Origin of the sequence: Nonomuraea sp. NPDC003709 (assembly GCF_040610775.1) — a bacterium.
Taxonomy (GTDB): Bacteria; Actinomycetota; Actinomycetes; order Streptosporangiales; family Streptosporangiaceae; genus Nonomuraea; species Nonomuraea angiospora_A.
Genome location: NZ_JBEXMW010000035.1, coordinates 1 through 107094 on the forward strand (window position 1 = coordinate 1; position 107094 = coordinate 107094).

The following is a 107094-nucleotide window of genomic DNA, read 5'->3' on the forward strand; positions in this document are numbered from 1 at the left end:
AGATTGGGAGCCCCGCGTACAAAGAACATCCAAAAGAGCTACAAAGGCCCTCCCACCTCGGCCCTCGCCCGGCCAGGCGGCACAGGACGCCCCCGCGCCGTCGGTGGTCGAGATCTCGATCGGGCGGCTCGAGGTACGCGCCCCGCAGGCCCAGGCCGCCCCGCAGGCCAAGCCGCCGCGCAAGGACCACGCCTCGGTGCTCCAGGCGTACCTGCGCGGCCGGAGCAAGGGGGAGCTGGCATGAGCAACTCCCTCGCCATCGCCGCCGTGACCGCCGCGCTGCGCGCCAGGATCTTCAACCGGCTCGGCGGCCCGCAGGTGACCATCGTGCCGCCGGACCGCGCGCCCGACGAGGTCAACGGCGACCACGTGAACCTGTTCCTGTACCGCACCGACATGCACCCCTCCTTCCGCAACGCCGACCCGCCGGGCGCGCCGCCCGGGGAGTCGCCCAGGCCGCTGCTCCCGCTGGTCCTGCACTACCTGCTGGCCGCCTACAGCACCGACGAGGGCACCGCCCACGAGCTGCTCGGCGCCGCGATGCTGGCCCTGCACGACACCCCGATCCTGCCGGGGGAGGAGATCCGGGCCGCCACGGCGATCCCGCTGCCCGGCAGCGACCTGCACCTGCAGCTCGAGAACGTGAAGGTCAGCTTCGAGTCGCTGAGCCAGGACGACATCGCGAAGATGTGGACCGCGTTCGCCACGCCGTACCGGGTCTCGGCGTCCTACCAGGTCTCGGCGGTGCTCATCGACAACCCCGCGCCCGGCGCCGCGCCGCTGCCCGTGCTCAAGCGCGGCCCCGACGGCAGGTCGCCGGTCGCCCACCCGGACGCCGCCTCGCCTTTCCCCGCGCTCACCGGCATCCGGTACGTCGTGCCGGGGAGCCCGGTCGCGCTGCCCGGCGAGACCGTCACGCTGAGCGTCCGCAACCTCCCCGCAGGCGCCCTCATGGCCCACCTGCGTCATCTGCGGGTGCCGGCCACGGCCGAGGTCCACCTCCCGTCTCCGGGAACCGACGAGGTCGCCGTCGCGCTGCCCGCCACCGGGCTGCCCGCGGGACCGTGGGCGATCTCCCTGACGCCCGCGTCCGGCGGGGTGCCCACCAACGAGGTCCCCCTGGCCGTCGCCCCCGAGATCATCGCCCTCGCCGCCACCCCGGCCGGCGGCACCCCGGCCAGGACCACGGTGACCGCGACCGTCGCCGATCCGGTGCTGGTCGGCCAGCAGGCGGCCGTCCTCGTGGGCGGCCTGCACCTGCCGGTGCCCCTGCTGACCGCCGGCACCGGCACGCTCTCGGTCGTCGCCGCGATCCCGCCCGGCACGTACAAGGTCCGCGTCCGCGTGGACGGCGTCGACACCGACATCGTCGACCGGGCCACGGGCGCCTTCAAGACCGGCCCCACGGCAGAGGTGGTGATCCCATGACCGACGCGCCCGCCTGGGAGCAGGCCAACGGCGCCTACCTGAAGGCGTCCCTCGACTGGCTGGCCGTCCGGCTCGCCGGCCTCACCCCGCAACCCCCGAGGCCCGCCCAGCGGTCTGAGCCGGAGCCGCTGGAGACGAGGAAGGGCTGGCGCAGGACCCGTGACCGCTCCCGCGAGGCCCCCCGCACCGGCGACACGCCAGAGAGGGAGACCGCGGCCCGATCGATGGCGGATGCTCCGCAAACCCCGGCGCAGGCGATGGCGGGCGCGCGGGAGGCCGCGGCTCGGGCGATGGCGGGCCTCGGGGCGCCCGCCCTGGTGCAGATCGCCGAGCGGCTGGGGCTGAGCGACTTCGAACGGGACGTGCTGCTGCTGTGCGCCGCCCCCGCGATCGAGCCCGGCATCACCGCGCTGATCGCCGCGGCACAGGGCGATCCCGCCCCCACCTTCGCCCTGGCGCTGCGCCTGTTCGACGACGCCCGCTGGGACGTGCTCTCGCCCGAGCGGGGCCTGCGGTTCTGGCGGCTGGTGGAGCCCGTGGGCGCGGGTGCTCAGCCGCTGGCCGTCGTGCCGCTGCGGGCCGACGACCGGATCGTGGACCTGATCAGAGGGCTCAACCGGCTCGACGAGCGGCTGACGGGGCTGGTCGAGCACCGCCCCGACCCGGCGGCGGGCCTCGGGCTGCCCCGCTCGTCGCAGGCCGCGGCGGACGCCCTGGTCGGCGCGGCGCTGACCGACACGCCCGACGGCCGCTTCCCGGTGATCCAGCTGCTCGGCGGCGACGAGCCGAGCTGCGAGCTGGTCGCCGTACGGGCCATGGCGCTGCTCAACCGCGAGCTGTACCACCTGCCGGTCGGCGCGCTCGTGGCGGCGGGGGCGGACCAGGACCTGGTGGCCAGGCTGTGGCAGCGCGAAAGCCTGCTGCTGCCGATGGCGCTGCTGCTCGACGCCGTGGACACCGACCTGGCCGACCCCGCCACGGCCGCGGCGCTGCGGCGCTTCCTGTCCCAGGTGGGCGGGCTCGTCCTGCTGGCCACGCGCGAGGTGTGGCCGGTCACCGACCGGGCCACGTCGGTGATCGACGTCGGCCGGCCGACCCTCGCCGAGCAGGCCGAGCTGTGGGCGGCCGCGACCGGGCTGCCCCTGGAGGGGGCGCCGCGCACGCTGGCCGGCCAGTTCCGGCTGAGCGTGCCCGCCGTCCACCGCATCGCCACCGCCCTGCGGCCCGTGCTCGACGCCCCCGACGGGCGGGCGCGCCTGTGGGCGGCCTGCCGCAGCTCGGCCAGGCCGAGGCTGGAGGCCCTGGCCCAGCGCACGATGCCGCAGGCCAGGTGGGAGGACCTGGTGCTGCCCGGAGAGCAGACGGACCTGCTGCGCGGGCTCGTCGCGCAGGTGCGGCACCGCGCCACGGTCATGTCCACCTGGGGGTACGGGGAGCGCCGGGCACGCGGCAACGGGGTCACCGCGCTGTTCAGCGGCCCCAGCGGGACGGGCAAGACGTTCGCGGCCGAGGTGCTCGCCCACGAGCTCGGCCAGGACCTCTACCGCGTCGACCTGTCGGCCGTGGTCAACAAGTACATCGGGGAGACCGAGAAGAACCTGCGCAGGGTCTTCGACGCGGCGGAGGACGGCGGCGCGCTGCTGCTGTTCGACGAGGCCGACGCGCTGTTCGGGCGCCGCAGCGAGGTGCGTGACAGCCACGACCGCTACGCCAACATCGAGGTCAGCTACCTGCTCCAGCGGATGGAGGCATACGAGGGGGTGGCGGTGCTGGCCACCAACCTGCGTGCCGCGCTGGACCCGGCCTTCCTGCGGCGGCTGCGGTTCGTCGTCGACTTCCCGATGCCGGGACGGGAGGAGCGCAGACGGCTGTGGTCGGCGGCCTTTCCCGCGGGCGTGCCGCTCGGCGGCCTCGACCTCGACGCGCTGGTGGACCTGCCGGTCACGGGCGCCGCCGTACAGGCGATCGCGCTCGGCGCCGCGTTCCTCGCCGCGGACGCCGGCGAGCCCGTCGACACCGCGACGGTGCTCACGGCGGCGCGGGCGGAGTTCCGCAAACTGGGCCTGCCGCTGACGATCCCGCACCCCGAGCGGGTGGGCCGGTGACGCGCATCGTGCTGCACATCGACAGGGTCGTGCTGGAGTCGGCGGGCCTCTCCCGGCAGGAGCTCATCGACGCTCTGACCGAGGCCGTCCGGCGGGATCTGGCGGGCGGGCCCACTCGACAGGCCGCCCGGCGGCGGTTGAGCGTGGATGCCGCCGACGGCTCCACGCCGGGGCTGGCACAGGCCGTCGTCGGCGGGATCCAGGGACTGGCGGAAGGCGGGCAGCGGTGAGCGCGCAGTTCGCACCGGGGACGCCCGTGGTGCCGAGGGGCGGGCTCGTCCTGCTCGACCCCGCCAACGGCGCGGTGCTCAGGGTCATCACCCTGCAGTACAACCCGGACACCATCACCCGCACGCTCCAGCCCCAGGGTGTGGGCGCCGAACCCGGCGACCGCAGCGAGGCGCTGCGGCTGCGCGGGCCCGCGCACGAGACCATCAAGCTCGAGGCGGAGCTCGACGCGACGACGCAGCTCGAAGACCCCTTCGCGCCGGGCAACGACGCCGTCGCCGCGTACGGCCTGCTGCCCGTCCTGGCCACGCTGGACCTGCTGGTGAACCCGACGGCCGACGCCCTGGTCGCGCAGGACGAGGCGGCCCGCAAGGGCGCCTTCGAGATCGTCCCCGTCGAGTCGCCGCTGACGGTCTTCGTGTGGAGCCGCGAGCGCGTGGTGCCGGTCAGGCTCACCGAGTTCACCGTCACGGAGGAGGCGTTCGACTCCAACCTCAACCCGATCAGGGCCAAGGTGTCGCTGTCGATGCGCATCCTCACCGTCGACGACCTGGGGTTCACCCACCGGGGGAGCGGCCTGTTCATCGGCCACCAGCGGCGCCGCGAGCAGCTCGCCGCGCTGCACCCGTCCGACCAGCTGCGCACTCTCGGCCTCGACGGCCCGCCAGGAGGCACCTGATGTTCACCGCGACCAGTCGCTACCAGGGGATCGAGATCGCCACCCACCGGCCGGAGGGCGGCGAGCCGATCCCGTACGTCCGCCGCAGGTTCCTGCCGGACCGGCGCACGCTCACCGTGATCGCCGTGCACGTGGTGCGCGACGGCGACCGCCTGGACCGGATCGCCGCGCTGCACCTCGACGACCCCGAGCGCTTCTGGCAGATCGCGGACGCCAACCCGGTGCTCGACCCCGCCGACCTCACCGCGCGCCCGGGACGGCGGCTCGACGTCGCGCTGCCCACCGCGACCATCGGGAGCCCGCATGGCTTCTGAGCTGCTGCTGTCGCTCAGGCTCGGCGCGGTGCGGGCCGAGCGGGTGCCGCGCGAGGTCGTGGACGCGCTGCTGTCGGTGCAGGTGAGCGAGGGCGTGGGCCAGCCGGGCGGGTTCCGGCTGTCGTTCGGCATGGGCAAGCGGTCGCTGCTGTTCCGCGAGCTGCTGCCCTCGGGGGCGCTCGACCCGCCGGCCAGGGCGCAGATCGTCGTGACGATCAGGGGCCAGGCCACCGTGCTGATGGACGGTGTCGTCACCCGGCACGAGGTGACGCCGTCCGCCGAGCCCGGCCAGGCGCGGCTCACGCTCACCGGCGAGGACGTCTCCCGGATGATGGACGTCGTCGACTTCACCGGCGTGCCGTACATAGGTCTGCCGCCGGAGGTGCGGGTCGCCCTGATCTGCGCCAAATACCCGATGTACGGGCTCGTCCCGAAGATCGTGCCGAGCGTCAAGCTGATCACCCCGAACCCGATGGAGTCGATCCCCGCGCAGCAGGGCACCGACCTGGCCTACGTCAAGGCGCTCGCGGCGCAGGTCGGCTACCAGTTCTACGTCGAGCCGGGGCCGGACCCCGGCGTCAACTACGCGTACTGGGGGCCGCTGGTCAAGGCCGGATCGCCACAGCCCACCCTGTGGGCCAACGCCGACGCGACCACCAACGTCGAGACGCTGACGTTCACCTTCGACGGGTTCTCCGCGACGCAGTACGTGGCGCTGGTCCAGGAGCCGGTCACCAAGTTCCCCGTCCCCGTGCCCATCCCGGACATCACCCCGGTCAACCCGCCGATGGGCGCCCGCAAACCGCTGCCGCTGAAGACGTCGGTGGTCAGGGGCCTGGCCAAGCTGTCCCCCCTGGAGGCGGGGTTGGTCGCGCTGGCCAGGGCCGCCGACGGCTACGAGGTGATCAGCGGGCAGGGCACGCTGGACGTGCTGCGCTACGGCCAGCCGCTGCGCGCCCGCCGTCCCGTCACGGTGCGCGGCGCGAGCCTCGGCTACGACGGCACCTACTTCGTCAAGAGCGTCACCCACGACATCAAGCGCGGCGGATACACCCAGCAGTTCACCCTGACCCGCAACGCGTTCCTGCCCCTCTCCTAAGGACCTGCCATGAACATGGACGAGCTCGGCTATGTCGAGTCTCCCGGCTTCTTCGGCCCCGCCGAGCGCGAGGACGCCGAGCCGCCGGGCACCAGACGTTTCTACGGCAAGTACCGGGGCTCGGTGCTGAACAACATCGACCCTCTCGGCAAGGGACGGCTGCTGGTCAGCGTGCCCGACGTGCTCGGCGTGCTGCCGTCGACGTGGGCGATGCCGTGCGTGCCGCTGGCCGGGCTGCAGATGGGCTTCTTCGCCGTGCCGCCGCCCGGCGCCGGGGTCTGGGTGGAGTTCGAGCAGGGCAGCCCTGACAGCCCCATCTGGGTGGGCTTCTTCTGGGGGAGCCGGGAAGAGGCGCCCGCCACCGCCAAGCTGCTGCCCCCGGCGGCGCCCGCGCTCCTCATCGAGACCATCGGCAAGAGCAAGATCGCCCTGTCCGACACGCCGGTGGCCCCGATGAAGGGCAGCGGCGTGCTGCTGCAGTCCCAGTCGGCGGCCATCACGGTCGACACCTCGGGCGTGACCATCACCGCGCCGGCCATCAACCTCGTCGGGCTCGTCAACATCAACAACGGCGCGCTCGTCGTGAAGCCGGCCTGAGAGGGGTGCCGACGATGCCGGGTTTCCTCCTGACCGTCGCCTCGCAGGTGACCTGCCTGCATCAGGGCAAGGCCACGATCGTCCCCGGCCAGACCGTGGTGCTGGCCGGGGGCGCGCCGGTGGTGACCGTCGGTGACGTGGTCGCGGTGGCGGGCTGCTCGCTGTCGGGCGCGACCCCGCCGAGCCCCTGCGTCACCGTCGACTTCGCGCTGGCCGCCTCCACCCGGGTCTTCGTGCTCGGCAAGCCGGTCGTCCTGGAGCCCGCGGGGCCCGGCGCCGGTGTCAGCCAGTCGGCGGCCAAGGCCCCCCAGGGCACGCCGATCATCACCTCGACGCAGCTCAGGGCGGCGGGATCATGAGCACTCACCTCGACTTCCCCTTCCATGTCGACGCGCACGGCAGGTCGGCCACCACCACGGACGAGGACCACGTGCGCGACATGGTCGAGCAGCTGCTGTTCACGATCCCGGGGGAGCGGGTCAACCGGCCCGACTTCGGCACCGGCGTCCTGCGGCTGGTCTTCGCCCCCAACAGCCCCGAACTGGCCGGGGCCGTCGAGTACACCCTCCAGGCCGCCCTGCAGCAGTGGCTGCCCGACGACCTGCGGGTCGAGCGCGTGGACGTGCGGGCCGAGGAGGGGACGCTGCTGGTGTCGGTGGCGTACGTGCTGCTGCTGACCGGGGAGCTCAACTCGGTCACCGTCGAACGGAGGACCGGGCCATGACGGCCGACGAGGGCTGCCCGCCCCGCGCGCGGCGGGAACGGGACCGCGCCTGCGGATGGGGCGGCATCGCGGGCGTGCGGGTCGACAACGAGGCGCGCACGCTGCGGCTGCTGCTGTTCGGCAAGGCTCCCGAGCCCGTGCCGGAGGCGGACGACGTCGCCATCACCGGTCCTGGGCGCGTGGTGCGGGCCGTCCACGTCGAGGTGGTCGCCGCGCGGGCCGGTCGCTACGACGAGCTGGTCGTCCACCTCGACCGGCTCGGGGACCGCTCGCCGTACGAGGTGGAGCTGGCCTGCGCGCAGGACCTCGACCCCCGGTACGCCCGGGCCGCCTTCACCTTCACCGGCGACTGCGGCGAGGAGAGCGACTGCGGCGCGACGGCGCCCTGCCCGCCGGGCGAGGAGGACCGGGCGGTCATCGACTACCTGGCCAAGGACTACGCGAGCTTCCGGCGGCTCATCCTGGACCGGCTCGCGCTGACCTCCCCCGCCTGGACCGACCGGCAGATCCCCGATCTGGGCGTCACGCTGGTCGAGCTGCTCGCCTACGTCGGCGACCAGCTCTCCTACCGCCAGGACGCGGTGGCCACCGAGGCGTACCTGGGCACGGCCCGGCTGCGCACGTCGGTGCGGCGGCACCTGCGGCTGGTCGACTACCGGATGCACGACGGCTGCAACGCGCGCACCTGGGTGCACCTGGAGGTCGAGGAGCCGGGGGTCCTGTACGCGGGCAGCTACCGGTTCGTGACGGCGGTCCCGGCGCTCGGCGGCCGCCCGATGGTCTCGGAGGGCGAGCTGCGCCGTCTGGCGCCCGGCGGCGGCTACCAGGTGTACGAGCCCGTGCTGGAGCACGACGTGGCCGTCAGCCCCGCCCGTAACCGCATCCGGCTGTGGACCTGGGGCGGCGAGGAGTGCTGCCTGCCACGCGGCGCGACGGCCGCGACGCTGGTGGACGGCTGGTGCGACGAGGAGCGGTCCGAGCGGCTGCTCGGCCTGTGCCCCGGCGACGTGGTGATCTTCGAGGAGGTACGCGGCCCGCTGACCGGGGTGCCGGGCGACGCGGACGTCACCCACCGCCAGGCCGTCCGGCTGACCGAGGTCGAGGAGCTCGACGACCCGGTCTACGACCAGCCGTTGCTCCGGGTGAGCTGGGCGTGCGCCGACGCCCTGACGTTCGACCTGTGCCTGGCCGCCATCGGCGGCGAGGAGTGCTGCCTGTTCGAGGACGTGAGCGTGGCCAGGGCGAACGTGGTCCTCGTCGACCACGGCGCCACAGTGACCGGCACGCTGACCGTGCCCGAAGGGGAGCCCGGTCCCGTGCGGTGCGAAGGGCTCGGCCGCCCGGAGCGCGACCCCGTACGGGTGCGCTTCGAGCCCGTGCTGCCGCACGCGCCCCTCACCCGCCGGGCGCCCTACCCCGCTCCCGAGATCGTCGCGGCGGGCCAGGCCCTGACGCTGGCCCGCATCCCCACCGGCACCGCGCCCCGGCCCCGCCTGCTCGCCAGGCTGGCCAGGCTGACCGCCCAGGCCCACCTCGGCCGGCCGCTGGACGCCGCCGACGCGGCCGAGGTGGCCGCCACCTGGGGCGCCGGCGCGGGGCTCGACCCCGCCGAGCCGGTCGCCGCGGGTCCCGCCGCCGCCGCGCTCACCCAGGACCCGCGTACGGCGCCGGCCCAGCTGTGGCTCACCTCCGACGGCGAGACGTGGACGGTGCGGGCCGACCTGATCGGCAGCGGCCCCGAGGACCGGCACGTCGTCGTCGAGGTGGACGACGAGGGCAGCTCGCACCTGCGCTTCGGCGACGGAAAGTACGGCCGCGGGGTCCGCCCCGGCCAGCGCTTCGAGCTGCGCCTGCGGGTCGGCAACGGGACGGCCGGCAACGTCGGCCCCGAGGCGGTGGCCCACCTGGTGGCCTCGTGCCCCATCGCGGTGCCCGTGACCGGCGTACGCAACCCGCTGGCAGCCACGGGCGGCATCGACCCCGAACCGGTCGCCGAAGCCCGCCTGGTCGGCCCCACCGCCTACCGGCACCGCCTGATACGGGCGGTCACCGCCGAGGACTACACCACGATCGCCGCCGCCCAGCCCGGAGTCCAGAGCGCGGCCACCGACCTGGCCTGGACCGGCGGCTGGTACGAGGCCGACGTGGCGATCGACCCCCTGCGCGGCCGCTGCGGCGAGGAGTTCCCTCTGGAAGCGGTGCGGACCCGGCTGGAGCAGGTCCGGCGGATCGGGCACGACCTGCGGGCCGACCCGCCCCGGCTGGTCGCGGTCGACCTCGGGCTGCGCGTCTGCCTGGCGGCGAACGCGCCCCGCTCGGCCGTCACCGTCGCGCTGCGGGCCCGGCTCGGCGACGCGCCGGGCGGCATGTTCGACCCCGACCGCCTCACCTTCGGCACCGGCCTGTACGTGAGCCGGATCCTGGCCGAGGCCATGGCCGTGCCGGGAGTGGTGTCGGCGAGTGTCGTCCGGCTGGCCCGCACGGTCTCCACCGGGCCGCCCGTGCCTCCCGGCGGCGCGCTCGCGTTCGGCCCGCTGGAGATCCCCTCGGCCGGGACGTTGACGCTGGATCTCGTGGGAGGGCGGTGAGCCGGTATGAGCTGCGGTGAAGCGGCGGGATGTTGCGGGCGGTGCGCTTCGGGGACACCGTTGCCGCCCGGAAAGGTGATGGCCAACCCGCCGGGGCGGTCGAGCCTGAGCGTCCGCGTGGGCACCCGGGCGGCGTTCCTGGCCAGGATGATCGGGAGGCTGGCCTCCGCCGACCATCCCGAGCTGGCCAGGCTCACCACGCGCGCCCCCGACGACCCCGCGCTGGCGCTGCTGGACGCGTGGGCCTGCGTCGGCGACGTGCTGACCTTCTACCAGGAACGCATCGCCGACGAGGGCTACCTCGCGACGGCCAAGGAGCGGCGCTCGCTGGTGGAGCTGGCCGCGCTCGTCGGCTACCGGCCCCGGCCCGGGCTGGCGGCGAGCGCCTGGCTGGCCTACACCCTCGACCCCGACCCCGCCGACCCGCTCGTGCGGGTGTCCGCGGGCGCCAGGGTGCAGAGCGTGCCCGACCCCGGCGCCAAGCCGCAGATCTTCGAGACGGCCGAGGAGCTGGTGGCCCGCTCGTCGTGGGGCGCGCTGCCGCCCAGGCTGCGCCGCCCGACGCGGCTGACCCGCTGCCGCGTGGCCTCCCTGCGGGTGGTGCACGTCGAAGGGATCGCGACCGGGCTCGCACCCAACGACCGCCTGCTCTTCCACTTCACCGACGGATCGCCCCTGCTGAGGATCGTCGAGTCGGCGGAGACCGATCTGGACGCGCAGGTGACCGCCGCCAGGCTCCAGCTGTCCCCGGCCGGGGTGGCCGAGGACGGCGACGAGGAGGCGGAGTTCGTCCGGCTGGAGGTCCTGCGGGCCAAGGCGGCCACGTTCGGCTCCGCCGCCCCGCTCCCGCCCGCGACATCCGGCGGGGTGATCGGCGAGGTCGCCGCGGACGACCCCGACTGGGAGCTCGACGAGGGCCTGTACGACTCCGACGCGGGCGCGCGCACGTTGCTCCCGCTCGACGCCGACTACCCGCGCATCCTCCCGGGCAGCTGGATCGTGGTGGTCTCCGGCGACGGCCTCGTGCACGTCAACCTCGTGAAAGAGGTGCGCACGCTGGGCCTGGCCCGCTACGGCATCTCCGGCAGGGTGACCGCGCTCGTGCTGGTGGCGCCCTGGTTCCCCGAGGAGCACGGCGACGCCGGGCGCTCCCTGTCCGAGCTGCGCGGCTACACCTTCTACGTCCAGGCCGAGCCTCTCGCCCTGGCCGACGAGCCCATCACGGGGCCCGTCGAGGGCGGCTCGATCGACCTCGGCGTGGTGATCGAGGACCTGCCGACCGGCCGTACGATCGTCGTGTCCGGGATGCCGCAGGACGCGGGCCCGCTCACCCCGCCGAGCGGCGAGGTCGCGCGGGTCATCGGCACCCGGCGGGTCTCCTCGTCGGGGAGCGTGCCGGATCACACCGTGCTGGACCTCGCGGCCCCGCTGCGCGGCAGCTACCGCCGCTCCACCGTCACCGTCTGGGCCAACGTCGTACGCGCCACGAACGGCGAGACGAAGCTCGAACCCGCGGCGGGCAGCGGCGACGCCGGCGCGGCCGGCCAGCGCTTCACCCTGGGCCAGCAGCCGCTGACGTACATCGCCACCCACGACGCCGACGGCGCCGAGGCGGAGCTGATCGTCAGGGTCGGCGGGATCGCCTGGCACGAGGTCCCCGAGCTGGCCTGGGCGGGGCCGTCCGAGCGGGCCTACCAGCTGAGCGTGGACGCCGCGGGCGGCGCGACCGTCGAGTTCGGCGACGGCAGGCGCGGATCGCGGCTGCCCACCGGCACCGGCAACGTGGCCTTCACCTACCGCGTGGGCATCGGCAGGGCGGGCAACGTGCGCGCCGGGCAGCTCAGCCAGCTGCAGACCAAACCGCTGGGCGTCAGCGCGGTGACCAACCCGCTGCGCGCGAGCGGCGGCACCGACCACGACGCGGACCCGGCGCTGCGCGGCCGGGCGCCGCTGCCCACGCTGGCCATGGACCGGCTGGTGGGCCTGCGCGACTACGCGGACTTCATCCTGGCCCGCGCGGGTGTCGGCAAGGCCGCGGCGACCCGCCTGAGCGCGGGCGGCAGGGAACTGGTCCACGTGACGGTGGCGGGCGTGGACGACGCGCCGATCGAGCCGGACTCCGACCTGCTGCGCGGCCTGCTCGCGGCCTGCCGCCGCTACGGCGACCCCGGCGTGCCGGTCGCCGCGGCGCCGCGCACGCTGTGGAACGTCGTCCTGGAGGCGAACGTGTGGATCGACGCCGACCGCGCCCCCGACCTGGTCGGCCCGCAGGCTCGCGCGGCCCTGGAGGCGGCTTTCGGGTTCGACGCGCGCGCTCTCGGGCGCAGCCTGTACCTGTCCGAGGTCGCCGCGGAGCTGCAGCGCGTGCCCGGCGTCGCGTTCGCCGACGTCGTACGGCTGGGCGCAACCCTCGGCACGACCGCCCCCGAGGCCGCCGCGGTCACCGGCGTGGCCGAACGGATACCCGCGAGACCGGCCAGGACCAGGGCCGACGGCGTCCACATCGACCCCGCCGAGCTCGTCCTGATCACACCTGGCCTGGACGGGTTCGTCGTCCTGCACGTGGAGGTGGCCCGATGACCCGCGACGAGCTGGCCGCGCTGCTGCCCGCCATCCACCGCAGCAGGGACGAGGAGCGGGGCCACCCGCTGCGGGCGCTGCTGCGGGTCATCGAGGAGCAGGTACGCGTCATCGAGGACGACCTCGACACCTGGTACGCCAACTGGTTCGTCGAGACCTGCGACGAGTGGATCGTGCCGTACATCGCTGCCCTGGTCGGCATCGACAGGGAGGGCGTCTCCCGCGCCGAGGTGGCGGACGCGGTGGCCGTACGCCGTCGCAAGGGCACCGCCGCCGCGCTGGAACAGCTCGCCTTCGACGTCGCGGGCCGGCCCGCGCGGGCGGTGGAGACGTACCGGATGCTGGTGCGCGACCAGCACCTCCGGCACCTGCGGCCGGACCGGCCGGCCACCTTCGACGTGCGCGACCTCGTCGCCTGCGAGCGCGTCGGCGGCCCCTTCGACACCGCCCCCAGGCTGCCCGACGTGCGCCGGATCAACAGCGAGCTGACCCGGGGCCTGCCCAACATCCCCAGCCTGGCGCTGTACGTGTGGCGGCTGCTGTCCTTCCCCGTCACCCGGGCACCGGCGTTCTGCGTCGACCAGCGCTACAGCCGCTACCTGGTCAACGTGCTGGGCATCGACACCCAGCTGTTCGCCCCGCAGGGGACGGGGCCGAAGGCCGCCCACCTGTCGGGACCCGCCGACCTGCCGCAGCCGATCGGCCGCGAGGAGTTCGCCGCGGCCGTGACCGAGTACTACGGCCCGGGCCGCGCCCTGCGGATCTGGCGCGACAGCCTGGACAACCCCGTCCCCGCGAACCGGATCGTCGGCGCCGACCTGAGCGACTGGCGCTACCGGCCCCAGCCGGGCCAGGTGGTCGTGGACCCGGTGCTGGGCAGGATCGCCTTCCCGCCGGACGAGGCGCCGGAGGAGGGGGTGTGGGTGAGCTGGTGCTACGGCTTCAGCGAGCGCATGGGCGGCGGCGCCTACGCCAGGGCGACCGCCCCTGTCGGCGAGCGCCGCCGGTACGTCGTCGGCGGTGACGGGTTCGGCTCGATCACCGCCGCGCTCCGGCAGTGGCAGGAGGACAAGGAGGCCGACCCGTCGCTGCACGACGCGCTCGTGGAGATCGTCGACTCGGCCGACTACACCGAGGCGCTCTGCGTCGAGCTGGACCTGGACGACCGGCTGGAGCTGCGGGCGGCGCCGTACCAGCGGCCGGTCATCAGGCTGCTCAACCAGCGGGCCAACAGGTTCGACGCGCTCTCGGTGCGCGCCCGCTCCAAGACCCCGCCGCCGGGCGGCGCCGCCGACTGCCCGCCGCCGTCCGCGCGCCGCCCGCGCCTGCTCCTCGACGGGCTCGTGATCTCGGGCCGCAGCGTCGACATCACCGGGCAGGTCGGCGAGGTGACGATCAGGCACTGCACCCTCGTGCCCGGCTGGGAGCTGGACGACCGGTGCGAGCCCCGCCACGGCGAGGAGCCGTCGATCGAGCTGCGCCGCACCACCGCCCGCCTGCGCGTCGAACGGTCGATCGTCGGCACGATCCTCGTCGACCAGGACGAGACCGCGGGGGAGCCGCTCATCGTCGAGGCGTACGACTCGATCATCGACGCGACCGGCCGCGAGCCGGCCGCCGTGACGGGCGTCGACGACAGGAACGCCTACGCCGACCTGACCCTGCGCCGCTGCACCGTGCTCGGCCAGGTGCGCGTCTACCTGCTCAGGCTCGCCGAGGACAGCATCGTGACCGGCTGCGTGCACGTGGCCAGGCGCGACGCCGGCTGCGCGCGCTACTCCTACGTCTCCTACGCCTGCCACGGCGGCCCGCCCCGCTACCGGTGCCCGCCCGATTCGGACAACCGGCTGCGGCCCAGGTTCACCAGCGTCAGGTACGGCACGCCCGGCTACTGCCGGCTGCACGAGACCTGTGCCGACGCCATCCGCACAGGAGCGGAGGACGGCGCCGAGATGGGCGCCTTCCACGACCTGTTCGAGGCGCGCAGACTCGCCAACCTCGTCGACCACCTGGACGGGTTCGTCCCCCTCGGTGTCGATGCAGCCGTCATCAACGCCACCTAGGGAGACCGCTGTGCACGGAGACTTCTCCAACATCACCTTCTCGCCGGAGCGCGGCTACTCCGCGGTCTTCGACCTGCAGGGCAGGGTCGGCCTGGACGCCAACCGCAACGAGCAGACCGCGCTCCTGCTGCACCAGCTGCGCGGCGCGCTGGCCGACCTGATGGGCCCCCACGCCGGGCCGGCGGGCCCCGGACTGGGCTTCGCCGTCGGCGACCCGGCCGTGGCGGACTTCACCATCGGGGCGGGCCGCTATTACGTGAACGGCATCGGCGTCGAGAACCCGGCCGAGACCACCTACGCCAGGCAGCCGCACGCCGTGCTGGACGTCGCGGGCGCCGACCGGCTGCCCAAGGGCAGGTACCTGGTCTACCTGAAGGTCTGGGAGCGGCACGTCACCGAGGTGGAGGACCCCACGCTGCACGAGCCCGCGCTCGGCCCGCACCACCCCGACACCAGCAGCCGCGCGCAGGTGGTCTGGCAGGTGCGCGCCGTGCCCGTGCCGACCGGCGACGTGTCGGTGGAGACCTGGGTCGCCGACTGGATCGCCGCCGCCGAGTCGGCGGAGCACCGGGGAGTGCTCCAGGTGCGCGCCACGCGCCCGCACGAGGCCGACGACGACCCGTGCACCGCGCCGTCCGACGCGGGGTACACCGGGGAGAACCAGCTCTACCGGGTGGAGATCCGCAGTGGCGGCACCGCCCGGGAAGGGGCGAGCTTCGCCTGGTCGCGGGACAACGGCTCGGTGATCTATCCGATCCTGGCGAGCGACGGGCCCGTGGTCCAGGTGAGCAGCCTGGGCCGCGACCGGCACACCGCGCTGGAGGTCGGCCAGTGGGTGGAGGCCGTGGACGACGCCGTCTCGCTGCGCCGCGAGCTGGGCTGGCCGCGTCCGGCCGCGCCGCTGCGCCAGGTGGTGGACGTGGACGTGGACCTGTCGACCGTGACCCTGGACGCGCCGCCGCCCGCGATCGACCGGCGCCGCCACCCGTACCTGCGGCGCTGGGACCACACGCCGCCCGGCAAGTCCCCCGACGGGGCCGTTCCGGTGACCGAGGCGCAGGCGGCCAGGAAGGATACGGGGTGGATCCCGCTGGAGCGGGGCGTCGAGGTGCGCTTCCTCACCGGCGAGCGCGGCAACCCGCACCGCTACCGTACGGGCGACTACTGGGTCTTCCCCGCGCGCCGCACGCTGGGCGACGTCATCTGGCACCACCCCCAGGGCCGCGGCCCGCACGGTGTGGCCTACCACTACGCGCCGCTGGCCGTCGTCGAGGGCGACGCGGTCACCGGTTGGCGGACGTCGTTCGCGCTGCCGCTCACGCACGGACTGTGACCATGGCGGCCGGCGACCGACGTGCCGAACCCGCGCGGGCCTCGGCGCCCGTCCCCGCCGCGGCCCGCAGGGAGCTGGCGCGCAGGGGCGAGCCGCTGGACCGGGTGACGCGAACGGCCATGGAACAGCGGTTCGGGCAGGACCTCAGCCAGGTCAGGGTGCACTCCGACGGCTCGGCCGGGAGATCGGCGCGCGAGCTGGGCGCCCGCGCGTACACGGTCGGCGAGCGGATCGTCTTCGGCCCCGGCAGGTTCGCGCCGCACACCCCCGACGGCAGGCACCTGCTCGCCCACGAGCTGGCCCACGTGATCCAGCAGCGCGGCGGCGCGGGCCCGCGGCCGACCCGCCACGCCGGGCTCGAGGCCGCGGCCCACGCGGCGGCCGACGCGGTGGCGCGCGAGAGCGGGCCAGAGAGCGGCCCAGAGAGCGGCCCAGAGAGCGGTCACGTGGCCGTCGGCGGCAGCGCGTCGGTCGGGCTGGCCATGGCGGAGGAGACGGGCGGCCCCGCGAGCCCGGAGGACGTCGCGGCGTTCGCCCGGCTGCGGGAGTACCAGGACGCCGCCGACCTGCGGGCGACCGAGCTGATGGAGGGGGTCGTCCGGAAGAGCCTCGTCCGGTGGGAGGCGGGCCAGGAGGCGAAGGCAGCCAAGGCGGAGAAGGAGGGCAAGCCGCTGCCGGTGGACCAGCGCACCCCTGAGGAGCGTCGCGAGGCGGCCGAGGGCTCCATCCGGGGGGACGTCACCGTCACCGTCGGCTACGCCGTGGACGAGGAAGGCAACCTGCACGAGCTCGTCACCACCACCAAAGGCAGCCGCCGCAAGCTCGTCGACCTGGGGCCGGGGGAGACGTGGGTCAAGGCCGTCCGCCTGAAGAAACAGCAGCCGGAGGCTCCCGATCTCAAGGTCGTACCGGCCGAACCCGCCGAACCGGCCCCGGCCGCCAAGCCCGCCCCTTCACCGGCGGCGGCCCCTTCAGCGACTCCCGGCCCGGTGCCCACGCCCGGGTCGGCGCTCGCGCACGCCCACGAGCCCGAGTCCGAACCGGTGCCGCAGTCGGGAGTGGTGCCGAAGTCCGAGCCGGTTCCTCTGTCGGGGGTGGTGCCGAAGACCGCTCCGGTGTCCCAGCCGGGGCCGCATCTCGTCGACCAGCATGAGGGCGGGACCGCCGAAGAGGAGGCGTCGGAGCCGGACGAGCCGAAGCGCAAGCGCACGGCGGAGCAGGCGCGCAAGGACGCGGAGGCGAGGCTGGTCGCCCACGCGGCCAAGCACAAGCTCAAGCTGATAGCGGTCGGCGCCAGCTCCCTGATCTGCCCGCACTGCGCGGCCAAGCTCGGGCTGGCCGGCGCCACCGTCGGCACCGGCCGGGCCAAGGACCCGCTCCGCGAGCACGTCCCCGCGAACCTCTCCCCGGCGCTGGAGGCCATCAAGAAGCTCCCGCCCAAGCCGTCGAGGCCCGAACCGGTCGTCGAGCAGCGCCGCCCGGCGCGCCCACAGCCGGCCCCGGCCCCGCCCCCGGCGCCGCCGCGGCGCAGGATCGTGACCCTCCCGATCCCGGCCGATGCGGACGACGGGATCCTCCAGCAGGCCCAGGCCCAGCCGAAGGCGCCCAAGGCCAGCCCGAAACCGGAAGCTCCTCAGCAGGCCCCCGCCCCCCAACCGGCCAAAACCCCGGCACCCGCCACCACACCGAAAGCTCCCACTACCCCCGTGCCGACCCCGCCCCCTGGTACGGCGCCGAAAGCGTCCGCGGCCCCCGCGCCCGGGGTCCAGGCTCCCTCCAAGGGGGGCCCTGAGGCCACCTCCAAGAGCACGACAGGGACGACGGTGGCACGGAACGAGGGCAGCCTGACCCTCACCCGGAGCAAGGACACCAGCACGGGGACGTTCGACGAGGAGGGCAGGCTCCAGCAGGGGACCCGGACCGGCCGCCAGGCGAGCGCCGGGGTCGTCGCCGGTCCCGAGGGGTTCGGCGGGCAGGGGGCCGCGAGCGCCCAGCGGACCACCGCGTACGGCAACGGCTTCACCACCACCAGGTCCGTCGCCGGCAACGCCCGCGTGGTGGTGAAGGCCACGCGGGTGGAGGCGACGGAGCCGCCGGCGTACCAGCTCATGGTGACCGTCACGATCGGCGCGACCGGCACGGTGGGCGGCGGGGTGGGCGGCGGAGCGGGACGGAAGGGCACGGCGAACGCGTCGCTGTCGGTCACGGGGTCGGTGACCGGGACGTTCGTCCACCGGTTCAGCCAGGAGGAGACCAAGCGCTACCTCGGGGACCTGGCCCGCGACGGGTCGGGCGGCGCGGAGCAGGAGCTGCGGATCGTCAACCTCGTCGCGCGCGGCAGCGTCGACGACGCGCGGCAGCTGCTGACCACCCTGGCGGCCCCGCTGTCGGCCGCCGAGGCGGCCAAGCTCGGCGAGGGCGACCAGGCGAGCCTGGAGGCCAGGAAGGGCGTCGGCGGCTCGCTCGGCGTGACCGGCGCGGGCAGATCGCCGGTCGGCGCCGAGGTCTCCTACAGCAGGAGCAGGTCGCTCAAGCGCACGGTGGCGCGCAGGGGCGGGGCCGTGCTCGTCACGGTCGAGGTGGTGTCGGAGACCGCGAAGTCCATCGGCGCGTCCGGCTCGTCGGGAGCCGTGAGCGCCGGTCTCAGCTACGGCAAGACGACGTCGGAGGCCAGGGCGGTCACCTTCCGCCTGAACCCCGGCGACCCGGACTACCAGACCAGGTTCGACCGGATCCTCGCGGTCGACGGCGCGGCCGAACTGACCGCCCTGGCCGCCGCCGACCCCACCCGGGTGGCCGGTACGGAGTCCGGCACCGGCTGGTCGAGCACGCTGACCCCCAAGGTGGGCGTCGGGGGGCTGGAGGCGTCGATCTCGACCACCCATTCCTTCGCGGAGAAGACGGTCGTCGACGAGACGGGCACGCACAAGCTGTTCTCCGGGGCGACGGGTGGCGCGCTCACGGCCGGAGTGGCGTCGGGCCCGCAGCTCGAGTACCGGACCGAGCAGGCCGTCACCGCCGCCGTCGGTCCCGGCAACAAGGCCACGGGTGACGTCAGCACCACGACCTCGGAGACCGACCTGGGGGCCTCGGCCCGCGCGCTGGCCTCCGCCGCCGACCAGTCGCCCGTCGCCGGCTCGCTCAAACTGGCCACCGGCGGCAGCAAGCTGCTGCAGTCGCGCACCGAGGTGATCGGGATGAAGCTGTCGGACGACGACTTCGCGACCATCGTGTCGATCTCCCGGGAACCCGGCAGGTGGAACCACGCCTTCCGCGGCCGGATCGCGAGCTTCCAGGACTGGCAGCGCCTCGGCCGCAGGATCGCCGCCGGCGGCGGGGACAGGGAGGAGATGAGCCGCGCGCTCGCCGAGTACGCGAGCCACAACGACGGCGCGTCCGACGCCGTGCAGGCGGTGGTCCGGCCGCAGGGCCAGGCCGAGGGCGGCGTGCGCTACGACTGGCCGGCCGAGCTGGCCAAGGAGCGGGAGGCGTTCGAGACGATCGTGGTGGGCGACCGGGTCGCCCAGCTCAAGGCCCGCGCCGCGGCCGGGGCCTTCGAGGAGGCCCAGGCGGGCCTGAAGGCCGACAACCTCAGGCTCGACAAGGCCGCCAGAGCCATCACGGCCGCCTCCGAGCAGTTCACCGACGTGGCGGCGGTGGCCGAGATGCTGCGCAGGATCGGCGACAGGCAGACGGAGATCCGCGGCGAGCTGCGCAAACTCAAAGCGGCACTGGCGCCCGCGTCCGCGCCCGCGCAGAAGGAGACGGTGGGACCTCCGCCCGCGCCCGCTCCTGACGCCGAAGCGGTGGAGGAGCGCAACGCCAAGCTCCGGAGCCTGATCCCCGCCATGATGACGCTGCGCGACCAGGAGAGGGCGGTCTTCGCCGAGGTGCGCAAGGAGCTCGAGCATCCGCCGTGGTACCGGGGCCCGGACGTCATCTCCGTCATCCAGGCGCTCAACAAGCTCAAGCCGGTCTACACGCAGTGGGACCCGCTGGTCGACAGGCTTCGCGAGGTCTTCCGCGAACGCGGCGAGGACGGGTCGCGCGCCGACGCCTACGCCCCCGACCGCAAGACCTACGAGGCGCTGCGCCGCCACCCGGAACTGACCAAATACGGCTGAGTCACGTGCTTTTCGATATCGCTCGGAATAAACGGCGAATGGGATTTTCAGCAGTTTCAACGGATTTTATCGGTCGCCTGAATGGAGCTCAAAAGCCCAGCTCATGACCGTCTGGCTCGCGAAAAGTTACGCCCTATTGACAGATCATCTGCGGACGACATAAAACCCAGGGGGATCTGTTCGTGCAGAGGAGGGGCGCCCGATGGACAGCACTTCTGCTGTCGCGGCGTACGATGCACGGCCGGAGGGGTCGGTGAGCCTGCGTCTGCTGGGCACCTTCGAGGTGTCGGCATGCGCTGAAACGGGCGGTGCACGGTGGGGCGAGCTCCCGCACAGCGCTCGGCGGCTGGTCGCCTTTCTCGGCCTGCACGGCACCGCGACGCGTGACTTCGCCGCAGGCAGCCTGTGGCCCGACTCCAGCGAGGCCCGCGCGCAGGCCGACCTCCGCACCACCCTCTGGCGGGCCGGCCGGGCCTGCCCGGGGCTGATCGTCACGGGCGGCCCGGCCATGCGGCTGGACCCGCGGGTCTCGGTCGACGTCGACGAGTTGCAGGCGCTGAGCCGGCGGCTGCACGTGCGGCGACCGGCGCAGGCCGAGGACGACGGCTCGTGGGTGCCGCCGCGCGGCGTGCTGCTGCCCGGCTGGTACGACGAGTGGGTCGTCGCCGTCCGCGAGCGCGTCCGTCAGCTCCAGTTGCACACCCTGGAGGCCATGGCCGAACGGCAGCTCGCCCAGGGCGCCTACGGCCGCGCACTGGACCTCGCGCTGGCCGCCGTCGAGTACGAGCCGCTGCGCGAGAGCTCCCAGCGCCTGGTCGTCCGCATCCACCTCGCCGAGGGCAACCTGGTCGAGGCGGTCCGCGCTGTGCACGCGTTCACGGAGCTGCTGTGGCGGGAGATCAAGGTCCGGCCCAGCCCCGAGTTCACGGGCCTGGTCGAGCTTCCGGCACCGAGCTGACCGCGCTCAGACGGCCGGCTCTCCCCCGGCACACGCCGTACCGGGGGAGAGGAGGGGTCACGCGACGAGCTGTCTGTCGGCCTCCCGCTGGATCAGGTCCTTGTCGGAGATGGCCACCGCGTCGGGGGTCGCGTCGGGCAGCTCGTCCTCCAGGAAGCGGACCGGCCGGTAGCGGAAGGCCGCCAGCCCGATCAGGACGGTCACCGCGCCCGCCACGATGGTGAGCAGGGCGATCCCCCGGCCGTGCGCGGCGCCGGCGATGGGGTTGAAGACCTGCTCCACCAGCGGTCCGGCCAGGAGGAACCCGACCGGGACCAGCGCCCAGCTGAGCATCAGGTTGGTGGCGATGACCCGGCCCTGCAGGTCGAGCCCGACCTTCTGCTGCACGATGGAGAACCAGTGCGCGTTCAGGAACGCGGTGAGCAGCCCGATGAGGAAGAGCCCGATCGCGGGCAGCGCCGGGTGGGGCGCGATCCCGATGACGGCGAAGGCGACGCCCAGCGCCATGAAGGAGCCGAGGATGCCGTTGGTGCGCCGCGCCAGGCCGCCGGTCACCGTCATGATCAGGCTGCCCAGCAGGAGCCCGATGCCGGTCATCGAGAGCGCCACGCCCAGGCCGCCGGTGTCGGTGAGGCTGAGCAGCAGCGGCGTGGACAGGACCTCGACCATCGCGAACGGGAAGTTCAGGAACGCCGTGAACAGGATGATCGCCAGCAGTCCGTGCCTGCGGCTGATGTAGCGCCAGCCGCCGGTCACCTCCTGCCAGAACGGCTCCTCCCGCTTCTTGAACAGCGTGTCCGGGAACCGGACCGCCAAGGTCACGACGACCGCGAAGGCGAAGGTGGACAGGTCGATCAGGACGATGCCGCTCAGCCCGACGGCGGCCACGAGCGCGCCGCCGAGCAGTGGCGCCAGTACGGTTCCCGCCGCCTGCCCCAGCTGGGTCAGGCCGTTGGCCCTGCCGTAATAGCGTTTGGGCACCAACTGGGCCACGGCCGCCATGTAGGCGGGCTGGTGGAAGGCCGTCGACACCGCGCCGACGGCGACGATGAGGTAGACGTGCCAGAGTTGGAGCCCGCCCGTCCAGAGCAGGGCGGCCAGCGAGACGGAGGCGCACCCCGCCGCCGAGTCGGCGGTGATCATGACGAGTCTGCGGTTGAAGCGGTCCGCCACCGCGCCGGCGATCGGCGCCAGCACGACGGCGGGCAGCAGGGCCATGACCGAGACGAGGGCGAACATCGAGACCGACCGGGTCTGCTGGTAGGCCCACAGGCCCAGGCCGAACGTGGTCAGCCCGGTGCCGATCAGCGACACCAGCTGGCCGAAGGCCACCAGGGAGAACGTCTTCAGGCTGGCCTGCTGGTAGCGGGGCGGCAGCGGAGCCGCTGTCCGGTCGTCGCCGCCGAGGATCCCGGCCAGCTCGGTTGCCTGGTGCTTCTGGAAGTAGTGCCCGGCCTTGGGGATGACCTCCAGCGACACCGAGTCGGAGAAGGCCTCCCACTCGCGGAAACGCTCCTCGTGCAGCTCGGTGGCGCGGTCGTTCTCGCCGACCACGCACACCAGCGGCGCCGACAGCTTCTTGATGGGCGCCTGGTAGAGCTCGGTGTAGTAGTCCTCACCCTCCTGGGTGTCGTGGAGGAAGACGCCCATGATGAAGTCGCGCTCCTGAGGGGCCAGCGCCTCGGTGAAGAAGCCCATGGCCCGCAGGAACTCCAGCGCCTGCCGCTTGGAGGTCCACCGCTCCATCGGGAAGGTCCTGCGGAACCAGGCGAAGGCCTTGCCCGGCAGGCGGGGCGCCGGGAAGTGCCCGCCGATCACCACCTTCTCCGGCTCGACGCCCTCCTCCTCCAGCCTGCGGGCCAGCTCGACGGTGAGCGCGCCGCCCATGCAGTGGCCGTAGAGCGCGAGTGGCCCGTCGACCTTCTCCTTGATCTCCTTGACGCAGCCCTCGACGAGCTCGTGGAAGGGCAGCATGGGTTCGCCGGGGTTGCCGGTGTCGTGGCCGGGCGGCTCCAGCGCGAGCATGGTGATGTGCTCGGGCAGGGCCGCGGCCAGCGGCTGGTACGTGATCGCGCCGGCGCCCGCGAACGGCACGCAGACCAGGGTCAGCGAGGCCGCCGGACGCGGAGGGGTCAGTTCATGCAGGAGGCCGATGTCGTGCGATGAGCCGTCGAGCGTGGCGAATGCTCGGATCGTGGGGTTCTTGAAGAGGTCCAGCACGGTCGCCTGGATCCCCGAGTCCCGTACGGCGCGCACGGCCTTGAAGGAGTCGCCGCCCAGCGCGAAGAAGTCGTCGTCGATCCCGATCCCCTTCACGCCCAGGATCTGCGACCAGAGCTCGACCAGCTTGACCTCGGCCGGAGTCCGCGCCGCCGCGCCCTCCGCGCGTGCCTGGCCCACCGGCTCTGGCAACGCCTTGCGGTCCACCTTGCCGTTGGGGGTGAGCGGCAGCGCCTCCAGCGGCACGAACGCCGAAGGGATCATGTAGTCGGGCAGCTTGCGCCGCAGATATTCGCGCCAGTCATGGTCGGAATCGGCGGCCAGGTAGGCGGCGATGCTCTTGTCCTCGTCCGAGCCGCGCACCACCACGGCCGCCTCGCGGACCGCCGGATGCGCCAGCAGGAGCGACTCGATCTCGCCCAGTTCGATCCGGTAGCCGCGGACCTTCACCTGCCCGTCCGCCCGGCCGAGGAACTCGATCGAGCCGTCGGCCCGGCGGCGGGCCAGGTCACCGGTCCGGTACAGCCGGCTGCCGTCCTGCCAGGTGACGAAGCGTTCGGCCGTCAGCTCGGGTTGGTGGAGGTAGTCGCGGGCCAGGCCCGCCCCGCCGATGTAGAGCTCGCCGACCACGCCGGTGGGAACCAGCTGCATCGCGGTGTCGAGCAGGTGGATCCGGGTGTTGGCGATCGGGTGGCCGATCGTGATCGGCCCGTCGGTGACGCGGGTGAGGGTGGACCAGATCGTGGTCTCCGTCGGCCCGTACATGTTCCACAGCTCGGCCACGCGCCCGCGCAGGCCGGTGGCCAGGTCGGCGGGCAGCGCCTCGCCGCCGCACAGCGCCTTCAGCCCCGGCTTGCCCTCCCAACCCGCCGACAGCAGCAGCCGCCAGGTGGCCGGGGTGGCCTGCATGACCGTCGCGTCCTCCAGCAGGGCGGCCAGGCTCACCGGGTCGTAGGCCGCCTCGCGGCTCGCGATCAGCACGCGGGCGCCGACCGTGAGCGGCAGGAACAGCTCCAGCACCGAGATGTCGAACGCGGACGTCGTGACGGCCAGGAGCGTGTCCTGGCCGGTCAGGCCGGGCTCGCGGCTCATCGAGGTGAGGAAGTTGACGACCGAGGAGTGCTGGACGCGCACGCCCTTGGGCCGCCCGGTGGAACCCGAGGTGTACAGGACATAGCAGGGGTTCTGCCGGGTGGCCTGCGCGGGCAGCCGTTCCGGGCTCTCTTCCGGGAACCCCTCGTCGGTGAGGATCAGCTCGCCCTTGTAGCTGGTGTAGCGGCCGGCCAGCTCGCGCTCGGTGACCAGGACGCCGATGCCGGAGTGATCCAGGATGTAGTCCTGGCGCTCCTGCGGGTACATCGGGTCGAGCGGCACGTACGCGCCACCCGCCTTCAGCACGCCGAGCAGGCTGACCAGCATCGTGGCCGACCGCTCCAGCGCGACGCCCACCAGCGTCTCGGGTCCCGTCCCCGCCGCCCGCAGGCGCCGGGCGACCCGGTTGGCCCGCTCGTCCAGCTCCCGGTACGTCAGCGAGACGCCCTCGAAGGTGACGGCCACGGCGTCGGGCGTCCGGTCGGCCTGGGCCTCCACCAGTTCGTGGATGCACAGGTCGGGCACCTCGACGTCCTGGCAGGCCAGCTGCTCCTCCAGCTCCTCGCCGGTGAGGAGGTCCAGGCCGGACAGCGCGGTCCCGGGCGCCGCGGCGATCGCGGAGAGCAGGGTCTCGTAGTGCCGCAGCAGCCGCCCGGCGGTGCCGGCGTCGTAGAGCGCGGTGTTGTACTCCAGCCGGCACAGCAGCTCGTCGCCCTGCTCGTAGACGTAGAGCACCAGGTCCACCTGGGCGGTGCCGGTCTCCACGGCCAGCTCCTCCACGGCCGGCCCGTTCATGTCCAGGTCGCTCTGGGGCAGGTTGAGCAGGTTGAACAGCACCTGGAAGAGCGGGTTGCGCGACAGGTCCCTGGGCGGGTTGAGCTCCTCCACCAGCTGCTCGAACGGCACGTCCTGATGGGCGTACGCGCCCAGGGCGTACTCGCGCACCTGCGCCAGGAGCTGCGTGTACGGCATCGAGCCGTCCATCGCGGCCCGCATGACGAGGGTGTTGATGAAGCAGCCCGCGATGCCCTCGAACTCGGGGCGGGTGCGCCCGGCCACCGGCGAGCCGACGCAGATGTCCTCCTGGCCGCTGTAGCGGTACAGCAGCGTGTGGAGCGCGGCCAGCAGCGTCATGTAGAGCGTGGCGCCGCGCTCCTGGCTCAGCTTCCGCAGCCCCCCGGCCAGCTCCGCGGGGAGCACATGGGTGGCGACCGCCCCCTCGAAGGTCTGCATCGGCGGGCGCGGCCGGTCCGTGGGCAGGTCCAGGCTGTGCGGGATGCCGCGCAGCCGCTCCTTCCAGAAGCCGAGATCGGCGACCTGCTCCCGCTGCCAGCGCGCGTAGTCGCGGTACCTGACCGGCTGCTCGGGGAGCGTCTCGCCGTTGTACAGCGCGACCAGCTCGGTCCGCAGCAGGGTGATCGACCAGCCGTCCACGACGATGTGGTGGAAGCCGAGCGACAGGACGTGGTGATCCGGGGCGAGCCGCAGCAGCCGGGCCCGGAACAGCGGGCCGTGCGCCAGGTCGAACGGCTCGGCCGCGGCCTCGCTCAGCGCCCGTTCGGCGTCGTCGCAGTCCTCGACCGGCAGCGGCACCTCCCCTGCGGGCAGCACCACCTGCACCGGTTCGCCGTCCGGGGCGCGGAAGACGGTCCGCAGCGACTCGTGCCGCCGAACCAGCTCGCGCAGGGCGCCGTGCAGCCGCTCCACGTCCAGCTCGCCCCGCAGGTCCAGCGCCGTGGCCACGGCGTACGCGGCCGAGCCGTGCACCTGGTCGATGAACCACATGCGCCGCTGGATGAACGAGACGGGTGCGGGACCGGGATCCTCGACGACGGGGATCACCTCGCGGGCTCCCACCGAAGCGACGGCCGGGACCAGCGCGGGGGCGGGCGCCGCGGCGACGAGCGCCCGCTGGCCGGCCAGCGTCGGATGCTCGAAGATCGCCTCGATCGGCAGGCCGAGGCGGGAGGCGAGCTGGGTGGCCACGAGGGAGTCGCCGCCCAGGCCGAAGAAGTCGTCCTGCGGGCCGGCGGGCACGATGCCGAGCACGTCCTGCCAGGCGGCGGCGACCGCGTCGAGCTCCTGGACCGCCCGAGCCTGCGCCACCGGCTCCGCCGCCGTCAGCGGTGCCGAAGCCGCCGCCGCGATCTCGAAGCGCCGGGCGCGCGGCCCGATCCAGTAGCGCCGCCGCTCGAACGGGTACGTGGGCAGCGGCACCCGCCTGCCCGGCGGGCCGAACGCCGTCCAGTCGATGCCGGCACCGCTCACCCACAGCCGTCCGATGCCTTCCAGCAGGGCGGACTGCCCGCTGTCCGGCTCGGTGAACGGGGCGACCGCCGCCTGGCCTCCCTGGCGGCGGACCAGGGTGGTCAGCGTACGGCCCGGCCCCGCCTCGATCACCGCGGCGTCGGCGGCCACCAGGGCGCCGGCGCAGTCGGCGAACCGCACGGTCTCCCGCAGGTGGCGCACCCAGTAGGCGGGGTCCTTGGTCTCGGCGCCGGACACCCAGCCGCCCGTGACGTTGGACAGGTACGGCAGGTCCGGCGCCCCCAGCTGCACCGAGGCGACCTCGGCGGCGAAGGCGTCGAGCACCGGATCCAGCATGGCGGAGTGGAAGGCGTGGGAGGTGCGCAGCGCACGGCAGGCGACGCCCTGCCCCGCCAGCCGCCGCTCCAGCTCGGCGACGGCCTGCTCGGGGCCGGCCAGGACGCACAGCTCGGGGGCGTTGACCGCGGCCAGCGAAATGTCCTCGCCGAGCAGGTCGCCGACCTCGGACTCGGGCAGCGGCACGGCCAGCATCGAGCCGGGGGGCAGGCTCTGCACCAGGCGGCCGCGGGCGGCGACCAGGCGCAGCGTGTCCTCCAGGGTGAAGACCCCGGCCAGGCAGGCGGCGACGTACTCGCCGATGCTGTGCCCGGCCATCATCGCCGGGCGGACCCCGCGCTCGATCAGTGCGCGGGCGAGCGCGTACTCGGTGACGAAGAGCGCGGGCTGGGTGAGCCAGGTCTGGTCGAGATCGCCGGCCTCGCCGTACAGGACCTCGCGCAGGTCGAGGCCGAGGTGCGGTTCGAGGAGGCCGGAGCAGGCGTCGACGGTGGCGCGGAAGACGCTCTCCGATCGATACAGGCCCGCGCCCATCCCACGGCGTTGCGCGCCCTGGCCGGGGAAGAGGAAGGCGATCTCGCGCGGGCGTGACTCGCCCGCGACGAGCTCGGCGTCCTGTGCCGACCGGTGGTCCTCGGCGACCAGGATGCCGCGGTGCCGCAGCTGGCGGCGGCCGTGCCGGAGGGTGGCGGCGACCTCGCCCAGGTCCGCGTCCGGATGCGCGGCCAGGTGGGCGCGCAGCCGCGTGGCCGTCTCCGCCAGCGCCGAGTCGCCGGCGGCCGACATGACGAGGAGGTGCGGGCCGGCCGCCGGCGGGGCGGCGGGCTGTTCGGGCGCCTCCTCCAGCACCACGTGGGCGTTGGTGCCGCCCATCCCGAACGCGCTGACGCCCGCCCTGCGCGGTCCCTGGTCCTGCGGCCATTCCGCGCCGGCGGTGGGCACGTAGAACGGGCTGAAGTCGATGCGCGGGTTGGGCGTCGCGAAGTTGACCGTGGGCGGCAGCGTACGGTGCTTGAGCGCCAGCACGGTCTTGATCAGCCCGGCCATCCCGGCGGCGGCGTCGGCGTGGCCGATGTTGGACTTGACCGAGCCCAGCGCGATCGGCCGATCCCCGGTGAAGACCTGGGAGAGCGCCGCGACCTCGATGGGATCGCCGAGCGCGGTGCCCGTGCCGTGCGCCTCGACGTAGCCGATCGTGCCGGGGTCCACGCCGGCCGAGGCCAGCGCCGCGGTGATGACCTCGGCCTGCCCGTCCACGGCCGGCGCGGTGTAGCCGATCTTCCTGGTGCCGTCGTTGTTGACCGCGGAGCCGCGTACGACGGCGTGGATGGGATCGCCCGCGGCGAGGGCGTCCTCCAGCCGCTTCAGCACGACGATGCCCACGCCGCTGGCGCCGATCGTGCCCTGGGCCTCGGCGTCGAAGGGCCGGCAGTGGCCGTCCGGCGAGCCGATGCCGCCGCTCTGGTAGAGGTAGCCGCGGCGGCTCCAGGCGTTGACCCGCACCGCCCCGGCCAGCGCGAGGTCGCAGTCGCCCGCGATCAGGCTCTGCCTGGCCAGGTGGAGCGCGACCAGCGAGGTGGAGCAGGCGCTGTTGACGCTGACGCTCGGCCCGCGCAGGTCGAGCTTGTACGAGGTCCTGGTCGGCAGGGAGTCCTTGTCGTTGCCGAGCATGACCTGGTACTCGCCCACGGCCCTGAGCACGTCGGGCGCGGCCAGCAGATTCTCGATGTAGTAGCTGCTCATCGCCGAACCGGCGAAGACGCCGATGCGCCCCGGGTGGCGGGCGGGGTCGCAGCCCGCGTCCTCCAGCGCCTCCCAGGCGGTCTCCAGGAACAGGCGCTGCTGCGGGTCGAGGATCTCGGCCTCACGCGGCGTGAACTCGAACAGCGTGGCGTCGAACAGGTCGATGCCGTCCAGCACCGTCCCCGACCTGACGTAGGCGGGGTCCGCCAGCCGGTCGGGGTCCTCGCCGTCGGCGAGCAGCTCCTCGTCGGTGAAGTCCTGTACGGCTTCGACGCCGTCGCGGATCGCCGCCCAGAACTCCTCCGGCCCGGTGGCGCCGGGGAAGCGGCAGGCCATGCCGACGATGGCGAGCGCGCCGCCGGCGGGCGCGGTGCTCGCGACCGCCGCGGGCGCCGGCGCGTCAGGGCTCAGGTAGGCCGTCAGCGAGGTGATCGTCGGGAACCTGAACAGGTCGGTGACCGTCAGGCTGAACCGCTTGCGCAGGCGCTCGTGCACCTGCAGGACCAGCAGCGAGTGGCCGCCCACGTCGAAGAAGTTGTCGTCGGGGCCGAAGGCGTCGCTGCCCAGCGCTTCGCGCCAGGCCCGGGTGACGAGCTGGGAGATCTGGTGACGCGGCATCTCCCCGGGCGCCTCGTCCCCGGCCATGGCCGCCGAGAGTACTCGCCGGAGGTCTGCCACGAGATCGCGGATCGTCCCCGCGTGGAACAGGTCCGTGTTGTACTCCACGAGCCCGTCCAGGGTCTCGCGGACGCCCACGGTCAGGTCGAACTTGGCCGTGTGCTCGGCGATCTCCACGGGGGTGACCGTCAGCCCGTCCAGCTCCAGCGCCGCGGTGGCTTCGGGCAGCATGTTGAACATCGTCTGGAACACCGGGCTGCGGTCCAGGCGGCGCTCCGGGTTGAGCTCCTCCACCAGCCGCTCGAAGGGCATCCCCTGGTGGTCGTGCGCGTCGAGCACCGCGTCCTTGACCCGCTCGACCACCTCGGCGAACGACGGATCGCCCGACAGGTCGGCGCGGATGGCCAGGGTGTTGGTGAAGAACCCGATCAGGCCCTCGAACTCGACCCTGTCCCGGTTGGCGATGGGCGTTCCCACCACCAGGTCCCGCCGGCCCGAGCGCCGGGAGAGCACCACCAGATAGGCCGCGAACAGCACCATGTAGGGGGTGGCGCCCAGGCTCCGGCAGTACGCCTTGAACTCCTCGCGCGGGAGGTCGAGGGAGAAGGGCAGCTCCGCGCCCACGTACGTCTGGACGGCCGGCCGGGGCAGGTCCGCCGGCAGCTCGCTGATCGGCGGCGCGCCCGCCAGCGTCTCCCGCCAGAAGTCCAGATCCCGGCCGTAGTCGTTCTCCCGCTGCCAGATCGCGTAGTCGGGGTACTGCCGGGACAACGCCGGCAGCTCCCTGCCGTCGTAGAGCGCGCCCAGCTCCCGGCGCAGCACGTCCAGCGACCAGGCGTCGGCGACGATGTGGTGGAGCGTGAGGTGCAGGACGTGCCGGTCCGCGCCTTCGCGCTCCAGGTGCGCGCGGATGAGCGGGCCGGTGGTCAGGTCCATCGGCGAGCCGTCGGCGGCGTCCGCCAGGTCGATCGCCAGTGAGCGGGCCACGATCTGGTACGGGCCGTCCTCGTCCATGGCGAACGTGGTGCGCAGGCTCTCGTGCCTGGCCACCAGGGCGTTCAACGCGCGGTGCAGCGCGTCGCGGTCGAGCGGGCCTTCGACGCGGAAGGCGAGCGGGATGAGGTAGTGCGCGGCACCCGGGGCCATCCGGTCCAGGTACCAGGCGCGGAGCTGGGTGAAGGACATCGGCAGCCGGGCGGGCCTGAGCGGCCCGGCCTGCGCCTGCTTCTTCTTGCGTAACGCTTCCAGGAGCTGGCGCTGCTGGTCTGACAGGCTCATTCGTCACCTTCCATCGACCGCAGCAGGGCCTCGGCCTCGTCATCTGAATACGCGGCGACCATGAGATAGAGCTCGGCCGCCGCCTCCACGTCCGGCGACGTGAGCTGGGCGGCGAGCTCGGCGACGGTCGGGTGGGCGAAGAGCGTCCGCAGTGGCACCCGCACGTCCAGCGCCTCGTGCAACCGGGAGGCGATCCGGGTCGCGTTGAGCGAGTGGCCGCCCAGCTCGAAGAGGTTGTCGTGCCGCCCGACCGCCCCGCCCAGCACCTCCTGCCAGATGGCGGCGATGGTCTGCTCCACCGGGGTGAGCGGCGCCGCGACGGTCCGCACGCTCTGGCCGGGGTCCGGCAGGGCGTGCCGGTCCACCTTGCCCGAAGGGTTCACCGGCAGGGCGTCCAGCGCGACGAACGTGCTCGGCACCATGTACTCGGGCAGCCGTCCGGCCAGGTAGGGACGCAGCTCGGGGGTCCCGTCGGCGACCACGTAGGCCACCAGCCTGCCCTCCAGAGCCATGACGAACGCCTCCCGCACGGCCGGATGCCCGGCCAGCACCGCGGCGATCTCGCCGGGCTCGACCCGGTAACCGCGGATCTTGACCTGGTCGTCCGCTCGGCCCAGGAACTCGATCTCCCCGGCCTCGTTGCGGCGGGCCAGATCCCCGGTCCGGTAGAGCCGGCGCCCGTCCCGCCAGGTGATGAAACGTTCGCGCGTCAGCTCGGGCTGGCCGTGGTAGCCCCTGGCCAGGCAGGCGCCGCCGAGGTGCAGCTCGCCGGGGACGCCGTCGGGCGCCTCGTGGCCCAGGCGGTTCAGGATCAGCGCCTGGACGCCGGTGACCGCCTTGCCGATGGGCGGCAGCCGGGGCCAGTCCGCCGGAGGACCGGTGAGCGTGTGGGCGATGTCGATGATCGCGCCCTCGGTCGGCCCGTACTGGTTGTGCAGCGTCATCCACGGCTTGACGAACCGCTCGAGCTGCGGGGTGACCTGGAGCTGCTCGCCCGCGGTGATCACCTCGCGCAGCGTGGCGGGCGGCTCGACCCCGGCGCCGGCCAGCGACTGCAGTGCCACGAAGGGGAGGAAGATCCGCTCCACGCGGGTCCGGGCGATGTGGTCGAGCAGGGCGGCCGGGTCGCGCCGGACCTCGTCCCTGACCATGATCAGGGTCCCGCCGTACGCCCAGGTGCTGAAGATCTCCTGCACCGAGACGTCGAAGCCGAGCGCGGTGAACTGCAGGCTCCGGTAGGCGCCGCTGTGCCAGGCCATGAGGTTGGCGACCGGGCGGTGCGGCATCGCCACGCCCTTGGGCTGTCCGGTCGAGCCCGAGGTGAACAGGATGTAGGCCAGGTCGTCCGGGGTGACGCCGCTGTCCGGCCGGTGTTCGGGCTGTCCGTCGAGGTCGGTGTCGACGTGCACGGGCCGCTCGTGCGGCAGGCCGCCGGCCAGCGCCCGGTGCGTCACCAGGACCGGGGTGTCGACGCGGCCGAGCACCTGGGTGAGGCGTCCCTCGGGGTAGGAGGGGTCGAGCGGTACGTACGCGCCGCCCGACTTCAGGATCCCCAGCAGGGCCACGGGCAGGTCGAGCGAGCGCCGTACGTGCAGGGCGACCGGCACCTCCGGGCCGACCCCGAGCCCGCGCAGCAGGTGGGCCAGCCTGTTGGCCCGCCGGTCGAGCTCGGCGTACGTGAGGGCGGCGCCCTCGAACTCGACGGCGACCGCGTCGGGCGTCCTGTCGGCCTGCTGCTCGAAGAGCCGGTGCAGGCACTGGTCGGGCCCCCGGCCAGGGGGCTCGTGCTCGCGGGCGAGCAGCGCGGCGAGCGGCGCCGCCGGGTCGGCCGCCACCTGCTCCAGGACGCGCACGTAGTGGCCCAGCAGCCGCTCCGCGGTGGCGCGCTCGAACAGGTCGGTGGCGAACTCCAGGCTCATCTCCCGCCCTTCGGCGTAGAGCACCAGGTCGGCCTTGGCGCCGCCGTTCTCGACCTCCTCGAGGATCCGGAAGGTCACCCCGTCGCCCCGCCTGGCGTCCGCCGGCTCCTGCATCGCGAACATCACGTCGAAGGGCGGCCGGCCGTCGGGGCACAGCTCTCGTACGATCTCCTCGAGCGGCACGTCCGAAGGCGTGGCCAGGACCGTCGCCCGCACCTGTGCCAGCAGCCGCTCGAAGGTCGGATCGCCGTCCAGACGGGTCCTGATCGGCAGCGTCTCCACGTAGAAGCCGATCATCGAGTCCGCACCCGGCGTCTCCCTGCCGGAGAACGGCACGCCCGTCACGATGTCGTCCTGGCCGCTGTAGCGGTGCAGCAGCGCCTGGAAGGCCGCGAACAGCACCATGAACGGGCTGGCCTGGGCGCGCCTGCCCAGCGACTCCAGCTCGGCGAGCAGCCCGTCCGGCAGCGTGGCCCGGACCCGGCCGCCTCGCCGGGACGACCCTGCCGATCCCGGGGCCGACCCCGGGGCCGGTCCCGGCCCGTCCGCGGGCAGCCCCAGCCGTTCGGGCGGCGAGTCCAGGACCTTCCTCCAGTACGGCAGGCCGTCCAGGCTCTGCCCGCGCCGGTATGGCCAGGCCGCCGCAGGCAGGCTCTCCCCGGCGTAGAGCCGCGCCAGCTCGTCCAGGAAGACCCCGGCCGACCAGCCGTCGAAGGCGATGTGGTGGACGGTCACCAGCAGCCGGTGCCGGTCGTCGCCGAGCCGGAGCAGCAGCGCCCGCAGCACGGGACCGTCGTGCAGGTCGAAGGGGTCGCGCGCGTGGTGCAGCGCCAGGGCGTGCGCGCCACGCGGGGTGGCGTCCATGACCTTGATCCGTACAGGCGCCGCTTCGCCGATCACGGGCACCGGCTCGCCGTCGCGCTCTTCGTAGCGGGTGCGCAGGGGCGGATGCCTGCGCACGATCTCGTTGATCGCGTTCTCCAGGCGCCCGGTGTCGAGGGGGCCGTCCAGGGCGAACAGGATGGGCACGTTGTACTGCGAGCCGGGCGCGACCTGGTCGATGAACCAGAGGCGGCGCTGCGCGGGCGTGAGCCCGCCCTGGGCCGCGGTGACGGCCGTCGCCTCCGGCAGGTCGTCGATCGCGTGGGCGAGGGCGGCGAGCGTGAGATGTTCGAAGAGCATCCGGGGCTCGACCGGCTTGCCCAGCTTCTCGAAGGCGCGGGCGGCGATGCGCATCGCCAGCAGCGACTGGCCGCCCAGCGCCAGGAAGTCGTCGTCGGCGCCGATCGGCCCGGCGCCCAGGACGTCCTGCCAGATCTCGGCGAGCAGCGCCTCCGTGGGGGTGGCGGGCGGCGTGATCGAGCGGGGCGCGCGGACCGGGTCGGGCAACGCGGCCCGGTCCACCTTGCCGTTGCCGGTCAGCGGGAGCTCGTCCAGGAAGACCCAGGCCGTGGGGATCATGTAGTCGGGCAGGAACCTGCGCAGGTGGGCGCGGGCCTCCTGCTCGGTCGCCGTGCCCACGACGTAGGCGACCAGCTCGTGGCCGCGGATGGCGGTGGTGGCGGCACGCACCCGCTCGTGACGGCCGAGCACGGTCTCGACCTCGCCGAGCTCCACCCGGTTGCCGCGGATCTTGACCTGGTCGTCGAGGCGTCCCAGGAACTCGATCTCGCCGGCCCGGTTGCGGCGGGCCAGGTCGCCGGTGCGGTAGAGCAACTGCCCGTCGCGATCGCGGACGAATCGCTCGGCGGTGAGGTCGGGCCGGTCGAGGTAGCCCAGGCCGACGCACACGCCGCCGAGGTGGATCTCGCCCTCGTCGACCGGCCGCATCTCCTCGTTCAGGAGGCGGACGGTGACGCCGGGCAGCGGCGAGCCGAGCGCGGGCGGGCGGCTCTGGCCGTCGTGGACGGGCACCTCGCCGGCGATGGCGTTGACGGCGCATTCCGCCGGGCCGTACAGGTTGATGAGGCGGAAGGGCAGCCCGGGCCTCGGGTAGGTGGTGAGGCGATCACCGCCGGTGCTCAGCGTCGCGAGCTTGGTCTGCTCCGGCCAGGACAGGCCGAGCAGGCCCTCCGCGATGGGAGTGGGCGCGTAGCAGGTGGTCAGCTCCTGATCCACGATCCAGTCGCGGAGCGCGGGCAGCGAGAGCCGGATCTCCTCGGTGGGGATGACCATCGTGGTGCCCGCGGTCAGGCACATCCAGATCTCCCAGACCGACGGGTCGAAGTTGGGGCTGGTGAGCAGCGAGGCACGGCCACCGAGGCCGAAGGTCTCGTGGGACCACCCGATCAGGTTGGTCAGCGCGCGGTGGGGGACGAGCACGCCCTTGGGCGTCCCCGTCGAGCCGGAGGTGTGGACGACGTAGGCGAGGTCGTCGGGCTCGACGTCGGGCGGGGGTGAGGCGTCCGCCTCGGCGGGGGTGTCGATCACCGGGATGCCGTCGGGGACCAGCGATCTCCACTCCGGCGCCGTGATCACGGCCGCGGCTCCCGCCAGCATGGCGTGGATCCGCTCCACGGGCGTGGCCGGGTCGATCGGCGCGAAGGCGACGCCCGCCTTCATCGCGCCGAGCTGCCCCGCGACCAGCCGGATGGAACGGCCGGCGAGCACGGCGACCCACCGCTGTCCGGTCATCGTGAGATGACGCAGCTGGGCGGCGATGCCGTTGGCCAGGCGATCTAACTGCCGGTAAGTGAGGTGTTCTTGCCCGGCCGAAACAGCGACCCTTTCGGGGGCCGCGTACAACTGCTCCTGGTAAAGGTGCAGAACAGATGCCAAGGGTGGTGCATCTGACGTCATTGTCACGCCTGCCGATTGTTGAGTTTTTTAGGACCCTTTGGGGGTGGGCCGCCGAACAGAATGACCTTGTCATTAGATCTCTGTCAACCATCTGGTGATCATGCGATCCAGAGGCGGCGGCGCTCGACCGGCAGGTGGCGTCTTCGATGCGCCCGGACACTCCTATACTTGCGCATCCGAGCAACGTTAGGACTCCTCATGCAGGATCTCGGATGGGCTGAAATCCTCATCATCGCCCTGGTCTTCGTGCTGCTCTTCGGCGCGAAGAAGCTCCCGGAGACGGCCCGCGCCGTCGGCCGGTCCCTGCGGATCTTCAAGGCCGAGGCCGGCAAGCTCCGCGACGACGAACCGGCCGAGCCGCCGCCCTCCGGCCCGACGCTGGAGGAGCAGGCGCGGCGGCTGGAGGAGCAGGCGGCCAGGCTGCGCGCGGGTATTCGGGAGGACGGGCAGGCCAAGCCGTGACGCCCTAGACTGGGCGGCTATGTCCGGAGGAGGAGTGACGGTGGCGATGGGGGAGGTCGGCGACCCGCCCGCCGACGTGCTGGCCGAAGCCGCGGCCGCTTTCGGGCTGCTGTCGTCGCCTCCGCGGTTGCACATCGTCTGGGCGCTGGCACAGGGCGAATGCGACGTGACCGGGCTGGCCGAGCGGGTGGGCGGCGCGCTTCCCGCGGTCAGCCAGCACCTGGCCAAGCTGAAGCTGGCCGGACTGGTGCGGTCGAGGCGCGAGGGGCGCCGGGTGGTCTACCTGATCGACGATCAGGACATCGTCGCCACGGTCCAGGTGCTGGTGGGACGCCTTGCCGAGCGGGCGGGCCGCCCGGGGGGGCAGGCCCGTGGTCTGGGCGCCTGAGGCGCCGAGCACGCCGTCCCGGCCGGCCGGGGACGAGGTCGCGGCCCTGAGCAGGCTGCAGGTGCTGCGGCTGCTGGACAGCGGGCCGCGTGGCCTGGTGGAGGCGGAGGCCGAGTCCCGGCTGCTCCGCCACGGTGAGAACGTCCTTCCCGATCGTCGTCCCGTGTCCTGGCCGCGGCGACTGGCGCGCAGCCTGCGGGACCCGTTCACGATGGTGCTGCTCGCGCTGGGGGTGGTGTCGGCCCTGATCGCGTCCTGGGGCACGGCGGGCGTCATCGTGCTCCTGGTCGTGGCCAGTTGCGTGCTCCGCTCCAACGGCGAATACCGGGCCGACCGCTCGACCGCGGCGCTGCGGGAGCTGGTGGCCACCACGGCCACGGTCCGGCGGCGTGCGTCGGAGGACGCCGAGCCGTGGGAGCGGGAGATCCCGGTCGATCAGCTCGTACCGGGCGACGTGATCAAGCTGGGGCCGGGCGACCTGGTGCCGGCCGACGTCCGGCTGCTGCGTGCCAGGGGTCTGACGGTGCACCAGGCGCCGCTGACCGGGGAGTCGGCCCCGGTTCCCAAGCGGGCGCTCGACCTGCCCGAGGGTGACGACCACCTGTGCCGGCAGGGCGGCAGCGTCGTCTCGGGGAGCGCGCTGGCGGTGGTGGCGGCCACTGGCGCGGACACGATGCTCGCGGGCTCCTCCGCCGCGCCGGCGCGCAGGTTGTCGGCGTTCGACCGTTCGGTGAACGGCATCTCCTGGACGCTGGTCCGGCTCATGGTGATCATCCCGCCGGTGGCGCTGGTGGCCAACGCGGTCCTGCGCGGCCGGGGGCTGGAGGCGCTGCCGTTCGCGGTGGCGGTGGCCGTCGGGCTCACGCCCGAGATGCTGCCCGTCGTCGTGACCACCGCCCTGGCCAGGGGATCGGCGTTGCTGGCGCGCAGCGGCGTGATCGTCAAGCGGCTGGCCGCGCTGCACGACGTGGGCGCGATCGACGTGCTGTGCATGGACAAGACCGGCACGCTCACCCGGGACCGTCCCGTGCTCCGGGACTCCATCGGCCCGGACGGCGGTCCGGATCCCGAGGTGCTGCGCTGGGCCGCGATCAACAGCTTCTGGACGCTGCACCTGGCCGACCCGCCGGTGCCCGACGCCCTGGACGAGGCGATCCTGCTCGGCGCGCCCGACCATGGGGACGTCGAGGGCGTGGACGCCTCGCCGTTCGATCCGGTGAGCCGCGTCTCGTGCGCGCTCGTGCACGACGGCGGCGCGCACCGCGTCGTGGTCAAGGGCGCCGTGGAGCCGGTGCTGGAACGTTGCACGCTCAGCCCGCCGGATCGCCTGCGGGCCGTCCGCCTGGCCGACCGGCTGGCCGAGGAAGGGCTGCGGGTGCTCGCGGTCGCCACGGCCGACCGCCCTGCCGTCCACCGCCTGGGCGAGGAGCGCGGGCTCTCCTTCGCCGGCTTCGTCACGCTGGCCGACGAGCCGTCGCCGGAGGCGCCCGGGGCCCTGGCGGCGCTCTCCCGCCGCGGGATCACTCCCAAGGTGCTGACCGGCGACCATCCGGCGACCGCCGCCCGTACCTGCCGGGACCTGGGCCTGAGCGTGGGCGCGGTGGTCAACGCGGGCGAGCTGGCGGACCTGTCCGACGCCGAGCTGGCCGAGGCCGTCGGCCGGGCGACGGTGGTCGCCCGCTGCACCCCGGAGCAGAAGGCACGGGTCGTACACGCGCTGCGCGCCTCCGGCCACACCGTCGGCTTCCTCGGCGACGGCGTCAACGACCTGGCCGCCATGCGCGCCGCGGACGTCGGCATCTGCCCGAGGGGCGCGGTGGACGTCACCCGGGAGGCGGCCGACGTCGTGCTGGCGGCCAAGGATCTCGCCGCGGTCGATCACGCGGTCGCCGCCGGGCGGCGCAGCACCGGCAACATCGTCACCTACCTGCGCATCGCGCTGTCGTCCAACGTCGGGAACGTGATCGCGATGCTCGCGGCCGGGCTGGCGCTGCCGTTCCTGCCGATGCTGCCCGTCCAGGTGCTGGTGCAGAACCTGTGCTTCGACGCCGCGCAGCTCGCCCTCGCCTTCGACCGGGCCGACCCGGCCGTCCTGCGCCGCCCTCTCCGGCTCCGGCCGCGTGCCATCCTGCGCTTCGTCGTCGGGTTCGGGGCCTTGAACGCCGTGGCGGACCTCGTCACGTTCGCCGTCCTGACCTGGGTGCTCGGCGTGGAGGGGGCGCCGGCCTTCCACACCGGCTGGTTCATCGAGAACATGCTCACCCAGGCCGTCATCATGCTGCTGCTGCGCCCCATCAGCGGGGTGTCGCGCCCGCTCGGGCTGGCCACGGGCGCGCTCGCCGCGGTCGGCCTGCTGTTGCCGCTCTCGCCGCTGGCGAGCGCGTTCGGGCTGGTCGCGCTGCCTGCCACGAGCTACCTCTGGCTGCTGGCGGTGGTCGGTCTGTACGGCGGCACGTTGCTGGCCATCACCCGCCGGAGATTCCGGGACAGAGGCCGCAGAACGCCATAGACGCCACACTTGTTTTATAGTTGCGCAATACAGCAAGTGTCATGGCGTCTGGAGGAACCCCTTTCGTGGATGGTTATTGGGTGCAACTCGCCCTGGTCGCGGTCCTCATCGTGATCAATGCGGTGTTCGCGGGAAGCGAGCTCGCGCTGGTCTCCCTGCGGGAGGGCCAGCTGCGCCGCCTGGAGCAGCACAGCAGCGGAGGACGGGTGCTGGCCAAGCTGGCCCGCGACCCGAACCAGTTCCTGGCGACCATCCAGATCGGCATCACCCTGGCCGGATTCCTCGCTTCGGCCACCGCGGCGGTGACCCTGTCCGAACCCCTGGTGCCGCTGCTGTCCTTCCTCGGCGGCGCGGCCGGTCCGGTGGCGATCATCCTCGTCACCCTGGTGCTGACGTTCTTCACCTTGGTGTTCGGCGAGCTGGCGCCCAAGCGGGTGGCGATGCAGCGCGCGGAGACCTGGGCGCTGCTGGTCGCCCGTCCGCTGAGCGTGCTGGGGAGCATGTCGCGGCCGGTCATCTGGGCGCTGGGCAGGTCCACCGACCTGACGGTCCGGTTGATGGGCGGGGACCCCGACCTGCACCGGGAGGAGATGAGCCCGGAGGAGATCCGCGATCTGGTCAGCGTCCACCGCGGCTTCACCCCGGAGCAGCGGCTGATCATCTCCGGCGCCGTCGAGATCACCGAACGGGTGCTGCGCGAGGTCCTGGTGCCCCCGCGCCAGGTGTTCACGATCGAGGCCGGCACCCCGCTCCGGCAGGCCGCGGCCGAACTCGCGGCATCCGGGCACTCGCGCGCGCCGGTCGTCCGGGGGCGCAACCTGGACGACACCCTCGGCATCGCCAACCTGCGCGACCTGCTCACCCAGGACGCCGAGGCCGCCGCGGACGTCGCCCGGCCCGCCCTGGTCCTTCCCGAGAGCCTGCACGTCTCCGACGCGCTGCGCCGCTTCAAGGCCGAACGCCAGCAGTTCGCCCTCGTCGTCGACGAACGCGGCGCCGTGGACGGCATCGTCACCCTGGAGGACCTCCTGGAAGAGGTGGTCGGCGAGATCTACGACGAGACCGACAGCGATCTGGAGACCGTCCAGCGCGGCGACGACGGGACGCTGACGATGCCCGGCGGCTTCCCGGTGCACGACCTGCCGGACGTGGACGTGCACCTGGAGGGGCAGCCGGAGGGCGACTACACCACCGTCGCGGGCCTGGTCCTGGCCGAGCTCGGACGGGTGCCGACCGCACCGGGCGAGTCGGTGACCGTGGCCGGCTGGCGCATCGAGGTCCTCGGGGTCGAACGCCACGCGATCACGCAGGTCCGCCTGCATCCGGTCGCCGTACCCGACGCCGCGGAACAGGACGCGTAGACCCGAGCCGGCCCGTCAGCCGCGCGGGACCGACCACCCCAGCCGGACCGCCTCCTCGGCCCGGCGCACCCGCGCCGGGCCGAGGAGACCCCCGCTACCAGTCGCCCTTGTAGAGCTGGCCGCGGACCGCGCCGCCGGGGAATTTGGCGTTGTGCAGGTTGGCGTACCAGTTCTTGGGGTTCTTCCAGATGCGGCGGGCGGTGGCGGTGTCGGTCTTGGAGCTGCCGGCGAGGCCGTTGACGCTGGGTGGCAGGCCGTCCTTGGCCTCGAAGAAGGGGACGACGACGGGGCCGTTCTTGCCCTTGGGGGCGCGGTGGACGTGGGCGGCGGTGGGGGTGTCGACGTGTTTCCAGGTGGCGGCGAACCAGACGCGGTCGCCTTCGGGCTGGACGAGCCAGGCGGCGCGGCCGTTGTGGTCGCCGACCTTGGTGCCGGGGGCGGGGATCTCCTGCTTGCCGTCGGCGCGGGTGGTCAGGGTGCGGCCGAAGCCGTGGGCCAGGATGCTCTCCAGGGCGACGGGGCGGATGCGCTGGAGCTGGGCCCGTACGGCGCCGCCGGCGAAGTCGGCGTTGTGGAGGTTGGCGTACCAGCCCTGGGGGTTGTTGAGGATGCGGCCGAGGAGGTTGAGGTCCTTGACGATGACGGTGCCCTTGATGGCGTGGAGCTGGGCCGGCAGGGCGGTGGTGATGAAGGGGATCTTGACCTCGCCGTTCTGGCCGGCGTTGCCCTTGTGGATGTGGAAGCCGCTGGGGGCGTTGACGTTGCTCCAGCGGACGGCATAGTCGACGCGGTTTCCGTGGATGCGGAAGACCGCGAGGGCGCCGCCGTCGTCATCGCCGACCTTGGTGCCGGGTGCGGGCACTTCGTTCTTGCCGGCGAGGCTGGCGGCCAGATAGACGGGAGTGCTGGTCTGCGCGGCGGCCGGTGGCACGGGAGCGGCGACCAGTGCGGTGGTGATAGCCAGGCCAGGAAGAGCGAGGGTGCGCTTGTTCATGAATCGGCCCTTGGTTAGGTGATTGCTTACTCCTGGGAGGTACGGGCCGATTCATGAACTTGGTTCAACGGTTCTGCGTCACCATGTGACGGGCAGCTCGTGCATCCCGTAGACGCTGGCCTCGTCCTTGAACGAGAGCTGCTCGGCGGGCACGGCCAGCCGCAGGTCCGGGATCCGCCTGAACAGCGAGTCGAAGACGATCTCCAGCTCCACGCGGGCGAGGTTCTGGCCCAGGCACTGGTGCGGGCCGTAACCGAAGGCCAGGTGGCTGCGGGCGTCGCGCTCGATGTCGAACGCGTCGGGGTCCGCGAACGCCTCCGGATCGCGGTTGCCGGCGTTGGCCAGCGTGAGCACGCCCGCCCCCGCCGGGATGACCGTGCCGCCGAGCTCCACGTCCTCGGTGGCCACCCGCATGATCGCGAACTCGGCGATGGTGAAGTGCCGCAGCAGCTCCTCGACCGCGCCCGGCGTCTTGCTCGGGTCCTCGCGCAGCGCGGCGAGCGTGTCGGGGTGGCGCAGCAGCATGTACGTGCCCAGCGAGATCATGTTGGCCGTGGTCTCGTGCCCGGCGATGAGCAGCAGGAACGCCAGGCTGAGCAGCGCACCGTGGTCCACCTCGCCGCTCTCGCGCTGCTTGACCACCTGGCGGCCGAGCAGGTCGTCGGTCGGGTCCTCCTCCTTGGCCCTGATCAGCTTGTCCAGGTAGACGGCCAGCTCGAAGGAGGCGTGGTGGCGCTCCTGCGGCGTGGCGGCGCGGTTGAGCAGCTGCGCCGAGTGCGTCTGGAAGAAGTCGTGCTCCCCGTACGGCACGCCGAGCAGCTCGCAGATCACCAGCGAGGGCACCGGCAGGGCGAACGCCCGCACCAGGTCGACCGGGCGGGGACCGTCCAGCATGGCGTCGAGGTGCTCGTCCACGATCTGCTGGATGCGCGGCCGCAGGGCCGCGATGCGCCTGAGGGTGAACTCCCCGATCACGGCGCGCCGCGCCGGACCGTGCTCGGGCGGGTCCATCTCCAGCATCATCTTGGGCAGCGGCGAGTCGCCGGGCGCCATCTCGCCGCTCAGCCTGGGGGCGTTGGGATGGCGGCGGTCGGCGCTGAAACGCGGGTCGCTCAGGACCGTACGGATGTCCTCATAGCGGGCGGCGACCCAGGCGCTCGAACCGCCCGGCAGCGCGACCTCGGTGACCGGCTGCTCACGCAGGAGGCGAAGGTGCTGCTCGGGCGGTGCGTACGGGCAGGTGCGGGTGATCTGGAGCGTCTCAGCGGAGTCAGCGGTCACGGTTGTCCCCAATCAGCGTGCCATTCCCAAATTTCCCTACATCTGTAGGCTAACCTACAGATGTAGGGCACAGTACACTGAGGCGTGGCCCTCACCAGAGACAGAAAGAGCGACCTGAGCGACCCGCGGGTGCGCCGCACGCAAGCGGCCCTGCAACGCACGCTGATCGACCTCGTCCAGGACGGCGACCTGTCCAGGATCAGCGTCGCCGATGTCGCCGAACGCGCCGGGGTGAGCCGCTCCACGTTCTACGACCACTACCGTGACGTGCACGAACTGGCCGAGGCGGCGTGCACCACGATGATCGACGACCTGATCGAGGCCATCCCCGACCCCGGCGTCCGGGATGTCCCGGACGACGCCCCCGACACGCTGCTGACCTTCTTCGCCCACCTCGACGAGCACGCCGGCCTCTACCGCAGCGTGCTCGGTCCCCAGGGCAGCGCGCGCGTCATCGACCACGTGCGCCGCCACGCCACCGTCGCGGCCTACGTCGGCGCGCGCCGCAAGGCCACCGGGGACGACACCCCGACCGACTTCACGGCCCGGACCCCGCACGACGTGCCCGCCGCGTTCACGGCGGGCGCACTCATCGGCGTCGCCACCGACTGGCTCCAGCACGACTGCCCGCGCTCACCCGCCGAGATGGCGGACCTGACCCGCCCGCTGCTGATGGCCGTCTACCGAGGGGACGACCACCCCCAGGCCTAGGAGCGGTCAGCCGGCGGACACCGAGAAGCTGTTGGTGACGAAGTCCATCCCGCCGCTGGAGGAGGTGATCTCGTAGCCGAACTGCACGTTGCCGAGCGTCACGTCACCCATCCAGCCGTTGGTGCGCAGCCAGTTGAGCACCGCCTTGACGTCCACGGTGCCGGAGTTGGTGTTGCCGGTCCTGACGAACGAGAAGACCTGGTTGGCGCCGTTGCTGCCGCGGTAGACGTCCCAGCTGTGACCGCCCACCGTGGCGCCGGTCTGGCGGGAGCCGATCGGGCCGACGGCGCCGTGCTTGTTCATCCAGAGCATGATCTCGTACGCGTTGGCCGAGTCCCAGATGTCGTACGCCGTCGTGTACGAGCCGCCGTTCGGCACGGTGACGTTGAAGCTGCTGGTGGCGCTGCCGAGGGCGCTGATGCGTTTGCCGACGTACCTGGTGGCGTTCGGGTACGACTTCACCCCGCCGGTGTTGGGGTGGTTGGCCCACACGCCCCAGTTGCTGTAGGAGTTCGCCCAGATGGTCTGCGGGCCGGCGCCGCTGCCCCAGATGTTGTTGTAGAGCGTGTAGCCGCCGTTGGACCAGGTGCCCCATCGGTCGGTGGAGGACCAGGTGGCGGCCAGCGCGGGCGGGGCGAAGAGGACGGCGACCATCGCCAGTACGCAAACGGGGACGGCGGAACGCACGATCTTGCGCATGCTGGATCCCTTCATGGTTAGTTTGGCTGACATCCAAACTAAATGACACTTTGCGCTTGTTGACTCGGCCAGTCAACCCTGGGTGAAACTTTCGCGGATGTTTTAGGCTTTACCTACGGGAATAATGGGTTTTATGAGCCTTCAGTTCCTCTGGTACATCCCCAACCAGGCCCAGCCGGGGCATCGCGGCGACGACGTCGTCGCGGACCACAACAGCCTGGAGACCCTCAGCGGCCACGCCAGGGCCGTCGAGGAGCACGGGTGGAGCGGGGCGCTCATCGGCGCCGGCTGGGGACGGCCCGACACCTTCACGGTCGCCACCGCGCTGGCCGCTCGGACGACGACGTTCCAGCCGCTGATCGCGGTCCGGCCCGGCTACTGGCGGCCCGCCAACTTCGCCTCCGCCGCCGCGACCCTGGACCATCTCTCCGGGGGACGGGTGCTGGTCAACATCGTGTCGGGCAAGGACGACCTGGCGGCGTACGGCGACAGCGAGGGCGACCAGGCGCACCGCTACGCCCGTACCAAGGAGTTCATGCGGATCGTGCGCAAGCTGTGGACCGAGGAGAACGTCACCTACCACGGCGAGCACTTCAGCGTCACCGGCTCCACCGTGGCGCCGCGCACCGTCGTCCGGGGCGAACGTCGGCACCCCCGGCTCTACTTCGGCGGCGCCTCCGAGGCCGCCGAGAGGGTGGCCGCCACCGAGGCCGACGTCCAGCTCTTCTGGGGCGAGCCGCTTGACGACGTCGCCGAGCGGATCGAGCGGCTCCGGCGGCTCAGCGACGGGCTCGGGCGCGAGCACCCTCCGCTGGAGTTCGGGCTGCGGGTCACCACGCTGGTGCGGGACACCACCGAACAGGCCTGGGCCGACGCCGAGGCCAGGGTCGGGAAGATGGCCGGAGGCGGCATCTCGCGCGACCCGAACTGGCGCGCCGCCGTCGGCCAGCGGCGGCTGCTCGACCTGGCCGCGCGGGGAGAGGTGCTCGACGGCAACCTCTACACCGCCCCCGGCAGGTACGGGGGCGGCGGCGCGGGCAGCACCTGGCTGGTCGGCTCGGCCGAGGACGTGGCGAAATCCTTGCGCGACTACCAGGCCCTCGGCATCACCCACTTCGTCCTCTCCGACACCCCCTACCTGCCGGAGATCAGACGCCAGGGCGACCGGCTCCTACCGCTGCTGCGCGGCTGACCCCGGCCGGGCCGGGCTGAGCTCACGGGACCGGCCGACGGGGTCGCGGCGGCACGTCCGTTTGGTGGCGTGCCAGGTGCCGTGGCGGCCGGCGCAGTGGGGCCGGGACGGCTGGAGGCCGGGCTGGGCAGGGGTCGGGACGGGGCTCAGGGCGGCGGTGATGAGGAACGTGGCGGTCGTGGTGAGGGCGCCGGTGATGACGGCGAGGGCTGCTCTCGTTCCAGTTCTCATGGTGCTCCCGGTGTTGTGGTCTGCCGGGTTTGATGCTCGGTTGTCGGTGGTTGTTCGGAGTGTTGTTGCAGGTCGGGCAAGGTATCCGGGTTTGTGGCTTATGTCAGGGAGGGCATTCCCGTGAACGGCGGGCGGGCGGCGGCCGTGGCAGCCACCCGCCCGTATCGCTAGGCGGCGCGATAGACGGCGATCTCGGTCATCGTCGGGGTGTACACCTCACTCGGCACCTTCCCGGTGAGCGACACCCGGAGCCGGGAGGTCGTGACGCTGCCGAAGCCGGTCACGGACCGGTCGTGCCCGATGCCGTCGGCGCGACTGGCGAACGTCACCCAGGAGCCGGTCCCGGCGTCCCACCGCCGCAGGTCGAACGTCTGGACCCGCGGGTTGGTGCCCGAGTCGGTGTACTCGTCCAGGTAGACCTCGTCGAAGGTGGTGGCCGTGCCGAAGTCGATGTCGAGCGTGATCGGGTAGGTGGCGTCGTCGGCCGCGGCCCAGCGGGTCGCCGGGTTGCCGTCGGTCAGGTTGTCGGCGACGAGCGTGCCGTTCTGGCCGGGGTGGGTCGAGCCGGCGGTGACCGGTTTGCCGAGGGCGAGGTTGACCCGGCCGTCGCCGGGCTCGTTCTCAATGGGGTCGTCGTCGACCGGGTTGGTGACCTTCACGCCGATCGGGCTCTCCGCCATGCCGATGTCCGGCGCGTCGCCGTAGTAGATGTGGGTGCCCAGGAAGTCCTCGGTGCCCAGGTGGGGGTTGTAGCGGCCGGCGTCGATGAGCGGGGAGTCGTCGCGGAGCTTGAAGTGCGCGGCGGCCGTCCGGATCCGGTCCACGCCCGCTCCGGTGACGTACTTCGCCGGGTCGCCGACGAACCTCGGGTCGGCGCGCAGGCCGGCCCGGTCGGCCGGTTCCTGGGTGGAGTGGGTGCCGCCGGCCTCGTAGTAGTCGTTGTTGGCGAACACCGCCTGGCGCAGGGCGCCCGTGCGGCGGTACCAGGGCGTCGGCCTCGTCGTGGAGGTGTTGTAGAAGATGTTGTTGAGGAAGTAGACCCTGCTCAGGAACGTCTCGTCGTGCATGGAGTCGAGGTCCGCGCCGTCGTACACGAAGGTGTTGTTCGTGAAGTAGGTCGGCGAGTAGTTCGTCGACAACATGTTCTTCACCAGCACGCCGTTGTCGTTGACGCTCAGGTTGTAGCGGGCGACCGAGTTGGAGCTGTTGCCCATGTACGCCATCCAGCCCGCGGCGTTGTCGTGCGAGTAGTTGAACTGGTAGGTGACGTTGAAGTTCGTGTACTCCAGGTCCCACGGGGTGCCGTCGTACTCGTTGTCCGGGCCGCCGTAGACCTCGTTGAACTGCATGACCGAGTCGGCCCCCGCCCACAGGTAGAGCCCGCAGGACACCGCGTTGTAGCGCTTGAGGAAGCCGTTGACCTCGTTGTACTCGACCGTCATGTTCTTGGCGTTGGCGAACTGGAACGCGCCCTGGCCGACGCTCTCCGCGTAGTTGTGGCCGATGTAGACGTCACGGCTGTACAGGTCGCGGGTCCGCACCCAGAGCTGCTCCCAGCCCTCGTGGAACTTCCCGCTCTCGTCGTACTGGCCGGCGTCGGCTCCGTCGGCGGCGAACCAGTTGAACGAGAACTGCACGGCGTGCAGCTCGACCTTCACGAAGGTGTTGTTCTCGATCCGGACGTCCTTGAAGTAGTAGCCGCCGGTGCCGTACGCCTTGTAGCTCTTGCCGCCGAAGACCTGGAAGTTGACGCCGCCGTAGTGGATCTTCTGCCAGGTGCTCGGGCCGTCGAGGTCGTGGACGTACACGTTGGAGATGCGGAAGTGGTCCATGACGCTGTCCGCGCCGGCCGCCAGCAGGTCGGCGTTGATGGAGACCATGATGCCGTCGCGGACGTAGGTCCCCGTGGTGATGTCGGTGGCGAAGTTGTCGTCGTTGGACAGCTCGACATTGTCGATCTCGAAGTACTGCTGGTTGCGCAGCACGATGGCGCCGGTCCGGCCGACCGTGTCGGGGTTCTTCGTGCCGTCCGCCCGGAAGGGGCTCGGCACCCGGCCGTTCGTCGCGATGTACGGCCGGCGGGCCTTCGAGTCGCCGTAGGCCGAGATGGCGATCGGCTTGCCCGCGCTGCCCGAGCCCTTCGGCCACAGCTGCTCGTTGTTCCACTGCTCGCCGGCCTTGAGCAGGATCCGGTCGCCTGGCTTGAACGTCGTCGCGTTCGCCTTGGCCAGGGTGCGCCAGGCGGTCTGCGGCGAGGTCCCGGCCGCGCTGTCGCGGCCGGTCGTGGCGTCGATGAAGTAGTCCTTGCCGCCCGTCGGGTTCGGCGTGTTGCCCGGGAAGTCCGCCTTCTTGGCGGCGGCGGGGGAGCGGTCCGGGGTTGCGGCGGCGGCTGCGGCGGCGCTCGCGGCGGGCGCGAGCGACCCCGCGAGCAGCGCGGCGAGCAGGGCGGTGAGGCCCACGCGGAGCGCCCGGGCCACGGGCCGCCGGCGGGCGGGCGCGGGTAATGCGGCGGGGGGTGCGGTACCGACAGGTTTCACTGTTGAACATCCTCTGCGTTGATGGCGTCCACCGCCGCCGTGTCGACCTTGAAGACACTGCTGGCCACCCGGCGCTGGAGGAACTGGTCGAATTTCTCCTCGATGAGCGACTGCCGGATCCGCCGCGAGTACTCGGCGAACGCCGCGTCCTCGTCGACGGTCTTGCCGTTGAGCTGGTAGTACGTGATCTGGCCGGTGCCCGGGACCGGGCCGGAGATCTGGCCCGGCGCGAGCTTGCCCAGCACGGCCATGAGCTCCTGGTCGTGGGCGGCCGAGCCGCCGCCCCGCTGCGTGGCGGTCGTGAGCCTGGCGCCGGGCTCGCGGTCCGCGAGCTCCGCCAGCCGGCCGGCGGCGGCCACGCGCCGCTGGAGCCCGGCCGCGTAGCCGGCGGTGGGGCCGGCCGTGTGGTCGGCAGGGGCGCCGTCGGGCACCGGCACCACGAGCGTCGCGTACGTGTACGTGGTCGCGTTGGCGCTCCAGGAGTCCCGGTCGGCGTCGAACGCCCGCCGGACCTCGGCGTCGGTCACCCGGAGCGGGCCGTTCGCGCTGAGCCGCTGCTTCAGGCCCGTCGTGAGCCCGGTGAGCCGGTGCGAGTAGTACTCCTCGGGGGAGAACTCCGCCAGGCCGTAGACCACCTGGCCCCTGGCGATGGCGTCGGCACGCCGCTCGTTCTCGGCGGCCAGTTCGGCGAGGAAGTCCGCGTGGTCGACGGAGCCGGTCAGGTGCTGCTCCTTCGCCAGGACGAGCGCCGTCCTGTCCCGCCGGATCTCGTCCAGCGCGCGGGCCGCGAGCCGCTGGAGCGCGGTCTTGTCGCCGGCCTTCGCGTTCCAGTCGATCGCGCCCTGAAGCCGATACTGGTTGCGTAGCTCGTTCTCCACCTGAGGCGTCAGGCGACGCATGTGGAAGAGCAGCTCGTCGCGGGTGACGGCGTGCCCGTCGAGGGCGGCGACCTCGTCCGTACGCTGGGCGAGCGCCACGCCGCCGAGCACCAGCGCGGCGAGGGCGGCCACCACGGCGGCGACGAGGACGGCCGCGCGGGGTGACCGGCGACGAGCGGTGCCCTTTCCGGCGGTGCTCTTGGGGGCGCCCTTTCCGGCGGCGTTCTTGAGGGCGCTCTTCCCGGCGGCGTTCCCGGTGGCGCTCTTCACGAGGACGGCCTTCATGACGCTGCTCCGATCGCGGTCACGTGGGCGACGACGGGGGTGTCCCGCGCCTGCGGCACCTCGACCAGCACGGCGTCCACCTCGGCCGGCGTGAACGTCAGGATGCGCTGGTAACCCACCGCGTTCGCCTCCGCGAGCGTCGTCCACCGGCCGTCCCGGCGGCCCCGGACCACGACGTGCTCGATGCGCTGCCCGTGCGCGATGTCCTCGCCCACCACGATCGCCTCGACCCGTCGGGGTCGCGCGAACACGAGCCGCACGCCGGGCTGGGGGTCGGCGTCGTCCGGCCGCCACGGCGTGCGGCCCCCTCCGGGCCACGCGGTCGCGACGTCGCCCGCCGTACCGGACGACACCGTCACGGTCGCCTGCACGCGTCGCGCCCGGAAGTCCTCGACACGCCGCCCGAGCTGCTCCAGCACCGCCACGTCGGCCTCCCGCAGCAGCCCGTCACGGGCGGGCGGGACGTTGAGCAGGAAGCAGGAGTTGCCGCCGACGGCACGCAGGTAGATGCCGAACAGCTCGTCCGCGGGCCGGACCAGGGTGTCCTCGGCCGGGTGGTGGAACCATCCGGGCCGGATCGAGGTGTTCACCTCCGCCGGGTACCAGACCAGGTCGTCCTCGCGCCCCGCCAGGGCGGCGCGGCTGCCGAGGTCGAGATCGTCGCTGCGGACCAGCCGGGCGAACGTGCCGTCGTCCGCCTGCTGCGAGCGGTCCGCGATCCGCTCGGCGTCCAGCAGAGCCCGCGGGACGACGCTCCACTCGTCGCGGCGGGTGCTGCCGGCCTCGTTGCCGCACCAGCGGACGTCGGGGCCGCACACGCTGATAACCGCGTCCGGCTGCAGCTCGCGGACCACGGCGTAGTACCGCTCCCAGTCGTACACCTGGCGCCTGCCGTTCGGGCCCTCGCCGTTCGCGCCGTCCAGCCACACCGTGAACACCGGCCCGTACCGGGTGAGCAGCTCGGTGAGCTGCGCGACGTAGAAGTCGTCGTACGCGCTCCCGCTGCCGTAGGAGGCCTCGGTGCGGTCCCAGGGCGACAGGTAGATCCCGAACCGCAGGCCGTGCCGCCGCGCCGCCTCCGAGACCTCCGCGACCACGTCGCCGCGGCCGCCGCGCCAGGGCGACGCGGCGACCGAGTACGCGGTGACGTCGCTCGGCCACAGGCAGAAGCCGTCGTGGTGCTTGCAGGTGAGGATCACGCCGGTCATCCCGGCGGCCTTGAGCGCCCTGACCCACTGGTCGGCGTCGAGCCCTTCCGGGTCGAAGGCGGCCGGGTCGTCGTGCCCCTCGCCCCACTCCCGGTCCGTCATCGTGTTCATGCCGAAGTGGATGAACCCGTAGAACTCCATCGCCTGCCACGCGAGCTGGCGCTCGCTCGGCCGTACCGCCGCCAGTGTCCGAAGGGTCACCGGAACCGCCGGTTGTACGAGGCCAGCACGGCCAGCAGCCCCACGAGTGCCGCGAGCATGATCGCGAGGCTGCCCCACCCGGCCGTCGTACGGGCGGCGACGACGACGGCGACGCAGACGGCTGCGACGAGCGTGCGAGCGGTGACGAGCAGCACGCTGCGCGTCGAATCCTTCATGAAGGTTTCCTCTCTGGGAAACGGGCCGGTCAGCCCTTCACACCGCCGGATGCCATGCCTTCGATCAGCCGGCGCTGGATCAGCGCGTAGAAGATGAGGACGGGGACGATCACGATGACCATGCCGGCGTACAGCCGCCCGTAGTCGGCCGCCGCCTTCTGCGCGGTCATCAGGTTGAGCAGGCCCACCTGCAGCGTCTTGCCCTCGCCGGGCAGCAGGGTGAGCGCGATGATGAAGTCGTTCCAGTAGGCCAGGAAGTTGAACAGGATCACGGTGGTGAGCGCCGGCCGCGCCATCGGCAGCATCACCCTGACCATGACCTGGAAGCGGGAGGCCCCGTCCAGGGCCGCGGCCTCCTCGTAGTCGGCCGGGATCGACCGGAAGTACGCGGTGAGCAGGTAGATGGTGAACGGGATCGACGTGGCCGCGTAGACGAGCGAGAGGACCCCGGGGTTGTCGATGAAGAAGCCGTCGGGGAACACGTCGGCGAGCGCGCGGTCCCAGCCGACGAGCATGAGGAAGATCGGCACGACGATGTAGTTGACGTTGACGAACAGCCCGGCCAGCATCGCGACCTCGACGAGGCCGCGGCCGCGGAACTCGTACCGGGCGATGACGTAGGCCGCCGGGACGGAGACGGCCACGACGAACACCAGCCCGAGCACCGTGACCAGCACCGAGGTGAAGAAGTACTGGCCCATGCGCGCGGTGACGAACGCGTCGGCGTAGTTCTGGACGTGCAGGCCCTCCGGCAGCGTCCAGGGGCTGCCGTAGAACTCGTCCTTCTCCTTGAGCGAGGCGAGCAGCACCCAGCCGACCGGCACCGCGATGGCCAGGGCGATCGCGGTGACGAGCACGTAGGTCAGCGGTCTTCCGGCGCGCTTGATCGTGGTCATGGTGGCGGTCCTCAGAACTGGCGGGGCTGGCGCCGCGTCGCGCGGCTGACCAGCAGCGACACGAGGAACGAGAAGGCGAAGACGACGACGCCGATGGCCATGCCGTAGCCGTACGACGAGTTCGTGTACGCCTGCTTGTACATGTAGCTCAGCAGGACCTCGGAGGAGCCGTCGGGCCCGCCGCCGGTCATCGCGCGGACCAGGACGAAGCTGAGATTGACCGCGCTCATGACGAAGAACGTCAGCGTCGTGCGGAGGTTCTGCCAGATGAGCGGCAGCGTGATGGCGAAGAACTGCCGCCCCGCGGACGCGCCGTCGAGCGCGGAGGCCTCGTAGATCTCCTCCGGGATGCTCGCCATGCCGGACATGTAGAGGACCATGTAGTAGCCGAGCGACTGCCAGACCATCGCGATCGCGACGGACCAGATGACGAGCTGCTGGTCGCCGAGCCAGATCTGCTGCAGACCGTCGAGCGACAGCAGCCGCAGGGTGCCGTTGAGCAGGCCGTTCTTCTGGTCGAAGATCGCGGAGAAGATCGCCGCGATCACGACCACAGACAGCACGCTCGGTACGTACAGGACGAACCGGTACACCGTCCGGCCCCGCAGCCGTTGCCGGGTCATGATCGCCGCGAGGAACAGGCCCGTGCCCATCGTCACGACGGTCACGACGACCAGGAGCGCGACGGTGTTCTGGAACGCGCGGACGAACTGCGCGTCCTCGAGCAGCCGGGCGAAGTTGCCCAATCCGACGAAGCGCATGTCCGGGGAGAACCCGCTCCAGGTGAAGAGGGACATCCGGAACACGTTCAGGGTCGGGACGATCATGAACACGGCGAAGAGCACGAGCGCGGGCAGGAGGCAGGCGAGTACGAAGAGGCCGTCGCCGCGCCGCCGCGTGGTCACCTCACCCACCTGCCTGGCGCAGTTTCTCGCTGGCGTCGTTGAGTGCGGCCTGCCACTGGTCCTCGGTCTTGTCGCCGCTGATGATGCTGTTGGCGGTGTCGAAGAGGGCGGCCTTGATGTCGACGCCCTCGACGGGCGCGGTGCTCGCGAACCCGCCGACGAGCGCCTCGACCGTCGTCTCCTCGTAGACCTTGTAGAACTCGGCGTTCTCCCCGGACAGGCTGCTCGCGATGCCCTTGATCGGCTGGATCGCGTTCGACCCGGCGAAGATCTTCGCCGCCTCGTCGGAGTACAGGTAGGCGACGAACTCCTTCGCCGCGTCCTTGTTCTTGGCGGCGGCGGGAACCCAGACCGACTCCACCGACGTCGTGACGAAGCGCTTGCCGCCCACGGTGACCGGCGGCAGCGGCGTCAGGCCCCACTGGAAGCCGGCGGCGCGCGGGGCGTCCTTCATCTCGCCGACGACCCAGGTTCCGTTCGGCATGAACAGGGTCTTGTTGTCGAGGATCGACTGCTGGTTCTTGGTGAAGTCCTGCTCGTTGGCGTACCCGACCGTGGTCGGCGCGGCGTACTTCAGCAGCCGGGTGGTGAGGTCGAGCGCCTGCCGGGCCTGCGGCGTCTGCCACACGCCCTGCTTGTACGTCATGACGTCGGTGTAGAACTGCTCCCCGCCGACGTCGGCGAGGAGGGCGAAGAAGTACGCGTCGAGGTACCCGGCGGTCGGGTACGTGAACAGCGAGATCTTCTCCTGCTTGGCCTTCTCGCCGAGCGCGAACAGCTCGTCCCAGGTGGCCGGGACCTTCCAGCCCTTCTGGGCGAACAGCCCCTTGTTGTAGAAGAGCCCGCTCGGCGCGTAGTACATCGGCATCGTGTACGTCTGGCCGGTGCCGTACGGGTTGGTGTTGAGGTTGCCGACGATGCCCCCGATGAGCTTGTCGCCCACGGTCTTGTCCTCGCCGGGGACCTTCGCCTTCAGCACGGGCGTCAGGTCCTCGAGGGCCTTGTCCTTGATGAGCGTCTCGGTGAGCGCGGCCTTGCGGCCCTGGCCGAGCACCACGACGTCCGGGAAGCGCCCGGCCTTCATGTTCGGCGTGATCTCGTCCTCGATGCTCTTCGAGATCTGTAACTGCACCTCGACGCCGGGGTGGGAGGCCTTGTACGCCTGGATGACCTGGGCGTACATGTCCCGGCCGTAACCGCCTTCGAGGGCGGCGACGCTCAGGGTCGTCTTGCCGGAGCCCGAGCCGTCCCCGTCGGCCGAGCAGCCGGTGAGCAGTCCGAGCGCCGAGATCGCGGCGCTCGCGAGGACGAGTGATCTCCTCATGGTTCTGGAGTCCTTCCCGTGGACGACTGCCCACCTGGGTGAGGCGGAGGAACGAGTCCGGGGTCCGGCCGCGCCGGAGGTCACGACGACGGGGCGCCGCGCCGCCGGCCGGGGATCTGGATCTCTCGGCTGGGTCCGGACGTTGTTACAGTGGCATCGATAACATGAAGGCGCAAGAGGCACTTTGCGGACAAGCGCGACATGACTCAGTGGTGACGCGGCGGCGCCGTCGAGTCGCGCACCGACAGCGACGCGGTGGCGAGGGTGTCGGCGGCCTCGCCGGCCAGCAGCAGGGCCACGGCCGCCGCGCCGGAGCGGTAGAAGTCCTGCCGCACGGTCGTCAGCGGCGGGTGGCAGTAGGCCGCCAGGGCGATGTCGTCGACGCTCACGATGGACACGTCGGCGGGCACCGACCGGCCGTGCTCGCGCAGCGCGCGGATCACCCCGAAGGCCATCTCGTCGCTGGCGGCGAAGACCGCGGTCACGTCCGGGATCATCGCGAGGACCTGCCCCTGCCGGTATCCCGAGTCGGGCGACCAGTCGCCCTCCAGCGGGGGCGGCGCCTGGATCCCGGCCGCGGCCAGGCACTCCTGCCAGCCCTGCCGCCGCTGGCGCGCCTCGATCCACTCGTCGGGGCCCGACACGTGCCACACCTGGCGGTGCCCGAGGTCGAGCAGGTGCTGCGTGGCGACGCGGCCCGCCTCCTTCTGGTCGATCCCGAGCACCCGGGCGCTCGCGGTGCGGGAGCCGTCGAGCGTGACGGTGGGGATGTCGCGGGTGATGTCCTCCATCTTCTGCGTCACCGAGATGAGCGGCACGGCGATCACGATGCCGTCCACCCCCTGGTCGGCGAGCTTGGACAGGGACCGCTCCATCAGGCCGGTGTCGAGCCTGGCGATGGTCGCGATGCTCACCGCGTAGCCCGCCGCGCCCGCGGCCGCCTCGACGCCGGCGGTCACCGCCGAGCGCGAGTAGTAGCCGCCGGACTGCAGTAGCACGAGCCCGACGGTGTAGGTGCGCCCGGAGGAGAGCACCCGGGCGGCGTTGTTGAAGCGGTAGCCGAGCCGCTCCACGGCGGCGATCACGCGCTTCCTGGTCTCCGGGTTGACGTTCGGTGAGTCGCGCAGCGCGCGCGAGACGGTCTGCGCCGACACCCCGGCGGCTCTGGCCACGTCAGCCATGCTCGGCTGCCTCGTGGGCCGACCAGTGGGTTGCTCGGTGGCCTTCGTCATGGCGCTCCCCTCTTGCGGCCTGCCCGCGACGTCGTCAGCTGATCCTACCGCTCTTGTTACGTATGGCATCGATAACATAGGCTCTCCCACCGTGATCGAGCTGCCCGCGCCGGACCTCTCGCCGGCCCCGACGACGACCACGACCACGACCCCGACCGCTGAGAGCGCGCTCACCTGGCGCGGGCGCCGCCTGTACCGGCGCGGCGTCCCCCATCGGATCCTGTCCGGGGGGCTGCACTACTTCCGCGTCCACCCCGACCTCTGGCGCGACCGCATCCGCCGGCTCGCCGACCTCGGGCTCAACACGGTGGACACCTACGTGGCGTGGAACTTCCACCAGCCGCGCGAGGACGAGGAGCCGCGCTTCGACGGCTGGCGGGATGTCGAGCGGTTCATCCGCACGGTGGGGGAGGAGGGGCTCGACGTCGTCGTCCGGCCCGGCCCGTACATCTGCGCGGAGTGGTCGAACGGCGGCCTGCCGAGCTGGCTCACCGGCCGCGACGTCGCGATCCGCAGCTCCGACCCCGCGTTCACCTCGGCGGTCGGCCGCTGGTTCGACGAGCTGGTCCCGCGCATCGCCGCGCTCCAGGCCGCCGAGGGCGGGCCGGTCGTGGCGGTGCAGGTGGAGAACGAGTTCGGCAGCTTCGGCGACGACCAGGCGTACCTGCGCTGGAACCGCGCGGCCCTGATCGAGCGCGGCATCGGGGAGCTGCTGTTCACCGCCGACGGGCCCACCGAGCTGATGCTGGACGGCGGCACCCTGCCGGGGACCCTGGCGGCCGCCACCCTGGGCTCCAAGCCCGACGCCGCCCGGCGGCTGCTCGCGGCGCGGCGGCCGGAGGAGCCGTTCGTCGTCGCCGAGTTCTGGAACGGCTGGTTCGACCACTGGGGCGAGCGCCATCACGTCCGCGACCCCGGTGGCGTCGTGGACGCGCTCAAGCAGATCGTCGCCGACGGCGGCAGCGTGAGCATCTACATGGCGCACGGCGGGACCAACTTCGGGCTCTGGGCAGGCGCCAACGAGCACGAGGGCCGCTTGCAGCCCACCGTGACCAGCTACGACTCCGACGCGCCGGTCGCCGAGGACGGCACGCTGACCGCCAAGTTCTTCGCCGTGCGGGAGGCGCTCGGCGCGCGCGGGCCCGTGCGGATGCCCGCGCGGACGCCGACGCTGCCGCCGGCGTCCGTCCCGCTCGTCCACCGCGCGGGCCTGCTGGCAGGTCTGCGTGCCGTGCCGGCGTCCACCTCGACCGGGCCGCGCCCGGCCTCGTTCGAGCGGCTCGGGCTGGACGCGGGCATGGTCCTGCACAGCGCGCGGCCGCGGATCCCGGCGGGCGAGCACCGGCTTGTCCTCACCGATGTACGCGACCGGGCCCTGGTCTTCGCCGACGGCGCCTTCCTCGGGGTCACCGGCTCCGACCAGCGGGAGCTGCCGGTACGCGGCACCGGCGCCGCCGTCCACCTGGAGGTCCTGGTCGAGAGCCTCGGCCGGGTGAACTACGGGCCCGGCATCGGCCGGCACAAGGGCCTGATCGGCCCGGTCCTCGTGGACCGGCGGATCGTGCAGGGCTGGGAGAGCACGCCGATCGCCCTGCAGGAGTGGTCCACCGCCGAGCTGACCCGCGCGCTCGACGCCGGCATGGGCGCGCAGGCCGAGCACGCGGGCCCGGCGTCCGGGCACGCGGGTCCCGTGCCCGAGCAGGCCGAGCACGCCGGTCGCGGGTCCGAGCAGGCCGGGCACGCCGGTCGCGGGTCCGGGACGGCCGGGTTCGCCGTCGCGACGGTGGACGTCGAGACGCCCGCGGACACCTTCCTCGCCCTGCCGGGATCCCGGCAGGGCCTCGTCTGGGTCAACGGGTTCCTGCTCGGCCGCTACTGGGACATCGGGCCGCAGGTCACGCTGTACTGCCCGGCGCCGCTGCTCCGCGAGGGCCGCAACACCGTGATGGTCCTCGAGCTCGAACGGCTCGGCGCGACCCTGGAGCTGCGCGACCGCCCCGAGCTGGGGCCGCCGGAGGAGTACGTCGAGGAGTTCGGCTGACCCGCCGGCCCCTCACCGCTGGAGCCGGGCGTCGGCCGCGGCCAGGAAGACGTCGAGCACCCCGTCGCCGACCTGCGGCTGGGCCGCGCCCCAGCGGTTGCGTGGCGGGCTGACCCGGACGGCGCGGGCCTGCCGCTGCAGCTCGCGCGACCCGGCGAGCAACGCGGCCGCCTTGGCCTCGTCCCCGGCCTCCCGGGCCTGGAGCGCGTCGAGCAGGTCCACCATCGCCCGGCCCCACAGCTCGGTGGCATCCAGCCAGGACGCGGCGTCGTCGGTGAAGCCCTGCTGCACCGCTCCGCCGCGGATGGTGGCCGGCGCCGTGGCGATGGCCTTCGCGTACGGCCGCAGCGCGGTGATCGCCTGGGTGCGCCGCCCGGCGTCCCACGCCTGCCAGAACGCGGCCACCCGCGCGGCGAGCTCGGGCGCCTGGGTCTGCCAGGGGGTGCCGCCGAAGGTCGGGGCCATGTGCTCCAGGTCGCCGAAGACCAGCAGGGCCGCGGTGGCCGCCTGGTCGCCGCCGGCGAGATAGGCCATGGCGCGCGGCCAGCTCCTCCTCGCGTCGTACGCCTTGTCGTTCCAGGTGAAGCCCGCGGCGCCGAAGACCGCGACCTTGCTCGCGTACGGCTGGTTCATCGGGTTGGCCACGATGCCGGACAGGTGCGCGGCCAGGCCGCCCTCACGCTTGTCGTAGGGCGCCAGCAGCAGCCGGCCGCTGGTGTTGCCGTAGTCGTTGACCGGGTAGTTGTCCCAGACGAAGACCTTGCGCCCGAACAGCTGCGCCGCCTTCTCGGCCTGCGCGTTGGTGATCTCCGGCGGCACGGTGTCGGTGCCGGTCCACATCACCTCGACCGCGGGATCGAGGGAGGCCCGCATGGTCTGCTTGTACGTGGTGTCGGTCAGGTCGCCGTACTCGGTGGGCACCATCTGCAGCGGCTGGGCGCCGTCGTGGGTGGCGATGAAGTCGCGCTGCAGGTCGTTGAGCAGGTCGACCTGGGCCTTGGCAGCGGCGGTGCGTCCGGCCGCGCCGTACGCCGTCTCGTCCGCCGCGCAGTTCCAGCGGGTGTAGCTGATGTCGTCCAGCGGGATGGAGAACGCCCTGGCGCCCAGGTCGTAGAGCGCCTGCAGCTTCCGCTTGAGGATGTCGCGGTCCGCGCGGTCGGAGTAGCAGATCGACACGCCGGGGGAGAGCGCGAAGGTGAAGCGGACGTGGTTGGCGCCGGCCCGGGCCACCAGCTCGCCCAGCGCGGCGAGCTTGTCCGCCGGGTAGGGGTCGCGCCACTTGTCGCGGTGGTAGGGATCGTCCTTGGGAGCGTAGATATAGGTGTTGGCCTTGACGTCGCCGTAGAAGTCCATCTGGTCGAGGCGTTCGGCGTGGGTCCACGGCGCGCCGTAGAAGCCTTCGATGGTGCCGCGCAGCGGCATGGACGGGAAGTCGCTGACCTGGACCCCCGCCACCTGCCAGCCGCCGCCGGACGGGACGAACAGCTGGCGCAGCGTCTGCACGGCGTAGAACTGGCCCGCGGCGTCCTTGCCGCCGAGCGCGATCTGGCGCGGCGTGCCGCCCGAGACCCGCAACGCGTACCCCTCGGCCTGGCCGGGGACGACCGCGCCGCCGAGCGCCTGCGCGATGTCCGGACGGGCCGCGGGGCCGAGGCGGACCTTGAGCAGGCCGGACGTGCCCGCGGGGATCTTGTCGGGGGCGACCGTGTCCACCCGGCCGGCGCCGTGTGCCTTGAGCTCCCGTACGAGGCGGTCGCGGGCGGCGGGGTCGGTCTGGCCGTCGGCGACCACGAGCACCCGGCCGGTGACGACGGCGGCGGCGCCGGCGCCGGTCAGCGACTGCGGCGTGGGCGACACCGAGGGCAAGGGCGAGACGGGAGCGGCATGGGCCGCGGGGACGGGCAGGAGCGCCCCCGCACACAGGGTCGCGGCCAGCGCGAGGCACGCCGCAGGGGTGATCTTGCGTCTGCTCAAGGAAGTCTCCACTGGTCTATACCCATGAGGGGTCGGGGGGCGCGCCTTTCTCTGCGCGGTCTAGACCGGCAACCTGATCATCACCCTAATATCGGCATCTTTACTGTCAAGAGTTGCAATGCGGCACATGTCCGGCAAACCCTGCCAATGAACCGGTCCGCGCCCCTCCGCGTATCCGATGAATATGAGGGCAGCGACGCGGATCTACGCCGGTTCGGTGGTGGCGGCGGGGGCCGTGGTGCTGGTCGCGGCCCTGCGGTTCGGGGGTGCTGAGGCGGAGCCGGTGATCGCCGGTCTGCCCACCGCCGGCCCGGTCACCGAGTGGGCCCTGCCGCTGGTCAAGCTCGGCTACGACCTGTGCGCGGTGGCCACCCTGGGAACGTTGCTGGCCGCCGTCGTCCTCGCGCCGGCCGGCTCGCCCGAGAAGGCGGCCTGCCTGCGGGCGGCCCGGTGGTGGGCGCTGGGGTGGGCGGTCACCGCCGCCCTGAGCTACCCGCTGACCATGTCGTACGTGCTGCCGCTGCCCGTCACGGACCTGATCGCCGATCCCGGCCTGCTGCGCTACGGCCTGACCATCCCGCAGGCGCGGGCTCTGCTGCCGGTGCTGGGCGCCATCACCATGGTCGTCCTGGCCACCCGGCTGCCGCGCCTGCCCGGGTGGGTCGCGCTCGCGGTCGCCGCGTTCGGGCTGCTGCCCCCCGCCTACGTCGGGCACGCCGCCTCGGCCGCCGACCACGACGTCGCGGTCTCCGCGCTGACGGCTCACCTGATCGCCGTGTCGTTGTGGGTCGGCGGGCTGGGCGCCGTCCTCATCCACTTCCGCCGCTCCGGTGACCTGCGGGCCGTGTTGTCCCGGTTCAGCACGATCGCCTTGTGCTGTTTCGCGGCGGTGGCCGTCTCCGGGGTGATGGGGGCGTGGGTGCGGCTGAACGTCGTGTCCGACCTCTGGCAGACCGAGTACGGGCAGTTCCTGCTGGCCAAGACCGCCGCGCTCGCGCTGCTCGGCCTGTTCGGCTGGACCCACCGGAGCCGTACGGTCGCGCACGTCGCCGACCGGAGCGCGCGCCACGTCTTCGTCCGGCTGGCGGCGGGCGAGATGATCGTGATGATGGCGGCCATGGGTCTGGCCGTCGGCCTGTCCCGCACCCCGCCGCCGCCCCCGCCGCCGGGCGCCGGCGACGCGCACGAGCGGCTGCTGGAGTACGACCTGCCGCCCTTCACGCCCGGCGCGCTGCTCACCGAGCTCCGCCCGGACACGCTGATCCTGCTCTGCCTGGCCCTGCCCGCCGTCGGATACCTGGTCGGCGTGCGCCGCGTGGGGGACTGGCCGCTCGGCCGCACGCTCGCCTGGCACGCCGGCCTGGCGCTCCTGGCGCTGGTCCTGCTCTCCGGGATCGGCGGTTACGCGCGGGCGATGCTGTCGGTCCAGGCCCTGCAGCACGTCGTGCTGGCCGTCGTGGCTCCGCTCCTGCTCTGCCTCGGGGCCCCGCTCACCCTCGCCGCCCGGGCCACCACGGAGTCCTCCCAGTACGGCGATCTCGGCGCCTGGCTCCAGAGACGCAGGTTGACCTTCCTCGCCCTGCTGCCGGCGGCGTACATCGTGGCGTTCCCGCTGCTGTACCGCACCGGCTGGCTGGTCTGGTCGCTGGCCGGTCACGCCGCCCACCTGCTCACCATGGCCCTGTTCCTGGGCGGCGGGCTGCTGGTCTTCTGGGTGCTGGCCGGCGTGGACCCGATGCCGCGCCCCGTCTCCCGGCCGCTGCGTGCCGGGCTGCTGGGCGGCGTGCTGCTGGTGCAGCTCGCCGTGGGCGCGTTCCTGCTGCTCGGCCCGCCGGTCGCGGCCGACTGGTTCTACCTGGTGGGCCCCGACGACGGGCCGGACCTCCTCACCGACCAGCAGCTGGCCGGGGCCGTCCACCTGCTCGTCCCGCTGCTCCCGCTCGCCCTCCTGGCCGTACGGCAGGCGCGGCACGTCCCAAGCCCGTGACGCACGTGCTCGGCGCCCACCACCGCGGCCCGGAACGGTGAGGCCAGGCGCACGCACAAGCCCGCCGACTCGGCGAGCCGATCCTTGAGCGCGCCCGCGGCCGCGCGGTGCGGGCGCCTCCCCTGCGGGTCATCGGCTCGGCATCGCGTCGCTGAGGGCGGCGAGGAGGAGGTGGCGCTGGCGCAGGGTGAGGTCCCCGATGGTGGCGCCACCGTCGATCTTCGCCTTCCGCAGAGTCTCGGTGATCTCGTCGGGGGCATGCCCCGGCAGGACGCGGAGCAGCGCTGCGGCGTCGGCCCCGATGGTGGTCGCGTCCCTGCGGGACAGCAGGGACTCCAGGCCGATCCGTCCGGTCGCGACCGCGACGCGCAGCTCGGCCGGGGTCAGCTGCCGGGAGAGCGGTGCCGGGCTCGGGCGCGGCAGCGGCCCGGCGGCGACGGGCGCGGCCCCCTCGGGACGGCCGGCCGCGAGCAGAGCCTGAGCCGAAACCAGCAGACCGCCCACGGCCGCCACGGCGGCGGCCGCGAGGACCAGGTGCCGCCGCGAGAGCCGCCGGCTGTCGCGGGCTATCGTCAGGCCGATCAGCGCGGTACGCAGGAGCACCCCGGTGATCATGCCGAGCAGGATCGGCACGCTCTGGGGCGGCAGAGGCGCCACGGTGGCCACCACGACGCCGGCCGCCGGGGCCAGACAGGAGACCGTCAGCCACGGTGCGAGCCGTTTGCGCGCCAGGTCGAGCAGGGCGGTCAGCGCGAGCCCCTCACTGGCCGAGTGGATCACCAGGGCGGCCACCACGACGGCGGAGGCGGCCAGCGCCAGGGTGGCGCCCTCGATCATGCGGTGCAGGGACAGCGCGGCGGCGGTCCCCACCCCGCCGTAGACGGCGGCGCTCACGGCCCGCCTCACCCGCCGGTGCACGCCGGGCGCGTGACGGCCGCCGGGACCGCCATCGTCATGGCTGTGGCCGCACCCCTTGCGGGTGAAGTACGTGATGACCACGAACCCGAACACCCCGGCCAGCCCCACCACCCACAGCGGCACGCCGGTGGCCTCGGCCTCCTCCCAGGCATCGGGCAGCAGGTCGATCAGGGCGGTGACGAGCATCAGGGCCGAGGCGACGGCCAGCCAGACACTGACGCTCGCGGTGTTGCGCCGGGCCAGGTAGGCGCCGGTGAGCGTGGACAGCGCGACCAGGGCCACGGCGGCCCAGGTCGCCCAGCCCGGCATCGACTCCTGCGCGGCCACCGATGGTGCCGGGCCTTCGAGCGGCACGAACATGGCGCAGCCTTTCTGGCGAGGTGACAGCGGTGCTCTGGCGAGGTGACAGCGGTGCTCTGGCGTGGTGGCAGCGGTTCGGAAAGGGGACGGCTCCCGGCTGGGGACCGGCGTCACTCGGGCGCGGCGGGGTCGTCATGGGTGTGGACGGCAGCCGTCCCCTCGGGCGAGGGTGTGGTGAGGTCGTCCAGCAGGGCGCGCAGGGTGTGGTGCAACTGTCGCCCGTGGTCGGTGATCACGCTGTCGAGCCGCTCCTCGATGGCCTGGCGGGCGGCCTGGGCCAGCGTGTCGGCCGCCGCCGCGGCCTCGCCGCGCAGCCGTTCGGCGTCCTCGTGGGCCGCTGCCAGGATCCGCAGGGCCTCCCGCTGGGCGGCCGCGATCGTTTCTCCCTCGACGCCGGTGGGCGGCGTGGACAGCCGTTCGCGCAGGCGGGTGTTGTCCTGCCAGAGCAGGCTGAGCGTGGTCTCCACGTGCGCCAGGAAGGTGTCCACTTCGGCCAGGTCGTAGCCCGAACGCAGGCGTACCACGGTGAAGACCTGGTGGTGCACCATGGGGGCGGTCAGCAGCGCGAACTGGCCGGGCACGTTCCCCTGAACCGGCAGCGGGACGGGCGCGCCGCCGACCGACGCGTGGCTGTGCGGGAGATGAGGGCCGTGGTCGTGCTCTTCGTGTGTGACATGCATGGCGGGCCGTCACCGAACCTTTCGCCGTGGGCGCTGGAAACGGGCCGGGTGTGCCCGCCGGCGCGGCAGCGGGCACACCCGAGTGGGCTACTCCTGGTCGTGATCGTCGTGGCAGCAGGCTGTGCTCTCGTCCGCCGGCTCGTCCGGGTCGGCCGTGCAGGCCGCTTCGTCGTGATGGTGGTGGTCGGGGTGCGTGGTCATCGCGGTTCCTTTCTGGGCGACCTAACCTCCACGGAGAGTAATTGACAAGCTACATTCGGTTTAAACGCCTGATCAGATGTTCATGTGTAGAAGTGAGGAGAGGAAGGCGCATGTCTGATCACCACGGGCACCACGGTCACGGTCACGGGCACGGCGTCGGCGCGCACGCGGACCGGCGCCATCTCGGCGGCGCGCTCGCTCTGATCGTCGGCTTCATGGCCGTCGAGGTCGTGATCGGGGTGATCGCCGGATCGCTGGCGCTGATCTCCGATGCCGGCCACATGCTCACCGACGCGATGGCGATCGTGCTGGCGCTGGCCGCGATGCGCATCGCGGCCCGTCCGCCGCGCGACGGCTTCACCTACGGCCTCAAACGGGCCGAGATCATCTCCGCCCAGGCCAACGGCATCACCCTGCTGCTGCTCGCGGCCTACTTCACCGTCGAGGGCGTCCGCCGCCTGATCGAGCCGCCCCACGTCGAGGGCCTGTTCGTGGTGGTCACCGGGCTGGCCGGCATCGCCGTCAACGTGGCCGCCACCTGGCTGCTGTCCAGGGCCGACCGCTCAAGCCTCAACGTCGAGGGCGCCTTCCAGCACATCCTCAACGACCTGTACGCCTTCATCGCCACCACGCTGGCCGGCGTGGTCGTCTGGCTCACGGGCTGGGCCCGCGCCGACGCCATCGCCGCGTTGGTCGTCGCCGCCCTGATGCTCAAGGCGGGCTGGGGCCTGGTGCGGGCCGCCGGACGGGTGTTCATGGAGGCCGCCCCGGCCGAGGTGAACCCCGCCGAGGTCGGCCGCCAGATCGCCGCCCTGGACACCGTGGTCGAAGTCCACGACCTGCACATCTGGGAGGTCACCTCCGGATACGCGGCCCTGTCGGCTCACGTGCTGGTCACCCCCGGCGCCGACTGCCACGCCGCGCGCCTGGCGGCCGAGTGCCTGCTGCGGGAGGGGCCCGGCATCATGCACACCACCTTGCAGGTCGACCACGCCTCGCCCGGCAGCCACGCCTTCGACGAGGACGGCGCCCTGCGTCGGCTCGTACAGCACTGTCCGGACCCGCACGGCCCCACCCACCACTCCCTCCGCCGTGACGAGACGGCGGGCGGCGACGGCCACGCGGGCCACTGAGGTGCACCGCGCCAGGGTGCGTGACGGGCCCGCCGTCGGGGTCAGGCGAGCTGCCCGGCCGCCGTACGCGCCGCCATCCGCCGCTCGAACCACACCGAGGTGAACGGCGGCACCGCGCACGCCAGCCCCAGCACCACGGCGCCCCGGCTCCAGCCCGCCTCCCGCGCCGAGAGCATCACCCCGGCCGCGTACAGCACGAACAGCGCGCCGTGGATCGGCCCGAACACCTTCACGCCGAGCTCGCCGGTCTCGGTCACGTGCTTGAAGAACATCCCGACCAGCAGCCCCGCCCACGAGCACGCCTCGGCCACCGCCACGAGTCGAAACCAGCGCAGCACGATCCACCCTTTCGTCCGATTATCGCGCTCACTCTACAGGCTGTAGAGCGCAGCCTGATCATCGGTCTTGCCGCACCTCGATGGCGTGATCTCCTGTTGTGAAGGTTAGCCTTACCTTATCTTTGGATGATGGGAAATCCTTCTGAGATCCGTACGGTGACGACCGAGGCCGAGCTCCGGGAGATCGTGAAAGAGCCGCCGCAGACCATCTGGGACAAGGACATCGCCCGGATCGACGAGCACGCGCGCACGATCATCGCCCACTCGCCGTTCGTCCTGCTGGCGACCTCGAACTCGGACGGGACCTGCGACGTCTCCCCCCGAGGGGACCCCGCCGGGTCGGTGCTGGTCCTCGACGACCACCGGCTGGTGCTCGCCGACCGTCCCGGCAACCACCGGCTCGACAGTTTCCGCAACGTGCTGGACAACCCCCACGTCGGCTGCTGTTCATCGTGCCGGGGATGAACGAGACGCTGCGGGTGAACGGCCGCGCCACGCTCGTGTCGGACGCGCCCTTCTTCGACGACCTGGTGGTCCAGGGCAAGCGGCCGCACCTGGCGGTCCTCGTCGACGTCGAAGAGCTGTACATGCACTGCGCGAAGGCGTTCCTGCGCTCGTCGCTGTGGAAGCCCGAGACCTGGCCGGACCGCAAGAGCCTGCCGACGCTCGGACGGATCGCCAAGGACCAGATGGGCATCAAGGGAGTTCCGGCGAAGGTGATCGACGCGGGTCTCGCCATGGACGCCAGGATGAACCAGTATTAGGGCGCTTCGTCAGGGGAGCGGGGGCAGGGGCTTGTCGTGGAGCCAGGCCGACAGCAGCGGCACCACCGGCTGGGCGGCGTGCCGCTGGACGTGCGCGGCGAAGTCCTGGGTGGTGACGTTCGCGTGCCGGCGCCCCGCCGTCCAGTCGCGCAGCATGGGGAAGAAGACCTCGTCGCCCAGCGCCCGGCGCAGCGCGTGCACGGTCAGCGCACCCCGCTTGTACACGCGGTCGTCGAACAGCGTGCCCACACCGGGGTCGGTCAGGATGAAGTCCTGCGGGAGGGCGGTGAGGCGCTGGTGCCAGCGCCGGGCGTGGGCGGCGGCGGGCTGTCCGCCCGAGGCCTCCGACCAGAGCCATTCGGCGTAGGTGGCGAAGCCCTCCTGCAGCCAGATGTCGCTCCAGCGGGACAACGTGAGGCTGTTGCCGAACCACTGGTGCGCCAGCTCGTGCGCGACCAGCCGCTCGAACCCGCGCCGCCCGTCCACGTGGTTCCTGCCGAAGATCGACATGCCCTGCGCCTCGACCGGGATGTCCAGCTCGTCGTCGACCACGACGACGACGTAGCCGCCGAACGGATAGGGCCCGAACCGGTCGGTGAAGACCGCCATCATCTCGCCCTGCCGCCCGAAGTCGTGCCGGACGCGGGTGGCCAGGCGCGTCGGATGGGCCACCCGGGTGCCCGCGACCTCCGCGAGCCGGTAGCGCCCGATCTGCACGCTGGCCAGGTAGCTCGCCATCGGCTCGGGCTGAACGTAGACCCAGGTCGTGTTCCCGCCCGCGCGGCGCTGGTCAGTGAGCGCTCCGTTCGCGATGACCACGTACGGCGACGCGGTCGTCACGGAGATCCGGTACGTCGCCTTGTCCCCGGGCCGGTCGTTGCACGGGAACCAGGACGGCGCGCCGATGGGCTGCCCGGCGACCAGCGCGCCGTCGGACAGCTCCTCCCAGCCCAGCCCGCCCCACGGGCTCGCCACCGGCACCGGCCTGCCCCCGTAGCGGACCTCGACACCGGCGACGGCGCCCGCGGCCAGCGACCAGGGCAGCGTCACCCGCAGCTTGCCCTGGCCGTGCGTGTGGCGGGTGGGAACGCCGTCCACGGTGACGCCTTCGACCCGGAAGCGGCCGAGGTCCAGGTCGAGCACGCCGAGGGGTTCGGCGGCCGTCACCGTCAGCTGGGCCGTGCCGTCGAGCCGGTTGTTCGCCAACCGGTACTTCAGCGCCAGGTCATAGTGCGACACCATGTAGCGGTGGTCGCCGTGCCCGGGGAAGTACGGTGTCATCGCCACGCCGAGATGGGGTTGCCGAACCATCGCGTACGGCCGGGCACCGACTCCCCCCGCATGACGAGCGAGGCCGGCCCGATCGTGGCGTCGGCGCCCACCCGCGCGGCGGGCAGCACCACACCGTGCGGACCCAGCGTCGCGCCCGCGTCGAGGGTCACCGTGTCCATGTTCATGACCCGGTCGTGGAACAGGTGGGTCTGCAGGACGCAGCCCCGGTTGACGCAGGCGCCATCACCCAATGTCACCAGATCCGCCTCGGGCAGCCAGTATGTGTCACATGTGACACCATGCCCGATGTGAGCCCCGAGTGAACGCAGCCACACGTTCAGCGGCGCGGTCCCCAGCCACGGCTGCGCGAACCAGGGCGCCGCCAGCACCTCCACGAAGTTGTCCGCCAGCTCGTTGCGCCACACGAACGAACTCCACAGCGGCCGGCTGCCCGCCCGGATCCGGCCGACCAGCGCCCATTTGGCGGCCGTCGCGACCAGGGCGGCGGCCACACCCGCGGCCAGCAGCACCACGCCGCCCAGCGCGAGCGTCACCGCGAAGCCGTAGCTCGCCGCGAGCCACTCGAAGGCGGCGGCCACCAGGACGGCGAGCGCGACCGCGCACATCGCCGGCACCACGCGGAACGCCTCGACCAGCGCCCTGGCCGCCTTGTACCGGGCGGGCGGGTCGTAGGTGCGGCTGCGGTCGGCGTCCTCGGCGGTGCGGCGCAGCTCCATGGGCGGCATGCCCACGTACGAGGAGCCGGACCTGGCCTTCTTCGGTGTCGCCGACAGCACGCCGACCAGGCCGTCCTTGGGCACCTTGCGGCCGGGCGCGGTCATCCCCGAGTTGCCGAGGAAGGCCCGCTTGCCGATCCGCGCGGAGGCGATGCGCATCCACCCGCCGTCCAGCTCGTACGGGGCCACCATCGTGTCGTCGGCCAGGAACGCGCCGTCGCCGACGGAGGTCATCGTGGGCAGCGCCAGCACCGTGGACAGCTCGACACCGCGGCCCACCTTCATGCCGAGCGCCCGCAGCCACACGGGCGTCAGGACGCTGGCGTACAGGGGGAACAGCCAGACCCGCGCCGAGGCCATCAGCCGCCCCGTCGCCCACGCCTGCCACGCCTGGCGGCTGTGCACCGGGTGACGGCCCGCGTGCAGGCCGAGCCCGAGCAGCCGCACGCTGACCAGCGTGACCAGGGCGAAGGCCGCCATGCCCGCGAGGGTCGCGACCGGCACGCCCGGCAGGGCGGCGGCCAGGGCCGCGCCGATCGTGCGCGCGTCCCCGGCGAACGCGGCCAGGACCGCGAGCCCGGCCGCGGCCGCGACGGCGGGGAGCAGGCTGAGCACCATGGCGCTCACCCCGTACACAGCGGCCCAGAACCGGGAGCGGGCGGGCCGCTCCGCCGGGCGCGACCGGCGGGACTTGCCCTGCCGGAACGCCGGCGCGCCGGCCCAGTGCTGGCCCGCCGGCACGGTGCCGGCGACCGCCGATCCGGGAGCGATCTGGGCGTTCTTCCCGATCCTGGTGCCGGGCAGCAGCGTCGAGCGGGAGCCGACGGTCGCGCCCGCGCCGATCCTGATCTCGCCGACGCGCAGCAGGTCGCCGTCGTACCAGTAGCCGCTGAGATCGACCTCCTGCTCGACCGAGGCGCCTCTGCCGAGCTTGAGCAGCCCCGTGACGGGCGGCGGCGAGTGCAGGTCGGCGTCGGCGCCCACCTGGGCGCCGAGCAGCCGGGCGTACCACGCCATGTACGGGGCCCCGGCCAGGTCGGGCACGCCGAGCCGCTCCGCGAACCGCTCGGCGAACCACACCCGCAGGTGCACGCCGCCGCCGCGCGGATAGGCGCCGGGCCGCACGCCGCGCAGCACCAGCCGGGCCACGCCCGCGGACAGGCCCATCCGCCCCGCGGGGCTGACGAACAGCAGCGCGCCCAGCGCCACCCACCACCACGACAACAGGGGAGCCCACGACGGCGCGAGCAGGTTGCCGAGCGCGGCGAGCAGCACGATCCAGCGCGCCGCGCCGGCGCTCAGCAGCACGACCATGAGCGCGGACTGGGCCAGCGCGGACCGCCTGCGCATCGGGGTCACCGGCGGCCGATCCGGCTCGGCCTCGCCTCTGCCGCCCAGCAGCCGGGCCAGCCCGCCGAGCGTCGGCTGGGCGTACACGTCGCCCACGGCCACGTCGGGATGGTCGGCGCGCAGGACCGACACCAGTCGGGCCGCGGCCAGGCTGGTGCCGCCGTCGGTGAAGAAGTCGGCGTCGGGGCCGCTCGGCGGCACGCCGAGGACGGCGGTCCAGTGCCCGGCCAGCCTCGCCTCGGCCGGGCTCAGCGCGACCTCCGCGGCGGCCGGCTCGGTCAGCGGCCACGGCAGCGCGGCCCGGTCGATCTTCCCCGAGGTCCTCGTGGGCAGCGAGTCGACCGGCGCCAGGCGCGGCACCAGGGCCGCGGGCAGCGTGTCCGCGAGCCGTTCGCGCGCCTGGGCCAGGTCGAAGCCGGGCTCGGTGACGAGGTAGCCGACGAGCACCTGGTGGCCGCCGCCGGCGGTGCGGACGGCGGCGGCCGCGCCCGCGACCCCGGGCAGCGCCTGCAGCGCCGCGTCCACCTCGCCCAGCTCGATCCGGCGGCCGCCCAGCTTCACCTGGTCGTCGGCCCGGCCGGCGAAGATGAGCCCGTCGGGTTCGGCGCGTACGAGGTCGCCGCTGCGGTAGGCGCGCTGCCAGCCCAGCGAGGGCAGCGGCGCGTACTTCTCGGCGTCCTTGGCAGGGTCCAGGTAGCGGGCCAGGCCGACGCCGCCGATCACCAGCTCGCCGGTCTCGCCCATGGCCACCGGCTCGCCCGTGCCGTCCACGACCGCGAGGTCCCACCCGTCGAGGGGCAGGCCGATGCGGACCGGGCCCTCGCCGGTGAGCCGCGCCGCCGTGGCCACCACGGTGGCCTCGGTGGGCCCGTACGTGTTCCACACCTCGCGCCCCGGCACGGCCAGCCGCTCGGCCAGCTCGGGCGGGCAGGCCTCGCCGCCGAAGATGAGCAGCCGGATGCCGTCGAGGTGCTCGGCCGGCCAGAGCGCGGCCAGCGTGGGCACGGTCGAGACGGCCGTGATCCGGTGGGCGGCCAGCCACGGGCCCAGGTCCATCCCGGTGCGCACCAGGGCTCTGGGCGCGGGCACGAGGCAGGCGCCGTGCCGCCACGCCAGCCACATCTCCTCGCAGGAGGCGTCGAAGGCCACCGAGAGCCCGGCCAGCACCCGATCACCGGGGCCCAGCGGCCGCTCCTGCAGGAACAGCCCCGCTTCCGCGTCCACGAACGCGGCGGCGGACCGGTGCGTCACCGCGACGCCCTTCGGCTTGCCGGTCGAGCCGGAGGTGAAGATGATCCACGCGTCGTCGCCGGGCTCCGGCGGCGCGGGCGCCCGGCCCGGGGTGCCGGTCACCGTGAGCTCCCCGGAGACGATCGCGTCCACGCCGGCCTCGGTGAAGACGGTCTCCGCGCGCTCGGCCGGGTCGTCGGCGTCGACGGGCACGTAGGCGGCGCCGGCGGCGAGCACGGCGAGGATGGACACGTACAGCTCGGCGGTCCCCGACGCGAGGCGCACGCCGACGCGGGAGCCGCGACCGACCCCGGCCTCGGCGAGCCCGGCGACCAGCCGGTCCACCTCGGCGCGCAGCGACAGGTAGTCGAGGACCACGGTGCCGTCGTCGATCGCCGGCGCGTGCGGGTGGCGGCGCGCGGTCTCGTCGAGAACGTCGATGAGGGTACGGGGCGATGGGGCCAGCACGCCCGCGGGGTAGACCGCGGTCGCCGCCCTCAGGCGTAAATCGGCCGGATTGCTGCGCAAGCGGTGCTCCCTGGATGGACGACGGGTGACATGCCAGAGTACGCGCACCGGGTTACGGACCAGGCCGCCGGGTGGCCGCGGAAAGTTTCAGATGGGCACGCCGCCGAATCATCGAAATTTTTCGGATGACGGCTTGTCGCCCTTTGCCCCGGGGTCATGCAATGACCAGCGAAAAACGCCGCAAGGGTGGGCTGACCGGCCGTCAGGGGCTCTGAAAACGGGGGCTCGACCAGCTTCCTCCTGTTTGTTTCATGGATTGACGTAATCAGAAACCCGGTCGTAACCTCAGCGCACTGACGCGGAGGGCGGCGATTTAGTGAAGCGCGCTGATTCGTCCGATGCGGAGATTCCTCTCGACCTTCGAGGATGCGATCAATGAATCTGCTCACAACCATCAAAGGCCGCACCCGATCGATCGGCGTCCCCATGGCCGCCGTCCTGGTCACCGCCACCGCGCTGGTGACGTCCGCGGGACCGGCGCAGGCGGCGGCCCCGGCCGACGGGGCCGTGTACACCCTGGCGTCGGGGTCGAGCGGCAAGTGCGTCGATGTGACGGGCGCCTCGGCCGACAACGGCGCCCTGCTCGTCCAGACCGCCTGCGTCCCCACCGCCGCCGATCAGCAGTTCAAGGCGGTGGCACGGGGGAGCGCGTTCAATCTGGTCAACAGTGGCAGCACCCGGTGTGTCGACGTGCCGGGCGGGTCCACGGTCTCCGGTACGCAGTTGCAGCAGTGGGGTTGCGGCGACGGCAGCAAGACCAACCAGCAGTGGACCTTCACGCCTTCCTCCGCCGCGTCCGGCAAGTACCTGGTGAAGAGCGTCGCGACCGGGCTGTGCGTGAGCAACAAGGACGGCTCCACGGCGGGCAACAACCCCATCGTCCAGGAGACCTGCTCCGACGTCGCCCGCATGCAGTGGACCTTCAACTCCGCCTCGTCCGGCGACCGGGTCTGGTCCAACAACGCCGACGGGTTCGCCGCCACCAGCGGCAGCGGCCTGTCGACCACCACCGGAGGCGCGGCCGGCCCCACGGTGACCGTCACCACCTATGCCGACCTGGTCAAGTACGCGACCGCCGCCGACCCGTACGTCATCAAGGTCAACGGCGCCATCACCGTCACGCCGTACGGCACCGAGATCAAGGTCGCCTCCAACAAGACCATCGTCGGCGTCGGCACCAGGGGCCACATCGTCAACGGCGGCTTCTTCCTCGGCACCGGCGTCAGCAACGTCATCATCCGGAACCTGACCATCCGCGACACCCGGATGGCCGACGACGACCCCGACGACAAGCTGTACGACTACGACGGCATCCAGATGGACACCGCCCACCACATCTGGATCGACCACAACACGATCACCCGGATGAACGACGGGCTGATCGACAGCCGCAAGGACACCAGCTACCTGACCGTGTCCTGGAACGTCCTGTCGGAGAACAACAAGGCGTTCGGCATCGGCTGGACCGACAACGTCACGGCGCGGATGACGATCCACCACAACTGGATCCACGACAACAACCAGCGCAACCCCAGCACCGACAACGTCGCCTACGCCCACCTGTACAACAACTACCTGCAGAACATCACCGGCTACGGCAACTACTCGCGCGGCGCCACCAAGATGGTGCTCGAGAACAGCTACTACGACAACGTCAAGGACCCCTACTACAGGGACGACGCCGCCGAGCTCCGCCAGAGCGGCAGCATCGTGGTCAACTCGACGGGCCAGCGGGAGACCGGCGGCTCCGCCTTCACACCGTCCTCCTTCTACTCCTACACGCTGGACCCCGCGGCGCAGGTCCCGGCGCTCCTTCGCACCTACGCGGGCCCGCAGGCCAACATCGGCCTGTGATCGACACCCCGGGCCGGCGCCAGAGCCGGCCCGGGGCACCCCCACCTCAGGAAAGGACCGATCATGCGCCACGGCATCCAGGCACCGTCACGCGCCGCGAAGATCGCGGTCGTCCTGGCGGTGCCCGTCACCGTCCTGACCCTCTCCACCGGAGTGAGCTCGGCCGCCGCGGTCCCGGCCGACGGCGGCGTCTACACGCTGGCGTCGGGGTCGAGCGGCAAGTGCGTCGATGTGACGGGCGCTTCGGCCGACAACGGCGCCCTGCTCGTCCAGACCGCCTGCGCCGCCTCCGCGCCCGATCAGCAGTTCAGGGCGGTGGCGCGGGGGAGCGCGTTCAATCTGGTCAACGGCGGCAGCGGCCGGTGCGTCGACGTGCCCGGGGCTTCGACGGTCTCCGGTACGCAGTTGCAGCAGTGGGGTTGCGGCGACGGCAGCAAGACCAACCAGCAGTGGACCTTCACCCCTTCCTCTGCCGCGTCCGGCAAGTACCTGGTGAAGAGCGTCGCGACCGGGCTGTGCGTGAGCAACAAGGACGGCTCCACGGCGGGCAACAACCCCATCGTCCAGGAGACCTGCTCCGACGTCGCCCGCATGCAGTGGACCTTCAACTCCATCTCCGGATCGGCCACTCCGACGGTGGCGTCCGACGGCACCGGCCGCTACCGGACCGTGCAGGCAGCGATCGACGCGGTGCCGGCCGGCAACAGCAGCCAGGTGGTGATCACCATCAAGCCGGGCACCTACCGGGAGATCGTCGTCGTCAACAAGCCGTACGTGACGCTGCAGGGTCTGGGCTCGTCCCCGTCGGACACCCTCATCGTGAACAACCACTCGGCCTACACCCACGGCACCTCCGGCAGCTACACCGCGCTGATCTCGGCACGTGACGCCGCCGCCACCAACCTGACGATCTCCAACGACCTCGACGAGAGCACCGTCCCCAGCGGCGCGCAGGCCGTCGCGCTGCGGCTGGACGGCGACCGCACCACGCTGACGAACGTCCGCATCCTGGGCGACCAGGACACCTTCCTCGTCAACGACTCGGCCCGCGCGTACGTCAAGAACTCCTACGTGGAAGGGACCGTCGACTTCGTCTTCGGGGGCGGCACGATCGTCTTCCACAGCTGCGACATCTACGAGAAGCGCAGCACGGGCGGCCCCGTCACCGCGGCCAGCACGGCGGCGGCCAAGACGTACGGCTTCCTGTTCTACAAGTCGCGCATCAGCGGCGCCACGAACAACACGACCACCCTCGGCCGGCCGTGGCGGCCCGACGCGCAGGTGCTCTACCGGGAGTCGACGCTGAGCGCGACGATCGCGACCGCGCAGCCGTGGACGGACATGTCATCGAACTCCTGGAAGAACGCCCGCTTCCTCGAATATCGGAACAACGGCGCCGGCGCGACCACCAACGCCAACCGCCCGCAGCTCAGCGACGCGCAGGCGGCGAACTACACCCCCCAGAAGTACCTGGCCGGCGGCGACGGCTGGAACCCCGCCGGCTAGTGCCGGTGACCGCCCTGTTCGGCGTGGATCTTCTTGGCGATGTCGACGTCCGCGATCGAGCGCTCGATGAGCGCTCGCATCGCGGTCTCGGCCGCCTTCGGGCGCTGCCGGCGGACGGCCAGCAGGACCTCGGCGTGCTTGTCGGCGGACTCGCTGGTGAGGTTCGCGTGCACGAACTGGTCGCGCAGCCGCAACCCGGCCTCGATCGCGGTCGCCATCCGGGCCATCAGCTCGTTGTGCGCCGCGCGCAACAGGGCGTGGTGGAAGGCCAGGTCGGCCTCGACCTGGTCGCCGGTAGGCCGGCCGGCGGCCTCGCGCATGGCGGTCAGGGCGTCCTCGAGCGCGGCCAGGTCCCGGTCGGTACGCCGTAGCGCGGCCATGCGCGCCACCGCGGGCTCGATCGTCAGGCGCACCTCGCCCAGCTCGTCGAGGAACACCTCGTCGACCTGGGCGGCGAAGCGCCAGCGCAGCACGTCGGCGTCGAGCAGCGACCACTGCTCGCGCGGCGCGACGAACGTGCCGCGCCGGGGCCGCGCGCCCACCAGACCCTTGGCGGCGAGCACGCGCAGCGCCTCCCGCACCGCCGTCCGGCTCACCCCGAACCGCTCCTGCAGCGCCACCACGTCGAGGTCCTCGTCGGGGGCGATGACGCCGTTGACGATGGCCGTGCCGAGACTGACGACCACGCGGTCGTGGGCGCCGGCCCTTCCGATCTCCTCCATGCCGGAATCATGCCATGGCCGGGCCGCCTGCAACAAAAAGTAATCATATTAATCAAGATGAGCCAGCTCCAGGACGGCCAGCTCGCCCTGCAGGACGAGCACGGCCCCGCCGATCGCGGCCGCGTCCGAGCCGCTGACCGAGGAGACCACCCGCACCGGGTGCGCGCGCCGGGCGAAGGTGCGCCGCCGCACCTCCTCCTGGACGACCGACTGGTAGATCGGGCCCGCCGCGGCGAGGCTGGGCCCGGCGAGCACGATCGTGTCGAGGTCGAACAGGCTCGCCATGGTGACGGCGGCGGTGCCCAGGTGGCGGGCGGAGCGCTCGATGAGCGTACGCGCCTCCGGATCTCCGGCCAGCGCCGCGGTCGCGATGCGGCCGAACGCGGCCATGACGTCGGTGTCGGCGGGGTCGAGCCCCAGCCGCCGGCCGAGGCTCGATGTCTCCAGCGCCTGCTTGATCACCGCGGTCGGGTCGGCGTAGTTGCCGAGGCAGCCGTAGTTGCCGCAGCCGCACGGCCCCCCGTCCAGGTCGACCGTGATGTGGCCGATCTCGACGCCGTTGGAGGAGCTGCCCCGGTACAGCTCGCCTTTCACGACGACGCCCCCGCCGATGCCGCTGGCCATGTAGACGCAGCCGAACGCGGGTGTGTCCACCGCTCCCAGCCAGTACTCTCCGATCGCCGCGGCCGCCGCGTCGTTGTCGAGCAGCACCGGCAGGCCCAGGATCTCGGACAGGCGCGGCGCGACCGGGTATCCGAACCATTCGGCGGTCGGCTGGTGGGTCAGCAGCACGCCCGCCCGCCGGTCCTGCGGCCCGTACGTCGCCAGCCCCACCCCGAGCACCTTCCCGCGATCGACCCCGGCGGTGCCGAGCAGGGCGTTCACGCGCGAGGCCACCAGCGTGAGGCCCTGCCCGGGAGGCAGCAGGGCCGTGCCGGGGAACGAGGTCCGCGCGACCGGCCGGCCCGTCAGGTCGGCGAGGACGACGACGCAGGTGTTGCGTTCGAACAGGACGCCCACCGCGTACCGGGCCCGCGGGTTGAGCTGCAGCAGCGTCCGGGGTTTGCCGCCGGTGGACGCCCCGCGCCCGACCTCGACGACCAGCCCGTGGTCCATGAGCTCGCGGACGACCTGGGTGATGGTCGCGGGCGTGACCCCGGACTCGGCGGCGAGCTCGATCCGGCTGATGGTGCGCGCCGCCCGGATGCGGTTGAGCACGATCCCGCGGGTTCTCGGCCTCCCGGCCACTCGGTCTCCCTTACTTCGGGTGCCAAAGAAAGCCGGGCCCGGGCCGGCGCGTCCGGCCCGGGCCGTCGTTCCGTCAGCGGGCGGCGCAGGACGGCGTGGGGACGCTGTTGCTGCCGTTCCACGAGCCCAGGAACCCGAAGGTCGTGCCGGCTCCGGCGCCGAGGCTGCCGTTGTAGCTCATGTTGCGGGCGGTCACGTTGGACCCGCTGCTGCTGACCGTCGCGTTCCAGGCGTTGGTGACGGTCTGGCCGTTGGCGAAGGCCCACGTCACCGTCCAGCCGCTGATCGCCGAGCTGCCCGCGGTGACCCGGACCTCGGCCTGGAAGCCGCCGCCCCACTGGCCGGTCACCTGGTAGGTGGCCGAGCAGGCGCCGGAGGGAGGCGTGGGCGTGGGGGTGGGCGTGGGGGTGGGTGACGGAGTGCCGGACGAGCCGCCGTAGATCGTGGCCTCCTTGGCGGTCGCCTTGATGCCGTTGGCGCCGTTGAAGATCCGCTGGCCCCACGTGGTGAGCTGGCTCGGGTTGAAGCCGGTCGCCATGTCGAGGATCGGGTCGGTGTTGCCGCTCCAGGACCAGCCGAGATAGCCGAGGCCGCGCGACTGCGCCTCGGCCAGGATCGTCTCGTGGTCGACCTCGCTGGAACTGAAGCGCCAGCCGAACTCGCCGATGACCAGCGGCCACCCGTTCGCCTGGAACCGGTTGAGGTAGTCGACGATGCCGGCGGCGGTGTTGAAGACGGCGTACATGTGGATCGACAGCACGGTGTTGTGCTGGGTGTCGGCGTTCAGGATCGTCTGGGCGTTGTCGCGCATGACGTACTGCCAGTCCTGGCCCCAGTTGGGGGCGTCGACCATGAGCAGGTGCTCGAAGCCGTTGCTGCGCATCTTCTTGATCGCGTTCGCGGTGGCGGCGGTCCACTGGGCGGCGTTGGTGTTGCCGATCGGCTCGTTGCCGATGTTGATGACGACGTAGTTCTCCTGGCCGACGAGCGCGCTCTTCTGGCTGATCCAGTAGTCGGCCGCCTCGTCGAGCGAGGCGGCGGCGCCCTCCTCGCCGTACCCGGTGGTGTCGTGCACCTCCAGTACGCAGATCAGCTTGTTCTGCTTGCACAGGGAGATGACGTTGGCGACGTCGGTGGACGGGCCCCACCGCTTGCCGCTGCCGAGCACGACGCGCACGGTGTTGGCGCCGAGCGCCTTGATGTTGGCGAACGAGCCGGTCTGGCTGGTGTACCAGACGTGGGGGTGATTGACGCCCCGCATGATGAATTCCCGGCCGTTGGCCTCGACGATCTTCGTGCCGCTGACGTGCAGGCCCGCGGCCGCGGACGCGGACTGGACGTACACCAAGACCGACGCGACGGCCGCGAGCACGGCGGCGCCGAGGGCGAGAAGCCTTCTTCTCATGACCTACCTCGTGGTCGGGCCCCGGCCATCCGGGGCGGGAAGCGCCCCACACGCTATAGAGCCGCCGAAGGCCGGAGAAGCAGGGGAGATCACGCCCGGCCCGCGCGAAGTGCCGATCCATGCCCCTGCCTGCGACGACCGGCCCGGGGGAGGCGAGGGATCACCTGAAAGTTTCAGCCGTTAAATAAGTCTGCTCACGACAGGGCCGCGCGGGGCAGCCCTGGAATGACCGAGAGGAAGAACTCGCGGATGGCGGATTCGACCTTCACGGAGTCGCGGTCGAAGAGCCACTGCGCCTGCAGGCCGTTGATGAGGGAGATGGTCATGGTGGCCAGCGTCTCGGGGTCGATCGCCGGGCGCAGCCCGTCGCGTTCGGCCAGGGCGGTGAAGGTGTCGGCGTAGAAGCGGCGCAGATTGCGGTAGCGGTCGGCGTAGTAGGCGTGCGCGGGATGGTCGGGAGAGGTCGCCTCGCCCGACACGACGCAGTGCAGCTCCATGAGCCCCGGCTGGAGCTCGTTGTCGACGATGACGGCGATCATGCCTTTCAGGGTCTCGACGGGGTCGGCGGCCGGGTCCAGCACCTTGGCCGCCTCCAGGAACTCGGTGCCGCGTTCGTCACGCAGCTCCAGCACCCCGAGGAGCAGGTCTTCCTTGCGGGGGAAGTGGTGCAGCAGCCCGGTGTGGCTGATGCCGGCGCGCTTGGCGATGTCCTTCATGGTGGCGCCGTAGAAGCCGGTCTCGCCGAACGCGTCCACGCAGGCCTCGAGGACGCGCCTGCGCACCGCCGCCGTCTTCGCGTACGGACCGCGGTTGCCGGATGCCATCATGGACGCCCCTCCAAATTAGTATCGCGATTCGGTTTTCATGCTAGCGTGTCGCCGACACCCATGGTCTCGAGCAAGGAACTCCACCATGCCCCAGCTCCCCTCCGGTTTCCTCTGGGGTGCGGCGACCGCGCCGCACCAGGTGGAAGGCAACAACGTCAACAGCGACTGGTGGGCCCTCGAGCAGCAGATGCCCGGCATGCAGCGCAGCGGCGACGCGGTCGACAGCTACCACCGCTTCGCCGAGGACATGCGCCTGCTGGCCGAGGCCGGGCTCAACGCCTACCGCTTCGGCATCGAGTGGGCCCGCATCGAGCCGGTCCCCGGGGAGTTCAGCCGAGCCGAACTCGCCCACTACCGCCGGATGATCGACACCGCCCTCGACCTGGGTCTCACCCCTGTCATCACCCTGCACCACTTCACGAACCCGCGCTGGTTCAGCTGGCTCGCCGAGGACGCCACCCAGCGTTTCCAGACGTACGTGCGGGAGGCCACGAGCATCCTCGACGGCGTCGAGTGGGTGTGCACGATGAACGAGCCCAACATGCTCGCCCTCATGATCGGGATGGCCCGGGACGCGCGGGCCACCCAGCGGTCGACCGAGGAGTGGATGAGTCCCACCGTCGAGGGCGCCGCGCGGCCGGTGCTCCCCGACCCCGACCCGGAGATCGGCGAACGGCTGGCCGAGGCGCACCACGCGGCCCGCGCGATTCTGAAGCAGCACACCGGGGCGGCCGTCGGCTGGACGGTGGCCTGCCAGGCGCTCACCCCGACCCCGGGCAACGAGGACAAACTGCGCGAGGTGCGTCACGTCCGTGAGGACCTCTACCTGGAGGCCGCCCGCGGCGACGACTTCATCGGCGTGCAGTCCTACTCCAGCCAGGCCGTCGACGAGAACGGCGTCGTCCCGCACCCGCAACACCCGGACAACACGATGACCGGCAACGCCTACCGGCCCGACGCCATCGGCATCGCCGTCCGGCACGCCTGGGAGACGACCGGCCGCACGCCGATCCTCGTCACCGAGAACGGCATCGCCACCCCGGACGACACGCGGCGGATCACCTACACCTCCGAGGCCCTCGGCCACCTGTTTGACGCCATGGACGACGGCATCGACGTGCGCGGCTACCTCCACTGGACCGCCCTAGACAACTTCGAGTGGGGCCACTGGGAGCCGACCTTCGGCCTCATCGCCGTCGACCGCACGACGTTCGAGCGCCACCCCAAGCCGAGCCTGGCCTGGCTGGGCGGGGTCGCCCGCCGAGGGGAGATCTGATGCTGAAGCCGCGCTCCACCCCCACCCGTGAGCTGGTCGGTCTCGACGGGCTCTGGCGGTTCGCCCTCGACGGCGGCCCCGGCCCGCTCGACACCACGCTGGAGGCGGCGGTCCCGGCCAGCTACAACGACCTGTTCACCGACAGCGCGATCCGCGACCATGTGGGCTGGGCCTGGTACCAGCGGCAGGTGCGGGTGCCGCGCGGCTGGGCCGGCGAGCGCGTCGTCCTGCGCGTCGACGCCGCCACCCACCAGGGCCGGGTCTACGTCGGCGACGTCCTCGTGGCCGAGCACGTGGGCGGCTACACGCCCTTCGAGGCCGACATCACCGAGCACGTACGCGCCGGGCAGGAGTTCCGCCTCACCATCGGGGTGAACAACGAGCTGACCGACACGACGATCCCGCCCGGTACGATCACCGTCACGGCCGACGGGCGGCGCCGGCAGACGTACCTGCACGACTTCTACAACTACGCGGGCCTGGCCCGCTCGGTGTGGCTCTGCAGCCGTCCCGCCGTCCACGTCGAGGACATCACCGTCGTCACCGCCATGGACGGGACGGTGGAGTACACGGTCCGGACCAGCGCGCCCGCCCGGGTCCGCGTCCGCGTCCTGGACGCCACCGGCGCCCAGGTCGCCACGGCCGACGGCGCGAACGGCATCCTGCGCATCGAGGACGTGCGGCTGTGGCGGCCCGGCGCGGCCTACCTCTACGACCTGGTCGCCGAGATCCTGGACGGTGAGCAGGTCGTCGACAGCTACCCCGAGCCGTTCGGCGTGCGGACGGTGGAGGTGCGCGGCACCGAGTTCCTCATCAACGGCGAGCCGTTCTACTTCACCGGCTTCGGCAAGCACGAGGACACGCCGGTGCGCGGCAAGGGCCACGACAACGCCCATCTCGTGCACGACTTCCAGCTCATGGACTGGATCGGCGCCAACTCCTTCCGCACCTCGCACTACCCGTACGCGGAGGAGGTGATGGAGTTCGCCGACCGGCACGGCATCGTCGTCATCGACGAGACCGCCGCCGTGGGCCTCAACCTCGCCGTCGCGTCCGGGCTCACCGGCGCCCCGCCCCGGCCCACCTTCTCGCCGGACACGTTCGGCGAGGCCACCCGCGAGGCGCACGCCCAGGCGATCCGCGAGCTGGTCGCCCGCGACAAGAACCATCCCAGCGTCGTCATGTGGTGCATCGCCAACGAGCCGGCCTCCAACGAGGAAGGCGCGCGCGAGTACTTCGAGCCGCTGGTGGAGCTCACCCGCGAGCTCGACCCCACCCGCCCGGTGAGCTACGCGGCGGTGCTCTTCGCCACGCACGACAACGACCGCATCGCCGACCTCTTCGACGTGCTGTGCATCAACCGCTACTACGGCTGGTACGTCGCCACCGGCGACCTCGCCACGGCCGAGACCTACCTGGAGCACGACCTGCGCGGCTGGGCCGGCAGGTTCGGCAAGCCGATCATGATGAGCGAGTACGGCGCCGACACCATGCCCGGCCTGCACTCGGTGTGGGACACGCCGTGGACCGAGGAGTACCAGCAGGCCTACCTCGAGATGAACCACCGCGTGTTCGACCGGATCGAGGCGTTCGTCGGCGAGCACGTGTGGAACTTCGCCGACTTCCAGACCTCCCACGGCATCCACCGCGTGGACGGCAACAAGAAGGGCGTCTTCACCCGCGACCGCAGGCCCAAGGCCGCCGCCCACGCGTTGCGGGCCCGCTGGAGGTCGCTCGCCGGCCGCAAACCACAGGGATAGCGGTCACTCCAGGGCCGGCTGCTTACTCCAAGGCGAGGCGCACCGGGCCGCCCGCGGGGTCGGCGCTCGCCACCAGGGAGAAGGGGACGCGGAAGACCCGGCCGGGAGCGGCCGGCCACGGGAGCCGGGTACGGCCGAGGACGCGTCCGTCCTGGGTGGCGGTGACCCGCGGAAGCGTCCGGAAGGCGTCCGCCCACAGCAGGAGCCTGCCACGGGAGGGCGGCGGCCCGCCGGGGCGGACGAGCTGCGGCGCGACCCAGCGCAGAGGCGCCTCGGCCACCAGCGGCACCCCGTCGGCGGGGGCGGGGTCCCCGGCCAGGTGCCGCAGGACGGCCGCGGCCACGTGGCGGCCGTCGAGCGCGGCGACGTCGGCGGTGTCGACCGGGTGCAGGAGGTTCCCGGCCGCGAACACCCCGGGCAGGCTCGTCGCCAGGGAGGTGTCCACGCGCGGCCCGAGCGTGGCCGCGTCCATCTCCAGGCCGCCCGTCCGGGCCAGCTCGTGGTCGGGGATCCAGTCGCCGGTGGTGATCACCGTGTCGCAGGGGACGCGGCGGCGTCGCCCGGTGCCGAGGTCCTCGATGTCGACCGAGGTCACGCGGCCCTTGCCGTTGACGGCGACGACCCGGGTGCGGGCCCGGACGAGCACGCCGAAGGCCAGCCGTCCCGGGAGGTGGAAGGCCGCGTAGGCTTCGGGCCGGTCGTACTCGCTGGTCATCAGCACCGTGCGGCAGCCCGCCTCGCGCAGGGTCAGGACCGCCGACCAGCTGACCAGCTCGGCGCCGACGACCACGGCGCGCCGCCCGACCTCGCGATGGTGCAGGTGGACGAGGTTCTGCAGCTGGCCGGTGGTGTAGACGCCGTCGGGACGGTCGCCGGGGATGAGCCGGGCCGGGCGGGGCCGCTCCCGGGCGCCGGTCGCCAGGACCACCGCGTCGGCCTGGACGAGGCGGCGGCCGTTCGGCGAGGTCACCTCCAGGGTCCGCGGTCCGGCCCAGCCGGTGACCATGGCCTCGGTCTCCAGCCGGGCTCCGGCGTCGCGGGCGTGGCGGGTCAGCTGGCGCGCGTACGCGGGTCCGGAGATGAATCTGCGCAGGTCGCGCAGGCCGTAGCCGGGGTGGTCGCTGTGCCGGGGGATGCCGCCGGTCTCCGGCTCGCGTTCCAGGACCAGGACGTCGCCGTCCACGGACGGGGCGAGCGTGGCGGCGGCGGTGAGCCCGGCCGGACCTCCACCGATCACGGCCACCCGTACGCGCTCAGTCACAGTGCTCCCCCTTCGAAGATCTCGAGGACCCGGGCTCCGCAGTAGAAACCCTGGCAGCGTCCGTTCATGGCTCTGGTGCGGCGGCGCAGGCCCTCCACACCGGCGGGCGGGATCACCGAGGCCAGGGCGTCGCGGATCTCGCCCTTCGTCACCCGCTCGCAGAAGCACACCACCCTGCCGTACTCGGGGTCGGCGGCGATCGCGGCGGCGTCCTGGTAGGGGCGCGGGAAGGCCTCGCCCAGGTTGGGCATGTGAGGCGGCGCGGGCAGCGCGGTGCGCTCGGCCAGGTCGAGGTGGCCCTTGAGCAGGTCCGCGACGTGCTCCGCGATCGCCATGCCGGCGGTCAGGCCGGTGGAGCGGATGCCGCCGACCAGGAGATAGCGCTGCCCGGCGTCGAGGTCGATCAGGTAGTCGTCGCGTCCGATCGAGGCGCGCAGGCCCGCGTAGGTCGCGGTGACCTCCTCCGCCATCAGCCGGGGCATGAGCTCGGCGCCCTTCTCGCGCAGGAACTCCAGCCCCGCCTCGGAGGTGCCGGTGGCGGACCGGTCGGTCAGGTCCTCGGCGGTCGGGCCGACCATGACGTTGCCGTAGATGGTGGGGCTGACGAGCACGCCCTTGCCGGCGGACGACGGCACCGGCAGCACGATGCAGGGCGCCAGCGGCCGTGCGAGCTTGTCGAAGACCAGCAGCTCGCCGCGGCGCGGCGTTACGGTGAAGCGGTCGTGGCCGAAGAGGGCGTCGAGCGCGTCGGCGCCCAGCCCTGCGGCGTTGACCACCCAGCGGGCGGAGAGCTCGCCCCCCGTGGTGACCAGCCGAGTGGCGTCCGGCCCGGGGTGGACCGCGGTGACGCGGTGGCCGCGCAGCAGCGTCACGCCGCGGTTGACGGCGTCGGTGGCCAGGGCGAGGTTCGTGGTCCAGGTGCAGATGATGGACTCGCCGGGCACCGTGAGCCCGCCGAGCGCGCCCGCGCCGAGGGCGGGGACCCTGCGGTAGACCTCGGCGGCGTCGACGATCTCGCAGGCGGTGTAGCCGTTGCGCTCGGCCTTGGCCCGCAGCTCGGGCAGGGCGTCGAGCTGTTCCGGCGTCCAGGCCACGAGCAGTGCCCCGGTGCGCTCGACCGGGATGCCGGTGGCCTCGGCGTACCGGCCGAGCAGGTCGTAGCCGCGGGCGACCAGGCGGGACTCCAGGGTGCCGGGCTTGGCGTCGAAGCCGGTGTGCAGGATGGCGGTGTTGGCCTTGCTGGTGCCGTCGCCCACGTCGTCGCGCGCCTCCACCAGCGCCACCGACAGCGCGGTGCCGCCCAGCAGGCGCGCGATGGCCGCGCCGACGATGCCGCCGCCGATCACGGCCACGTCGTACGTGTTCACGAATTCTCCTTCGACGACAGAGTGGCCCGGGCGGCGGCCTGCCACCGCTCCAGGTACGCGGCGGCTCGGTCCGCGGGCCAGGCGGGCTCGTAGACGGCCGACGGCCGCCAGCCGCCGACCGCCGCGGCGGCGTCCATGGCGGGGTCGAGGGCCATCAGCGCGCAGGCGGCGGCGCCGAGGGGGGTCGCGTGCGGCGACGGGTAGACCTCCACGGGGAGCTGGGCGAGGTCGGCCTGCGCCTGCATGAGGACGCGCGAGCGGGTCAGCCCGCCGTCCACGCGCAGCCGGGACAGCGGCGCGCCGAGATCCGCCCCCACCAGCGCGGTCAGCTCGGCGACCTGCGCGGCGATCCCTTCCAGCAGCGCCCGTACGAGGTGCCCGCGGCCGGTGCTGAGCGTCATGCCGGTGAACGAGGCGGTGGCGCCGGCGTCCCACCACGGCGCGGCCAGCCCGGCGAGCGCGGGCACGCACAGCACCCCGTCGCCGGAGGGCGCCGCGACGGCGTCGAGCTGGTCCGCGCCTGAGACGAGGCCGAGGTCGGCGAGCCAGCGCACGGCCGAGGCCGCCGTGTAGACCTGGCCATCCACGCAGTAGCGCGTCTCGCCGCGCAGCCGCCAGGCGATCGACGTGGCCAGGCCTGACGCCGAGCGCGCCGGGGACGTCCCGAGCTGGGCGAGCAGGAAGGCGCCCGTGCCGTACGTGCACTTGGCGGTGCCCACCTCCAGGCACGCCTCGGCCAGCAGCGCCGCCTGCTGATCGACGATCAGCCCGGTCACCGGGACCTCCGGGCCGAAAGCGGTGGTCGTGCCGACGACGGCGTCGCAGGCGACGATCTCGGGGAGCCGTTCGGAGCCGAGCCCGAACAGCTCCAGCAGCTCGCCGTTCCACCGCGCGTCCTCCAGCCCGAGCAGGAGGGAGCGGCTGGCGGTGGAGGCGTCGGTGACGAAAGCGCCGCACAGCCGGTGCACCAGCCAGGTGTCGGTGGTCGTCACGACGCCCTCGGTGGTCAGCTCCTCGCGGATCCAGCGCATCTTCGGCGCCGAGAAGTACGGGTCGAGCACGAGGCCGGTCAGCGCGGCCACCCGGCCGGCATGCCCGGCCCGCGCGGCGCACAGCGGCTCGGCACGGCGGTCCTGCCAGACGATGGCGGGCGTGAGCGGTTCGCCGGTGACGGGATCCCAGGCCAGCACGGTCTCGCCCTGGTTGGCCAGGGCGACTGCGTCCAGCGGCACGCCCGCCGCGGCCGCCGCACGCCGCCCGGCGGTCAGAACGGAGTCGAGCAGGGCACGCGGGTCCTGCTCGACTCCGCCGCCCGCCAGGTAACGCGGGCGCAGGGCCTCCTCGGCGATCGCCAGGACGGCGCCACCGGCGTCCACGACGATGGCCTTGGTCCCTGACGTGCCCTGGTCGATCGCGAGGATATGCATTCTTGGTATATACCATGTGGTGTAGACCGCAAGGTATGGTCCAAGTGGGCTAGAGTGTCAAGCATGGGCTCACCGCGTTACGTGACGATCGCCGCGGAGCTGCGCGACCGGATCACCGGCGAGAAGCTCGGCCCGCACACCCTCATGCCGTCGGAACGGGAGCTCAGCGAGACCTTCGGCGTCAGCCGGATGACCGCCCGGCAGGCCCTGGCGCTGCTGGAGAAGGAGGGATACGTCTACCGGCGGCCGCCGCGGGGCACGTTCGTGGCCGAGCCGCGGGTGCCGTTCCACATCGGCAGCTTCTCCGACGAGATCATCCTGGCCGGGCGGCGGCCGTCGGCGCAGCTCATCTGGGCCGAGGAGCGCCCCCCGACGCCTTCGGCCCGGGAGGCGCTCGACCTGGCCGGTGACGAGACCGTGCACGCCCTGCACCGGCTGCGCTTCGCCGACGACGAGCCGATCGCGCTGGAGACCACCTACTTCCCCAGCGCGATCACGCCCGGCCTGCTGGAGCGGCCCCTCACCGGCTCGCTCTGGCACATCCTGCGCGCCCACTATCGCGTCGTGCCGGCCGACGCCTCCGCCGTCATCGAGTCCATCGTCATCGACGACGCCTCCTGCGCCCGGCTGCGGGTCCGCAGCGCCTCCAGCGGGATCCTCCTGACCCGCCGCACCTACACGGCCGAGGGGCGCTGCATCGAGTTCGCGCGCGACGTGTACCGGGCCGATCGCGCGTCGTTCAAGGTGGAGGCGCGGATCCCGGTACCCGTCGAAGGCGGCTGAACGCGCGTCAGGCGGTGTCGCCGCCGTCGGCCAGCAGCGTGCTGCCGGTCATGAAGGCGGACAGGTCCGACGCGCAGAACAGGACGACGCGCGCGATGTCGTCGGGGACGCCGATCCGGCCGATCGGGCCGTTCAGCATGAGGTCGGTCGGCGGGAGGTCGCCGGCCGGCACGGTGGCCGGCATGGCCGCCGCCGCCATCATGTTGCCCTCCGTGGGGACGTAGCTCGGCGCCACCCCGAGCACGCGGATGCCCAGCGGAGCGAGTTCGAGGGCCAGCTCGCGCGTGAGACCGCGAGCGGCGTGCTTGGAACCGACGTAGGCGGCCAGGCCGGGCGCGCTCGCGCGGAAACCCGCGGTCGAGATGATGTTCACGATGGAGCCGCCGGTGCCCGCCGCCGCCATCCGCCGTGCCGCCTCACGCGCGCCGACGAAGACGCCGCGGGCATTGACCGCGAACACCTGGTCCCAGGTCTCCTCGCTCATCTCCAGCAGCGGGACACTCGGGAAGATCCCGGCATTGTTCACCCAGATCTCCAGGCCGCCGAGCTCGGCGACCGCGAGGTCGGCCGCCGCGGCCACGGACGCCGCGTCGGTGACGTCCATGGCGGCGCCCACCGCGCGTACTCCGTGGCGCTCGGCGAGCTGCTTGGCGGCGGTCACGGCGAGCTCTTCGTCGATGTCGCCGATCAGCAGGTCGGCGCCGGCCTCGGCCAGGCGCAGCGCGATCGCCCTGCCCAGCCCGCGACCGCCGCCGGTCACGACCGCACGCCGCCCTCGCAGGGAGACGAGCTCGGCCAGGGACTTGCCCGACACATCGGCAATGGACATGAATGAACTCCTTCAGTTGATGGGACGTCGTCGGGAGAAACTCCCCGGGCCGGTGTGGAACGTGCTGCCGTCCGGGAAGCGGATCCGCGCCTCGGAGCCCCCGGGCACGTCGACCGCGATGGTCAGGTGGCCGTCCTCGGCGCGCCAGCCGGCGGCGATCCGCCCCCGCGGGCCGTCGAAGGTGCCCGTGGCCCAGGTGATCGCCTCGTCGAGCACCGGCGCGACCTCGAAGGACTCCCAGCCGGCCGAGCCCGGCGCCTGCCGAAGTCCGAGGGTGTGGGTGTGCAGGAAGCGGATGACCGCGCCCTTGCTGTAGTGGTTGAGCGACGCCGTGGCCGTGCCGTCCTCGGACACCCCGTCCCAGTCCTCCCAGATGGTCGTCGCGCCCCGGTCGAGCATGCCCAGCCACGAGGGGGACGAGCGCTGGTACAGCACCCGGTAGGCGACGCCGGGGTGGCCGGAGTCGGCCAGGACGGGCAGCAGGTCCGCCGTCGAGAGGAAGCCCGTGCCGAGGTGGCCGCCGGCCGCGTCGATCAGGCCGACGAGGTGCCGGGCCGCCCGCTCGCGCAGCTCCTCGGGCACGAGCTCGAAGGCCAGGGCACGCACGTAGCTCGCCTGCGTGCCGGCCTTCGTCCGGCCCTCGGCGTCCAGGAACTCCGTCTGCCAGGCCCGGCGTACCCGTTCCGCCGTCTCGCGGTAGCGGGCCGCGTCGCCGGCGTGCCCCAGCACCTGCGCCACGTCGGCGAGGGTACGGACGGAGCGGAACAGGTACGCGGTGCCCACCTCGCCCTTGTCCGCCAGGTACCACGCCATGGGATCGCTCATCACGGGATCGACGAGGGACCCGTCCGCCGCGCGCTTCTTCGGCTCCAGCCATTCCCCCCAGTGGAAGGAGCCGTCCCAGACGAACTCCTCGTGCGCGAGCGGCTCGGCCGAGCGTTCGACGCGGGAGGGATGCCGGGCGTCGCGCGCGGTCGCCAGCGCCCATTCGACCCACCGGCGCATCGCCGGCCAGTTCTCGGCGAGGGCGGCCGTGTCCCCGTAGGTCGTGTAGAGCACCCATGGGACCAGGACGATCGCGTCGCCCCATCCCGCCGAGCCGGTGATCCCGTTCGTCATGGGCTCGTCGTGGACCTTCAGCCGGTTGGCGTCGGGTGCGGAGTTCACCACGCGGCCGTCGTCGAGCTGGTCGTCGCGGACGGAGCGCAGCCACTTGCGGCTGAAGCCGTCGACGTCATACAGGCGCGCCGCGGTCGGCGCGAAGATCTGGTAGTCGCCCGTCCAGCCCAGGCGCTCGCGCGTGGGGCAGTCCGTCGGGAGGTCCACGGCGTTGCCGCGGAAGCTCCAGCGCGCCACCTCGTGCAGCCGGTTGAGATCGTCGTCGCTGCAGGCGAATGTCGCCGTCGGGCGCAGATCGGTGTGCACGACCCGCATGACGATGCTCGCCGGGTCCACGGCGCGGGAGACGCGCGCGTACCGGAAGCCGTGCACGGTGTGCCGGGGCTCGAACACCTCGCCGGGCCGTCCCGCGGAGACGACCTCGTCGCGCTGCACGAACGGGATCGCGGCCTCGCCCGGCCGCCGGCTGTCCAGATGAGTCGTCGTCAGGTCCCCGGTCGCGTCCAGGTGCTCGCCGTAGTCGATCACGGTACGGGTGCCGGCCGGGCCAAGGTCGGCGAGGGCGATCCAGCCGGAGGCGTTCTGGCCGAAGTCCACGATCCACGCGCCGTCGCCGTGCCGGGTCACCGAACGCGGGGCGATCCGCTCAACCCGGCGCACCGGCGGGGCCGGTGACCAGCTGATCGGCGGCGCGGTGACCGCGTCCACCAGGACGGGCCGGGCGGCGCCGGGCGGAGACGTGAAGTCGGTCGTCTGGCCGTTCATCAGGTCGGCCGCGAGGACGGCGCCGCGGCGCGAGGTCCAGTCCGCGTCCGTGACGGCGACCGCCTCGGTGCCGTCGGCGTAGCGGACGTGGAGCTGGAGCCGTGCCGCGGTGGTCGTGCCCCAGGAGTCGCGCTTGCGCCAGGTGCCGGCGCTGCCCCGGTACCAGCCGTCCGACAGCAGGATCTCCAGGTCGTTGCCGCCGCCGCGCAGCAGCGCCGTGACGTCCGCGGCCTGGGCGTACAGCGTGTCCCCGTACGAGGTGGAGCCAGGCGACAGCTCCGTCGTCCCCACCCGCGTGCCGTTGACGAACGCCTCGTAGACGCCGAGCGCCGTGGCGTAGAGCCGGGCCTGGGCGATGTCGCCGCGCAGGTCCACGCTGCCGGCGAGGACGTAGGCCGGGCGGGATTCTTCGCCGTCCTCCTGCGGGGAGATCCAGCGCGCCGACCAGTCCCGGTCCAGCAGGCCCGACTCGAACGCGTGCCAGGGTGACCAGTCCGAGGACCGCCCGCCGCGACGCGTTCGGACCCGCCAGGCCACGGACTGCCGGCTGCGCAGCGGCGGCAGCGGCCACTCGACGAACAGGTGCCGGGCGGAGACGAGGTTCTCCACGCTCCGCTCGACGCCGTCGACGCGGAGCTGAAGGTCGTAGCCGTCCTGCCCGCTCCACGTCAGCGGCGGCTTCCAGGACAGCGCCGGCCGCTCCTCGGCGACCGGAAACCGGTCACCGCCACTCGCGATCCGCAGGTCGTACGGCGCGTGCTCGCTCGCCCTCATCGCACCGACCGCACCCGCGTGAACACCAGCGACCCGCCGATGAGCGCCAGCACCGCGCCGGTGAGGTAGAGCAGCGTGTAGTTCTTGTCGCCGCCGCTCGCGCCGATGCCGATGACGAACGGGGCGATGAGCGGCGCGATCGCGCTCGGGAGCTTGTGGGCGAACGACACCACGGCCATGTACCGCCCGGCCTCCTCCCGGCTCGGCAGCACCGCGAGCACGATCGCCTGGTCGACCGCGCTGAAGAACGCGATCGCGAGCTGCATCAGCACGGACCCGATCATCAGCACCGGGAAGGAGTACGCGAAGGCCTCCACCAGCGCGCCCGCCACGAAGAACAGCGCGCCGACGAGGGCGAACAGTTTGCGCCGGCGCAGCTTGTCCGACAGGAAGCCGCCGCCGATCGCGCCGAGGGCCGCCGCGGCGACGCCGAGGACCCCGATGACGGCCGCCGCCCCGGCGACCTCCCGCACCGGCAGGTCCAGGCGCTGGGCGTAGAAGAACGTGGTGAACGTCGTGTTGCAGTACAACCCCATGAAGAACATCAGGCGCCCCAGCCAGTTCCAGCCGAAGTCCGGGTACTTGCGGGGGTTGAACACGTAGCTGGACGCCAGCGTCCGCACCGACACCGGCGTGGTGTGCACGGCGCCGCGCGTGTCGTCCTCCTTGCCCACGACGAGGAAGACCCCGAGCAGCACCGCGCCGACGACGCCGGGCAGGACGAAGACGAGGAACGTGTTGCCCGTCACGGCGGTGGTGATCCCGATGCCGACGATGGGGGCGATCTGGCCGGTCAGCCCGGTGAGGCCGCCGATCTTGCCGCGCTGGGCCTCGGGGATGCGGTCGGCCTGCACGTTGAGGATCGCCTGCGAGGCGGTCGCCCAGCCCAGCATCGCGAGGATCCAGCCGGCTCCCACGAGCAGCAGGCTCGGCGCGACCGCGATGCCGACCAGCGCCGCCAGGCCCAGGACCAGGCCGGCGAGCAGGAAGGGGCGGCGGCGGCCGAGGCGGCTGCGGGTCCGGTCGCTCCAGACGCCGAGCAGGGGACTGAGCACGAGATAGATGGTCTGGGCGGTGCCCGTGACGTACCCGAGCACCTCCTCGTGCCCGGGGGCGAGCTCGTCGATCCGCACCGCCAGCGAGAACGACAGCGGGACCACGAAGGCCATGGAGATGCCGAAGTTGGCGGCCATCATCCAGAAGATGTAGCTCGCACTCGCCCTCGGCAGATCGTCGGGGGTCCGGGTTTCGAGCGGTCCGAGGGAGGGGGGAGTGGCCATGAACACCGTTCCCAAGCAGTAAGGGCCGAAAAGTGCAGCTCATTACTTAAGCGCATCAGTAACCTACCGTTGACCGCCGCACAGCTCGCAAGACGTCTCCCCGTAACAAGTACGCAACGGAGGCGCCCGTCACACAGGTGGCCGGAATCTCCTACGATGCCGACATGAGACGCCCAGCGAAGCGGGTCACCAGCGCCGATGTCGCCCGAGCAGCCGGCGTCTCCGCCGCGACCGTGAGCTACGTGCTCAACGACACCCCGGGGCAGTCGATCCCGGAGGAGACCAGGCGCCGCGTCCTGGACGCGGTCAAGCAGCTCGACTACCGCCCGCGCGGCTCGGCCCGCTCCCTGGCCGCGGGACGCAGCGACGTCGTCCTGCTGTCCATCCCGCACCTGTCGATCGGCCCCGGCATCAACCGCTTCGTCGAGCAGTTCGCCGCCTCCCTGGCCGATTCCGGCCTGACCCTGGTCACCCACCTGGCCGGAGCGCCGGGGCGGCCGCTGCCCGACGTCTGCGCGGCGATCGACGCCTCGGTGGTCGCCAGCCTCGACCCGCTCGACGACGAGACCGCGCAGGCCCTGCGCCGGGCGGGCGCGGACCTCGTCTTCACCACCGAGGTCGAGGCCCACCCCACCATGCGGCTCATGGGCCGCCTCCAGGCCGAGCACCTCATCGACCTGGGCCATCGCCGCCTCGGCTACGCCATGCCCGAGCACCCGCTGCTCCGCAGGATCGCCGACGACCGGCTGGCCGGGGTGGCCGAGGCCTGCGCGCACGCCGGCGTCGACCCGCCGACGGCGCTCGACACCAAGCTCGACAGCGCCGCCATGGCCCGCGCCGCCAGGCGCTGGCGGCGAGAGTCCGTGACCGCCGTGTGCGCCTACAACGACGAGGTCGCGATCGCCCTCCTCATGGGCATGCGCCGCGCCGGGCTCACCGCCCCCGGCGATCTGGCGGTCATCGGCACCGACGACATTCCTCTCGCCCAGGCGGCCGACCCGCCGCTCAGCACGATCGCCTTCGACCTGGAGAAGGTGGGCCGCTCCCTGGCCGACGCGGTCGTGGCCAACCTGTCGGGCCGCAAGCCGCGCCTGACGCCGGCCTCGTTGTCCCCGCACGTCATTCACCGCGCCTCCACCTGAAACCTCCAGGAGCGCCGCGCTCGGGCCGATCTTCGCTTACTGTGCATCTCGGGGGAAACGCTGCGGGAGAATGGCCGGGCCGGCGCACGGAAGCGCGGCGTACCAGGGGAAAACGGAGGATGACGTCGGGAATGAGCACGCAGACGCACGAGCATCTCGGCCCGTACCGGGTGATCGGGAAGATCGGCGAGGGCGGCATGGGGGTGGCCCACCTCGGTCTGGACGGCGGGGGCCGCGAGGTCGCGATCAAGGTGCTGCACCCGCACGTGGCCGCCGACCTCAAGTCGCGTGACCGGCTGCTCCGCGAGGTGGAGACGATGCGGCGGGTGCGCAGCCGCTACGTGGCCGAGGTGATCGACGCCGAGCTGGCGGGCAACCGGCCCTACGTGGTGACCCGCTTCGCCGCGGGCCGCACGCTGGAGGACACCGTGCTCACCGACGGCCCGCTGGAGGCGCGCGAGGTCGTCAAGCTCGCCCATGGGCTGTGCCAGGCGCTGGTGGACATCCACGCGGCCGACGTGATCCATCGCGACCTCAAGCCGTCCAACGTCATGCTGGTCGACGGCGAGCCGCTGGTCATCGACTTCGGCATCGCGCATCTGGTGGACGCGGCCCGGCTGACGCAGACCGGGATGTTCGTCGGCACGCCGGGCTACCTGGCGCCCGAGATCATCCGTGACTCGCAGATCACCCAGGCGGCCGACGTGCACGCGCTGGCCTCGACGGTGTTCTTCGCGGCCACGGGGCTGCCGCCGTTCGGGACGGGGACGTTCGAGGCGATCTGCTTCAACACCATGGAAGGGCGGGCGCAGATCGACAAGGCGCCGGCGTGGCTGCGGGGCTGGCTGAGCCGGGCGATGCAGGTCGATCCGGCGGCGCGGCCCGGCGCGGGGGAGCTGCTGCGGCTGGCCAGGGCGCTCGATCCGGCGGGCCGCCCGGACAGGACCAAGCGGATCGCGAGCGGCACGCTGACCATGGACATCGTCGCCGACCTGCTCCCGCCGGTCGAATACGCCCCGAGCCGCAAGGAGGAGCGGCCGCCGCCCTACGTGCCCGCCCCGGCTCCGACCGTCCACGACGACCGGCCGCGGGAGCCCCGCCCGGCTCCGCCTCCCGCGGAGCCCTTCGAGCTCAAGCGGTTCCTGGCCGGCAGCGGGTTCGTCGGGGTGCTGGTGCTCGTGACGCTGGTGGCGGCGACCGTCGTCATGCCGGTCGCCGTGGGTCTGGTGGCGGCGGCCCTCTCGCTGGCGTTGCGCGCCGGCGATCACTTCTTCGCCGAGACCCGGCCGCCGTTCGGCAGGGCCGCGCTCGTCGCGGTGGGCCACCTGTTCCTGTCGCTGGCGTTCGGCACCGTCGTCGCGAGCCTCCTGCACCTGTCCGGCCGGTTGGGCACCAGCCACGCGGAGTCCCTGGCCGCCGGCGCGTTCACGCTGGGGCTGTTCGTGCTGCCCGGCGCGGGTGTGGTGCGGCAGGTCGCCGCGCGCACCCTCGCCCGCCTGCTGCCCGGCCGCAACGCGACCGTGGTGACGGTGGCCGTGATGGGACCGGTCGCGCTGACCTCGGTGATCGTGGCCCTGGTCCAGGGGCTGTAAGGACAGACCGCCCGGTCAGTGGCGGTCGCAGAGGGGCGCGGGCGATCAGGTCGCCCGCCGCCTTCGGGCTCGCGCCCACCGTCACCCTCACCTTCGGGCTCGCGCCCGCCGTCACCCTCGCCTGCGAGTCGGGCCTCCTCGACCGTCGCTGACCGACTTGCGGCGCGGTGGGTGCTCGTGTTTGAGTACTCATATGCGAGCAACACGCCTTTTCATTCTCGGCGCCCTGGCCGACGGCGGCCCCATGCACGGGCACAAGATCCGGGCCGCCGCTCAGCTGGACCGGGTGGAGCTGTGGGCGGACGTCAAGCCCGGCTCGTTGTACGGCGCGTTGCGCCGGATGGCGGACGAAGGCGTCGTCGAGGTGGTCCGCACCGAGCAGGAAGGCAACCTGCCCGCCCGCACGGTCTACGGCATCACCGGCAAGGGCCGGACCGAGCTGGTCTCGCTGATCAGGTCCGTCCTCGAGGACACGAAGTTCCGGCCGGCCGCGATCCAGCTGGTGCTCCTGCACAGCGGCGAGATCGGCCCCGACGAGCTGCGCACGGCCGTCCGGCGACGGCGCGACGCCTTCGCCGCGCAGCTCGACTTCTGGCGCAACCTGCGCGCCGAGGCCGACCCGCACCTGACCAGGCTGGAGGCCGTCGCCTTCGACTACACCCTGATGCAGCTCGAGATGGAGCTGACCTGGCACGACCGCCTGCTCGCGGAGCTCGTGAACCCCGCCGGGCAGCCCTGACGCGCCCGCTACCAGAAAGGTGAGAAACTCATGCCCCCTCGGCGTTTGCACGTCGCCGTCATCGGCGGCGGGATCGGTGGGCTCTGCCTGGCGCAGGGCCTGAAGCGAGCCGGCGTGGACGTCACCGTGTACGAACGGGACCGCACGGCCGACTCGCGCCTCCAGGGCTTCCGGCTGAACATCGATCCGGCCGGGAGCGTCGCCCTGCACGCCTGCCTGCCACCCGCCCTGTGGGAGGTGCTGGTGGCCACCGCGGGCGACCCGGGGCCCGGGATCAGCTTCCTCGACGAACGGATGCGCACGCTCGTCCGCATCGGCCAGGACGGCCGGGACCCCGACCCGCTGGACCCCGCGACCGGCCGGCACGCGGTCAGCCGCATCACCCTGCGCAAGCTGCTGCTGGCCGGCCTGGACGACGTCGTCCGCTTCGGCAAGGAGTTCACCGGCTTCGCCCGGGCGGACGGCGGGACGGTCACGGCGAAGTTCGCCGACGGCACCACCGCGACCGCCGACGTGCTCGTCGCGGCCGACGGCGTCAACTCCCGGGTGTGGGCGCAGCTCCATCCCGCGGCCGGCCGCACCACGCTGCCGGCGACGGCCGTCGCCGGCAAGCTCTTCCTCACGGAGGACAACCGGCGATGGCTGCCGGAGCGGCTGCTCGCCGGCATGAACGTCTTCTGGCCACGCGGGGACTTCCTGTTCACCGCGATCTTCCGCAGGCGCGAGGATCCGGCGGCGATCATCGCCAGGCTCGGCGACCGGGTACGCGCGCTCGGGCTGGAGCCGGAGCGGCTGCTGGCGGACGCGCACGACGACGACTACGTGCTGTGGGCGTTCATCGCGCACCGGGACTCCCTCCCGGCGGACTTCACGCCGGAGGCCCAGGCCGACCCGGCCGCGGTGCGGGAGATGCTGGCCCGGCGGACCGCCGGCTGGCATCCCGACCTGCGCCGGCTGCTCGCCGACTCGACCCCGGACACCCTCTACCAGACCGAGTTCAGCGCCGCCGAGCCGCTCCAACCGTGGGAGACGGGCAACGTCACCGGGCTCGGGGACGCCGTCCACCACATGCCCCCGGTCGGCGGGCTCGGCGGCAACGCGGCGCTGCGCGACGCGCACCGGCTCTGCGCCGCGCTCACCGCGGCCGACCGCGGCGAGCAGCCGTTGGCGCAGGCGTTGCGCGCCTACGAGGCGGACATGCTGCGCCACGGGTTCGACACCGTCCGAGAGGTCGTCCGCAACACCGACGCCGCGCTCGAGCACAGCCCGCTGAAGCGGTCGGCGACCCGGTGGTTCTTCCGCGCCTGCGGAGCCGTCCCGCCGCTCGGGCGGGCGGTGTTCGGAGAGCGCTGAGGTGGTTTACACCATGGACAACATCACGTCACGTTGTTACGTTCGAGGGCAGTTGACAGCGGTGTCAATCCTTGTCCCCCCACGAGGAGCGGAGATCGTTGATGGTGTCACGACGCAGTTTCCTGCGGGCGAACGGCGTGGTCCTGGCGGCCGGCGGCCTCGGCCTCACCTTCCGGGACCCCGCCGCCGCGCGAACCTTCCCCACCGTCCAGGGCCCCGCCGCGGCGCGAACCCTCCCCACCTTCCTGCCGAACTTCGGCCGTCCCACCCACCTCGACTTCGCCGACCTCACCACCCTCCACGGCGACGACCAGCTGCTCCTGACCACCCTCCAGGGCGTCGTCAACCGCCGCCGGCCGCGCCTCTACTTCAACTACGACGCCGCCGGACACGACCAGCGCTGGCTGTCCAGCACCGGCGCGGCGGTCACCCGTCACGACCGCCCCCTCGACCTGGTCGCCCGCTACCGCGCCGAGGTGCGCGGCGCGATCCTGCACGACCCGGACGTCCCCGACTCCGTCAACGTCGCCACCACCTTGGCCGGTCTGGAGGACGCCGTCGCCGCGACCGCCGAGCAGGCCGCCGCGCACGGCCTGCGTACCGTCGTGGACCTGCGCGGCCGCTTCGACCCCGCCGACGTCCTGGCCACGTACCGCTGGCAGCTCGACCACCTGTTCCCCCGCTGCACCCACACCCTGCTCGCCGGGCTCCCGCCCACCAGGACCGTGCGGGTGGACGGCGTGCGGTGGCGCGAGCTCGCGCGGGAGACCGAGCGCGTCCGCGACTCCTCCAACCGGGCGGTGCGCACGTTCGACCTGAGCCAGGAGCTGCCGACCGCCCAGGACGGCGTCTACCTGCGCTTCCAGGACTCGCTCGGCGACGACGGCTGGGGCGCGTCCGTGGGCTCGGTGAAGGTGACCGCGGACGGGACGCAGATCGCGGCGTTCACCCCCGGCACGGAGGCCGAGGCCCCCTACCTCTTCGACGGCCTCAACTCCGCCATCGGCGGCGACGACAACCGTTTCGCCGACGGCGGCAACTACTTCATCTACCGTTTCACCGCCCCGGTCGGCGCCCGGCAACTGCTGGTCGAGGTGGACCTGTGGAACCAGTACCTGGTCACGGCCGCGACGACCGCGCCCACCCGGGTCGAGCCGTTCCCCTACTTCCGCGACTACGCGGTGGCCACCCGGGCCATGGTCTGCTGGCTGCCGCCCAGCGGCGCCACCGGTGAGCTGCTCGACGAGATCTTCGGCCGGGTGGAGCCCGCCACGCCGTACGCGGGCTGGTTCTCCAACGACGTGGCGGGCGAGTGGGGCGGCGTCGACCGGGCCTCCCAGCACGGCGTCGAGGTGGTCCCCGCCGACTACTACATGAACGCCACCGTCCACGCCGGGGTCTCCGCCAGGATCTCCGACCGGGTACGCCCGCGACCGCCGGCCAGGTTACGCGCTCGCGTCTATCTCACGCTCACGGTCGGCGAGGGCGACAACATCCAGTACTGCCAGCGCCGGATGCGCGAGATCTGGGACGACCCCAAGCGCGGCGGCGTGCCGGTCAACTGGACGGTCAGCCCGCTGCTGGCCGACATCGGGCCCGCGCTGCTGGCGTACTACCAGCGCACGGCCACCGCCAACGACCTGCTCGTGGCCGGCCCGTCCGGCGCCGGCTACACCTACCCGGGGTCCTGGCCCGCGGCGGCGCTGGCCGCGTACACGCGGCTCACCGGCCGTTTCCTGCGCCGTACCGGCATGGATCTCGTCTACGCCTACAACCACCGCAAGCCCGAGGGCGACGGCTGGGTGGCCTTCGACGAGCGCATCGTCGCCGCCTACCGGCGCGACACCCCGGTGCGCGGCATCATCCAGTCGTGGGAGACCGGCGACCTGCTGATCCACCCGGCGGGCCTGCCCGTGATCGGGAACTTCTCGCCGCAGGGCAAGGCGCAGGAGTACCGGGACACGCTGGTGCGGCGGATCGAGGGATGGGACGGGGGAGCGCCGCTGTTCATCGCCGGCGCGGTCAACGCCTGGAACTGGACGCCGGCCGACATCGCCGAGCTCGCGGGGCTCCTGGGGGATCCGTTCGAGATCGTCCGCGGCGACACGTTCTTCGCGCTGCTGCGCGAACATCTGTCGGCCTGAAACTTTCAGAGTCCCAAAAGCATTTCCCCACGTCCGTAGCAGCCTCCCGCCGACGCTCATTGACAGGCTCGGTATGGATCATCACCGTGCTCGTTGTTAAGGTTCACATTTTTCGGGCTCCCCCTCACACGGAGAAAGCGGATGCACTTACGAGGATTACGCAGGGGCCTCATCGCCGGGGCCCTGGCCGTCTGCATGGCCGGCGCCGCGGTGGCGAGCACGATCACGGCGCACGCGGCCGCGGCCGGCTGCCAGGTCACCTACACCCTGGGCTCGCAATGGGCCGGCGGCTTCAGCGCCAACGTCGCGATCAAGAACCTCGGTGATCCACTCACGAGCTGGACCCTGCGCTGGAGCTTCGCCGCCTCGCAGACGGTCAGCCAGGCCTGGAACGCCGTCGTGACGCAGAACGGCAGCGCGGTGACCGCCGCCAACGCCGGCTGGAACGGCTCCCTGCCGACGAACGGCAGCGCCTCGTTCGGATTCAACGGCACGTGGAACAACTCCACCAATCCGGTGCCGGCCAGTTTCACCCTCAACGGCGTCACTTGCACGGGCACCGTGACCCCCACCCCCACCGTGACTCCCACGGTGACCCCGACCGTGACCCCGACCGTGACCCCGACGTCGGGCCCGCCGCCGTCGCGGACCGTGCGGGTCTACTGGCTCAAGCCTTCGGACGTGGCCTACGACCAGCGCTACCCGGACGGCATCGCGAAGGTCATGCAGGAGGCGCAGCGCTTCTTCAAGCAGCAGCTGGGCAAGACGTTCACGCTGAACAACCCGGTCGTCGAGGTCGTCAACGGCGACCAGCCGCGGACCTGGTACGAGAACACCCCCAACTGCGGGGAGAAGTACTGGTGGACGGTGTGCAACATGCAGGCCGAGCTGCGCCGTAAGCTCGGTCTCGGCGCGCCGGACAACCGCTGGGTCAACGTCGGCGAGATCAGCGCCGAAGGCGACGGCGCCGGTGGTGGCGGCGGCAACGGGTGGGTGATCCTCAGCGGACACGACGCCGACGGCGCCGCGGGGATCAACGGCGCGATGAACCGGTGGTACGGCGGAATGGTGCACGAGCTGGGGCACGCGTTCGGCCTGCCCGACGCCACCTCCACCGACGGGACGTGCATGTCGGCGACCTTCTACTCCTACCCGAACTGCATCTTCAACCAGACACAGAAGAACGCCATGCTGAACGGCCCCTACGGCAGCTTCCTCACCTGACCGGCGATGGGCGGCGTGATCAGCGATCACGCCGCCCATCGGCGCGCTCCGGTCGCCGGCCTGGGCCGTACGAGGCCGACGATCGCGGCCGTGGTCGTCGTGCTGCCCGTCCTCGCCGCCGCCCTCGGCGGGCTCTTCGCGCGCGAGCCGGCCGGCAGCGCGCCAGGCCCCGAAAAGGCCATTTGACGAGCCCTTTCGCGGCCGTCGGACGCCGGGTCGTTGGCCCTGTGCATGAGGGACTTATGGCCCTGGGGCGGCGAGGTCGCGTGCGGTGCGATGGGGGAGAGGGGGGACCCGACATGATCATTGCAGGTGTCGACGGATCGCGGGCGTCGTACGCGGCGGTGGCCTGGGCGGTCGATGACGCGAAGCGCAGGCACGAGCCGCTGCGCGTCGTGCACGCCGTGAACCGCGATTCGTACCGCTTTTCGAGGTTCCACGCCGCTCCCGAGCCGGACGTGCTCGACCGCATGGCGCAGACGATGGTGACCGAGGCGGCCGAGCTGGCGGGGGAGCGCCAGCTGGACGTCGAGGTGTCGACCGAGGTCGTCGAGGGGCCCGCGGCGGTGGCCCTGCGGGAGCAGGCCAAGGACGCGACCGAGATCGTCATCGGCAGCCGGGGGCTGGGCGGGTTCGAGGGGGCCCTGCTCGGCTCCGTGAGCTTGCACGTGGCCGGTCAGGCGCACTGCCCGGTGGTCGTGGTGCGGCCCGAGCAGGAGTCCGTACGCGGTGAGGTGGTGGTCGGCGTCGACGACTCGCCGGAGTGCGAGCCCGCGCTCGAGTTCGCCTTCCGCCAGGCCGAGCTGCGCGGCAGCCCGCTGCGCGCGCTCCACGCCTGGCAGCCGCCGGTGCAGTTGTACGCCCCACAGGTCAACTACGACCCCGACGACGTCACCGCGGCCGCCAACCAGGTCGTCGCCGCCAGGATCGCCCGATTCCGGGAGGCGTACCCAGGGGTGGAGGTGGTCGAGGACGTGCGGCGCGCCCACCCGGTCGACGCTCTGGTGACTGCTTCGGCCAAGGCCGCGCTGGTGGTGGTCGGCTCGCACGGGCGCGGAGTCATCCGCTCGGCGCTGCTGGGCTCGGTCAGCCACGCGATGCTGCACCACGCCCGCTGCGCCGTCGCCGTGGTGCGGTAGGGAAGGGATCGATCGCCCCGTACGCAGGTTGCTTCCGGGGAGGCTGCGATGAGAGCGGATGGCACCGCCACCCCTGTGGTCCGGATGCTGACGGTGGGCGTGGAGGAGGAGTTCCTGCTGCTGGATCATGCCGAAGGCGGCCCGGCCCTGGCCGCGCCGGCGGTCCTGGCGCTGCTCGGCGGCGATCCGCACGTCAAAGCCGAGGCCATGCGCTACCAGCTCGAAACGGTCACCGGCGTGTGCACGGACTTGGCGCAGGTGGCCGAGGAACTGTCGCGCCACCGGACGCTCGCCGCACGCGCGGCGCGGGAACGGGGCTGCCATCTCGTCGCGTGCGGGATTCCCCCGCGAAACATGCCCGGTCTGTCCGCTCTCACGGCCGACGACCGTTATCGGGCGCTGGCGGCCCGCCATGGAGCCCTGGTCGCGGGCTCGGGCACCTGCGGCTGCCACGTACACGTCGGCATCTCCTCCCGCGAGCTGGGAGTGCAGATCCTGACCCGGCTCCGGCCCTATCTGGCCACGCTGCTGGCGCTCAGCGCCAACTCTCCCATCGCCGGCGGCGGGGACACGGGCTGGGCCAGCCGCCGCTACCGGCAGTGGAGCCGCTGGCCGACGGCGGCGCCTCCCCTGGCGTGGCGGTCGGCGGCCGACTACGACGCCACCGTGTGCCACCTGATCCGCCGCGGCCGGGCCCTGGACGAACGGAGCGTGTACTTCCACGCCCGGCTGTCACCGCGCTACCCGACCGTGGAGCTGCGGGTCATGGACACCTGCCTCTCGGTCGAGGACACCGTGCTGCTGGCCGCCATGGCGCGGGCGCTCGTCGCCCTGGCCATCGCCGACATGACAAGAAATGTGCCGATCAAGGCGCTGAGTGACCGGCAGATCGTCGCCGAGCTGGCCGCCGCTGCCCGCCTCGGCCTGGACGCGCCGGCCCTCGATCCGTACACGTCGCGGGCCCTGACCCACCGCGACCTGCTGGAGCTCCTCTTGCCGCGCCTGCCCGAGCCCGAACCGATCGCCCTGCTGCTCCACCGGCTGGCCCGCCGGGGGACGGGTGCGGCCCGGCAGCGGACGATGTGGTCCCAGGCCGGCTCTCCTCGTCGATTCGCCCAGCTGCTCGCCGACGCGACACTCGCCTGAATGACGCGAGATGGGGACCAATGTCACCCCCATTCGGGACTTCGTCCCCGGGCGCGGCGGGCCCGCCGTCGTAAAGGTGGAGGTGGGAGAGAGGAGGGGTCATGACCGTCGAAATGCTGGCCGCCGAGCAGGTGATGAGCCGGGTCCTGGTGGCGGTCAAGCCGGACGAGTCGCCGTTGATGGCCTGGGAGCTGATGCGCCGCGCCGACGTTCACCACCTGCCGGTCGTCGAGGGGCGGCACGTGTTCGGCATCCTGACGCGTGAGCAGGTGGCGGCGTCCTGGTCGGGCGGTCCGGAGGAGCAGTCCAGCCGTCAGGTACGGATGTTGCTCGGGTGCGAGCGCAGGCCGGTGGTCCGCCTGGACACCCCGCTGACCCGGGTCGCGGCGGCGATGCTGGACGCCGGATGCGACGCCGTGCCGGTGGTCGACGGCGGCGGGCTGATCGGCCTGGTCACGGCTCATGACGTGCTGCTGGCCGTCGCCGGACGGCTCCGCCCCGCCGAAGGGTCCCATGAGGTGGTCACCGGGATGTTCCACCTCGAACCCGTCCTTCCCCCGGCCTCCGCCGTGGGAGACGCGCCCTGAACGCTGTCCCCCCGGCCGCCGGCGGGTTATTCGGGACGGTCGTCCCGCAGGCGCGCCGCCAGCGCGGCGGCCTGGGTGCGGCGCTGCATGTTGAGCTTGGCCAGCAGGTTGGACACGTAGTTCTTGACCGTCTTCTCCGCCAGGAACAACTGCTCGCCGATCTGCCGGTTGGTCAGCCCCTCACCGATCAGGTCGAGGATGTGCCGCTCCTGGTCCGACAGCGCGGCGAGGGGATCCTTCCTGGCGGCCTGGTCGCGCAGGCGCTGCAGCATGGCTGCGGTGGTCTGCGGGTCGAGCAGCGATTGCCCCGCGGCGATCGTGCGGACCGCGCCGACGAGGTCGGAGCCGTGGATCTGCTTGAGCACGTAGCCGGCCGCCCCGGCCATCACCGCCGCGAACAGCGCGTCGTCATCGGCGAACGACGTCAACATCAGGCACGCCAGCCCCGGCACCCTCGAGCGCACCTCGCGGCACACGTCCACGCCGCTGCCGTCCGGCAGCCGTACGTCCAGCACCGCCACGTCGGGCTTCAGCGCGGCGATGCGGGCGATCGCGGACTCGGCCGTGCCGGCCTCTCCGATGACCTCGATGTCGTCCTCGGATCCCAGCAACGCGGCGACGCCCCGCCGGACGACCTCGTGATCGTCGACGAGGAACACACGAATCACATATACGACGCTATCCGATGCCGGGAGCACTGCGAGAGACACCGCCGCCGGCCTGGTGCGACACTTGAAGATGTGGAGAGCGAGCATCATCCGGTGATGCCGCAGGTGCGGCTCGACGAGCTGCTGGCCGAGCTGCAGGTACGGCTCAATGCCGTGCTGGCCACCCGGGATCGGGTGCACGTACTGCTCGAGGCCGTGGTGTCGGTGGGCAGCGAGCTCGATCTGGAGACCGTGCTGCGCCGCATCGTGGGGACCGCGACCAAGCTCGTGGACGCCAGCTACGGCGCGCTGGGCGTGATCGGCCACGAGAACACGCTCATCCAGTTCATCCCGGTCGGGCTGACCGAGGAGGAGATCGCCAGGATCGAGCACTGGCCGCACGGCCTGGGCCTGCTGGGCCTGCTGATCAAGGACGCGCGGCCGCTCAGGCTGGGCCGCATCGCCGACCACCCGGAGTCGTACGGCTTCCCCCAGGGGCATCCGCCGATGGGCACCTTCCTCGGCGTCCCGATCCGGGTGCGCGAGGAAGTTTTCGGAAACCTTTACCTGACCGAGAAGCGCGGCGGCGGCGAGTTCGACGAGGAGGACGAGGCCATCGTCGTGGCGCTGGCCACCGCGGCCGGCGTCGCCGTGGACAACGCCCGCATGTACGAGGAGTCCCGGCGGCGGGAGACCTGGCTGCAGGCGTCGTCCGACGTCACCACGCGCCTGCTGTCCGGCACCGACCCGCGTCAGGCGCTGAGCCTGGTGGCCGACTCCGCCCTCGCGATGACCGATGCGGACCTGGTCGAGGTGCTCCTGCCGGAGCCGTCGAGGCAGTCGCTGATCGTGGAGTTCGCGGAGGGCGAGGGCGCGCAGGAGCTGCTGGGGGCCGTCTTCGTGGTGTCGGAGACGCTCGCGGGGGACGTGTTCGTCCAGGGCGAGGCGATGTCCGACCCGGACATGCAGAGCGGCCCGCGCCCCGGCTCACCGTTGCGGCGGCTGGGTTACGGGCCGGTGATGATGGTGCCGTTCGGCAGCGCACCGGACGTGCGCGGGGTGCTGGTGCTGGCCAAGCGGAGCGGGCGGTTGCCGTTCAGCGGGGCGGACGAGCAGGTGCTGCAGTCGTTCGCCGGTCAGGCGGCGATCGCGCTGGAGCTGGCCGAGTCGCGCAGGGACGCCGAGCGGCTCGGCCTGCTGGAAGATCGCGATCGCATCGCCAAAGATCTCCATGATGTGGTCATCCAGCGGCTGTTCGCCACCGCGATGACGTTGATGAGCACGATCCGGCTGGTGGAGCGGCCGGAGGCGGCCAAGCGGGTCCAGCACGCGATCGACGAGCTGGACGGGACGATCCGGCAGATCCGCTCGTCCATCTTCGCGCTGCAGGGCTCCGGTGAGCAGCCCGTTCCCAGCCTGCGGGGCCGGATCGTGGAGCTGGTGGAGGGCGCCTCGGGCCATCTGGGCTTCATGCCGGGCCTGCGCATGGAAGGTCAGATCGACGCGCTGGTGCCCGAGCCGGTCGCCGATCATCTGCTGGCCGTGTTGCGCGAGGCCCTGTCCAACGTGGTCCGCCACTCCCGCGCGACGCGTGTCGACGTCCTCGTCGAGGCCGCGGGCGGCGGGCTCGTGCTCGTGGTCACGGACAACGGCGTCGGCGTGGGGGAGACGGGGCGCCGCAGCGGCCTGCGCAACATCGAGGAACGCGCCACCCGGCTGGGCGGCGGCGCGGAGCTCACGACGCCCGAAGCGGGCGGGACACGGCTGTGCTGGCGGATCCCCCTGTGAGATCGGCTCCGCCGGAAGGACGTTGGTCCTGATCGTATGGGGCGTAAGGCCCTGTCGGACGCGGTGAGTCACCCCGGAGCATAGACGGGAAGGGGAATCGAACACGGGGAGCCGAGATGAAACGTTCGGCAGTGGCGGGGATCGCGGCCGGGTCCGCACTGGCGGCCGTCGCGGTGACCGGCCTTGCCGCAACGGCCACCGGCATCGCCCAGCAGGCCATCGTCGAGCAGCGCAACGCCACGCCGACGGAGCGGAGCCTGACCGGGGCGTACGGGTCGACGCGCAGCATGAACGTCACCGACGAGGCCGGCTATCTGGCCCGTATGGTGGCTCACGATCAAGAAGCCGTGACGGCGGCCCGGCAACTGCGGCGCTCGGACCGGCCGCAGATGCGTGCTCTCGGAGCCTCGATCATCGCCCGGCGGAGCGCCGACATCGCCACGATGAGGGCCTGGCTGGACAAGTGGTATCCAGGGCGTTCGGGGACGGTGACCGGCTACCAGCCGATGATCCGCGATCTGTCCGAGCTGTCGGGCGACGCGCTGGACAATGCGTTCCTGCTCGACATGATTCCGCATCACATGGCCGCGGTGTCGATGTCCCAGCAACTGCTGATGTCCGGGCGGGCAACGCACACCGAGACCACCGGCTTCGCCGTCAGGATGCGCGACACCCGGCATGCCGAGATGTTCCAGATGCAGCGGTACCTGGCCCACTGGTTCAAGGGCTGGAGCATGCCGTGCGCGATGCGGAAGTGACCGCCTTCCCGCAGCCCGCGACCTTCCCACAGCTCGAGACCTTCCCGCAGTCCGCGACGCGAACTGCGGGACTTCGGGGTCCTGGCCCCAGGTCCGCTTAGCGGGCTTTGGCCGAACGCGAGTCGCCTCGAAGGACCGCCAGGCCAGCCATCGTCAGCGCGGCAGCGGCGGCCACGGCCACAGTCAGAATGATCACTTTGCGCATTACTTCACCCCGATTACAGACAGTGATGTTGCTATTACTGTTGCCTGATGGCTTGCTATGAATCCCGCGCTTTTTCCTGGATTCGTCAAACGCGCGAACAGCAGCGCCCTCAAGCGCCCTCAGGGGGTGATGCGCCGGCCGGACACCTCCTGGGCGTCGACCACGATGTAGTGGTCCCGGTTCCCCGGCACCCAGGTGGTCAACGGCAGCGCCGCCAGCCGGTGGATCTCGTCCGGGTCCGTCACGGCCCGCGCCTGCCCGACCGCGGTGACGGACCAGCCCGTACGCAGCTCGGAATCGAACTCGTCGGCCTCGAAGGCCACCACGGCGTGCCGCGTGGCGGCCGCCAGTTTCGACCCGATCGAGGTCCGGATCACGATGGAGCGGCCGTCGAGGTGGAAGTTGACCGGCTGCACGGCCGGCAGGGCATGTTCGGTGAACACGATCCGGCCGATGGGGGTCGTGGACAGCAGGCCGAGACACTCCTCGCGGGAGAGCACCTGAAGTCCGGACGAATCGAGCTGCATACCCTTAACTTCCCTGCTGGTGCCACCTCCGCGTTAGAGGCGAAAGTCCCTTCGTCACCGCCGATAGAGGGCCTGACGGCCCTGGCGGCCGGGGACCTTCGGCCCTGACCCGGAAGCGGAGGGTGTGATGGGCTGGACAGAGGGCCCGACGGAGGTGGAAGCCATGGCTGTCCTATCGGCGAAGCACGCGATCGACACCGCGCTGGAGGCCGCGCGCTGGGCGCCGTCCATACACAACACGCAGCCCTGGATCTTCACGACCTCGGGGGAGGAGATCAGCCTGCGGGCGGACCCGGACAGAAAACTGCGCGTCAGCGACACCTCCGGCCGCGAGCTGCTGATCAGCTGCGGCGCTGCGCTCTACACCCTCCGTACTGCCATGCGCTGCGAAGGCTGGGAGCCCGTGGTGCGTACGCTGCCGGACCCGGACCGCCCCTCGCTGCTCGCCAGGCTCCGGCCGGGCGCCGAAATGGCCCCCGACGAGTCCCTCAAGACGCTCGGCAAGGAGATCGAGCGGCGCCGCACCCACCGCGCCGGCTTCGCCGACGTGCCGGTGCCCGACAGGCTGATCGAACGGCTGACCCGCGCGGCCATGGAGGAGGGCGCCAGGCTGACCCCCGTCCGCTCCCCGGACGCGGTCAGGGTCATCGCCGCCCTCACCCAGGCCGCGCAGGGCATCCAGGCACAGGACCGCCGCTTCGGCCTGGAGGTGGTCCGCTGGGCCCGGCCGCCGGGCAGCAGCCGCAAGGACGGAGTGCCCGCCGAGGGCTACCCCCGCCAAGCGGTACGCACGGACCCGGACTTCCCCCAGCGCGACTACTCCTGGGGGCACGACTGGGGCAGCCAGGCCGACCAGCGGACCGAGACGTGTGCCGGAGTCGTGGCGCTGCTCACCACGCGGGGCGACGGCCGCCAGGAGTGGATCGACGCCGGGCAGGCGCTGCAGCACGTCCTGCTGGAGGCCGCCGCCTACGGTGTCAGCGCCGCCTTCCACACGCAGGCGCTGGAGATGGATCTGCTGCGCGAGTTCCTGCGCCACGAGCTCTGCTCGGACGAGTACCCGCAGATGATCATGCGGTTGGGCGTCACCTCCGACGACAAGGGGTCGGTCCGCCGCTCGGTGTCGGAGGCGACGATGTAGCGGTCACTTCCGCTCGGCCAGGAGGTTCGTGGGGAGCTCGCGGCGGGCGCCGAGGTCGTCCTGGTCACCGAGGCGGAGCTGGCCAGCGGGGCGTCGGGTCGCTCGTTGTCCTGGCTCAACTCGGCGGGCGCGCGGTCCGGCCCGTACCATCTCCTGCGCCTGCTCGGCATCGACCGCTACCGCACCCGGTTCGCCGCCGACCCGGCCCTGGAGTGGCTGCGGTTCGACGGCGGCCTCTGGTGGACGACCCCCGACGGCGCCGAGCGGACCCGCGCCCGGCACGAGCACGAGATCGACCGTGGCTACCGGAATGCGGGCCAGTGCTCCGGCCTTCAGGCTGGGGGTGAAGGCCCGCGCGGGAAGGCCTTCTGGGGCCTGAACGTGCCTTAACCGGGACGGTTTTGCTGCTCGATGTACTGGCGCAGGACGCTGATCGGTGCGCCGCCCACCGACCCGGCGAAGTACGAGCCCGACCACAGCTTGGTCGCCCGGTAATAGTGACGGGCCAGCTCGGGAAACTCCTGGCGCATCCTGCGTGAGGAAACGCCCTTCAACGAGTTGACGAGTTTGGACAAGGCGATCTTGGGCGGGAAGTTCACCAGCAGGTGGACGTGATTGTTCTCGCCGTTGAACTCGCGCAGCTCGGTCTCGAAGTCGGCGCACACGTCCCGCATGATCTCCTC

79 protein-coding genes are annotated in these 107094 nt (G+C 72.4%); 46 read left to right on the top strand and 33 right to left on the bottom strand.

Features of this window, described 5'->3' with window-relative positions; translation table 11 throughout:
• The 16 genes from ABZX61_RS57800 to ABZX61_RS57875 form a co-directional block, all read left to right on the top strand.
• The coding region (locus tag ABZX61_RS57800) for a hypothetical protein (RefSeq protein ID WP_355209714.1) at nucleotides 1–244 on the top strand (244 nt) is incomplete at its 5' end.
• Nucleotides 241–1428 (top strand): DUF4255 domain-containing protein, encoded by a 1188-nt coding sequence (locus tag ABZX61_RS57805; protein ID WP_355209717.1) that lies wholly within the window; start codon nucleotides 241–243, stop codon nucleotides 1426–1428. The genes ABZX61_RS57800 and ABZX61_RS57805, both read left to right, overlap by 4 nt.
• Nucleotides 1425–3533: an ATP-binding protein gene (locus ABZX61_RS57810; protein WP_355209719.1), complete on the top strand. Its 2109-nt coding sequence runs from the start codon at nucleotides 1425–1427 to the stop codon at nucleotides 3531–3533. The genes ABZX61_RS57805 and ABZX61_RS57810 overlap by 4 nt, the downstream gene beginning before the upstream one ends.
• The gene (locus ABZX61_RS57815) at nucleotides 3530–3763 is read left to right on the top strand and encodes a hypothetical protein (RefSeq protein WP_355209722.1); all 234 of its coding nucleotides are present in this window, start codon (nucleotides 3530–3532) and stop codon (nucleotides 3761–3763) included. The genes ABZX61_RS57810 and ABZX61_RS57815 overlap by 4 nt, the downstream gene beginning before the upstream one ends.
• Nucleotides 3760–4440 carry a hypothetical protein gene (locus tag ABZX61_RS57820; RefSeq protein WP_355209725.1) on the top strand — a complete coding sequence of 227 codons (681 nt, stop codon included), beginning with the start codon at nucleotides 3760–3762 and terminating at the stop codon, nucleotides 4438–4440. Before ABZX61_RS57815 ends, ABZX61_RS57820 begins: the two co-directional genes overlap by 4 nt.
• Nucleotides 4440–4754: a LysM domain-containing protein gene (locus tag ABZX61_RS57825; protein WP_350727530.1), complete on the top strand. Its 315-nt coding sequence runs from the start codon at nucleotides 4440–4442 to the stop codon at nucleotides 4752–4754. Before ABZX61_RS57820 ends, ABZX61_RS57825 begins: the two co-directional genes overlap by 1 nt.
• Nucleotides 4744–5853, top strand: a complete 1110-nt coding sequence (locus ABZX61_RS57830) for a hypothetical protein (protein ID WP_355209728.1) — start codon at nucleotides 4744–4746, stop codon at nucleotides 5851–5853. Before ABZX61_RS57825 ends, ABZX61_RS57830 begins: the two co-directional genes overlap by 11 nt.
• 9 nt (nucleotides 5854–5862) lie before the next feature.
• A complete protein-coding gene (locus tag ABZX61_RS57835) occupies nucleotides 5863–6450 on the top strand; it encodes a phage baseplate assembly protein V (protein ID WP_350727532.1) in 588 nt (195 codons plus the stop codon).
• Nucleotides 6451–6464: 14 nt separating this feature from the next.
• Nucleotides 6465–6809 (top strand): hypothetical protein, encoded by a 345-nt coding sequence (locus ABZX61_RS57840; protein ID WP_355209731.1) that lies wholly within the window; start codon nucleotides 6465–6467, stop codon nucleotides 6807–6809.
• The gene (locus ABZX61_RS57845; protein WP_350727534.1) at nucleotides 6806–7174 is read left to right on the top strand and encodes a GPW/gp25 family protein; all 369 of its coding nucleotides are present in this window, start codon (nucleotides 6806–6808) and stop codon (nucleotides 7172–7174) included. Before ABZX61_RS57840 ends, ABZX61_RS57845 begins: the two co-directional genes overlap by 4 nt.
• Nucleotides 7171–9762: a putative baseplate assembly protein gene (locus ABZX61_RS57850; RefSeq protein WP_355209735.1), complete on the top strand. Its 2592-nt coding sequence runs from the start codon at nucleotides 7171–7173 to the stop codon at nucleotides 9760–9762. The genes ABZX61_RS57845 and ABZX61_RS57850 overlap by 4 nt, the downstream gene beginning before the upstream one ends.
• A gap of 78 nt (nucleotides 9763–9840) precedes the next feature.
• Nucleotides 9841–12342, top strand: coding sequence for a putative baseplate assembly protein (locus ABZX61_RS57855; RefSeq protein WP_355209738.1), 2502 nt, complete (start codon nucleotides 9841–9843; stop codon nucleotides 12340–12342).
• Entirely contained in the window at nucleotides 12339–14405 is a 2067-nt protein-coding gene (locus ABZX61_RS57860; protein WP_355209740.1) for a phage tail protein, read from the top strand. Before ABZX61_RS57855 ends, ABZX61_RS57860 begins: the two co-directional genes overlap by 4 nt.
• Nucleotides 14406–14415: 10 nt before the next feature.
• A complete protein-coding gene (locus ABZX61_RS57865) occupies nucleotides 14416–15738 on the top strand; it encodes a DUF6519 domain-containing protein (RefSeq protein WP_355209742.1) in 1323 nt (440 codons plus the stop codon).
• A gap of 2 nt (nucleotides 15739–15740) precedes the next feature.
• Entirely contained in the window at nucleotides 15741–19862 is a 4122-nt protein-coding gene (locus ABZX61_RS57870) for a DUF4157 domain-containing protein (RefSeq protein WP_355209745.1), read from the top strand.
• A 253-nt stretch (nucleotides 19863–20115) separates the two neighbouring features.
• Nucleotides 20116–20820 (top strand): BTAD domain-containing putative transcriptional regulator, encoded by a 705-nt coding sequence (locus ABZX61_RS57875; protein ID WP_355209747.1) that lies wholly within the window; start codon nucleotides 20116–20118, stop codon nucleotides 20818–20820.
• A gap of 57 nt (nucleotides 20821–20877) precedes the next feature.
• Here the strand turns inward: ABZX61_RS57875 and ABZX61_RS57880 are convergent, their stop codons facing one another.
• On the bottom strand, nucleotides 20878–30375 hold the full coding sequence (locus tag ABZX61_RS57880; RefSeq protein ID WP_355209750.1) for an amino acid adenylation domain-containing protein: 9498 nt from the start codon (nucleotides 30373–30375) through the stop codon (nucleotides 20878–20880).
• Nucleotides 30372–35072 (bottom strand): amino acid adenylation domain-containing protein, encoded by a 4701-nt coding sequence (locus ABZX61_RS57885; protein WP_355209753.1) that lies wholly within the window; start codon nucleotides 35070–35072, stop codon nucleotides 30372–30374. Before ABZX61_RS57885 ends, ABZX61_RS57880 begins: the two co-directional genes overlap by 4 nt.
• Nucleotides 35073–35291: 219 nt before the next feature.
• Here ABZX61_RS57885 and tatA point away from each other — a divergent pair, with 219 nt between their 5' ends.
• From tatA to ABZX61_RS57905, 4 genes are all read left to right on the top strand, one after another.
• The gene (gene tatA / locus ABZX61_RS57890) at nucleotides 35292–35555 is read left to right on the top strand and encodes a twin-arginine translocase TatA/TatE family subunit (protein ID WP_355209755.1); all 264 of its coding nucleotides are present in this window, start codon (nucleotides 35292–35294) and stop codon (nucleotides 35553–35555) included.
• Nucleotides 35556–35574: 19 nt separating this feature from the next.
• Nucleotides 35575–35943 (top strand): metalloregulator ArsR/SmtB family transcription factor, encoded by a 369-nt coding sequence (locus tag ABZX61_RS57895; protein WP_350727544.1) that lies wholly within the window; start codon nucleotides 35575–35577, stop codon nucleotides 35941–35943.
• Nucleotides 35927–38452, top strand: a complete 2526-nt coding sequence (gene mgtA / locus ABZX61_RS57900; RefSeq protein WP_355209758.1) for a magnesium-translocating P-type ATPase — start codon at nucleotides 35927–35929, stop codon at nucleotides 38450–38452. The genes ABZX61_RS57895 and mgtA overlap by 17 nt, the downstream gene beginning before the upstream one ends.
• A 65-nt stretch (nucleotides 38453–38517) precedes the next feature.
• The gene (locus tag ABZX61_RS57905; RefSeq protein ID WP_355209761.1) at nucleotides 38518–39813 is read left to right on the top strand and encodes a hemolysin family protein; all 1296 of its coding nucleotides are present in this window, start codon (nucleotides 38518–38520) and stop codon (nucleotides 39811–39813) included.
• Between the two features lie 94 nt (nucleotides 39814–39907).
• Here ABZX61_RS57905 and ABZX61_RS57910 read toward each other — a convergent pair whose 3' ends face one another.
• Entirely contained in the window at nucleotides 39908–40807 is a 900-nt protein-coding gene (locus ABZX61_RS57910) for a CHRD domain-containing protein (RefSeq protein ID WP_355209764.1), read from the bottom strand.
• Between the two features lie 78 nt (nucleotides 40808–40885).
• Complete coding sequence (locus ABZX61_RS57915; RefSeq protein WP_355209766.1) at nucleotides 40886–42088, bottom strand: cytochrome P450; 1203 nt, start codon at nucleotides 42086–42088, stop codon at nucleotides 40886–40888.
• Nucleotides 42089–42172: 84 nt separating this feature from the next.
• Between ABZX61_RS57915 and ABZX61_RS57920 the strand changes: the two genes are divergently transcribed.
• Entirely contained in the window at nucleotides 42173–42799 is a 627-nt protein-coding gene (locus ABZX61_RS57920) for a TetR/AcrR family transcriptional regulator (protein WP_350727549.1), read from the top strand.
• A 6-nt stretch (nucleotides 42800–42805) separates the two neighbouring features.
• Here the strand turns inward: ABZX61_RS57920 and ABZX61_RS57925 are convergent, their stop codons facing one another.
• Nucleotides 42806–43498 carry a hypothetical protein gene (locus ABZX61_RS57925; RefSeq protein WP_355209769.1) on the bottom strand — a complete coding sequence of 231 codons (693 nt, stop codon included), beginning with the start codon at nucleotides 43496–43498 and terminating at the stop codon, nucleotides 42806–42808.
• Between the two features lie 133 nt (nucleotides 43499–43631).
• On the opposite strand from ABZX61_RS57925, the gene ABZX61_RS57930 reads away from it, so the two are divergent.
• Nucleotides 43632–44690: an LLM class flavin-dependent oxidoreductase gene (locus ABZX61_RS57930; protein WP_355209772.1), complete on the top strand. Its 1059-nt coding sequence runs from the start codon at nucleotides 43632–43634 to the stop codon at nucleotides 44688–44690.
• Here the strand turns inward: ABZX61_RS57930 and ABZX61_RS57935 are convergent.
• From ABZX61_RS57935 to ABZX61_RS57975, 9 genes are all read right to left on the bottom strand, one after another.
• Nucleotides 44670–44921 carry a hypothetical protein gene (locus ABZX61_RS57935; protein ID WP_350727552.1) on the bottom strand — a complete coding sequence of 84 codons (252 nt, stop codon included), beginning with the start codon at nucleotides 44919–44921 and terminating at the stop codon, nucleotides 44670–44672. The genes ABZX61_RS57930 and ABZX61_RS57935 overlap by 21 nt on opposite strands.
• A 167-nt stretch (nucleotides 44922–45088) precedes the next feature.
• Complete coding sequence (locus ABZX61_RS57940; protein ID WP_355209775.1) at nucleotides 45089–47458, bottom strand: discoidin domain-containing protein; 2370 nt, start codon at nucleotides 47456–47458, stop codon at nucleotides 45089–45091.
• A complete protein-coding gene (locus tag ABZX61_RS57945; protein WP_355209778.1) occupies nucleotides 47455–48621 on the bottom strand; it encodes a hypothetical protein in 1167 nt (388 codons plus the stop codon). Before ABZX61_RS57945 ends, ABZX61_RS57940 begins: the two co-directional genes overlap by 4 nt.
• The gene (locus ABZX61_RS57950) at nucleotides 48618–50030 is read right to left on the bottom strand and encodes an alpha-L-fucosidase (protein ID WP_355209780.1); all 1413 of its coding nucleotides are present in this window, start codon (nucleotides 50028–50030) and stop codon (nucleotides 48618–48620) included. The genes ABZX61_RS57945 and ABZX61_RS57950 overlap by 4 nt, the downstream gene beginning before the upstream one ends.
• A complete protein-coding gene (locus ABZX61_RS57955; RefSeq protein WP_350727556.1) occupies nucleotides 50027–50206 on the bottom strand; it encodes a hypothetical protein in 180 nt (59 codons plus the stop codon). Before ABZX61_RS57955 ends, ABZX61_RS57950 begins: the two co-directional genes overlap by 4 nt.
• A 29-nt stretch (nucleotides 50207–50235) precedes the next feature.
• On the bottom strand, nucleotides 50236–51102 hold the full coding sequence (locus ABZX61_RS57960) for a carbohydrate ABC transporter permease (protein ID WP_355209782.1): 867 nt from the start codon (nucleotides 51100–51102) through the stop codon (nucleotides 50236–50238).
• 11 nt (nucleotides 51103–51113) lie between these two features.
• Entirely contained in the window at nucleotides 51114–52007 is an 894-nt protein-coding gene (locus ABZX61_RS57965) for a sugar ABC transporter permease (RefSeq protein WP_355209784.1), read from the bottom strand.
• A gap of 1 nt (nucleotide 52008) precedes the next feature.
• A complete protein-coding gene (locus ABZX61_RS57970) occupies nucleotides 52009–53331 on the bottom strand; it encodes a carbohydrate ABC transporter substrate-binding protein (protein ID WP_355209786.1) in 1323 nt (440 codons plus the stop codon).
• A 206-nt stretch (nucleotides 53332–53537) separates the two neighbouring features.
• Complete coding sequence (locus ABZX61_RS57975; RefSeq protein ID WP_355209789.1) at nucleotides 53538–54512, bottom strand: LacI family DNA-binding transcriptional regulator; 975 nt, start codon at nucleotides 54510–54512, stop codon at nucleotides 53538–53540.
• Nucleotides 54513–54654: 142 nt separating this feature from the next.
• On the opposite strand from ABZX61_RS57975, the gene ABZX61_RS57980 reads away from it, so the two are divergent.
• Nucleotides 54655–56604 carry a beta-galactosidase family protein gene (locus ABZX61_RS57980; RefSeq protein ID WP_355209791.1) on the top strand — a complete coding sequence of 650 codons (1950 nt, stop codon included), beginning with the start codon at nucleotides 54655–54657 and terminating at the stop codon, nucleotides 56602–56604.
• Between the two features lie 12 nt (nucleotides 56605–56616).
• On the opposite strand, the gene ABZX61_RS57985 is transcribed toward ABZX61_RS57980, so the two are convergent.
• Entirely contained in the window at nucleotides 56617–58578 is a 1962-nt protein-coding gene (locus tag ABZX61_RS57985) for a beta-N-acetylglucosaminidase domain-containing protein (protein ID WP_355209794.1), read from the bottom strand.
• 184 nt (nucleotides 58579–58762) lie between these two features.
• Here ABZX61_RS57985 and ABZX61_RS57990 point away from each other — a divergent pair, with 184 nt between their 5' ends.
• Complete coding sequence (locus ABZX61_RS57990) at nucleotides 58763–60565, top strand: cytochrome c oxidase assembly protein (protein ID WP_355209797.1); 1803 nt, start codon at nucleotides 58763–58765, stop codon at nucleotides 60563–60565.
• A gap of 129 nt (nucleotides 60566–60694) precedes the next feature.
• Here ABZX61_RS57990 and ABZX61_RS57995 read toward each other — a convergent pair whose 3' ends face one another.
• Together ABZX61_RS57995 and ABZX61_RS58000 are read right to left on the bottom strand one after the other, a co-directional pair.
• On the bottom strand, nucleotides 60695–61843 hold the full coding sequence (locus tag ABZX61_RS57995) for a hypothetical protein (protein ID WP_355209800.1): 1149 nt from the start codon (nucleotides 61841–61843) through the stop codon (nucleotides 60695–60697).
• A gap of 110 nt (nucleotides 61844–61953) precedes the next feature.
• On the bottom strand, nucleotides 61954–62523 hold the full coding sequence (locus tag ABZX61_RS58000) for a DivIVA domain-containing protein (protein ID WP_355209803.1): 570 nt from the start codon (nucleotides 62521–62523) through the stop codon (nucleotides 61954–61956).
• 311 nt (nucleotides 62524–62834) lie between these two features.
• On the opposite strand from ABZX61_RS58000, the gene ABZX61_RS58005 reads away from it, so the two are divergent.
• Nucleotides 62835–63857: a cation diffusion facilitator family transporter gene (locus tag ABZX61_RS58005; protein WP_355209806.1), complete on the top strand. Its 1023-nt coding sequence runs from the start codon at nucleotides 62835–62837 to the stop codon at nucleotides 63855–63857.
• Between the two features lie 41 nt (nucleotides 63858–63898).
• Here the strand turns inward: ABZX61_RS58005 and ABZX61_RS58010 are convergent, their stop codons facing one another.
• Nucleotides 63899–64195 carry a DUF3817 domain-containing protein gene (locus ABZX61_RS58010; RefSeq protein WP_350727567.1) on the bottom strand — a complete coding sequence of 99 codons (297 nt, stop codon included), beginning with the start codon at nucleotides 64193–64195 and terminating at the stop codon, nucleotides 63899–63901.
• 156 nt (nucleotides 64196–64351) lie between these two features.
• Here ABZX61_RS58010 and ABZX61_RS58015 point away from each other — a divergent pair, with 156 nt between their 5' ends.
• Nucleotides 64352–64660 (top strand): pyridoxamine 5'-phosphate oxidase family protein, encoded by a 309-nt coding sequence (locus tag ABZX61_RS58015; protein ID WP_355209809.1) that lies wholly within the window; start codon nucleotides 64352–64354, stop codon nucleotides 64658–64660.
• A complete protein-coding gene (locus ABZX61_RS58020) occupies nucleotides 64657–64959 on the top strand; it encodes a hypothetical protein (RefSeq protein WP_355209812.1) in 303 nt (100 codons plus the stop codon). The genes ABZX61_RS58015 and ABZX61_RS58020 overlap by 4 nt, the downstream gene beginning before the upstream one ends.
• Before the next feature lie 9 nt (nucleotides 64960–64968).
• Here the strand turns inward: ABZX61_RS58020 and ABZX61_RS58025 are convergent, their stop codons facing one another.
• Both ABZX61_RS58025 and ABZX61_RS58030 read right to left on the bottom strand, forming a co-directional pair.
• Nucleotides 64969–66240 (bottom strand): M1 family metallopeptidase, encoded by a 1272-nt coding sequence (locus ABZX61_RS58025; protein ID WP_355209903.1) that lies wholly within the window; start codon nucleotides 66238–66240, stop codon nucleotides 64969–64971.
• Complete coding sequence (locus ABZX61_RS58030) at nucleotides 66237–70076, bottom strand: Pls/PosA family non-ribosomal peptide synthetase (RefSeq protein WP_355209814.1); 3840 nt, start codon at nucleotides 70074–70076, stop codon at nucleotides 66237–66239. Before ABZX61_RS58030 ends, ABZX61_RS58025 begins: the two co-directional genes overlap by 4 nt.
• A gap of 375 nt (nucleotides 70077–70451) precedes the next feature.
• Between ABZX61_RS58030 and ABZX61_RS58035 the strand changes: the two genes are divergently transcribed.
• Both ABZX61_RS58035 and ABZX61_RS58040 read left to right on the top strand, forming a co-directional pair.
• On the top strand, nucleotides 70452–71930 hold the full coding sequence (locus ABZX61_RS58035; RefSeq protein ID WP_355209817.1) for an RICIN domain-containing protein: 1479 nt from the start codon (nucleotides 70452–70454) through the stop codon (nucleotides 71928–71930).
• Nucleotides 71931–71993: 63 nt separating this feature from the next.
• Entirely contained in the window at nucleotides 71994–73436 is a 1443-nt protein-coding gene (locus ABZX61_RS58040; protein WP_355209820.1) for a pectinesterase family protein, read from the top strand.
• On the opposite strand, the gene ABZX61_RS58045 is transcribed toward ABZX61_RS58040, so the two are convergent.
• The 4 genes from ABZX61_RS58045 to ABZX61_RS58060 form a co-directional block, all read right to left on the bottom strand.
• Nucleotides 73433–74158, bottom strand: a complete 726-nt coding sequence (locus ABZX61_RS58045) for a FadR/GntR family transcriptional regulator (protein ID WP_355209823.1) — start codon at nucleotides 74156–74158, stop codon at nucleotides 73433–73435. The genes ABZX61_RS58040 and ABZX61_RS58045 overlap by 4 nt on opposite strands.
• A gap of 48 nt (nucleotides 74159–74206) precedes the next feature.
• On the bottom strand, nucleotides 74207–75406 hold the full coding sequence (locus tag ABZX61_RS58050; RefSeq protein ID WP_355209826.1) for an ROK family transcriptional regulator: 1200 nt from the start codon (nucleotides 75404–75406) through the stop codon (nucleotides 74207–74209).
• Nucleotides 75407–75479: 73 nt separating this feature from the next.
• The gene (locus ABZX61_RS58055; RefSeq protein ID WP_355209829.1) at nucleotides 75480–76811 is read right to left on the bottom strand and encodes a cellulase family glycosylhydrolase; all 1332 of its coding nucleotides are present in this window, start codon (nucleotides 76809–76811) and stop codon (nucleotides 75480–75482) included.
• A 194-nt stretch (nucleotides 76812–77005) separates the two neighbouring features.
• The gene (locus ABZX61_RS58060) at nucleotides 77006–77638 is read right to left on the bottom strand and encodes a TetR/AcrR family transcriptional regulator (protein WP_350727575.1); all 633 of its coding nucleotides are present in this window, start codon (nucleotides 77636–77638) and stop codon (nucleotides 77006–77008) included.
• A gap of 85 nt (nucleotides 77639–77723) precedes the next feature.
• Between ABZX61_RS58060 and ABZX61_RS58065 the strand changes: the two genes are divergently transcribed.
• Both ABZX61_RS58065 and uidA read left to right on the top strand, forming a co-directional pair.
• Nucleotides 77724–78914 carry a family 1 glycosylhydrolase gene (locus tag ABZX61_RS58065; RefSeq protein ID WP_355209832.1) on the top strand — a complete coding sequence of 397 codons (1191 nt, stop codon included), beginning with the start codon at nucleotides 77724–77726 and terminating at the stop codon, nucleotides 78912–78914.
• Nucleotides 78914–80674, top strand: a complete 1761-nt coding sequence (gene uidA / locus ABZX61_RS58070) for a beta-glucuronidase (protein ID WP_355209834.1) — start codon at nucleotides 78914–78916, stop codon at nucleotides 80672–80674. The genes ABZX61_RS58065 and uidA overlap by 1 nt, the downstream gene beginning before the upstream one ends.
• A gap of 22 nt (nucleotides 80675–80696) precedes the next feature.
• On the opposite strand, the gene ABZX61_RS58075 is transcribed toward uidA, so the two are convergent.
• Genes ABZX61_RS58075 through ABZX61_RS58085 form a run of 3 tightly spaced genes read right to left on the bottom strand, consistent with a single transcriptional unit; the run spans nucleotide 80697 to nucleotide 84729 of the window.
• Nucleotides 80697–81935 carry an FAD-dependent oxidoreductase gene (locus ABZX61_RS58075; RefSeq protein WP_355209837.1) on the bottom strand — a complete coding sequence of 413 codons (1239 nt, stop codon included), beginning with the start codon at nucleotides 81933–81935 and terminating at the stop codon, nucleotides 80697–80699.
• The gene (locus ABZX61_RS58080; RefSeq protein ID WP_355209840.1) at nucleotides 81932–83302 is read right to left on the bottom strand and encodes an NAD(P)/FAD-dependent oxidoreductase; all 1371 of its coding nucleotides are present in this window, start codon (nucleotides 83300–83302) and stop codon (nucleotides 81932–81934) included. Before ABZX61_RS58080 ends, ABZX61_RS58075 begins: the two co-directional genes overlap by 4 nt.
• Nucleotides 83299–84729, bottom strand: a complete 1431-nt coding sequence (locus ABZX61_RS58085) for an FGGY family carbohydrate kinase (RefSeq protein WP_355209843.1) — start codon at nucleotides 84727–84729, stop codon at nucleotides 83299–83301. The genes ABZX61_RS58080 and ABZX61_RS58085 overlap by 4 nt, the downstream gene beginning before the upstream one ends.
• 63 nt (nucleotides 84730–84792) lie before the next feature.
• Here ABZX61_RS58085 and ABZX61_RS58090 point away from each other — a divergent pair, with 63 nt between their 5' ends.
• On the top strand, nucleotides 84793–85512 hold the full coding sequence (locus ABZX61_RS58090; protein WP_355209846.1) for a GntR family transcriptional regulator: 720 nt from the start codon (nucleotides 84793–84795) through the stop codon (nucleotides 85510–85512).
• 7 nt (nucleotides 85513–85519) lie between these two features.
• Here the strand turns inward: ABZX61_RS58090 and ABZX61_RS58095 are convergent, their stop codons facing one another.
• Genes ABZX61_RS58095 through ABZX61_RS58105 form a run of 3 tightly spaced genes read right to left on the bottom strand, consistent with a single transcriptional unit; the run spans nucleotide 85520 to nucleotide 90279 of the window.
• Complete coding sequence (locus ABZX61_RS58095; protein WP_355209849.1) at nucleotides 85520–86341, bottom strand: SDR family oxidoreductase; 822 nt, start codon at nucleotides 86339–86341, stop codon at nucleotides 85520–85522.
• Nucleotides 86342–86353: 12 nt separating this feature from the next.
• Entirely contained in the window at nucleotides 86354–88999 is a 2646-nt protein-coding gene (locus tag ABZX61_RS58100; RefSeq protein ID WP_355209852.1) for a family 78 glycoside hydrolase catalytic domain, read from the bottom strand.
• Nucleotides 88996–90279, bottom strand: a complete 1284-nt coding sequence (locus ABZX61_RS58105; protein ID WP_355209855.1) for an MFS transporter — start codon at nucleotides 90277–90279, stop codon at nucleotides 88996–88998. Before ABZX61_RS58105 ends, ABZX61_RS58100 begins: the two co-directional genes overlap by 4 nt.
• Nucleotides 90280–90443: 164 nt before the next feature.
• Between ABZX61_RS58105 and ABZX61_RS58110 the strand changes: the two genes are divergently transcribed.
• The 10 genes from ABZX61_RS58110 (at nucleotide 90444) to ABZX61_RS58155 (ending at nucleotide 101345) form a co-directional block, all read left to right on the top strand.
• Nucleotides 90444–91421, top strand: coding sequence for a LacI family DNA-binding transcriptional regulator (locus ABZX61_RS58110; protein ID WP_355209858.1), 978 nt, complete (start codon nucleotides 90444–90446; stop codon nucleotides 91419–91421).
• Between the two features lie 131 nt (nucleotides 91422–91552).
• On the top strand, nucleotides 91553–93013 hold the full coding sequence (locus tag ABZX61_RS58115; protein ID WP_355209861.1) for a serine/threonine-protein kinase: 1461 nt from the start codon (nucleotides 91553–91555) through the stop codon (nucleotides 93011–93013).
• Between the two features lie 193 nt (nucleotides 93014–93206).
• Nucleotides 93207–93752 (top strand): PadR family transcriptional regulator, encoded by a 546-nt coding sequence (locus ABZX61_RS58120; protein WP_355209864.1) that lies wholly within the window; start codon nucleotides 93207–93209, stop codon nucleotides 93750–93752.
• A 30-nt stretch (nucleotides 93753–93782) separates the two neighbouring features.
• Nucleotides 93783–95105 (top strand): NAD(P)/FAD-dependent oxidoreductase, encoded by a 1323-nt coding sequence (locus ABZX61_RS58125; protein WP_355209867.1) that lies wholly within the window; start codon nucleotides 93783–93785, stop codon nucleotides 95103–95105.
• A gap of 101 nt (nucleotides 95106–95206) precedes the next feature.
• Nucleotides 95207–97249, top strand: coding sequence for a GxGYxYP domain-containing protein (locus tag ABZX61_RS58130; protein ID WP_355209869.1), 2043 nt, complete (start codon nucleotides 95207–95209; stop codon nucleotides 97247–97249).
• A 141-nt stretch (nucleotides 97250–97390) separates the two neighbouring features.
• Nucleotides 97391–98473, top strand: coding sequence for a cellulose-binding domain-containing protein (locus ABZX61_RS58135; RefSeq protein WP_355209872.1), 1083 nt, complete (start codon nucleotides 97391–97393; stop codon nucleotides 98471–98473).
• A 15-nt stretch (nucleotides 98474–98488) separates the two neighbouring features.
• Nucleotides 98489–98659: a hypothetical protein gene (locus tag ABZX61_RS58140; protein ID WP_355209875.1), complete on the top strand. Its 171-nt coding sequence runs from the start codon at nucleotides 98489–98491 to the stop codon at nucleotides 98657–98659.
• A 113-nt stretch (nucleotides 98660–98772) separates the two neighbouring features.
• Nucleotides 98773–99612, top strand: a complete 840-nt coding sequence (locus tag ABZX61_RS58145; protein WP_350727591.1) for a universal stress protein — start codon at nucleotides 98773–98775, stop codon at nucleotides 99610–99612.
• 48 nt (nucleotides 99613–99660) lie between these two features.
• Nucleotides 99661–100758: a YbdK family carboxylate-amine ligase gene (locus ABZX61_RS58150; RefSeq protein WP_355209878.1), complete on the top strand. Its 1098-nt coding sequence runs from the start codon at nucleotides 99661–99663 to the stop codon at nucleotides 100756–100758.
• Between the two features lie 101 nt (nucleotides 100759–100859).
• Nucleotides 100860–101345, top strand: a complete 486-nt coding sequence (locus ABZX61_RS58155) for a CBS domain-containing protein (protein WP_355209881.1) — start codon at nucleotides 100860–100862, stop codon at nucleotides 101343–101345.
• A gap of 26 nt (nucleotides 101346–101371) precedes the next feature.
• On the opposite strand, the gene ABZX61_RS58160 is transcribed toward ABZX61_RS58155, so the two are convergent.
• Entirely contained in the window at nucleotides 101372–102013 is a 642-nt protein-coding gene (locus tag ABZX61_RS58160) for a response regulator transcription factor (RefSeq protein WP_355209884.1), read from the bottom strand.
• A 72-nt stretch (nucleotides 102014–102085) separates the two neighbouring features.
• On the opposite strand from ABZX61_RS58160, the gene ABZX61_RS58165 reads away from it, so the two are divergent.
• On the top strand, nucleotides 102086–103780 hold the full coding sequence (locus ABZX61_RS58165; protein WP_355209887.1) for a GAF domain-containing protein: 1695 nt from the start codon (nucleotides 102086–102088) through the stop codon (nucleotides 103778–103780).
• Nucleotides 103781–103896: 116 nt separating this feature from the next.
• Entirely contained in the window at nucleotides 103897–104538 is a 642-nt protein-coding gene (locus tag ABZX61_RS58170; RefSeq protein ID WP_355209890.1) for a DUF305 domain-containing protein, read from the top strand.
• A gap of 324 nt (nucleotides 104539–104862) precedes the next feature.
• Here the strand turns inward: ABZX61_RS58170 and ABZX61_RS58175 are convergent, their stop codons facing one another.
• On the bottom strand, nucleotides 104863–105270 hold the full coding sequence (locus ABZX61_RS58175) for a pyridoxamine 5'-phosphate oxidase family protein (RefSeq protein ID WP_350727597.1): 408 nt from the start codon (nucleotides 105268–105270) through the stop codon (nucleotides 104863–104865).
• A 163-nt stretch (nucleotides 105271–105433) separates the two neighbouring features.
• On the opposite strand from ABZX61_RS58175, the gene ABZX61_RS58180 reads away from it, so the two are divergent.
• Together ABZX61_RS58180 and ABZX61_RS58185 are read left to right on the top strand one after the other, a co-directional pair.
• The gene (locus tag ABZX61_RS58180; RefSeq protein ID WP_355209894.1) at nucleotides 105434–106411 is read left to right on the top strand and encodes a nitroreductase family protein; all 978 of its coding nucleotides are present in this window, start codon (nucleotides 105434–105436) and stop codon (nucleotides 106409–106411) included.
• Between the two features lie 105 nt (nucleotides 106412–106516).
• Nucleotides 106517–106801, top strand: coding sequence for a hypothetical protein (locus ABZX61_RS58185; protein ID WP_355209897.1), 285 nt, complete (start codon nucleotides 106517–106519; stop codon nucleotides 106799–106801).
• On the opposite strand, the gene tnpA is transcribed toward ABZX61_RS58185, so the two are convergent.
• On the bottom strand, nucleotides 106798–107094 hold a 297-nt coding region (gene tnpA / locus ABZX61_RS58190; protein ID WP_355209900.1), incomplete at its 5' end, for an IS200/IS605 family transposase. The genes ABZX61_RS58185 and tnpA overlap by 4 nt on opposite strands.

Coding starts and splice junctions, on each gene's coding strand:
- ABZX61_RS57805 (WP_355209717.1), top strand. CDS start 241: ATGAGCAACTCCCTCGCCATCGCCGCCGTGACCGCCGCGCTGCGCGCC.
- ABZX61_RS57810 (WP_355209719.1), top strand. CDS start 1,425: ATGACCGACGCGCCCGCCTGGGAGCAGGCCAACGGCGCCTACCTGAAG.
- ABZX61_RS57825 (WP_350727530.1), top strand. CDS start 4,440: ATGTTCACCGCGACCAGTCGCTACCAGGGGATCGAGATCGCCACCCAC.
- ABZX61_RS57830 (WP_355209728.1), top strand. CDS start 4,744: ATGGCTTCTGAGCTGCTGCTGTCGCTCAGGCTCGGCGCGGTGCGGGCC.
- ABZX61_RS57835 (WP_350727532.1), top strand. CDS start 5,863: ATGAACATGGACGAGCTCGGCTATGTCGAGTCTCCCGGCTTCTTCGGC.
- ABZX61_RS57840 (WP_355209731.1), top strand. CDS start 6,465: ATGCCGGGTTTCCTCCTGACCGTCGCCTCGCAGGTGACCTGCCTGCAT.
- ABZX61_RS57845 (WP_350727534.1), top strand. CDS start 6,806: ATGAGCACTCACCTCGACTTCCCCTTCCATGTCGACGCGCACGGCAGG.
- ABZX61_RS57850 (WP_355209735.1), top strand. CDS start 7,171: ATGACGGCCGACGAGGGCTGCCCGCCCCGCGCGCGGCGGGAACGGGAC.
- ABZX61_RS57855 (WP_355209738.1), top strand. CDS start 9,841: ATGGCCAACCCGCCGGGGCGGTCGAGCCTGAGCGTCCGCGTGGGCACC.
- ABZX61_RS57860 (WP_355209740.1), top strand. CDS start 12,339: ATGACCCGCGACGAGCTGGCCGCGCTGCTGCCCGCCATCCACCGCAGC.
- ABZX61_RS57870 (WP_355209745.1), top strand. CDS start 15,741: ATGGCGGCCGGCGACCGACGTGCCGAACCCGCGCGGGCCTCGGCGCCC.
- ABZX61_RS57880 (WP_355209750.1), bottom strand. CDS start 30,375: ATGAGCCTGTCAGACCAGCAGCGCCAGCTCCTGGAAGCGTTACGCAAG.
- tatA (WP_355209755.1), top strand. CDS start 35,292: ATGCAGGATCTCGGATGGGCTGAAATCCTCATCATCGCCCTGGTCTTC.
- ABZX61_RS57895 (WP_350727544.1), top strand. CDS start 35,575: ATGTCCGGAGGAGGAGTGACGGTGGCGATGGGGGAGGTCGGCGACCCG.
- ABZX61_RS57910 (WP_355209764.1), bottom strand. CDS start 40,807: ATGAACAAGCGCACCCTCGCTCTTCCTGGCCTGGCTATCACCACCGCA.
- ABZX61_RS57925 (WP_355209769.1), bottom strand. CDS start 43,498: ATGCGCAAGATCGTGCGTTCCGCCGTCCCCGTTTGCGTACTGGCGATG.
- ABZX61_RS57930 (WP_355209772.1), top strand. CDS start 43,632: ATGAGCCTTCAGTTCCTCTGGTACATCCCCAACCAGGCCCAGCCGGGG.
- ABZX61_RS57935 (WP_350727552.1), bottom strand. CDS start 44,921: ATGAGAACTGGAACGAGAGCAGCCCTCGCCGTCATCACCGGCGCCCTC.
- ABZX61_RS57945 (WP_355209778.1), bottom strand. CDS start 48,621: ATGAAGGCCGTCCTCGTGAAGAGCGCCACCGGGAACGCCGCCGGGAAG.
- ABZX61_RS57955 (WP_350727556.1), bottom strand. CDS start 50,206: ATGAAGGATTCGACGCGCAGCGTGCTGCTCGTCACCGCTCGCACGCTC.
- ABZX61_RS57960 (WP_355209782.1), bottom strand. CDS start 51,102: ATGACCACGATCAAGCGCGCCGGAAGACCGCTGACCTACGTGCTCGTC.
- ABZX61_RS57970 (WP_355209786.1), bottom strand. CDS start 53,331: ATGAGGAGATCACTCGTCCTCGCGAGCGCCGCGATCTCGGCGCTCGGA.
- ABZX61_RS57975 (WP_355209789.1), bottom strand. CDS start 54,512: ATGGCTGACGTGGCCAGAGCCGCCGGGGTGTCGGCGCAGACCGTCTCG.
- ABZX61_RS57990 (WP_355209797.1), top strand. CDS start 58,763: ATGAGGGCAGCGACGCGGATCTACGCCGGTTCGGTGGTGGCGGCGGGG.
- ABZX61_RS57995 (WP_355209800.1), bottom strand. CDS start 61,843: ATGTTCGTGCCGCTCGAAGGCCCGGCACCATCGGTGGCCGCGCAGGAG.
- ABZX61_RS58000 (WP_355209803.1), bottom strand. CDS start 62,523: ATGCATGTCACACACGAAGAGCACGACCACGGCCCTCATCTCCCGCAC.
- ABZX61_RS58005 (WP_355209806.1), top strand. CDS start 62,835: ATGTCTGATCACCACGGGCACCACGGTCACGGTCACGGGCACGGCGTC.
- ABZX61_RS58020 (WP_355209812.1), top strand. CDS start 64,657: ATGAACGAGACGCTGCGGGTGAACGGCCGCGCCACGCTCGTGTCGGAC.
- ABZX61_RS58025 (WP_355209903.1), bottom strand. CDS start 66,240: ATGACACCGTACTTCCCCGGGCACGGCGACCACCGCTACATGGTGTCG.
- ABZX61_RS58035 (WP_355209817.1), top strand. CDS start 70,452: ATGAATCTGCTCACAACCATCAAAGGCCGCACCCGATCGATCGGCGTC.
- ABZX61_RS58040 (WP_355209820.1), top strand. CDS start 71,994: ATGCGCCACGGCATCCAGGCACCGTCACGCGCCGCGAAGATCGCGGTC.
- ABZX61_RS58045 (WP_355209823.1), bottom strand. CDS start 74,158: ATGGAGGAGATCGGAAGGGCCGGCGCCCACGACCGCGTGGTCGTCAGT.
- ABZX61_RS58055 (WP_355209829.1), bottom strand. CDS start 76,811: ATGAGAAGAAGGCTTCTCGCCCTCGGCGCCGCCGTGCTCGCGGCCGTC.
- ABZX61_RS58060 (WP_350727575.1), bottom strand. CDS start 77,638: ATGATGGCATCCGGCAACCGCGGTCCGTACGCGAAGACGGCGGCGGTG.
- ABZX61_RS58065 (WP_355209832.1), top strand. CDS start 77,724: ATGCCCCAGCTCCCCTCCGGTTTCCTCTGGGGTGCGGCGACCGCGCCG.
- uidA (WP_355209834.1), top strand. CDS start 78,914: ATGCTGAAGCCGCGCTCCACCCCCACCCGTGAGCTGGTCGGTCTCGAC.
- ABZX61_RS58085 (WP_355209843.1), bottom strand. CDS start 84,729: ATGCATATCCTCGCGATCGACCAGGGCACGTCAGGGACCAAGGCCATC.
- ABZX61_RS58090 (WP_355209846.1), top strand. CDS start 84,793: ATGGGCTCACCGCGTTACGTGACGATCGCCGCGGAGCTGCGCGACCGG.
- ABZX61_RS58095 (WP_355209849.1), bottom strand. CDS start 86,341: ATGTCCATTGCCGATGTGTCGGGCAAGTCCCTGGCCGAGCTCGTCTCC.
- ABZX61_RS58100 (WP_355209852.1), bottom strand. CDS start 88,999: ATGAGGGCGAGCGAGCACGCGCCGTACGACCTGCGGATCGCGAGTGGC.
- ABZX61_RS58105 (WP_355209855.1), bottom strand. CDS start 90,279: ATGGCCACTCCCCCCTCCCTCGGACCGCTCGAAACCCGGACCCCCGAC.
- ABZX61_RS58110 (WP_355209858.1), top strand. CDS start 90,444: ATGAGACGCCCAGCGAAGCGGGTCACCAGCGCCGATGTCGCCCGAGCA.
- ABZX61_RS58115 (WP_355209861.1), top strand. CDS start 91,553: ATGAGCACGCAGACGCACGAGCATCTCGGCCCGTACCGGGTGATCGGG.
- ABZX61_RS58120 (WP_355209864.1), top strand. CDS start 93,207: ATGCGAGCAACACGCCTTTTCATTCTCGGCGCCCTGGCCGACGGCGGC.
- ABZX61_RS58125 (WP_355209867.1), top strand. CDS start 93,783: ATGCCCCCTCGGCGTTTGCACGTCGCCGTCATCGGCGGCGGGATCGGT.
- ABZX61_RS58130 (WP_355209869.1), top strand. CDS start 95,207: ATGGTGTCACGACGCAGTTTCCTGCGGGCGAACGGCGTGGTCCTGGCG.
- ABZX61_RS58135 (WP_355209872.1), top strand. CDS start 97,391: ATGCACTTACGAGGATTACGCAGGGGCCTCATCGCCGGGGCCCTGGCC.
- ABZX61_RS58145 (WP_350727591.1), top strand. CDS start 98,773: ATGATCATTGCAGGTGTCGACGGATCGCGGGCGTCGTACGCGGCGGTG.
- ABZX61_RS58150 (WP_355209878.1), top strand. CDS start 99,661: ATGAGAGCGGATGGCACCGCCACCCCTGTGGTCCGGATGCTGACGGTG.
- ABZX61_RS58155 (WP_355209881.1), top strand. CDS start 100,860: ATGACCGTCGAAATGCTGGCCGCCGAGCAGGTGATGAGCCGGGTCCTG.
- ABZX61_RS58170 (WP_355209890.1), top strand. CDS start 103,897: ATGAAACGTTCGGCAGTGGCGGGGATCGCGGCCGGGTCCGCACTGGCG.
- ABZX61_RS58175 (WP_350727597.1), bottom strand. CDS start 105,270: ATGCAGCTCGATTCGTCCGGACTTCAGGTGCTCTCCCGCGAGGAGTGT.
- ABZX61_RS58180 (WP_355209894.1), top strand. CDS start 105,434: ATGGCTGTCCTATCGGCGAAGCACGCGATCGACACCGCGCTGGAGGCC.